Below are 112,929 nucleotides of genomic sequence, written 5' to 3' on the forward strand. Positions count from 1 at the left end.
GGCCTGCCGCCATGCGGTCAGACGGGGTGCGATCAGGGCCCATCGGGCGTCGGATAGGTCGGACGGATAGGCTCGTCGCGCGGTCATGATTCAGGCGTACGGTGCCGTGGCACCGGGTCGGCGGACGTCATGTCCGTCGATGTATAGCCGAATGTGAACCAGACACGATCCCGGGGTGAAATGCTGCGTTTCCGGTCAGGGTGGAGCCGGGTGGGATGGGGCTATTCTGGCCCGAGTGGGACATGTTGCCCCGCCAAGGCCGGGGCGCCAATCGGTCACACTGGCGCGAAGGTGAAGGAAACGTCCAGTGAGTATCGGTTTCGACCTCGACGAGCCGGAGAGCATCGCCCGCGTGATCAGGCCGAAGGACGAGACGCTCGGCGCGGCCTACGGGGACCGCCGCGCGCTGACCCTCTCCCCGGGTGAACCGGTGACCCTCGACGTCCAGGCGTACACCGACCGGTCGTACTGCGAATGGGTCGTCGAACTGGAACTCGATCTCCACGGCGAGAGGCGCGTCCAGGTGGTCGACGACCACGGCCGGCCGTTCCGCAGCACCGGCCTGGCCCGCCGTTACCAGGACCGGTACCACGCGCAGCTCCTCAACGGCTGGACCGCGGACGGTGCCGGACCGCCGGTCGGGAAACTGTGAACACCGACCGGCGGCAGACCGCCCTGCTCGTCGTCGTCCTGGTCCTGCCCGCGCTGCTGGCCTTCGGCGTGGTCCGGCTGCTCGGGGCGTCGGACGGTGCGCAACACCGGGCGGAGCGTTCCGCACCGTCGGGTCCGGCCGATCCCGCCCGCCCGGTCGACTCCGGCCCGGCCGTCGACCTGGCCGCCCGGCTCACCGCCCCCGAGGGCGGCACCGAGCTGACCTTCCAGATCGCCCGCGATCGGGCCGAGGCGGGGCCACCGCCGCAGGTCACGGACTGCCGACGGTTCGCCGAGTGGGCGCAGCGCAGCGGCGGCGTCCCGGTGGTTCCCGAGCCCGCCCACCTCCTGTCGGTGCACGCGCGGCGTGACCTCGACGTCACCGGGGTGTCGGTGGTGGCGGTACCGATCGCCCAGGTCACGCCCACCGAGGAGGACGGCCCCTGGGTGGAGTTGGCCTGTCGCGACGACGCCCCGGCTTCCACCGCCACGGCATCCGACGAGGGCCAGTCCGGGACAGACGCGGCGGACGGGGCCCCCGACCGTCCCCATGTCCTCACCACCGGGCAGACCATCGAGTTGCCGGTCACGCTCCAGCCCCCGTCCGACACCGGTGAGGTGCTTCCGCACGGGGTGTCCGACTACCGGCTGCAGGTGCGGATCGAGATCGACGGGGTCGAGGAGCAACACCTGCTCCCCGAGGGCTCCGCATCCTTCCGGTGCTGTGGACGCACCACCTTCATGGGCTTCCAGGCGGCCCGCTACGAGTGGCGGCTCTCCCCCTCCCGCTCGCTGCGACGCTGTGCCGAGCTGCGGTACGTCGAGGAGCCACCGCTGGCGAGGTGCGAGACCGGCCGACGCTGACGCGGCGTCGTACCGGGGTGTGGATACGGGCCTGACACGCCACTTCGGCGTGAAGCTGGCGTTCCAGAACTGTCGCCGGGTCGCCGCGTTCCGTCCGGCGGCGGTCGACTCGGAGCCCTACCGCCGCTTCGTCTCCACCCGGGGTCAACTCCTGAACCCCCCGAATGCTGCCGGGCGGCCGCCCACAGGCGACACCCGCACGCCGCCGGGCGGCCACGCACCGGCGACAGCCGGGCGAAAGACGGCGGCCCGGCGCGCAGCGTGCCCGCGTCGATCAGTGGGCGCACCGGGCGCAGGTGCCGAAGATCTCGAAGGTGTGCCCGACCTCGGTGAAGCCGTGCTGGGCGGCAACCTGGTCGGCCCACCGCTCGACCGCCGGCCCGGCCACCTCCACCGTGCTGCCGCACCGCCGGCAGACCAGGTGGTGATGGTGTCGGCTCTGGCTGCACCGGCGGAACAACTGCTCACCGCCGGGCAATCGGGTGGAGTCGATCTCTTGGGCGTCGACGAGCAGTTGCAGGGTCCGGTAGACCGTGGTCAGCCCGACCCGGGCCTTGCGGGCCAACAGCATCTGGTGCAGTTGCTGCGCGGTGTGGAAACCGTCGACCTCGCGCAGCAACGCCAGCACCTCGCCGCGCTGGCGCGTGTTCCGGGTCACGTTCGGCATCGCCTGGGTCACCGTACCGCCGTCTCCGCTCATCGCCTCGGCCCCCGACCGGCGGCCGTCGCTGCTCCTCGCCCCCACCGGTCCGCGCGGAGGCCGTACCCATTATGCGCTGCGCATATGGGCACGCCACGGCCCGTGGCGGTCCGCAGACGGCGGGCACCCCACCCCGGCGTCGGTGCGGGAACCGGGCAGGCGACGGCCGGACCGGGCGACCGGGATGGCCCGGCCGGGGACGATCGAGGGAACTGACGGGCGGATCAGGCGACGGCCGCGACCGGGCCGCGGGCCGTGGGTGCGTGGACCGTTGAGCGGCGCATACCGAACTCCAGTACACACCGCTGGTGGATATTCGTCACGGAAAATGGGTGCGACCGGTGCGCCGCAGCCTTCCGGCGGAGGCGCGGCGTGAAGTGGTCGTTCCCTGGTCAGAAAAGGATGATCTGGCTAGCTCAGACCCACCATTACATTGAACACCGCAACTTCCCTCAAGCGGATGTCTCACACCTCTGTCGAGCGCCGAGTCTAGGACGCCACCGGAACCCTGACAAGCAATGTCCCGGTTATCGCCCGCCGCTCCACGACCGGCGAGCACGCAGAGTAGCCGAACTGGGACCGGCAATCCGGCCGCCGACGACCGGGGCCACCAGCACTCGTCCCGCCACCAGCATCGAACGTCCGACCGGCCAGCACCCTTGGTGGCACAGGGTGACCAGAACAAACTCCCCCACCCGTCCGAAAAATGGGATGGGATCACTGGCGGCACCACCCGTCCGGGGCATCGACCCGACGGAAGTGACGGAGGTCATGTCGCCCTGCCCACTGTTCCATCGCCGCCCACCGGGAGCGTTGATCAGCAGCTCGCCCCGAGTCGCCCGCCGCCCTCGGGACCGACAGCGGGAGCAACCCACCCCCCACCAGCGACACTTCCCACATCCTGGGAGGTCTATCCAGCCCAAAAAGGTGACCCGGAGTCACGGATCAGGTCGATCCGTGCCACGCCGACGGCCTGGGTATAGATAAGGCACGATGGGTTGCTGCACAGAGTGACGGGGTGACCCGGCGTACCCGAGGTGCATTGCACGACCCCCGCGACGGACTTATGGTCTACCCGCACACCTGATCGAGAGTGATCAGTGTGGCACTCATAGTTACCGGCCCCGGCGTGTCACGTGGCACCACCGCACCGCGCACAGCCGGCGAAAGTCCGGTCGTTGTCGACCGTCCCCGTGCCGTTTGTCGCCCATTGTGCGGCAGTTCGGCACGCCCTCGGGAGGAGGTTTCCGTGTTGGGCGCGAAAGGCCATCGCGAATTGTTCGCGGTGCACGGCGAAATCGAGGTACGAGCCACCCCACAGCACATCTACGCGGTGGTCAGCGACCTACCGGCGAGTGGCCGGTGGAGCCCGGAATGCCAGGGCGGCGAATGGATCTCCGGCACCCCGGGCACGGTGGGCGCGGTGTTCCGGGGTGACAACGTCCGCACCGCGGACGTGGTGTCCTGGGCGCCGGTCGTGCGGGGCCAGTGGCAGACCACCGCCGAGGTGGTACGCGCCGCACCCGGCCGGACGTTCGCCTGGGCCATGCGCAACAGCGCCGGCGAACGCCAGGAGAGCGTCTGGTCGTACGAGATCAACGCCGCTCCGGGCGGCAGCCTGCTCGTCCACCGGTTCCGGATGGGTGAGCCGACCGAAGGCATCCGGGGCATCACCGCCGACCTCGACGCCGAGGCGACCGAGCGGTTCTTCACCCAGTGGACCGAGAAGCTGCGCGGCGACATCGACCTGACGCTCGCGCGCCTCAAGGCCTTCATCGAACAGTCCTCCGAGGGACGGTAGCCATGCTGCTGCAACGCGTCGCCAACCAGGGAATCCGACTCGGCACGGTCTTCGACCGGGCGCTCGCCCGGCACCCCGCCAACCTGCTCATCCTCGACCACGACCTGGACGTGGCACCGGAACTCGGCCGCCGGATCACCATGGCGGAGATCGCGGACCTCGTCGACGACCTCGCCTCCCGGCTGTGGGCGGCACGCATCCGGCCCGCCGACCGGGTGGTGGTCTACAAGTCGGACGGCTTCGACATTCCACTGCTCGCGGTCGCCATCGCCCGCATCGGCGCGGTCCCCGTGCTGCTGTCGCCCAAACTGGACGGTGCGACGGTCGCCGAGCTGCTGCGCCGGGCCGCACCGGCGTACCTGCTCACCGACGAGACGAAGCTGACCGGCACCCTGCCCGAGGGCGTCGACGAACTGGCCGACGGGGTGCTGCTCGCCGCCGGCACCCACCCGGCCGGCACCGCCCTGGCCGAGTTGGCCGGCGCACCCCGGGTCCCGGCCGTGACCATGCCCGCCGACCACCCGTCGCTGGTCACCCACACCTCCGGCACCACCGGCATCCCCAAGATGGCCGTGCACACCGGCTGGTCGCTCCAGGCCCGCTACCGGCCGCAGGCCACCATCGCCGGGCTGGTCCGCCGCCGTGAACCGCTGCTGCTGCACGTGTCGTTCGTGCACTCCCGGGCGATCAGCGCGATGACGCTGGCGTTGTCGCGCGGCGTACCGCTGATCGTGCTCGCCGACGACGACCCGGCGCGCGCCGCCGAACTCCTCGTCCGGTTCCGGCCCGGCGTGATCGAGGCGCACCCCAACTCGTTCCTGCGCTGGGAGGAGTTGGCCGACGACCCGCGCCGGCCGCTGGCCAGCGTCCGCTACTTCAGCAGCACGTTCGACGCGATCCACCCCCGCACCATCCGCCGGATGCTGGCCGCCTCCGACCACCGCAACCCGAAGTTCGCCCAGCTGTACGGCCAGAGCGAGACCGGCCCGGTGGTCGGCCGGACGTACAGCCGGCGGTGGGAGCCGGAGCACGACGGACGCTGCGTCGGTGTGCCGTTCCCCGGCATGACCGACATCCGGGTGGTGTCGATCGACGGCCGGCCGCCGACGCGGGAGTCGCCGGGCCGGATCGAGGCCCGCAGCGACGGCCGGGCGATCACCTTCCTCGGTGAGCCGGAGCGCTACGCGGCCCAGGTCGACGGCGGCTGGTGGAAGATGGGCGACGTCGGCTACCGCACCCGGTGGGGCTGCCTGCACCTGCTCGACCGCGAGGTCGACGTGGTGCCCGGCTTCGGCAGCACCCTGGTCGCCGAGGACCACCTGCTGGCCCGGATGAGCGACCTGACCGAGGTGATCATCGTGGCCACCGAGGGCCGGCCGGTGCCGGTGGTCTGCACCCGCGACGACAAACCTCTGGACCTCGACGCCTGGCACGCGGCGGCCCAGGGCCTGCCGCCGATGGCCGACCCGGTGCACCGCCGGCTGGCCGACCTGCCGCACACCGCCACCACCAAGATCAAGCGCCTGGAGCTGGCCCGGGTGCTCGCCGCCGAAGGTGTCGATCGGTGAGCACCGTCGGCACGGCCCTGGTCACCGGCGCGGCCGGTGGGATCGGTGCCGAGGTGGCCCGGGCGCTCGCCCGACGCGGCACCCCGGTCGCCGCCGTCGACAGCGACGCCGACCGGTTACGGGCCACCGTCGCCGAGGCCCGCACCGCCGGGCTGCCACTCACCGCGTACCCCGCCGACGTCCGGGAGGGTGCGGCGGTACGCGAGCTGGTGGACACCGTCGAACGGACGCTCGGGCCGATCGACGCCCTGGTGAACGCGGCCGGGGTGCTGCGCTCGGGTGAGGCGCGCGCGCTCACCGAGGACGACTGGCAGGTCACCTTCGCGGTCAACACCACGGGCGTGTTCCACACCTGCCGGGCGGTGGCCGACCGGATGGTGCCCCGACGACGCGGCACCATCGTCACCGTCGCCTCCAACGCCGCCGGCACCGCCCGCGCCGGGATGTCCGCGTACGGCGCGTCCAAGGCGGCGGCCACCGCGTTCACCAAGGCGCTCGGGCTGGAACTCGCCCGGTACGGCATCCGGTGCAACGTGGTCGCGCCCGGCTCCACCGACACCCCGATGCTGGCCGCGCTGCTGCCCGACGACGCGGCCCGGCGCTCCACCATCGGCGGGGTGCCGGAGGCGTACCGGGTCGGCATCCCGCTGGGCCGGATCGCCGACCCGGCCGACATCGCCGCCGCGGTGCTGTTCCTGATCTCCGACGACGCCCGGCACATCACCATGCAGCACCTGACCGTCGACGGCGGCGCCACGCTCGGCGTCTGAGCCCGACCGACCGAGGAGGAGACCGTGGGCATCCCGGACACCATTCGGTACGACCTGCCCGACCTGCCCGCCAACACCGTCGACTGGGTGCCCGACCCGACCCGCGCGGTGCTGCTCGTCCACGACATGCAGGGCTACTTCCTGCGTCCGTTCCCGCCCGACGTGCAGCCGGGCCGGGCCCTGCGGCACCACGCGGCCCGGCTGCGCGCCCGCTGCGCCGAGCTGGGCGTCCCGGTGGCGTACACCGCGCAGCCGGGGGCGATGACCGCGCTCCAGCGCGGCCTGCTGGCCGACTTCTGGGGGCCGGGGATGACCGCCGCGCCGCAGCACCGCCGGGTCGACCCGGCGCTCGCCCCCGCCGTCGGGGACTGGGTGTTCACCAAGTGGCGCTACAGCGCGTTTCACCGCACCGACCTGCTGGACCGCATCCGCGCCGCCGGCCGCGACCAGCTCATCATCTGCGGCGTGTACGCCCACGTCGGCGTGCTGGCCACCGCCTGCGACGCGTTCTCGCACGACATCGAGACGTTCGTCGCCGCCGACGCGGTGGCCGACTTCACCGCCGAGGACCACCGGATGGCCCTCACCTACGCGGCGAACCGGTGTGCCGTGGTGGCGTCGACCGACACCCTGCTCGCCGCGCTCCCGACCGTCACCGCACCGGCAGGGGTCTGAACCGCACGCCGGGGTGGCCACCGCCCCGCACCTCCACCCGCACCGCCCCGCACCGGCCGCCCGGCCGCCCCACCGGCCGGGCGGCCAACCACCCCCACGAGAGGAGGCGGGCGATGTCCGCAGAGCACCGACCACCGTCCGACCCGGCCGCGTTGCCACCCGTCGACCCGACCGGGCGCCGCCAGCCGTTCGCCCTGCTGCACCGGCCGTACGCGCACGACTACGGCTGGGCCGACGTGCTCGCCGGCCCGGTCACCCCGGTCGACCAGCTGGCCGACCTGCCCCTGCCCGATCCCGCGCGGACCCCGACGGGTGAGGACCTGCTGGTCCTGGTGCCGTACCGGCAGGTGGCCGAGCGGGGCTTCGACGCCCCCGACGACGGCACCCCGCTGCTGGCGATGCGGGTCGAACGGCAGGAGGTGCTGCCGCTGGCCGAGGTGCTGCGGCGCATCCCGGACGGCGAGATCCCGATCGGCCCCGGCGACTACGACCTGTCCGACGACGCGTACGCCGGGCTGGTGCGCGCGGTGCTCGACGCGGAGATCGGCAGCGGGCAGGGGGCCAACTTCGTCCTCAAGCGCACCTGGATCGCCGACCTGACCGGGGACCCGCTGACCGCCGCGCTGCGGTTGTTCCGTCGGCTGCTCGCGGCGGAGAACGGCGCGTACTGGACGTTCCTGGTGCACACCGGCGACCGGACGCTGGTCGGGGCGAGCCCGGAACGGCACGTCAGTCTGGCCGGCGGGCGGGCCGTGATGAACCCGATCAGCGGCACCTACCGGTATCCGGACTCCGGGCCGACGGTGCCCGGCGTGCTCGACTTCCTCGCCACCTCCAAGGAGACCGCCGAGCTGTTCATGGTGGTCGACGAGGAGTTGAAGATGATGGCCCGGATCTGCCCGGACGGCGCTCGGGTGCGCGGGCCGTACCTGCGGGAGATGGCCCGCCTCGCGCACACCGAGTACCTGGTGGAGGGGCGCACCGACGCGGACGTGCGGGACGTGCTGCGGGAGACGATGTTCGCGCCGACCGTGGTCGGCAGCCCGTTGCAGAACGCGACCCGGGTGATCGGCCGGTACGAGCCGACGGGCCGCGCCTACTACAGCGGCGCGCTGGCCCTGATCGGCCACGACGGGGACGGCCGCCGGACCCTGGATTCGACGATCGTGATCCGCACCGCCGACATCGACTCCGGCGGCCGGCTGCGGCTGTCGGTCGGTGCGACGCTGGTCCGCGACTCGGACCCGGTCGCGGAGGCGGCGGAGACCCGGGCGAAGGCCGCCGGCCTGCTGACCGCCCTGCACGCCCAGCCGGTCGGTGGGCTGGCCGCACATCCGGGGGTACGCCGGGCGCTGCGGCAACGCAACGATCGGGTCGGTCGGTTCTGGCTGGCCCCGGAGCTGTCCGGGGTCCGGGACCCGGCACCGCCCGACGACGTCGATCCGGTGCTCGGCGGCCGACGGGTCCTGGTGGTCGACGCCGAGGACACCTTCGCCGTCATGCTCGGTCAGCAACTGCGGTCGCTGGGGCTGGAGGTGACGGTGTGCCGGCACGACGAGCCGTTCACCGTCGACGCGTACGACCTGGTGGTGGCGGGGCCCGGCCCGGGTGATCCGCGCGACGACGGCGACCCGAGAATCCAGCTGCTGCGGGACACGATCGGGGCGCTGCTGGCCGACCGCCGCCCGTTCCTCGCCGTGTGCCTGAGCCATCAGGTGCTGTGTGACCTGCTGGGCATCCCGTTGCACCGGCTGCCGGTGCCCAACCAGGGGGTGCAGAAGGAGATCCGGTTGTTCGGTGCGGCCCGCCGGGTGGCCTTCTACAACACGTTCGCGGGGCGCTGCCCGACCGGGTGGCTGCCGGACGGGCGGCACTCCACGGCGGTGGAGGTGATCCGGGACCCGGCGACCGGAGAGGTGTACGCCCTGCGGGCGGCCGGGTTCGCGTCCGTGCAGTTCCACCCGGAGTCGATCCTGACCGAGGACGGGGTGGGCATCCTGCGGGAGCTGCTGTGCGCGCTGCCCCGGCCGAGGGTGGGATCGGAGCGCGGATATTCGGCCGTCGGCGTCGACTCCCGAAGCTAACCAGGACGTGTATTATCCTGGTTGTGCGGATGAGCGAGCAGGTCGAGTGGGGGCTGCACTGCTGCCTCACCCTCGCCTGGATCGGCGGCGAACACCCGATGCCCGCCGCCCGGCTCGCCGAGTGGTTCGAGCTGCCCCCGGCGTACCTCACCAAATGCCTCCAGGCCCTGACCAGGGCCGGCATTCTCCAGTCGGTGCCCGGCGCGCGCGGTGGGTTCCGCTTCGCCCGCCAACCGGCGGACGTGACGGTGATGGACGTGATGGTGGCGATCGACGGGGCCGACAACCCGTTCCGGTGCACCGAGATCCGCCAGCGTGGCGCGGGGGTGGACCCCTCCGCGCCGGAGTTCCGCACCCCGTGTGCCATCAGCACCGTGATGCACCGCGCCGACCTTGCCTGGCGGCGCGAGCTGGCCGGTCACACCCTGGCCGACCTGCTCGATTCGGCTCCGGCGGGAGCGGCCGAGCGCACCCGGCGCCGCTACGCGCTGCTGCGCGGCTGACGCCCCGCCCGCCACCTCCGCGACCGCCGACCGACCGTCGGCCCGCGCCCCACCACCCGGTGGCCCGCCCACGCCTGCACCATCGGCCGGCGATCCCGGTCATCGGGTCGGGCGGTTCCCCCTGCCGCCCGACCCGATGACCGTCCACACCCGAATTCCCGTGCCCGACGCGGTCCGCCGCGCCGCCGCATGCCGTCCCGCCAACCGGAGACCTCATGTCCCACCTGCACACCCGCACCGACCCAGGGCCGGCCACCACCGCCGGGCCCGGCCGGGGCCTACGGTTCACGCTGATCCTCGCCGCCGGCACCTTCGCCGTCGGCACCGACGCGTTCGTGGTCGCCGGACTGCTGCCCGACATGGCCGACGCGCTGCGGGTCTCCACCGCAGCCGCCGGGCAGTCGGTGACGGTGTTCGCCCTCTCGTACGCGATCCTCGCCCCGGTGCTGTCCACCCTGACCGCCCGGCTGCCGCGCCGTACCCTGCTGGTCACCGCGCTGCTGGTACTCGCCGTCGGCAACCTCGTCTCGGCGGGTGCCGACACGCTGCCGGTGCTGATCGTCGGCCGGATCGTCGCCGCCGCCGGCGCCGCCGCGTACACCCCCAACGCCGGCGCCGCAGGTGCCTCGCTGGTGCCGCCGGCGCTGCGGGGTCGGGCCCTGGCCGTGGTGATCGGCGGGCTCACCGTCGCCACCGCGCTGGGCGTCCCGCTCGGCGGCCTGACCGGCCGGTGGCTCGGCTGGCGGGCCGCGCTCGTCGCGGTCGCCCTGCTGGCGCTCGCCGTCGCGGTGGCCGTCCGGCTGGCCATGCCCGCGCTGCCCGGTGCTCCGGCCGTGCCGTTGCGCGCCCGGTTGGCCGCGTTGCGCCGACCGGGCGTACTCGCCGTGCTGCCGCTCACCGTGATCGGGATGGCCGCCTGCTACACCGTCTACGCCTTCGCCGTGCCGACCCTCGGCGCGCTCGGCGTCGGCGCTTACCAGGTCAACCTGATGTTGCTGGTCTACGGGGTGGGGGCGGTCGTCGGCAACGTCGCCTCCGGCTACGCCACCGACCGGTGGGGCGCGGTGCCGGTGCTGGTGACCGGGTACGCGGCGATGGCCGTCGCGCTGGGCGTGCTCGGCGCGCTCAGCACCGCCGGGTCCGCCCCGACGATCCTGGTCGCGCTGCTGGTCGGCGCGTGGGGCGCGGCGAGCTGGTGTCAGACCCCGGCACAACAGCACCGGTTGATCGCCGCCGCGCCGCAGCAGGCCCCGCTGGTGGTGTCACTGAACTCGTCCGCCATCTATCTCGGCATCGGCCTGGGCACCACCGCCGGCGCCGCCGCGCTCCCCTCCGGCGTGCCCACCATGTACGCCCTCGGCGCGGCCGGGGCCGTGGTCGCCCTGCTGGTGCTCCACCTCGGACAGCGGATCACCCGACGGGACGGGGCGGTGGCGTCGTGACCGCCGCGACCGGCCCCGGCCGGGGCCCCACCGCCCGACCGGTGCCGACCGCCGGGCGGCCGACCCCACCGGGCCCCCGGCCCGGCCGACCCGGCGCGACGGAGACCACCCCCGCCGCGTACGTGGAGCGGACCGGGCCGGCCGAGTCGATCCGGTTCGGCGCGCTGCCCGCACCCGGGCCGACGCCGACCGAGGTGCTGGTCGGGGTGGAGGCGAGCCCGGTGAACCGGGTGGACACCTTCGTCCGGTCCGGCGCGTTCGCCACTGCGCTGACCTTCCCCTTCGTCGTCGGGCGGGACCTGACCGGGACGGTGCTGCGGGTCGGCGCGGCCGTCACCGGCTTCACGCCCGGCGACCGGGTGTGGTGCAACAGCATGGGCCACGCCGGCCGGCCCGGTGCCGCCGCCGGCCTGGTGGCGGTGCCCGCCGACCGGCTCTACCCGGTGCCCGCCGGGGTGGACCCGCTGGTGGCGGTGGCGGTGGCACATCCGGCCGCGACCGCGTACCTCGCCCTGGTCACCCACGCCCGGGTCCGGCCGGGCGAGGTGGTGCTGGTGATCGGCGCGGGCGGCAACGTGGGCAGCGCCGCCGTCACCCTGGCCCGCGCCGCCGGGGCCCGGGTGGTGGCGACCGCGCACCCCCGGGACGCCGACTTCTGCGCCGGCCTCGGCGCGGAGCCGGTGGTCGACTACCGGGACGTCGACTGGGCGTCGAAGGTCCGCCGCGCGTGTCCGTCCGGGGTGGACGTGGTGGTGGACGCGGCCGGGATCAACGACCTGCCCACCACCGTCGGCCTGCTGGCCCCCCGGGGCCGGGTGCTGGTGCTGGCCGGGCTGGGGACCGCCCCGACGCTGCCCGCCGGGGAGCTGTACCTGCGCGACGGGGCGGTGCTGGGCTTCGTGATCTCGCACGCCACCGTCGCCGAACTCGCCGACGCGGCCCGGGCGATCAACGCGTTGCTGGTCGACGGCCGGCTGCGGGCCCGGACCGTCGAGACGCTCCCGCTGGCCGCCGCCGCCGAGGCGCACCGCCGCGCCGAGGACGGCCTGCACGGGGTACGCACCCTGCTGCTGCCCGACCGGGTGTGACGACGGCGGGCGGCGGTCAGCGGCGTAAGCCCATCCCGGCGTAGCCGTGGGAGATCCGTTCCCGTGGCTCCCCGTCGGGCCGCCAGTCGGCCACCCGGACCAGCCCCGGGTCGACCAGGTCGTACCCGTCGAAGAAGCGCAGCACGTCGGCGTGCGGGCGGGGCACCAGCGGGGCGCTGCTGCGTTGGTAGACCGCCTGCCCCTGCCGGGTGGGCAGCGGCGGGGCACCGTCCATGGTCAGGTGGGACACGACAAGGGGGCTGCCGGGGACGGTCGCCTCCCGCAGTCGGGTGACGGCGGCCCACGGTTGCTCGGCGTCGGTGACGAAGTGCAGCACCGCCACCAGCAGCACGGCGACCGGGCGGCCGAAGTCGATCACCGCCCGGACGTCGGGGTGGGCCAGCAGCTCGTCCGGGTGACGCAGGTCACCGTGGACGACGGTGGTCCGCCCGTCGACCGGCAGCAGCCGCCGGGCGTGCGCGACGGCCACCTCGTCGTAGTCGACGTAGACCACCGTCGAGTCGGGGGCGACCTGACGGACGATCTCGTGCACGTTGCCCTGGGTGGGCAGCCCGGCGCCGATGTCGAGGAACTGGCGTACGCCCAGCTCGGCGGCGTGCCGGACGGCCCGGCGCAGGAAGTGCCGGTTGGCCTGGGCGGCGATCCCGGTGTCCGGGAAGATCCGCAGGATCTGCTCGGCGGCGGCCCGGTCGGCGGCGAAGTTGTGGCACCCGCCGAGGTAGTAGTCGTACATCCGGGCCACGTTCGGCCCCTGTTCGGCATCGATCGGCGTGGTCATCCGGCCCTCCCCTTCCCCTCGTGCCCGTCGGTGCTGCGCGACGCCCCACCGGTGCACGGCGGGCCCGTCGCGCCTGATGTCTAGCATCCCGGGCGACGAGGTGTTGACCCGCCGTGTCGGCGAGCCGGCTGCCCGGGACCGCCCCGGGCCGGTATGACGGTGACACCGACCGTCGGCGAGGAGGTATCCGAGATGAACACTGACCGGGAGACCGTGGAGGTGGACCCGGCCCTGTTCCGGGCCGTGTACGACTCACCCGCCTCGCTGCCGGGGCGGCACCGCTGGACCACCCCGGAGCACGACGTACGCCGGCTGGAGAAGCTGCTCGGGATGCCGGCGCAGAGCATCGGCGCACCACTGTGGGTCAGCGGTGACGAGCCGGACTGCCCCAAGTGCGGACGCCGGACCACCTGGCTGGACATCGTCGCGTCGGCCCTCAAGGGTGTGCACGACCCGGCGATGATCGCCACGGTGATCCTCGGTGACCGCCGGTACGTCAACACCGAGGTCCCGGACGCGATCGCCGGGGTGCACTGCCTCGACTGCCACACCCCGATCACCGGGCTGCGCAGCTTCAAGTGCCACAACTGGGCGTACGCCTTCGAGGAGCTGGCGGTGGTGCGGGAGCGGATGCGGGGCGGGTCAGGCCCGACGGGCCGGCCGCCGGCCGGGCGGTGACGGCGGCTCCGGCCCCGGGTCGGGCACCGGCGGCATCGGCCGGGTGACCGCCGCCGCGCCGGTGACCGTGACCGGTTCCCCGGCGTGCCGCAGCGCGACCGCCGTCGCCGGGTCGGCGTCGGGCAGCTCGTAGCGGGCCCCGTCCCGGGTCAGGGTGACCCGCAGCCGGTGCCCGTGCCAGCGCAGGTGGAAGGCGAGCCGGTCGAGCCGGGCCGGCAGCCGGGGGTCGAACGACAGCTCCCCGGTGTCGTCGCGCAGCCCGCCGAAGCCCTCCACCACCGCCGTCCACGCCCCGGCCAGCGCGGCCAGGTGCAGCCCGTCGCTGGTCTTGTCACCGAGGTCGGCGAGATCGTGCAGGGCCGCCTCGGCGAACAGGTCGTACGCCAGGTCCAGGTGGCCCAGCTCGGCGGCGAGCACCGCCTGGGAGCCGGCGGACAGCGACGAGTCGCGGACCGTGCGGGCCTGGTAGTAGGCGAAGTTGCGGCCCTTCTCCTCGGCGGTGAACTCCCCCGGGAAGCGCTGCATGGCGAGCACCAGGTCGGCCTGCTTGACCACCTGCCGCCGGTACAGCTCCAGGTAGGGGTAGTGCAGCAGCAGCGGGTAGTCGTCGTCGGTCATCGCCGCGAAGTCCCACTCGGGTTGCTCGGTGAAGCCCGCCGCCTGCTGGTGCACCCCACGCTTGCGGTCGTAGGGCAGGTGCACCGCGTCGGCGGCGGCCCGCCAACCGGCGATCTCCTCCGCGTCGACGCCGAGCGCGGCGGCCCGCTCCGGGTGCCGTCGGGCGGCGTCGGCGGCCCCCCGCAGGTTGCGCCGGACCATCAGGTTGGTGAAGACGTTGTCGTCGACCAGGGCGGCGTACTCGTCGGGACCGGTGATCCCGGTGACGTGGAACGCGCCGTCGTCGGACCAGTGGCCGTAGCCGGCCCAGAGCCGGGCCGTCTCCACCAGCAGCTCCAGCCCGGTGTCGGCGAGGAACTCCTGGTCGCCGGTGGCCGTGACGTAGCGCAGCACCGCGTCGGCGATGTCGGCGTTGACGTGCAGGGCGGCGGTGCCGGCCGGCCAGTAGCCGGAGCACTCCCGGCCGCCGATGGTGCGCCACGGGAAGGTCGCCCCGGTGAGTCGCAGCTCGGCGGCGCGGTCCCGGGCCTCGGGCAGGTGGGCGTGCCGCCAGCGCAGCGCACCCCGGGCCACCCCGGGCAGCAGGTACGTCAGCACCGGCAGCACGTAGCTCTCGGTGTCCCACAGCACGTGCCCGTCGTAGCCGTTGCCGGTGAGCCCCTTCGCCGCGATCGTCCGGTCGCCGTCGACCCGCCCCGCCTGGAGCAGGTGGAACACCGAGAAGCGGACGGCCTGCTGCAGCTCGGCGTCGCCGTCGATCTCCACGTCGGCGGTGCGCCACCGCTCGTCGAGCACGGCCCGCTGGTCGGCCAGCAGCGCGTCGAAACCGTGCCGCCGGGCGGCGTCGACCTCGGTGGTGACCAGGTCGGCCAGCTCGTCGGGGGTGCCGTCGTCGACCGGCGCGCACTCGTACGCGGCGTACTTGGTGAGCTGCAGTTGCCCGCCCGGCGCGAGCCGACCCTCGACGGTCATCCGCAGCCGGTCCGGGGTGTGGTCGTCGCCCTCGGTGAAGCCCGCCGGGACCGTCGTCTCGTGGGTCACCGCGACGGCGACCCGCTGGGCGCTGCGGTCGGTGCGGTGCACCAGCACACCCCGGTGGCCGTCCGGGCGGTGCAGCTCAGCGTCGAGCGGATCGTGCACGACCGAGGCGGCCCGGGGGTCGTCGGCCCGTTCCGGCACCCGCTCGTTGGCCAGCACGTCCGCGCAGACCCGGATCTCGACCGGCCGGTCGTCCAGCGGTTCGACCTGGTAGCGGACGGCGGCGACGGCGTGTCGGGGCAGTGAGACCAGTCGGGTGCTGCGGACCCGCACCCCGTGACCGGCCGGTGAGATCCACTCGGTGTGCCGTTCCACCACGCCGGCCCGCAGGTCGAGGGTGCGCTCGTGGGCGCGGACCGTCCCGGTGCGCAGGTCCAGCGGTTCGCCGGCCACCCAGAGCCGGATCAGGGCGGCGTTGGGCGCGCTGATCACGGTGTCGCTGTCCTGCGGGAAGGCGTACCCGTCCTCGGGGTAGCTCTGTTGCCGCCGCTCGTGGAGGCCGTTGAGGTAGCTGCCCGGCATGCCGTAGGGCTCGCCCTCGTCGAGGGTGCCCCGCCAGCCCACCCAGCCGTTGCCGAGGGCGAAGACCGACTCGGTCTCGCCGAGTCGGTCCAGGTCGGTGGCGGTACGCCGGATCTGCCAGGTCTCGTCCATCTGCACGGCGGGGTGGTACCCGGCGACGGCGGGCGGTCAATCGCGGGAGCCGCTGTGAACTCGCTGTGACGCAGGCGGCGAACCGCCGCTGCATCCCGCAGCATGTGACCGTTCCACCCATTTCCTGTGCCTCGATTGTGCTAAAAGCGGTATGACTCTTTCGTGAGGTGAGCAATGAACCAGGCTGTTACCACGGACATTCCCGATATCAGTGAGCAGTGGTACCGCGACGCCGTCGAGGTGGCCGACTCCGCCCCGGCCCCGGTGCAGTGGTTCACGGTGCACTTCACCGAAGCGGTGATACTGCTGCTCGGCCTGCTCCTGGTGGCCGTCGCCGTGCCCCGGCTGCTCCGCGCCGACCCGTGGGGCCGGGCCCTCGCCCTGGTCGCGCCGGCCACCGTCGTCCTGGCGTACGGGTGCAGTGAGGCGCTCAAGTCACTGGTGGACGAGGACCGGCCGTGCCGGGGTGCGGCCACCATCCTGGCCGGGCAGTGCCCGCCGGTGGGCGACTGGTCGTTCCCGAGCAACCACGCCACCATCGCCGGGGCGCTGGCCACCGCCGTGCTGCTGCTGTCGCCCCGGTGGGGTCTGCTCGCCGCGCCGATGGCCCTGCTCGCCGCGCTCTCCCGGGTCTTCGTCGGCGTGCACTACCCGCACGACGTCCTCGCCGGTCTGCTCCTCGGCGTCGCGGTGACCCTGCTGGTCACCCCGTTGGCGGCCCGCGTTCTCGCCGAGACACTGCGCCGCCGCTCCGCCACGGCCCTCCGGGAACCGGTCCCCACCGCCCCCGGCCCCCGCCACTGAGCGGGACCGACCCTGACCGCTGAGCGGCACCGGCCCCGGCCGCAAAGCCGGACCGGCCCCGGCCGCTGAGCGGGGTCAGCGGCCAGGGCCTGCTCAGCCGGTCAGGAGGAGGGCGGCGCAGGTGCCGGCGACCAGGAACGGGCCGAACGGCAGGTGGCTGGACCAGCCGACCCGGCGGGATGCCAGCAGCACCACGCTGACCAGCGCCGACAGCAGGAAGGTCAGCACCAGGCCGGTCACCAGCAGGCCCCAACCGTGCCAGCCGAGCAGCGCCCCGGTCCCCAGCGCCAGCTTGGCGTCGCCCAGGCCGAAGCCCCGCCGGCCGAGCAACAGCGTGGTGGCGGCGAAGGCCAGCCCGAGCGCCGTACCGGCCGACACCGCGCGCAGCCACGGCCCGGCACCCGCCCCGGTCAGCGCGGCCACCCCGAGCAACGCCCAGGTGCCGGCGGCGGCGGGCCAGGTCAGCCGGTCCGGCAACCGGTGCACCGCCAGGTCCACCAGGATCAGTGGGATCGCCCAGCCGAGCCACCAGGCCAGCGCGGCCCGCTCGGCCAGCACGCCGTCGACCAGCACCAGCATCGCCACGGCCGCCAGCAGCAACGCCTCGACCGCGAGCGGCGCCGCACCGATCCGCCCCCGGCAGGCCGGGCAGCGGGCCGCCGGCCCGAGCGCCGGCAGCGGCCGGTCCAGCCCGATCGGCGCGCCGCAGCCGTCGCACCCGGCCCGGTCCACCACCCCCGGGGGTACGGCGTACCGGGCGACCGCGAGCCGCAGCACCGGCACCACCGCCAGCGCCCCCGCCAGCCGCCGCCCGAAGAACACGGAGGGTGACTTCCCGTGGGGACCGGGATAACGGTCCGATATCGAGATGGTGTCCGGAGTGGACGCCGGTCCGACCCTTACCCCCTCAGGCGGTTCCGGGGCGGTGGCCGAGACGGACCGGGAACGGATCGGACCAGCCTCCTCGACCCGCCCCATATCCCCCGGTGACGCGGGCGGTTCGACGGCCGGGCCGATCCGATCGGCGGGCACCCGCCCACGATCGGCCGGCACCGGTCGCCCCGGCCGGCCACCCTGGACATCGCCCACCTTCGGTCACTCCTGCCCATCACTGAGAGTGCACGGTTGAATTGCCTCTGTTGCATCGGCGCACGTCAGCCTATGCTCGCCCCTTGGGTGGGACGCAACCCCGAGCAGCCGCGTCAGCGCCCACACCGGACCACACGCTCCACAGTTGGCAGAAGATCCACACAGGTAGATGCCGCAGCACCCGGACATGTCCGATCGACATCATCCCGGCGTACCGCCGCATGCCCGGAGGCCGCCACGATCGCCGCCGCCGGGTAGTACCGAGGAGGGGCACGGCAAATGCGTACTAGGCATTCCCGCCGCTGGACCACCTGCCTGGTCATCGCCGTGGTGGCCGGCTCCGCCGCCGGCTGCGGAAACTCGCCGGAGACGACCAGCGCGCCCGCCCCCCGGCCCGCCAGCGACACCCGCCAGCCCACCGAGGCGGAACGGACCGCCGAACGGGCCGCACTGGCGGCGTACGCCGGCTATCTGGACGCCTCCCGCGAGGCGAGCCGGGACAGCGACCCCCGCCACCCGAAACTGACCCGGTTCCTGGCCGACCCGCTGCTCACCCGGGTCCGGGTGGCCATCGACGCCACCCGCCGACACGGCGCGGTACGCACCGGGACGCTCAAGTCCGCACCCACCGTCACCGCCGTCAGCCTGGACGGCGACCCGCCGACCGTGGAGATCCAGGACTGCCTGGACGCCACCGGCTACCGGCTGGTCTATGCCAAGGACAAGCGGGTGGTGCCCGGTTCCGGCGGAAGCCGGCACCTGGCGACCGCCACCGCGACCCGCTACCCGGACGGCCGGTGGCTGATCAGCGCCGGCGCGGCACACGAGGACCAGCCATGTTGACCCGGGAAGGAACACCCGTGCCGACCCACTCCGCCCCGCCCCACGCCGTCCCCGCCGCCCCGACCCCCACCGGCCCAACCGGCGGCCCGACCCACCGACAGGCCGCCGGCCTGCCCCGACGGGTGCTGGCCGGGGTGTTGCTGGCACTGCTGGTCGCCGTGGCCGCGCCGCCGGCCCAGGTGCAGGCCGCCGGCCCGGGGGTGGAGTGCCCACCGGGGCAGAACGACTGCAGCGTCTGGGACGACGACCCGGGCACCCCCGGCGACCCGGGTGGTGGCACCGGTCCGGGCAGCCCGAACAGCCCCGGCGCCACCCCGAAGTGCCAGTGGAACGGCAAGCCGCTGCCCTGCTACAACCCGAACCTCGGCTGGTTCGACAACGCCAGTGGCTGCTACTACAAGGTCGCCGAACCCCAGCGCGAGGCCCCGGACGGCCAGGTGTGGTACGTCCGGACCTGCAACGGCGGCGACCTGGGCGACCAGTCGATGGTGCTGCTCGACGACGAGCCGCCCGGGTTCGGCACCCCGCCCGACCCGGAGGAACTGGCCCGCCGGGCGCTCGCCTCGATCAGCCTGCTGCCACCCCGGGCCTCGGTGGCCCCCCGGCGCAGCATGGGCCCCGGCCTGGTCGGCCTGCCGGTCTGGATGTGGGCCAGCACCGGCCGGAACTACTTCGGCCCGCTCCGCGCCTCCGCCAGCGACCGTGGCCTGACCGTGCGGATCACCGCCGAGGTCGAGCGGATCGTGTGGACCATGGGCAACGGCAAGAAGATCACCTGCACCGGCCCCGGCACGCCGTACAAGGCGACCGGTCCGAACGCCGGCAAGAAGTCGCCGACCTGCGGCTACGACACCGGTTACGCCAAGGCCGGCAACTACCGGGTCAGCGCCACCACCTTCTGGAACGTGCACTGGGAGGGCGGTGGTCAAAGCGGCGACATCCCGCAGACCCGCACCAGCGGCGTGGTCGAGATCCAGATCAAGGAACTCCAGGTGGTGACCCGATGAAACCGCGCCGGACAACGGTTCTGCGAGCCCCGCAGTCGCGAACGGAGATGTCCCAGTGAGCGCGAGGAGTGAGCCGGTTTTGCGAGCCCCGCAGTCACGAACGGAGATGTCCCAGTGAGTCTGGCCACCCGCAACGGCGGCCCGGTGGATGCGCCGGTCGCCCCGCCCAAGGTGGTCCGGCAGCGCCGTACCCGACCCGGCCTGCTCGGGCTCGCCGTGCTGCTGATCGCGTTGGGCGGCCTCGGCGCGGCCTTCGCGGTCACCTCGGTCCGGGCCACCGGCAGCTACCTGGCCATCGCCCGCCCGGTCGAGGTGGGTCGCGTCCTGACCGCCGACGACCTGGTCAGCGTGCAGGTCTCCGGGGGTGCCGGGCTGTCCCCGGTGCCGGCGAAGAAGCGCGACGAGGTGGTCGGCAAGCGGGCCGCCGTGTCGCTGGTCCCCGGTTCGCTGCTCACCATGGCCCAGCTCACCGACGCCCCGCTGCTCAGCCAGGGGCAGCAGCAGATCGCGCTGGGCCTGGAGCCGAGCAAGGTGCCGGCCCGCAAGCTGCACCCCGGTGACAAGGTGCTGCTGGTCAGCACCCCGGACGAGGACGCCGACAACCAGCCCACGGCCACCCGGTTCACCGCCACGGTGATCGACGCGGTCGCCCCCGAGAACGACGACGTGGTGGTCTACCTGGCGCTCGCCGTCCGGGACGTCCCGGCGGTGGTGGTGCTGGCCGCGCAGGACCGGATCGCCCTCGTGCTGACCGAGGCGGCCTGACCATGGCCATCATCGCGCTGGTCTCGGCGAAGGGCTCACCCGGCGTCACCACCACGGCGCTGGCCTGCACCCTGAGCTGGCACCGGCGGTTGGTGCTCGCCGAGTGCGACCCGGCCGGCGGTTCGGTGCTCGCCGGCTACCTGGGCGGCGCGCTCGACGGGCCGCGCGGCATCGGTGAGCTGGCCGTGGGTGAGCTGCGCGACGGCAGCCTGGAGTCGACGTTCTGGTCCCAACTGGTCGACCTGGACGCGCCGAGGCGGGAGCGGCTGCTGCTGCCCGGTGTGGTGGACCCGGCGCAGGCCGGCAGCGTCACCCCGCTGTGGCAGCGGTTCGCCGACTTCTTCCGCACCCTGGAGAGGGGCCGCCCCGGCTACGACGTGATCGTCGACTGTGGCCGGCTCCAGGTCTTCGGGCCGCCCTGGCCGCTGCTGCGCGCCGCCGACGTGGTGTTGCTGGTGACCCGGGCGCAACTGCCCGGCCTCTCCGGCACCCGGTCGATGATCCGGGCGATCGAACGGGACTTCACCGACCACCGGGTCCCGCCGGGCACGCTGCGGCTGCTGGTGGTCGGCGACGGGCACGGTAACGCCGAGATCGGCAAGGCGTTGGGAGTGCCGGTGATCGCCCGGTTGCCGGAGGACGCGCGTACCGCGCAGGCGCTCAGCTTCGGCGGCACGGTCCGCGCCGGACGGCCGCTGCTGCGCGCGGCGGCCGCGTTGGAGGCCCCGGTCCGGGAGTTGCTGGAGCAACGGCGGGCCCGGTTGGCCTGGCCGACCCCGGCGCAGGGGGTGCCGGATGCGGTTTGAGCCGGTCTCCCACGACCCGCGCACCCCGCCGCCGGGGGCCACCTCCACCATGCCGCCGCTGCCACCGGCGAACGGCCGGCACCACACCCCCGCGCCGTCGCCGGCACCCGCCCCGCCCGCGCCCACCCCGCCGCCCCGGCCGCGGGTGGACTTCGCGGTGGTCCGGGAGCTGCGCCGGGAGCTGAGCGAACGGCTCACCCAGTGGCAGCGCGGCCGGGAGTTCGACGCCGACGCCGAGGAGGTCGAGCGGGCCCGGCTCGCCGTCGCGGTGGTCTCCGGCTACGCCGACGCGGTACGCCGGGCCGGCACCCCGCTCAGCGCCGACGAGGAACGGACCCTGCTCGACCAGGTGACCGCCGAGCTGGTCGGGCTGGGCCGGCTCCAGACCCTGCTGGTCGACGACACCATCGAGGAGGTGCACATCCTCGGCTGTGACCAGGTGCGCATCACCCGGCACGGCGGTGGCGTCGACTGGGGCGAGCCGATCGCCGACAGCGACGACGAACTGGTGGAGATCCTCCAGGCGGCGGCCCGCCGGGCCGGGGCCACCGAACGGTCGTTGTCCACCTCCAAGCCGACGCTGGACCTGCAACTGCCCGACGGCAGCCGGTTGGCGGCGGTGTTCCTGGTCAGCCACCGGCCGTACGCGGTGATCCGCAAACACAACACGTTGGACGTCAGCCTCGACGACCTGGCCGGCAGCCGCCCCGACCTGGACGAGATGATCGATCCGCTGCTGCGCGACTTCCTCCGGGCGTCCATGCGGGCCGGGTTGAACATCATGGTCGCCGGGCTGGCCGGGGCCGGCAAGACCACTGTCATCCGGGCGCTGATGGACGAGATCCCGCCCGACGAGCCGTACGTGCTGCTGGAGGAGAGCCGGGAGTTGCTGCCGGCCCGGCGCGGGGACAAGCACCGGGCGGTGATGAGCTTCGAGTCCCGGGAGGGGCACGGCGAGCGTGGCCTGGACGGTCGACCGGCCGGTGAGGTGAGCATCGCCGACCTGATCCCGGTGTCGCTGCGGATGGGCGTGCTGCGGATCATCGTGGGCGAGGTCCGGTCCCGGGAGATCGTGCCGATGCTCCAGGCGATGACCACCAGCCGGGGATCGATGTGCACCATCCACGCCCGTACCCCGGCCGGGGTGAGCGAGCGGATCATCGAGCTGGCGCTGGCGTACGGCCGGGAGATGACCGTCGACCAGGCCCGCCGGATGGCCGGCAACGCCCTCGACCTGATCGTCTACGTCACCGTCGAGGACGAGACCGCGATCGGCGGACGCAAGCACCGGTTCGTCTCCCACGTGGAGGAGGTGATCGGTGTCGGCGACGCCAACCGGATCACCACCACCACCGTCTTCGGGCCCGGCCCGGACGGTCGGGCCATCCCCCGCCACCTGCCCGAACGGGTCCGGGGGCAACTGCTACGGGTCGGCTACGACGCCCGGCTGCTGTCCCGTTTCATCGAGGCCGGGGCGGGCGCCTGGCGTCGTCCCCGGCACAGCCGCCTCGCCCCGGTGGTGCGCCGATGAGCACCATCGAACTGCTCGCGGTGGTCTCCGGGGCGGCCTGTGTCGGTGGGATGGTGCTGGTCGTGGTGGCGTTGTTCGGCACCACCAAGCCGACCCGACCGACCCGCACCTCGACCACCGGGCTGCGCCGGCTCTGGCTCGGCTCCGGCACCAACCGGCGGGACCAGCGGGCCCACCAGATGACCCTGGGTGCGGCGGCGGTGGCGGGGGCGCTGGCCTTCCTGCTGACCGGGCTGCCGGTGGTGGGGCTGATCGTGGCGGTGGCGGTGCCGGGGGTGCCCTGGCTGTTCGCGGTGGGCCGGGCCGAGGAGCGGGCCATCACCCGGATCGAGGCGGTCGGCGAGTGGACCCGCCGACTCAAGGACGTCTCCAACACCGGGCAGGGCCTCCAGCAGGCGATCGTCGTCACCATCGCCACCGTCCCGGACCAGATCCAGGAGGAGGTACGGCTGCTCGCCGCCCGCCTCCAGGCCGGCTGGACGGCCCGGTCCGCCCTGCTGGCGTTCGCCGACGAGATCGGCGACCCGGTCTGCGACCAGGTGGTCGCCGCGTTGATCCTGCACCTGACCGACCGGGGGGAGCGCCTCGGCGACGTGCTCGGCTCGATCGCCTCGGCCGCCTCCGCCGAGGTGGCTACCCGGCGTGAGGTGGAGGCCAAACGCACCCAGCCCCGGTTCGCGGTCCGCTTCCTCACCGGGATGACCCTGGCCGTGCTGGCGTACGGGTTGGTCAACACCGAGTACGTCCGGCCGTACGGGACGTTCTTCGGTCAGGTGCTGATGGCGACGCTCGCGACGGCGTTCATCGCCCTGCTGGTGTGGGTACGCGCGATGAGCCAGCCCCCGCCGCCGCCCCGGTTCCTGCCCAGGCCCGACCCGGCGGAGCTGGTCGCATGACGCTCAACTGGCAGCTCACCATCGCGGTGCTCGGCGGGGCCGCCATCGGGCTCGGCCTGTTCCTGCTGGTCCGGGAGGCGTTGCCGGCCTCCCCGGCGCTCGGCCCCGCGCTGCGCCGGCTGCACCAACCGCCGGGCACCGCCGTCGTCGCCGGGCGGGGGCCGGACTGGTTGGGTGGCTTCTCCCGCTGGCTGCGCCCGCCGCACCGTCAGCTCGCCCTGCTCGACCAGACCCCCGAGCAGTACGCCATGTCGATCCTGCTCTCCGCCCTGGTCGGGCTGGCCACCCCGACGGTGGCGGGGGCGCTGCTCTTCCTGGCCGGGGTGAGCATGCCGGTGGTCGTACCGGTGCTGGGCAGTCTGGGGTTGGCGCTGGTCTGCGCGCTGCTCGCGCACCGCACGGTGCTGGCCAAGGCGGACACCGCCCGGGATGAGTTCCGCGCGGCGGTCTGCACCTACCTGGATCTGGTGGCGTTGCAACTGTCGGCGGCGCACGGCCCGGTGCAGTCGCTGGAACGCGCGGCGGCCGTCTGCGACGGCTGGGTCTTCGCCCGCATCCGGGAGTCGCTGCGGATCGCCCAGATGCAGATGCACTCGCCCTGGGACGAGTTGCAGGAACTGGCCGAGAAGATCGGCATCCCGGAGCTGGGTGACGTCGGAGCGATCATGCGGTCCTCCGGCAGCGAGGGCGCCCAGGTGCACGAGACGCTGCGCAGCCGCGCCGAGTCGCTCCGGGACCAGATCCGCACCGACAACCTGGCCCGCGCCGAGGGCGTCACCAGCCGGCTGGACATTCCCGGCTCGCTGCTGGTCTTCGTGCTGCTGGCGTTCGTCCTCTATCCGTTCATCGCCCGCCTCTGAGCAACCCACCCCGAGAAGGAGCCCTCCCCATGCACCTCGTCACCTTCCTCTACGTCGCCACAGTGGCTCGGCTGGCCGAGCTACGCCGGGAGGCGGATCGGGGCGACAGCCCGGTCCCGACCGCCGTGATCATCGCCGGCCTGGTCACCGCCGGCATCGCGGTCACCGGCATTGTGTTGACCAAGGCCAAGGGCTGGATGGACGGCATCCCGGACAAGTGATCCGCCTTCCCCTGACCTGCGCACGCCGGGACCGGGCGGCCACCACCGCCCAGTCCCGGTGCGAGCCCCTGCGCGCGCCCGAGGCCGGGCGTCGCGGCCCCACCGGGGTCCGAACCGCCGTCCGGGCCGCCCGTCGCAGGCTCACCGCCGGGGGTACGGACCGGGGGGCCAACCCCGTGGAGCTGGCCGTGGTGATGCCGGCGGTGCTGGTGCTGCTCTTCGGCTCCATCCAGATCGCCGCCTGGTTCGTGGCCCGGTCGACGGCGATGCACGCCGCCCAGAGCGGGGTGAACGCGCAGCGGGTCCTCGACGCTCCGGCGGGGGCGGGTGAGGCCCGCGCCAGGCGTTTCCTCGGTGCCGCCGGGGACTGGCTGGTCGGGGCGAGGACCACCTGCGCCACCACCGCCACCGAGGTGACCTGCACGGTCACCGGCAAGTCCCTGAGCGTCATCCCGGCCGTCCGGTTCGACGTCCGGCAGACCGCCCACGGCACCGTCGAACGGTGGACCAACCCGTGACCGCCCACCCGCCCCGGCGCACCGGGCGCGACGTGCTGACCCGGCTCGCCCGAGGACGTGCCCGGGGCGACCGGGCCGTCGTCCACCCCCCGCGATCCGGCAGCCCCGACGGGGTGGTCGGGCAGGCCGCCGGGCGTCACCCGGGCGACATGTCGGTGGACCGGGCGGCGGGGCGTACCCGGGGATCGGTGTCGGTGGAGGTGGCGGTGCTGGCCCCCGCGTTCCTCGCGTTGCTGATGCTGGCCGGGGTGGCCGGCCGGGTCGCCGTGGCCGACGAGGCGGTGGAGGCGGCGGCGCACGACGCCGCGCGGGCCGCCTCGATCGCCCGCGATGCCGGCACGGCGGAGAGCGCCGCCCGGACGGCCGCCCGCCGGCAGCTCGACTGGCGCGGCCTCAACTGCACGAGCGCACCCCAGGTCACGGTCTGGGGGTCGACCAGCAACTCCGACCACACGTCGTTGAGCACGGCGTTCCGGCGGCCGCTCGGCGAGCCGGTGAGCATCTGGGTCCGGGTGCGCTGCACGGTCTCCTTCGCCGGCATGCGCTTCCCCGGGCTGCCGATGGGCGACAAACGGGTCGAGGCCACCTTCGGCTCCCCGCTGGACCGTTACCGGAGCCGGCGGTGACCGCGCGTCCGACCGGCGACGAGGGCCGGATCAGCCTCTTCCTCGCCGTCACCATGATCGGCGTCCTGGCGATCATCGGCGTCGCCTACGACGGCGCGGGTCAACTGCGTACCCTGCAACGCGCCGACGACCTGGCCGCCGAGGCGGCCCGCAGCGGCGGGCAGGTGATCGACCGGGCCGCCGCGATCGAGGGGCGACCCAAGGTGATCGACGAGCCGGGCGCCCGCGCGGCCGTCACCCAATACCTGCGGGGCAACTCCGACGTGACCGGCCAGCAGGTCAGTTTCCCGGTGGTCGCCGGAGAGAAACAGAAACGGGTACGGGTCACCGTCGTCTACCGCCGGCACATGCTCGGCCTGATCGGCATGGACCGCACCGTCACCGTCTCCGGCGAGGCGACCGCACGCTCCCTCACCGACCGCCCATGAGCCCGCTGACCTGGCGGATTCCGTCTGTTGCGCACCCAGACCGTCGGCCCGCTCACCCGGTACCCCCACACCGAGACCGTAGGCCCACTCATCCGGTGTCCCCGCACCGGCAGACCGTAGGAAGGAGGGCAGCATGACCACATCGCGTGGTTCCACCGCCCGACGTACCGGGCAGTTGCTCACCGGCTTCGGATCGCTGGTGGTACTGGTGGCGTTGCTGGTCGGCGCACCGGTCGCCCTGCTCGCCTTCGCCGGCAACCCGCTGCCGGACCACCTGCCCACCCTCACCGAGGTCGGCGCCGTGCTGACCAGTCGGGACGACGGCCAGCTCTTCATCCGGGCACTGGCGCTGGTCGGCTGGTTCGGCTGGGCGACGTTCGCCTTCTCGGTGCTGGTGGAGATGGGTGCCCAGGTCACCCGCCGACAGACGCCCCGGCTGCCCGGGATGAGCCGGCAGCAGCGGGCGGCGGCGGCCCTGCTGGGCTCGGTCGCGCTGATCCTCGCGGCCAGTCCGGCGGCGAGCGCGGCGGTGACGCTGGCCCAGCCGCTCCCGGCCGCCGCCGGCACCGGCGTGGCGACCACGCTGGACACCTCCCGCACCGGGCTCGGCGCCGCCCCCAGCGCCGGCCTCGGTGCCAGCGCCGGTGTCACCCACGGCGCGGTCCCCGGTTCCGGCCTCGGTCCCGTCCCCCGGACCGGCTTCGAGGACGGGAAGTCGACGGCGAAGCCGGTGTACCGGGTGGCCCGGGGTGACTACCTGGGTGAGGTGGCCGAGCGCTACCTGGACGACTTCGACCGCTATCCCGAGGTCGCCCGGCTCAACCACCTGCGCGACGCCGACCGGATCCGGCCGGGTCAGGTCATCAAGCTCCCCACCGAGGCCGACGACACCGGTGCCCGCCGGCACGCCAGTGGCCACCTGGTCCCGGGTACGCCCCGCAAGCCGTCCCCGCGCCCGCCGGTCACCACGCCGGGCACCCCCGGCGGCCATGCCGACCCGCAGCCGGGCGGTCCGGCCTCGCCGACCACCCCGGGCAAGCCCGCCAACCCGGTGGCCCCCGCCACCCCGAAACCGACCGGAAAGGTCGGGCCGGCCACCCCGCAGACCGCCACCCCGCAAACCGCCCAGCCCCCGGCCGAGCGACCCGTCGGGGTGCCACCGGCGATGGCCGCCGGAGCGTCCCGGGCCACCCCGGACGACGCGATCAACCGGCCGCTGGCCGTCTCGGCGGTACTGGCGGTGGCGAGCATCGTCGGCGCGCAGATCGGCGCGGTACTCGGCCTGCGCCGCCGCCCCGCACGGGTGGTGGCCGGCCGCACCTCGGCCGCCCGGATCGCCGCCGCCCGCATGTCCACCAACCGCGCCACCACCGGCCGCACCCCGGGCCGCTCCATGGGCAGCCGCGCCTCCGCCGCCCGCGACCTGGTAACCGGCCGCCACCGCCGCGACTGACCCCCACCCACACTCCTCGCCCCGTCCCGCCGCCCTGCCCCACCCGGCCGACCCAACCCGGCCTTACCCGCCCCGCCCCCGGCCGCCCCGCCCCGGACGGCTCGCCCGGTTGATCAAGAGGTTTGCGTCAAAGTTGATCTCCAGTTTGCCGCAAACCTCTTGATCAACGCTTTAGGGCGAGACGAGACGGGCGAGACGGGTGGGGTTAGGGGAGGCGGGTTTGGAGGGTGCCGTCGACTATCCGGGTGGGGAGGATCTGCTGGTCGGTGGCGGAGGGGCCGTGCACTACCTCGCCACCGTTGAGTCGGAACGCCGAGCCGTGCCAGGGGCAGACCACACAGGCGTGCCCGTCGATCTCCTGCACCTCACCCTCACCGAGCGGGCCGCTCTGGTGCGGGCAGCGCTCCAACATCACGGTGACCTCGTCGCCGTGCCGGTAGAGAATGACCGAGACGTCGTCCACCTCGCGGGTCACCAGCTTTCGCTGCGGCAGCCCCGCCAGCTCGGCCACCGACTGCCATCCGTCGCTCATCCGGTGCAGTTCGGAGACGCTCTGGCTGACCTGCGCCCCCTGCTTGTACGCCAGATGCCCACCGAGGTACGCCCCGGCGCTCGCCGCGCCCAGCCCCAGATAGGCCAGCGCCCGGCCGACGCCGTGTCGGCCGTTCAATCGGGCGGCGAGGGAGCCGGCGTACAGGGTGAGGCCCACGGTGTTGGCGGCGGCGTGGACGAGCCCCACCCGACGCTGGTCCCGGGACAGCTCCGCCCAGTCGTTGAGCCCGGCCACGGCGGCGGGTACCGCGCTCACGGTGCCCAGCGCGACCAGCGTGGTGGCCGCGCGGCGCTGGCCGGGGAGCAGGTCGACCACTGCCGCGCTGATCCAGGCGCCCACCGGCACCTGCACCATCGCGGGGTGCAGCGGGTGGCCCAGAAAGACGCCGTGCAGCAGGTCACGTACCCGCTGCGGGCGGAGGGTCGCCTGGACGGCGCGCTGCAACCGGTCGCCTACCCGGTCCAGCGCGGCGGTCTGTTCGAGTTTCGTCATCAACGCTCGCACGTTCACCGACTTCCCGGCCGAACCGGCGGCAAACCGGGCAGTCGGCACCACTTCGGGTTCCCCGGCTTGATTGACTCAACGGCGGCCAGGTAGCGGTATCCACCCAGCCCGGACTCCGCAACATCCCGCCACCAGCGTCCTCCGGCGGCGGACCCGGAGAGGCTGCACCGATCAGCGCCGGTACGCGGACGCGGACGCCACCAGCGCCACGATCTCCGGGGCGGGCGGGTCTCGGGCCGGGGCGGGCGGGTCTCGGGGTGCCGGTGTCACACCGCGCCGTCCGATCCTCGCGCCCGGGCCCAGCCGAGGAAACGACCTCGACAACCAACTCCAGGGACAGGTAGTTAGCGATCTCGATGACCTCGCGGCCATGATGGCAGCGTGGGAGAACGTGCGCGGCGAAGCGCTGTCCCACTGGCAGTCCGTTGATCTGATCAGAAAGGTGGCCCAGACATGGAACTGAACGACGCACGCTGGCGCAAGAGCACCCGCAGCAGCGGCAACGGCGGAAACTGTGTCGAGGTGGCCGACAACCTGCCCGGAGTCATCGCCGTCCGCGACTCCAAGGACCCCGACGGCCCCACCCTGACCTTCACCCCTGCCGCCTGGCACACCTTCCTCACCCGGATCACCGACCGCCGCTGACCCCGCCCCGCCCGCCGTGCCACCGGGTCGCACCGGCCGGGCCACGCCCCGGCACTACCCGCCCACGGAGATCCCCTCAATGTCGCGCAGATAGCGGTATCAAGCCCCCGGAACCCCGCAACATCGCCCCCACAGCGCCACCCGCAAGCCCGCGCAGCGGGCGGGGCGGGCTGGGCGGTCGGGGCTGGGCGGGGGATGCTGGGGGGATGGCCGTACATGTTTCCCGGGACGGGGCGGTGACCACGGTGATCCTCGACCGGGCGGCGTCGCGCAACGCCGTCGACGGCCCGACCGCGCGGGCGCTCGCCGACGCGTTCCGCGCGTTCGAGGCCGACCCGGACGCCCGGGTCGCGGTGCTGTGGGGCGCGGGGGGCACGTTCTGCGCGGGTGCCGACCTCAAGGCCATCGGCACCCCCAGCGGCAACCGGGTCGAGCCCGACGGCGACGGCCCGATGGGTCCCACCCGGATGTCACTGTCCAAGCCGGTCATCGCGGCGATCTCCGGGTACGCGGTGGCCGGCGGCCTGGAGCTGGCGCTCTGGTGCGATCTGCGGGTCGCCGAGTCGGACGCGGTGCTCGGGGTGTTCTGCCGACGTTGGGGGGTGCCGCTGATCGACGGTGGCACCGTACGGCTGCCCCGGCTCATCGGCGAGGGCCGGGCGATGGACCTGATCCTCACCGGCCGTCCGGTGCCCGCCGACGAGGCCTACGCGATGGGGCTGGTCAACCGGGTGGTCGCGCCGGGTGAGGCACGGGCGGCGGCCGAGCGGCTGGCCGCCGAGATCGCCCGCCATCCGCAGACCTGCCTGCGCAACGACCGGGCGTCGGTGCTGGCCGGCGCCGGCCGGCCCGAGCCGGAGGCGCTCGCCACCGAGTTCGCCTACGGGATGGACTCGCTCACGGCCGACGCGCTGGCCGGCGCGGCCCGCTTCGCCGCCGGCGCCGGCCGGCACGGCGCATGAACCGCGCCGGCCGGCACGGAGAGTGAGCCGGGTTCAGCTCAGGTCGTTCAGGGCGCTCTGGATGGCCCGGTGGAACGTCGGGTACGCATAGATCATGTGCCGGAGCTGGCTGACCGGGACGGCCGCGTGCACCGCGACGACCAGCGCCGAGAGCACTTCCCCACCGGCCGGGCCGACCGAGGTCGCGCCGATCAGCACCCCCTGGTCGGCGTCGGCGATCACCTTGATGAAGCCGCCCGGCTCGCTCTTGTGGATCCAGCCCCGGGTGGACGACGACAGCTCGGTGAAGCCGACCTGCACGTTGATGCCCCGCTCGCGGGCCTGCCGTTCGGTGAGCCCGACCGCGCCCACCTCCGGGTCGGTGAAGGTGACCCGGGGCAGCGCCCGGTAGTCGGCGCGGGGGACGGTGCCGGCGGCGCCGCTCGGGCCGGCCGCGCCCATCGACCCCCCGACCGCGCTGGAAGCGCCCATCGCACCGCCCACCACGCTGGCGGTGCCGCTGGCGTCGGGACCGCCAGCGGCGCGCCGGGCATGATCGAGCACATCGGCGACCACGATCGACGCCTGGTACATGGCGATGTGGGTGAACGCGCCCTCGCCGGTCACGTCGCCGACCGCCCAGATCCCCTCGGTGACGTGCATCCGGTCGTCCACCGGCAGGTAGCGCTGGGTGCCGTCCACCCCGACGGTGTCCAACCCCAACTCTTCCAGGTGGGCCCGGCGACCGGTCACCACCAGCAGCTTCTCGGCGCTGAACGACCGGTCACCGGCGTACACGGTGAAGGTGCCGTCGTCGTGGCCGACGCGTTCGATCCTGACCTCGGTGGCGATCTCCACCCCGTCGGCGCGCAGCGCGGCGGCGGCCACCTCGGACGACTCCGGCTCCTCCAGGGCGAGCACCCGGCCGGACGCCTCCAGCACGGTCACCCCGACCCCGAACCGGGCAAAAACCTGCGCCAGCTCCAGCCCGATCGCGCCGCCCCCGATGATCAGCAGGGTCGCCGGCAGCTCCGCCGCCTCGATCGCCTGGTGGTTCGTCCAGTACGGGGTGCCGGCCAGCCCTTCGATCGGTGGGATCGACGGGCGGGTGCCGGTGCCGAGGACGATGCCCCGCCGGGCCTGGAACACCTGGTCACCGACCCGGACCCGATCGGGGCCGTCGAGCCGGCCGCTGCCGCGCAGGAACCGCCCACCCTTGCCGGTGAACCGGTCCACCGCGGCCTGGTCGTTCCAGGTGTCGGTGGCCTCCTCCCGGATGCGTTTCGCCACCGGCGCCCAGTCGGCCCGGACCTGCGCCGAGCCGGCCAACCCGTCGACCCGTCGGGCCTCGGCCAGGGCGTTCGCCGCCCTGATCATCATCTTGCTGGGGATACAGCCCCAGTACGGGCACTCCCCGCCGACCAGGTCCCGTTCGACGCCGACGACGGTGAGTCCGGCCTCGGCGAGCCGCCCGGCCACCTCCTCGCCGCCCACGCCGAGCCCGACCACGACCACGTCCACCAGTTCCGGCTCTGCCATCCCGCCAGCATTCCGCACGGCCCCGCCCCCGGCCACCGCTCCACCCCGGAATTCCCGCCCCCGTGCACCGGACCGCCCGCCGGTGGGTCAGCGCAGCCAGACCGGGTCGGCGTCGGGGACCTCCAGCGGCGGCGGGTAGTCGAGGGTGCGGCGCACCTCGGGGGGCAGCCGCCACGGCTGGTGCACGGCCTTGCCGGCCACCGCCGCCAGCTCGGGCACCCAGCGGCGGACGTACCCGCCGTCGGGGTCGTAGCGTTCGGCCTGGCGTACCGGGTTGAGTCCCCGGTAGGGGCGGCTGTCGTTGCCGGTGCCGGCCACCCACTGCCAGTTGCCGGAGTTGTTGGGCACGTCCCCGTCGAGCAGCCAGCGGGAGAAGACCCCGAGGCCGGGCCGCCAGTCCAGGCCGAGCACCTTGGTCAGGTAGCCGGCGGTGATCAGCCGGGCCCGGTTGTGCATCCACCCCTCGGCGTGCAGTTGACGCATACCGGCGTCCACGATCGGCATCCCGGTCCGGCCCTCGCTCCAGGCGGTCAGCGCCGCCGCGTCGTACCGCCAGTCCTCGGTGGCCCCACGCCGGTAGGCCTTGGCCGAGATCTCCGGGAAGGCGGCGGTGACCTGGTAGTAGAAGTCCCGCCAGCAGAGCTGCCGGACGAACGGGCTCCCCCGGTCGTCGGCCCGGTTCGCCACCGCAAGCGGGGACAGACAGCCGAACCGCAGGTAGGGGCTGAGCCGGGAGGTCTCGTCGCCGGCCAGGTCGTCGTGGATGTCGTCGTACCGGTGCAGGGTCGGCGACCACTGTGCGAGCCGGCGCTGCCCGACGGCCTCGCCGCCGACCACGGCGTCCGGCGACTCGCCCCTGGGCAGTGCCGGCAGCCGACCGACCGGGACCCCGTCGGGCAGGGTGACCCGCCGGGGCGCGGCCAGCTCCGCCCGCCACTGCGCCCCCGACCAGACCCGGTGGTACGGGGTGAAGACCCGGTAGTGGTCGCCGCCGCCGGGCCGCAGCGCCCCCGGCTCGACGATCGTGACGCCGGGGAAGAGCCGCAGGGCGAGCCGGTGCCGGTCGCACTCGGCGCGCAGCCGGCGTTCCCGGCGGTGGGCGTAGCGGCTGACGTCGGCGGACAGGCCGATCCCCTCGGCACCCACCTCCCGGGCCACCCGGATCGCCTCGGCCACCGGGTCGCCCCGGCGGATCACCAGGTCACCGCCGAGCCCGCGCAGGGTGTCCCGCAGCGCGGCGAGGCACTGGTGCAGGAACCGGGTGCGGTTGGGCGAGTGGTCGGCCAGCGTCGGGTCGAGGACGTACAGCGGCACCACCCGGTCGAAGGCGGCGCAGGCCGTCGCCAGGGCCGGGTGGTCGTGCACCCGCAGGTCGCGGGTGAACAGCACCACCGCCGTACGGCCGCTCACGTCAGCGCCGGGCCGGGCACCACGACCGGGGTGCCGGTACGGGCGAGCAGCGCCTTCGCCGCCACCGACAGCCGACGCCGCTGGGGCACCACGGCCCGCTGGACGAACACGTCGTAGTCCTGGGCGGCGACCTCGTCGAGGATGCCGCCGTAGAGGGCGTACGCGGTGCGCATGCACGCCTGGGAGGCGGGGGCGAGCAGGGTGACGCCCGGCGCGGCGGCGGCGTAGTGGGCCTGGGCGCGGGTCACCTCGTACTCGATCAGGTCACGGATCCGGTCGGTGCTGCGGCCGGTGGCCTGGGCGGCGCGCAGGTCCTCGGGGGTGACGTTGAACTTGGCCAGGTCCTCGTCGGGCAGGTAGGTGCGGCCCCGGTCGAGGTCCTCGGCGACGTCCCGGATGAAGTTGGTCAACTGGAAGGCGAATCCGAGCTGGCGGGCCGGCTCCCGGGCCGCGACCGGGTCGGAGCTGCCGAGGATGGGCAGCATCATGGTGCCGATGACGGCCGCCGAGCCCTCCATGTAGTCGAGCAGGTCGTCATAGGTGGGGTACGACAGGACCGTCAGGTCCATCGCCATGCTGCGCAGGAACGACGCGAAGTCGGTCCGGTCCAGGTCGAACACGGCGATGGTGTGCAGCACCGCCGGCAGCAGCGGGTCGTCGACCGGCTCGCCGTGCAGGCCGGCGACGAAGCGGGAGCCCCAGGCGTCCAGCCGGGCGGCGCGTTCGGCGGGCGGCAGGTCCTCGGTGCGGTCCACGATCTCGTCGGCGTAGCGGGTGAAGCCGTACAGGGCGTGCACGTGTCGCCGTTTCCATGCGGGAAGCAGCCGGGTGGCGAGATAGTAGGTGCGCCCGTGGTGTCTGTGCAGCTCCTGGCAGCGGGCATAGGCAGCGGTGAGATCGGTGTCCACCGGGCCTCCTCTGATTCGACGCAGCAATCGACGCAACTCGTAACCCTAGGGTACGCTCGCCCCCATGGCCAACGACGCAGTTGCGGGTAATGCGCTCCGCGTCGCGCCGGCACAGCCGGGAGCGACGGACGATCCGGTCCACGGCGTACTTGTCGCTTTCGCCCGTGACCTGGTCAACGACGTCGACGACACGTTGTCGGCGTTCCTCACCCGCGAAGTCGACGCACTGACCGAGATCGACGCAGCGATGGGCGGCTTCGCCGCGACGGCACGCGAGTCCGTGCTGGCCGGCGGCAAGCGGGTCCGCCCGACCTTCGCCTACTGGGGCTGGCGGGGCGTGGTGGGCGGCGACGCGCCGCTGCCCACCGTGCTACCCGCGCTGGCCGCCCTGGAGCTGCTGCACACCTTCGCCCTGGTGCACGACGACGTGATGGACGCCTCGGACACCCGCCGTGGCCTGCCCACCGTGCACCGGGCCGCCGCCGCCCGGCACGTCACCGCCGGACACACCGGTGACCCGAGCCGGTTCGGTGAGTCGGTTGCCGTTCTCATCGGCGACCTCTGCCTCGTCTGGGCGGACCGGCTGCTCGCCCACGCCACCGTGCCGCCCGCCCGGCTGCTGGAGGTGCGGCGCTGCTACGACCAGATGCGCATCGAGACCATCGCCGGGCAGTACCTCGACGTGCTCGGCGAGAACGACGCGGCGAACTGGTCGGTGGACCAGGCGCTGCGGGTGGCCCGCTACAAGACGGCCAGCTACACCGTCCAGCGTCCGCTGCTCTTCGGCGCCAGCCTGGCCGGCATCGCGCCCGACGCGCCGCTGATCGCCGCGTACACCCGCTACGGGCTGGCGGTGGGCGAGGCGTTCCAACTCCGCGACGACCTGCTCGGCGTCTACGGCGACCCGGCGGCGACCGGCAAGCCGGCCGGCGACGACCTGCGCACCGGCAAGCCGACCGTGCTGCTGATGCTCGCCCGTCAGCTCGCCACCGGTGGCCAGCGGCGGGCGTTGGAGCGGGCCGGCACCGCCGTCGGCGTCCGCGAGGTGGCCCGGCTGGCCGACATCGTCGCCGACACCGGCGCGGTCGGCCGGGTCGAGCACATGATCTCCGACCGGGTCGCCGACGCGCTCGCCGCGCTGGGGACCGCGTCGATCGACGAGACGGCGCGCACCGCGCTGACCGGTCTCGCCACCGCCGCCACCACGCGGCGGGCATGATGGGCAACTTCGTGAAGGAGGTGGTCGCGTGCGTACCGTGACGGGACGTACGGACCGGGTGGTGGTCGTCGGCGCGGGCCTGGGCGGGCTGGCGTGCGCGCTGCACCTGGCCGGCAGCGGCCGACAGGTGACCGTGCTGGAACGCGAACCGGTGCCCGGCGGACGGGCCGGTCGGCTCAGCGTCGACGGGTACGAGTTCGACACCGGCCCGACCGTGCTCACCATGCCCGACCTGATCGCCGAGGCGCTCGGTGCGGTCGGCGAGGAGCTGTCCGACTGGCTCGACCTGACCCCGATCGACCCCGCCTACCGGGCCTACTACCCGGACGGCTCCACGCTGGACGTGATCACCGACACCACCCGGATGGCGGCCGAGATCTCCCGGGTCTGCGGCCCCCGGGAGGCCGACGGCTACCTGCGGTTCGTCGACTACGCCCGCAACCTGTGGAACTGGGAGCGGGCCGACTTCATCGACCGCAACCTGGACGCCCCGACCGACCTGCTCACCGGCAACCTGCTGAAACTGCTCGCCAGCGGGGCGTTCCGGCGGCTCCAGACAAAGATCAACCAGTTCTTCTCCGACCCCCGCACCCAGCGGATCTTCTCCTTCCAGGCGATGTACGCCGGGCTCTCGCCGCACGACGCGCTGGCCATCTACAGCGTCATCGCGTACCTCGACTCGGTGGCCGGGGTCTACTTCCCGCGCGGCGGCATCCACGCGGTCTCCCGGGGGATGGCCGGCGCGGCCGAGAAGCACGGCGTGCAGATCCGGTACGACACCACGGTCACCCGGGTGGAGACCGCCAACGGCCGGGCCACCGGGGTGGTGACCGCCGACGGCGAGCTGGTCCCGGCCGACGTGGTGGTGCTCAACCCGGACCTGCCGGTCGCCTACCGTGACCTGCTGCCCGGGGGCCGGCAGCGCAAGCTGACCTACTCGCCGTCCTGCGTGGTCCTGCACATCGGATCGACGCAGGGGTATGGGAAGATCGCTCATCACAACATCCACTTCGGGCGGGCCTGGAAGGGCACCTTCGACGAGGTGATCGGGCGCGGTGAGCTGATGAGCGACCCGTCGCTGCTGGTCACCAACCCGAGCCGGACCGACCCGTCGGTCGCCCCGGACGGGCGGCACACCTACTACGTGCTGGCCCCGGTGCCCAACCTCGACCGGGCCCCGTTCGACTGGCGGGGCGACCTGAGCCGGCGCTACGCCGACCAGCTCGTCGCCACGCTGGAGGAGCGCGGGTACGTCGGGTTCGGCGCCGGCATCGAGGTGTTGCGTACGATCACCCCCGCCGAGTGGGAGGAGCAGGGAATGGCTGCCGGTACGCCGTTCGCCGCCGCGCACACCCTCTTCCAGACCGGGCCGTTCCGCCCGTCCAACCTGCACCGGAGCCTGCCCAACGTGGTCTTCACCGGTTCCGGCACCCAGCCCGGTGTGGGCGTGCCGATGGTGCTGATCTCCGGCAAGCTCGCCGCCAACCGCATCACCGGCGCGGGGCGGTGACCGCGTGAAGTCCCGGGAGGGTCACCTCGTCGAGCTGGTCGACGACACCGGCCGGGTGCTCGGTGAGGCCACCGTCGCCGCCGCCCACCAGGCACCCGGACGGCTGCACCGGGCCTTCTCGGTGCTGCTGGTCGACCCGGACGGCCGGGTCCTCCTGCAACAGCGGGCCCCGGTCAAGACCCGGTTCCCGCTGCGCTGGGCCAACTCGTGCTGCGGGCACCCGCTGCCGGGCGAGTCGCTGGCGGAGGCGGCCAACCGCCGGCTCACCGAGGAGTTGGGCGCCGGGCCGGTGTCGCTGACCGAGGTCGGTGTCTACCTCTACTACGCCGAGGACCCGACCACCGGTCGGGTCGAGTTCGAGTACGACCACGTGCTCCGGGCCGACGTGCCGACCGGGCTCACCCTGCTGCCGGACCCGGACGAGGTGTCCGAGCTGCGCTGGGCCGATCCGACCAGGGCGATGGCCGAGATCGACACCGACCCGCGCAGCTACGCGCCCTGGCTCGGCGGAGTGCTGAGCCGCCTGCTCCGCCCGACCCCGACCGGTCCCACCGCTGACCCCACCCTCGCCACTGCCACCGCCGGTCCCACCACTCCCCCCGGCGCCCACGCCGCCGGGTCCGCCACCCCGTCCGGCCGCCGGGTGGACGACGTGTCGGAGCGGTCGGGTGGTCGATGAGCCGCTGAGCGCGGGGGCCGTGGCACGCCGGCTGGGTGTGGCGGTCACCACCCTGCGTACCTGGCACCAGCGCTACGGCCTCGGCCCCAGCCAGCACATTCCCGGTCACCACCGGCGCTACACGCCGGCTGACCTGGCCCGCCTGGAGATCATGCGGAAACTCACCGCCGAGGGGGTCACCCCGGCGGAGGCGGCCCGCTGGGCGAAACAGAGTCCCGGTGTCGCGGTGCGGCTGCCGGCCAGGACCGGCCGGGACGGCGGCGGGCAGACCATCCCGGTCGGCCGGGCCGGACCGGCGGCCCGGGGACTGGCCCGCGCCGCCATGCGGCTGGACGCGGCGGTGATCGGCGACACGATCTCGCACGCGCTGGCCACCGACGGGGTGATCGCCACCTGGGAGGGGCTGCTCCGCCCGGTGCTGGCCGGCATCGGTGAGCGGTACGTGGCGACCGCCGGCCTGATCGACGTGGAACACCTGATGTCCCGGTGTGTCTCCGAGGCGTTCGCCGCCGTCGCCCACTCCGGCCGGGCCGCCGGGCCGGCCCGCATCCTGCTCTCCTGCGCCGACGAGGAGCAGCACACCCTGCCCCTGGAGGCGCTGGCCGCGGCGCTGGCCGAGGCGGGGGTGGCATACCGGATGCTCGGTGCCCGGGTGCCGGTGGCGGCACTGGTCGAGGCGGTCAACCGGACCGGGCCGGCGGCCGTGGTGGTCTGGTCGCACACCCGTCTCACCGCCGATCCGGGGCAGCTCTCCGCCCTGCTCGCGGTGCCCCGCCGGCCGCTGCTGGTGCTCGCCGCCGGGCCGGGGTGGCGGGCCGACACGCTGCCCGCCGGGGTGGTCCGGCCGGTCGATCTGGCCGAGGCGGTGTCACTCGCGCTGGCCGTCCGGGATTCGTTGGACCAGTCGACCGGGGCCGACCGGGCCTGACATATTTCGCTTTCGTGAACTACCGTCGGGGCCGTCCGCGTACCCCCACCCCCCCGGAGTGACGATGCGTTCACGCCCCGTCCTGGCGGTTGCCCTGGGTCTGCTCCTGCTGGTCGCCGGTTGTGGCGATCAGCCCCGGCACGTCCGGCCGGCCGCCGCGCCCGTCCCGACGACCTCCGCGCCCGAGCCGACCCGCACCCCGGCCGCGACACCGCCGCCGACCAGCAAGCCGAAACCCCGGCTGCGGCCCAAGCCGAAGACGCTCCCCGCCGGGTTGCGGAAGGCGACCGGGGTACGCGCGGTGGCGTTGACCTTCGACGACGGCCCCGACCCGACCTGGACGCCGAGGGTGCTCAACCAGCTCCGGGCGGCCAAGGTGAAGGCGACGTTCTGCGTGGTCGGCACCCAGGTCCGCAAGCACCCGGAGCTGGTGGCCCGGATCGTCCGGGAAGGGCACCAGCTCTGCAACCACAGCTGGCACCACGACGTCGACCTGGGCCGCCGGCCGGTCGCCGAGATCCGGGCCGACCTGGTCCGCACCAACCAGGCCATCACCAAGGCCGTCCCGGGCGCGAAGGTGCCGTTCTACCGTCAGCCCGGCGGCCGGTGGACGCCGGAGGTGGTGGCGGTGGCCAAGGAGCTCGGCATGCGTGCGCTGCACTGGACCGTCGACCCCCAGGACTGGGCGAAGCCCACCGCCGGCGTCATCACCGGACGGGTCGAGGGTGCCGCCCGCCCCGGCGCGGTGGTGCTGATGCACGACGGCGGGGGTGACCGGAGCCGCACAGTGGGCGCCGTTCCGCACGTCATCGGCGACCTGAAGCGCCGTTTCGGGATCGCGCCACCTCGCTGAGCTGCTGCTTTGTCCGGCCGCGCCCCGCCGGGCATACCGGTTTGGCCGACCGCCGGGGCATGACATATGCTTCTCATGCCTCCGGCGGGGCCGGATGGGAGCAAGTCCGCTTGAAGTTGCGAGTGTGCAATGATGGCGGGGCCGCCCTCATCGTCTAGCGGCCCAGGACGCCGCCCTTTCAAGGCGGTAGCACGGGTTCGAATCCCGTTGGGGGCACGGTCCGGCCTGGCCGGAGGCAACACCAGCAAGGTCCTGTGGAGCAGTTGGAGTGCTCGCCGCCCTGTCAAGGCGGAGGTCGCGGGTTCAAGTCCCGTCAGGACCGCCAGCGCCGACGCCGCGTGCACCATTGCGCGGCGTTCTGCGTATCGGGACGCATCACCCTGTCGGCGGAGACCCCGCCCTCCGGGTAACATGTCCCGAGGCACCAGGCCAGGTAGCTCAGTTGGTACGAGCGTCCGACTGAAAATCGGAAGGTCGGCGGTTCGACCCCGCCCCTGGCCACATAGCCTTTCGCCGGGCTACAGAAGACGGTGACCTGCGGAAACGCGGTCACCGTTTTCGCGTATCCGGCTCCCCCCGGGACCGTTTCACCGGAGTTCTCCCGACCGGCCGGGCCGGACGGTGGTTCCGTCTCCGGTGGCCTGGGTCCATTGTCCGGAACGGGCCAGTACGCGAGGCTGCAGAGCGCCTCATCAGCCGGTATGGTCCGGGCCTATGGGACAGGAGAATGCGAATCCGGAGGACGTCCAGCAGGACGTCGACCGGTACTCGCTGCGCTCCACGCTCCTCGTCCCCGCCACCGCGGAGCAGGCGTTCGCGGTCTTCACCGGCTCGTTGGCCGACTGGTGGGTACGCGAATACACCTGGTCCGGGCCGGCGGCGCTTGCCGAGCTGGGGATGGAGCCCCGGGCCGGCGGCATGCTCTATGAGATCGGCCCGTACGGCTTCCGGGGCGACTGGGGCCGGGTGCTCACCTGGGACCCGCCGCGGCGGCTCGTCTTCACCTGGCAGCTCGGCCCCGACCGGCTCCCGGTGCCCGATCCGGCCCGCGCCAGCGAGGTGGAGGTGCTGTTCCTGCCGGACGAGTCGGGGCACACCCGCATCGAGCTGGAGCACCGGCATTTCGACCGGCACGGTGAGGCCGCCGAGGGCTACCGCGAGGCGTTGACGGCCGGCTGGCACGAGCTGCTCGGCCGCTATCTCGCCACCCTCACCGGCACCGCCCCGGGCCCGCACTGACCCCACCGGGCGGTCGGGGGCGTTCACCGCGTCGGGAGTCCGCGGTGCGCCCGGGTGGTCGGGGCGTCCACCGCGTCGGTGCCACCGAGGTCCGCCCGGTGGCCGGCTGCCGCCCCCGCGCCGAACCCGGAGCCGGCGAGCCGGCGGATGGGCGTGGTCCGCAGCCGGGGATAGACCTCGGTGACCCGGCGGGCCACCCGGTCGGAGCGGTCGGCCAGCACCAGCGCGACCGACGAGGTGTCCCGCTGCGCCACCGCGTCCGCCTCGGCGACCCGCAGCCGGTCGGAGATCACCCGGGCGAAGCCGGCCAACCAGGACCGCCGGAACGCCGCCGGATGCTCGCCGGGCGGGACCACGGTGCCGGCGAGTCCGTGTGCGGCCTGCACCAGCAGTGAGGTGAAGAGCAGGTCGACCCGCTCCAGGTCACTGGCGAAGCCGAACAGGTGCAGCGCGAATCCGCTGCCGGCCGGTCGTCGTACGCAGCGGCAGCGCAGCGGGTCGGCCACCGCCGCGAGCAGCCCGGCCTTGTCCCGGGCGTACGGGGCGACGACGTCGACCACCCGGTCGCCGACCGGGTCGGTGGTGGGGTCGCGGGCGGCCAGCAGGGCGCGGTCGACGCCGTACCGGGCGATCAACTCGGTGGCCTTGGCGGTGAAGGCGGCCGCCTCGGCGGGGGTGCAGGCGGCGTCCTCTGCCTGGGCCAACAGCTTGCGCACCTTGCTGAGCATCGCCTCGGACATGCGTCACTGGTACCACAGAAGGTTCATGGGTCTGTCACAGCGGGATCAGAGATCGACAGATATCATCGCCACTCACCGCACCCTGTCCACGACTCAGGGTCCGCCCCTCTCCCTGGAGGCACCACCATGGCATCCCGGACCGCTCGCCTGGCCGCACTCGCCGCCACCCTGCCCCTGCTCTGGCACGGCGCACCCGCCCAGGCCGCCCCGGAGACCAACCTCTCCGCGTCGGCCGCCACCTGCTACGGCGGGGCGGTCCGGTCCTACTTCCAGGCCGGCGGATGGGGCGGGGACGCCGGCCCGTACAAGGCGAGCGCCCGGTGCAAGGACGTCAACGTCAAGAACAGCAGCGCGTTCGGCACCGAGGCGTGCGTGGTCTTCATCGACAAGACCAACAGCTGCAACTACCTGACCTACCTGCCGGCGAAGTCGGACTGGATCACCGTCGCCACCAACGTGCGCGACGGCGCGAACTTCAAGGTCCGCTTCACCAACCTGCGCTACGAGTACGAGCCGCTGGTGGCGTACCACGCGTACTGAGCCGGCCGGCGCGGCGTCCGCACCGGGCGTCGCGCCGTCAGCCGGCCCGGCTGCGCAGGGTGGCCACGGTCGAGCCGGCGAGGGTGAGCAGGCAGTCCGGCAGCTGCCCGTCGGCGACCGCCGCCCCGAACAGCGCCTCGCCGGTGTCGGCGTCGTGGTTGGCGTACGCGCTGACGAAGCGGGCCACCCAGCGGGTGTCGTACCCCGCGTCGTCGATGCCCGGGAAGTCCAGCGCGCAGGCGCCCGGTGGCGGGTCGCCGACCATGGTGGCGGCCAGGGTCCAGGCGACCGTGTACGCCCCGGCGAGGCCGGACCGGTCCACCACCGCGTCGAATGTGCCGACCACCGCGGCGCCGTCTCCGGACAGCGCCGAGTGGAGTACGGCGGTAGCGTCGGCCAGCGTCTGATCCGGTACGTCGGTCACCTGCGGCACAGTAGGACGCCAGGTCAAGCGAACAGAGCGCCGAGATGGTGACCACCTGCTGAGACGACGTGACACACCGTGAGGTCTGCTGTCGGGCCGGCGACCAGGGCAGCCTCCCTGGTCCCACGGTTGTCGTCGGCACGCTATGGTGCGCACCGGACCTGCGCCGGAGGAAGGACGACCATGCTCGTTACACGCGGCCCGCGCCCGGCCATCCTGGCGGCCTGCGCGTCGTTCCTGCTCGTGATCAGCGCCTGCGGGACGACCGACAAGCCCGAGGAGGCGGCCACCCCGCAGGTACGCCTGTACGGCACCGACGGCAACATGCTCAACTCCTTCGCCGCCGAGCTGAAGGACCGGGCCGATCTCGTCGACGGCATGAAGGGCACCACCCCGCTCACGCCGCTCACCGACGACTTCAAGCAGCGGCTACGCTCCGTCGACCCGAAGTTGACCGACTACCTGTACGCGGCGGAGTCGTACGACGCGGTCATGATCAGTGCGCTGGCCGCCCAGCTGGCCGGCAGCACCGATCCGGCCGACATCGCCAAGCAGATCGTCGGGGTGACCACCAACGGTCAGCGCTGCACCGACGCGGCGAGCTGCCTGCCCCTGGCCCGGGACGCCCAGGACATCGAGTACCGCGGCCAGTCGCTGACCCGCGCGGGCTTCACCGACATCGGGGAGCCGGCCACCGCCAGCTACGCGACCCTGCACTTCGACAACCAGAAGATCAACGACGCGAAGACCGAGTTCGTCGGCGCCGGGGACGAGTCCGGGGTGAGCACCAAGGCCGCCCCCAAGCCGAAGAAGCAGCGGGGCGGGCGCAACGACAGCAGCGACGGCTCCCCACTGATCCTCGGCGGTCTGCTGCCCAAGACCGGCGACCTGGCCCTGGCGAACCCACCGCTGGCGGCCGGCGTGGCACTGGCGCTCAAGGAGATCAACGCCGCCGGTGGGGTGCTCGGCGATCCGGTGGTCTGGATCGACGGCGACGACGGCACCAACCCGGCCGTCGCCAAGGCCACCGTGGCCTCGCACGTCAAGGACAAGGTCCACGTCATCATCGGGGCCGCCGCGTCCGGCATCTCCAGCGCGGTGCTGCCGGACGTGGTGGCGGCGGGGAAGATCCTCTTCTCCCCGTCCAACACCGACTCCGGGTTGAGCCAGGCCGACGACAAGGGCCTCTACTTCCGGACCGCCCCGCCGGACAGCCTCCAGGGTCGGGCCCTGGCCGACGTGATCCTGCGCGACGGCCCGCACAAGATCGTGGTGGTGGCCCGCAAGGACTCGTACGGCGAGGGCCTCCAGGAGACCGTCCGGGCCGAGCTGGAGCGGGCCGGCTTCGGCAACGACCGGGTGAAGCTGTTCACCTACGACCCGCCGGCCGACGCCAAGGCCCCGCCGGTCGACTTCGGCAACCTGGCCGGCGACATCAAGGGCTACCGCCCGGAGGCCGTGCTGGTCATCGGCTTCGGTGAGTCCGCCGGGCTGATCAAGGCGCTGGCCGACGCGGGCGTACCGATCCGCCACTGACGCCGACACATCGGTGGGGCAGCACCGGCTCCGGTGCTGCCCCACCGCCGGTTCAGCGGGGTCGGCGGCGTTCCAGGAAATCGGTCATCCGGCGGTGCTTCTCCTCGTCCTCGAAGAGCACCGCCTGACTGACCAGGTCCAGCTGCGGGTGGGCGGCGGCCGGGGCGTCCACCGCGAGTTTGGTCAGCCGCAGCGCCAGCGCCGAACCCTCGGCCATCTCGTCGAGCAGCCCGTGCGCGGTGGGCAGCAACTCCGCCGGCTCCGCCACCACCCGGTTCACCAGACCGATCCGCAGCGCCTCGTCGGCGTCGACCCGCCGGCCGGTGAAGAGCAGTTCCTTGGCCCGCCCCTCGCCGATCAGCGCCGGCAACCGGTGGGTCGCCCCGGCGCCGGCCAGGATGCCCAACCGCACCTCCGGCTGACCGAAGACCGCCCGGGAAGTGCACACCCGCAGGTCGCAGGCGTACGCCAGCTCCGCCCCGCCGCCCAGCGCGGGGCCGTCCACGGCGGCCACGCTCGGCATCGGCAGGGCCCGGAGCCGGGCGAAGGCCGCCGAGTTGATCGCGGCGAGGGCGTCCAGCCGACCCCGCTCCCGCAGCTGACCGATGTCGGCCCCACCGGCGAAGAGGCCGTCCGCGCCGCCGGTGAGCAGCAGCAGCCGGGGCCGGGCCTCCAGTGCCGCACACACGTCGTGCAGCGCGCCGATCAGGTCGGCGTCGATGGCGTTGCGCTTCTCCGGCCGGTCCAGCGTCACCACCACCCGGTCGGGCAGCTCCTCCACCCGAAGTCCGCTCATTGCCGCCGACCCTCCTTCCACGCGTAGAAGCCCTGGCCGGACTTCTTGCCGAGCTTGCCGGCGGCGACCATCTCCACCAGCAGCGGCGGCGGCGCGAACCGGTCACCGTAGGCGGCCTGAAGGGTACGGGCGATGTCCAGCCGCACGTCCAGCCCGACCAGGTCGGTCAGCTCCAACGGGCCGACCGGGTGCCGGTAGCCGAGCACCATCGCCTTGTCCACGTCGGCGGGGTCGGCCACCCCGTCGGCCACCATCCGGATCGCTTCCAGGCCGAGGGTCACCCCGAGCCGGGAGGTGGCGAAGCCGGGCAGGTCGCGTACCACGACGGGGTCCTTGCCCAACCGGCCGGCGAGGGCGACGGCCGCCGCGGTGGTCTCCGGTGCGGTGGCCGCGCCGACCACGACCTCCAGCAGGGCCATCGCCCAGACCGGGTTGAAGAAGTGCAGCCCGAGGAAGGACTCCGGCCGGGCCAGGCCCTCGGCCAGCTCGCCGATGGGGATGCTGGAGGTGTTGCTGCCCAGCAGCGCCGGGTGCAGCCGCTCCGCCTCGGCGAGCACCGACCGCTTCAGCTCCGGTCGTTCCGGCACCGCCTCGACGATCACCTCCGGTGCCGGGGCGACCTCGGCGAGCGCGCCACGCAGGGTGATCCGGGCCCGCTGCGCGGCGGCCTCGTCGGCACCGAGCTTCCCCCGCTGCACCGCCCGGGCGCACAGCTCGTCGAGGCGGACGGCGGCAGCCTCGGCCCGACCCCGGTCCACCTCCACCAACTCGACGGCGTAGCCCGCGCCGGCCGCCACGTAGGCGATGCCGAGCCCCATCGTGCCGGCCCCGACGACGACAAGACGACTCATGGACGCTCCCTCACTGCGCACGGTGGCGTACGGGGTCTCCGGCACGCCCTGCCGCTCGCTTCGCTCGCTCATGGGTGCGACCCTATGCAGCACCGTTCCCGGCGGCATGCGTGGGGGATCGCCGCACCGGGTACAGACGGGCCAACGTCAAAGGAAGGAACCAGTCGACATGAGCCAGGCACCGGAGACCGTGGACGGCAGCGGCACCACCGACGGCACGGCGATCGTGGAGACGCGCGGCAACGAGCGCGTCGACCTGCTCCGCGCCGACACCAACAACGACGGCAAGACCGACGTGTGGGTGGTGGACACCGACGGCGACGGCCGGGCGGACCTGTTCCAGTTCGACACCGACGGCGACGGCAAGGTCGACATCACCATGGTTGACATCGACGAGGACGGCACCCCGGACGAGGTGGTCGACGGCGACGGCGGTCTCCCCCCGGAGCCGCTCCCCCCGACCGTCCAGGTCTGATCCGGGGTGCGGGGGCCCTGGCCGGGCCCCCGCTCAACCGGCCAGCCGCAGGGTGGCCAGATAGTACGGGGCGTCGCGGTCGTCCACGTCGGTCAGTCGCCACGGGGTCCCCCGGACCAGTCCGGCCAGCTCCTCGGCGGAGCAGACCAGGTAGTCGAACCATTCGGTGCCGAGTTCGCGGTAACGCAACCGGAGCCGTAGTTGCCCGCCCAACCGACCCCGCTGCCGGTTCCGCTCGTGATAGCCGGTGTGCACCGGGTCCGTGGTGCCGTACGGGTCGGTGCCGTGCGCGATGACCTGCGCGCCGGGGCGGGCCAGGGCGGCGAGCGCGGCGAGGAACCCCGGCGCCCGTTCCCGTCCCTCGATCAGCCCCAGGTTGTTGCCGAGCAGCAGGAACGTGTCGTAGCGCCGGCCGGCGGCGACGTGCTCGTCGACGGTGCCGAGGACGAGGTCGCGGACCCCCCGGTGCCGGCTGACCCGCAGCGCCCCCGGTGAGGTGTCCAGCCCGGTGACCGGCATCCCGCGTTCCTGGAGCACCAGCGCGATCCGGCCGCCACCCACGCCGACGTCCAGGGTGGCCCCCCGGGTCCGCTCCACGGCCCGGTGGTCGTACGGCTGCCAGTGCTCCGGGCCGTCCAGGTAGTGCGCGGCGGGGGCCCCGTTGACCAGCCCGTCGTCCCGCTCGATGATCTCGATGACCGGCCGGGGCAGCCGCCCGCCGACCAGCGGCCGGGGGCCGATCCCGGTGTGCACCGCGTACGCGTCGCGCAGCAGTTCTCCGAACACGTCGCCCAGCCGAGGTTCTCCGGTCACGACGTGCACGTTATCCGGGGCCGCTCGCCGTATCCTGGGCGGCGTGACCGACCTGGACCGCCTGACGGCGGAGAAGTACGTCCTGCTGACGACGTTCCGCAAGGACGGTCGTGCGGTGTCCACCCCGGTCTGGGCGGTCCGTGACGACGACACCCTGGCGATCTGGACGGTGGCCGACTCGGGCAAGGTCAAGCGGATCAGGCGGGACGGCACGGTGACGGTGGCCCCCTGCGACGTGCGCGGCCGTCCGCTGGGCGAGGCGGTGCCGGGCCACGCGGTGCTCTGCGGGCCGCAGGAGAGCAACCGGGTGCGCGACCTGCTCAAGCGCAAGTACCGGCTGTTGGGCCGGCTGACCCTGCTCGGCAGCCGGCTGCGCCGGGGCGAGGCGGGCACCATCGGCATCCGGGTCACCGTCGGAGGATGACCGTCGGTCCGGCCGACGACCCGTCCGCCGGCCGGTGACCGGGCGGGCCGGGCGGTCCGACCGGTCGGGCCGGATCACGACCGGGGTCGGTGTCGGGTCGACCGGGAGTCACGGCCGGTCGCCGACATGACTCAGGGGCGGTCGGTCGCCGCTTGCCGCGACGTCCGCCCGCCCCTGAGGTCGAAACGTTCTGACCGGGTCAGTCCCCCTGGCGCTGCTGGGGGATCTGTCCCTGTAGCAACGCCCGCACCTCCGACTCACGGTACCGACGGTGTCCGCCCAGGGTTCGGATCGCGCTGAGCTTCCCCGCCTTGGCCCACCGGGTCACCGTCTTCGGGTCGACACGGAACATCGACGCCACCTCGGCCGGCGTGAGTAGCGGCTCTGGTTCGTGCGTTCGCGATGCCATCGGTCACTCCTCCACATGGATAGACATCGGCCGGGGTCCCGCCGGCCGACGCGTCTCCCATGGTCCGGCTAGTCCCCGATGTCCGACATGGGCCGAACGGCCGAAGGTCCCTAGACGGACGGATGAACCATGCCCGATTTATCTGACTTTTACACGGCAGAAAGTACCTTATTCGGACTCATGATCACGGTTCGTGATGCGTCAATTACGAGAGTGACTCATATTTGACACTATTGCTGGGCGTTTTGGGGCTAATTGCACCGCTCCAACAGCTGGATCGCCCGCCACCTCGCCACCAACCGGTCGTACGCCGCCGACGCCTCGTCCGCCTCGCCCCGGGAGAGCCCGGCCAGGCCGGTCGCCACCAGTTCCGGCGAGTCGTCCGCCGCCAGCGTCTCATCCGAGAGCAACTGCACCAGTCCGCCGTAGTCCAGCTCGACCACCGAGCGCGGGTGGAACTCCTCCAACCACCGGGCGGCCTCCTCCACCGCCTCGGTGATCGGCGCCTCGCCGATCGACTTCTTCAGCACCGACAACGCCCGGGAGGCCCGTCGCCGGGCCTTGGAGATCTCGGTCCGGTAGCGCACCGCCCGCCGCCCCGGCCGGGTGACCAGCTCCCGCTCGCCCGCCTCGAAGAGCACGAACCACCGCAGCGGTACGCCCCAGGTGGCGATCTGTTCGTGCAGCCGGGGCACCCCGTGCTCCAGCACCCGCGCGCCGCTGCGCCAGTCCTCCACCACCGACTTGGCCTGCCCGGCCAGGACCGGCGGGACGAACGCGTCGGCGATCACCGACGGCACCCCTTCCCGGGCGCTCAGCGCCGCCTCGGCGACCCGGACCCGCAGGTTCCACGGGCAGACCAGCAGCGCGTCGTCGATCTCCAGCACGTACGCCTCGTCGGGCAGGTCGGGCAGCCGGGTCCAGCCCGCGCCGAGCGCCGCGATGACCGAGGTCCGTTGCCGGCCCGGCCCCTCCAGCGGGGCCACCGCCCGCCCCTCCCGCACGTAGCGTCGCCAGTACGACTGACGGTCCCGGTCGAAGGCGGTCAGCGGCTCGTACACGCGCAGGTAAGAAGCGAAGAGCGACGGCACCGCGCGATCCTCCCACGAAACCCCGCGCCGGTGCCGCTGCCGTCGTGCCGGACCCGGGTCGGCCGGCGGTCGCCGGGGGCCCGACGGCCTGCGGTGGACGACAGCGCGGTCTCCGACCGATATTAGGCTGGCCAGGGCCGGCACCATCCCCGCCGGCAGCCGACCAGGGCCGCGTCCCACGAGGGCGCACACCGACACAGGAGCGAACCATGGGCGTATTCGCGAGCACCGACGACCCCGGATCAACCGGTCACGAGCAGGTCGTCTTCTGTCAGGACACGCAGAGCGGCCTCAAGGCGATCATCGGCATCTACTCGACCGCGCTGGGCCCCGCCCTCGGCGGCACCCGGTGCTACCCGTACGCCAGCGAGGAGGCGGCGCTGGCGGACGTGCTGGACCTGTCCCGGGGAATGGCGTACAAGAACGCCCTGGCCGGGCTGGACCTGGGCGGCGGCAAGGCGGTCATCTGGGGCGATCCGGACCAGGTCAAGAGCGAGGCGCTGCTGCGCGCGTACGGCCGGTTCGTGCAGTCCCTGGCCGGGCGCTACTACACCGCCTGCGACGTGGGCACCGTCGTGGCGGACATGGACGTGATCGCGCGGGAGACCCGCTACGTCACCGGCCGCAGCGTGGAGCACGGCGGCGCGGGCGACTCCTCGGTCCTCACCGCCTGGGGGGTCTTCCAGGGCATGCGGGCCGCTGTCGAGCACGTGTGGGGCACCCCGAGCCTGCGCGGACGTCGGGTCGGGGTGGCCGGGCTCGGCAAGGTCGGCCGACACCTGACCGGCCACCTGGTCGACGACGGGGCCGAGGTGGTGGCGACCGACGTCGACCCGAGGGCGCTGGAGTGGGCGCGGACCAACCACCCCGGGGTCACCCTGGTCGCCGACGCCTCGGCGCTGGTCGCCGCCGACATCGACGTGTACGCCCCGTGCGCCCTGGGCGGGGCCCTGAACGACGACACCGTGCCGGCGCTGCGGGCCAGGGTGGTCGCCGGAGCGGCCAACAACCAGCTCGCCCACCCGGGCATCGAGAAGCTGCTCGCCGACCGGGGTGTCCTGTACGCCCCCGACTACGTGGTGAACGCCGGGGGTGTGATCCAGGTCGCGGACGAGATCGAGGGCTTCAACTTCGACCGGGCCAAGCTGCGGGCCACCCGGATCTACGACACCACCCGGCAGATCCTCCGGCTGGCCGACGACGAGGGGGTGCCGCCGGCGGTGGCCGCGGACCGGCTGGCCGAGCGCCGGATGGCCGACGTGGGCCGGCTGCGCACCATCCACCTGCGGTGAGCGGGCGTCCCGGGTGCGGCGGTAGGCCGGGCCCGGGACCCGCCCCGTCGATCGTGCGGTCCGCGACCCGGGCCGGAACACCCGCGCGATAGCATGGGCTTACGCGGCTTTCCCGGTGGTTTGACCGGTGTCACGGGCGGCTCCGGCGATTACCCCTTACCCGGTACAATCAGTGACGGTCGGGTGACTGCGACGCGCAGGGCCGGCAGACGGTAACCCGAGGTGCCGAACGGTGGCATCCCCATGTACCGTAAGAGCCACGAGAGATGCCTGACGTCATCGGGGCCCGCCTTCGGGCTGCCCCGCATTCTGTGCGAGGGGGTCGAGCCATGGGGCGCGGCCGTGCTAAGGCCAAGCAGACAAAGGTGGCCCGGGAGTTGAAGTACCACTCCCCGAACACCGACCTCACCGCCTTGCAGCGCGAACTGGCGAGCGCTGGTGGGAAGTCTGAGCAGCACTTCGACGACGACTACAAAGAGTATGTCGACGACGACGACGAGGATCATGCGGACGACGACCCAGACCCCTGGGCTCCTCCGACCCGCTGACCTCCGGTCACATTGAGCACGCGGCAACTCTCCGCGTGCTCACGCATGTGCCCGACCAGAGCGACGCTAGCACCGACGATCAGGGACCCCGCCGTCCCGGAGCACGCTCCGGCCGGTCGGCGCGGCCCCTGATCCCGGCGGCCACCGCTCAGGGCGGTGCGGCGATCCGTGGTCGCTGCGCTCAGCGCGGTCGGTTGTTCCAGTTGTAGAAGGTCGGGATGTTCTCGAAGTGGTTCCAGGCGCAGACCGCGCCGGCACCCTCCCCGCCCGGCGCCTCCGCCCGGGAACGACGCGCGGCATCGGCCTCGTGGAGCAGGGCGGAGAGTTCCCCAGCGGCCTCCCGCACCCGGTCGGCGACCTGGTCCGTGCCTGCCCCGCCGCGCTCAGGCGGCCGGTGACTCGTGGTCTCGGGCATGCTCCAACACTCCCTCCAATAGGCGGATCTTGCTGTTGCGGCAGTGCTCGGTCTCCGTACCGTCGAACCGTCCCTGTTCGAAGTAGCGGTTGGCCGCGTGCCCGCCGCCGCAGAAGCCGAAGTACGCGCAGGACGACCGGCACGCCTCCACACCGGTGAGGAACTCGCCCACCCAGTCCGTGCCCGCCGCGCCGGCCAGGATCTCGGCCAGCGGGGTCGCCAGCACGTTACCGCTGCTGAAGTCGCCGTACCGGGCGTCGGTGAAGCCGGCCAGCTCCGGGGAGAGCACGGTCACCGACCCGTCGTGGCCGATCGTCGGGATGGGGTCGAGCTGCCGGGGCAGCAGGTCGCCCTCCGCACCGGTCAGCACCGCCGCCGCGTACCGCAGTGACCACTCCACCTCCCGCAGGTGCACCCGGGGCGTCCGCCGCCAGGCCGCCACCAGCTCGGCCCAGAACGCGGTCACCGTCGCCGCGTCGTGCGCGTTGCTGCGGGTGTTGACCCCCTCGGTCTCCTCGATGTTCAGGCCGAGCACGTCACAACCCAGGTCGAGGAAGTAGTCGTACAACTCGGTGGCGAGTCCCGGCGTCGGCCGGCTCACCACCGCCAGCGCCGAGAACGGCAGGCCGTGCCGGCGCAACGCGGCGATCCCCCGGACGATCCGGTCGTACGCCGGCCGGCCCGCCCGGGTCACCCGGTCGCCGTTGCGATCGGGCGGACCGTCCACGCTCACACTGACCCGCACCCCGTGCGCGACGAAGAACGCGCACCAGGCGTCGTCGATCAACGTGGCGTTGGTCTGCACGTGGTGCTCCACCCCGGCGGGGAACGGGGCGATCAGCGCGGCCAGGTGCTCCCGCCCGGCGGCGAGCGGCTCCCCGCCGTGCCAGACCACCGAGAACCGGCCCTGCGCCGCCCAGGGGGCCACCGCGGTGGCGACCGCCTCGGCCACCGCCACCGGCATCCGCCGGTCGGCCGCCCGGTGCGGCAGATAGCAGTACGCACAGTCCAGGTTGCACAGCGTCGTCGGCTGCATCACCACGTACGACGGGACCGCCGCGACGCCCCGCATACCCGTCACGGACCGGACACGAGCAGTCATCGACCCTCCTCCCGCTTGCCCGAAGTGTCCTTCAGGCTAGGCGGCGACGGCCGCTCGGGTGAACCCCCGATCAGATGCTCGGCCGATCAGCGCAAGGTGATCAGCCCCGGGTGTGCTGGCCGACCATCTGGACGTGACCGGTGCCCTCGATGATCTCGCCGGCCTGCCAGGCGTCCACGCCCCGGCCGGCGAGGGTGGCCAGCGCGCGGTCGGCGTCCTCGGCGGAGACGATGGCGAACATGCCGACGCCCATGTTGAACGTCGACTCCATGTCCGAGTCCTCGATCCGGCCCTTGGACTGGATCAGGTCGAAGATCGGCTGCGGCTTCCAGGTCGCCCGGTTGACCACCGCGTCGACGTGTTCGGGCAGCACCCGGACCAGGTTGCCGGGGATGCCGCCGCCGGTGACGTGGGCGATCGAGCGCACCTCCGCCTCGGTGATCAACTTCAGGCAGTCCTGCGCGTAGATCTTGGTCGGGGTGAGCAGCTCCTCGCCGAGGGTGCGCTGCCGACCGAAGTCGTCGATCACCACGTCCAGTCGCATCCGGCCGGCACCCAGCAGCACGTGCCGGACCAGCGAGTAGCCGTTGGAGTGCAGGCCGGACGAGCGCATCGCGATCACCACGTCGCCCACCTCGACCCGGTCCGGGCTGAGGATCTCGCTCTCCTCGACCACCCCGACCCCGGTGGCGGAGACGTCGTACTCGTCGGGGCGCAGCACGCCCGGGTGCTCGGCGGTCTCGCCGCCGAGCAGCGCGCAGCCGGCGTACCGGCAGCCGTCGGCGATACCGGCGCCGATCTCGGCGACCCGGTCCGGCACGACCTCGCCGGTGGCGATGTAGTCGAGCAGGAACAGCGGCTCGGCACCGCAGGCCACCAGGTCGTCGACGACCATCGCGACCAGGTCGATGCCGATCGTGTCGTGGATGTCGAGCTGCTGGGCGATGACCAGCTTGGTGCCCACCCCGTCCGTGGAGGACGCCAGGATCGGGTTCTTGTATTTCTTGGTGTCCAACCGGAAGAGCCCGGCGAAGCCGCCCAGGTCGCCCATGACCTCCGGCCGCCGGGTCTCCTTCACCTTCGACTTGAGCAGCTCGACCGCCCGGTCGCCCGCCTCGATCGACACCCCGGCGTCGGCGTACGAGACCGAGCGTTTGCGGGTGGTGCGGCCGGTACCCGCCGTCCAGGGCTGGCGGTCGCCACCGGCGCCGCTCGGGCTACTTCCTGCGCCGCTGCGCTCGGACACGTAGGTCACGGTTCTCCCCTTTGTGGTTCTCGGTGCCGCGCCGACGGTGGCCGGGCGACCCCGGTGTACTACGGGCGGTGGGCGGTCGCGCCGCCCGGAGTGGCGACGAGCGGTGTGTGGTGCTCCGGAGCGTCGGGGGCGTCGGCGACCCGCCGGCCCACCCCTTCGAGCACGTGCTTGCCGATCAGGTTCCCGGCCGGCAGGTCGATCGGGTACTCCCCGTCGAAGCAGGCCCGGCAGAGCCGGCTGCGGGGTTGTTCGGTCGCGGCGATGAGACCGGGGAGCGAGACGTAACCGAGGGTGTCGGCGCCGATCGACCGCCGGATGCCCTCGTTGTCCAGCCCGTTGGCCAGGAGTTCGGCCCGGGTGGCGAAGTCGATGCCGTAGAAGCACGGCCAGTTGACCGGCGGGGAGGAGATCCGGACGTGCACCTCCAGCGCCCCCGCCTCGCGGAGCATCCGGACGATCGCCCGCTGGGTGTTGCCCCGCACGATCGAGTCGTCGACCACGACCAGCCGCTTGCCCCGCACGTTCTCCCGCAGCGGATTCAGCTTGAGTCGTACGCCGAGCTGACGGAGGGTCTGCGACGGCTGGATGAAGGTGCGCCCGACGTACGGGTTCTTCATCAGGCCGGCGCCGTAGGTGATGCCGGACGCCTCGGCGTAACCGATGGCGGCCGGCGTGCCCGACTCGGGCACCGGGATCACCAGGTCGGCCTCGACCGGGTGCTCCTTGGCGAGTTGCCGGCCGATCTGCACCCGGGCGGCGTGCACGTTGCGGCCGGCGATGGTGGCGTCCGGGCGGGCGATGTAGACGTACTCGAAGAGACAGCCCTTGGGCTCCGGCGCGGCGAACCGGCTGGACCGCAGCCCCTCCTCGTCGATCGCGATCAACTCGCCCGGCTCGACCTCACGTACCACGCTCGCGCCGACGATGTCCAACGCGGCGGTCTCGCTGGCCACCACCCAGCCCCGCTCCAGCCGGCCGAGCACCAGCGGGCGCACGCCGTGCGGGTCGCGGGCGGCGTAGAGGGTCGACTCGTCCATGAAGACGAAGCTGAACGCGCCCCGCAGCTGTGGCAGCACCTCCAGCGCGGCAGCCTCCACCGACAGGTCGGGGCGGCTGGCCAACAGCATGGTCACCAGTGAGGTGTCGTTGGTGGCCCCGTCGTCGAGCAGGCCGCGCTCGGCGACCTCCTTCTGCAGCTCGGCGGTGTTGACCAGGTTGCCGTTGTGCGCCAGGGCGATGGTGATGCCGGAGGTGGTCGAACGGATCGTCGGCTGGGCATTCTCCCAGGTCGAGCCGCCGGTGGTGGAGTAACGCGCGTGCCCGATCGCCAGATGGCCCCGGAGGCTCTTCAGCGTCGGCTCGTCGAACACCTGGGCCACCAGGCCCAGATCCTTGTAGACCACCACGCCCGACCCGTCGCTCACCGCGATGCCGGCGGCCTCCTGGCCGCGGTGCTGGAGTGCGTAGAGGCCGAAATAGGTGAGGTTAGCGACCTCTTCACCCGGGGCCCAGACACCGAAGACGCCACAGGCGTCCTGGGGGCCGGGTCGCTGGGGGTCAAGGTCGTGGCTCAGCCGGCCATCGCCTCGGGGCACTGCCGCTCCCTCATGCTGGTCTGGACTGGCCTGGCGGAGCCGGGGGCTGCTCCGCGCCTTTCGGCCCTGGACCACTGTCGTCGCCTGACAGTGTACGCGAACACGAGTCGATACAGAAAGTCACGATCCACCTCCACCCAGTCACCCCTCGGGACGGAACGGCGCAGCTAGAGCGGCAGATGGGCGGAGAGGTCCGCCCGGTTTCCGCTCACCTGTACGCGACCGTCCGTGACCGCCTGCGCCCAGGACAACCGCCCGGTGGCGAGCGCCAACCAGGTGTCCGCAGCCATCTCCACCACGTTCGGCGGGGTGCCGCGGGTGTGTCGCGGCCCCGGAACGCACTGAACTGCACCGTAAGGTGGGACACGCACCTCCACCGATCGGCCGGGGGCACGCTCCGCGAGGACGGTCAGAAGGGTACGGACCGCCTCCCGGTACACCGGTCGTTCGGGCGTACGCCCCTCATCGAGCGCCGTCATCGCCGCCAGTACCACGGCGGACTTAATGTGCGGAGAGGACACGACGGGACGATACGACCTGAGGCCGTCGGAGCCCACGCTGGCCCCTGGGTCGCGCCGATCCGGTCAGACAAGGCATAGTTGCCGACGGCGTATTCGTACCGTGATGATCCCCGGCCCCCGCCGGGGAAGTCAGACCGGAAGGCGGTGGACGTGTCAACACACCGACGTGCCTGGACGCAGCGGGCCGGTGTGGTCGTAGCGCTGGTGGCCGGTGCCCTGCTCACCGTCCCCGCCACACCTGCCCTGGCAGCCAGCGCCTCCGTCCAGCCCGGGTCGGTGACCGTCAACGCCGGCAGCGACACCACAGTGACCGTCCAGGTGACTCCCGGTGACGGTGACCAGAACGCACAGATCAGCCTGACCGGTCTGCCCTCCGGAGTGAGCTGCTCCGGCTGCGGCCAGCTCAACCTCACCGGCGGCCAGCCGAAGTCGCAGCTGCTGACCCTGCGCGCCAACGACAACGCCGGCGACGCCAACACGACCGTCACCGTCCAGGTCCGGCCCGACCAGTCCGACCCGGCCACCGCCACCTTCCAGCTCACCGTCAAGGGCAAGGCCGCGCCGCAGACCACCCCGCCGCAGGACAAGCCGACGGTCAAGTCGGTCTCCGGCAAGGTGGTCGTGGCGGCCACCGGTGACGCGGTGCCCAACGCGGTGGTGGGCCTGGAGGATTCGACCGGCAAGCAGTTCAACACCACCAGCGACGGCAGCGGCAACTTCCGGATCACCGGGTCCAGTGCGAACCCGATCGCACCCGGATCGATGGTCCTCGGAGCCAGCAAGGACGGCATCGTCGCCACCAAGTCGATCAGCGCAGGTGCCGGGCAGAGCCTGAGCAACCAGCGGATCAGCCTGGCGTTGAAGGTCGAGGTCAGCCCGAGCGTCACCCCGTCGACCTCGGTGGAGCCGACTCCGGCGGACGAGACGACCGACGAGACCACCGAGCAGACCACCGAGCCGAGCGGCGGGCAGCAGCAGGCCGCGTCCCAGGACGACGACAGCGGGTTCGGCTCCTTCCTGATCATCCTGCTCGGCGGCCTGTTGGTGGCCGCCGGCGTCGGCACCATCGTGCTGCTCTGGATCCGTCGCAGGAACGCCGACGACGACGGTGACGGACCGTCCGGTGCCGCCGCGGCGGGTGGCGTTCCCGGCCCCCGCAGCCCGCGTGGCACCGACGACCAGACCCGGGTGGTCAACCGGGTCGGTGCCGGACCCGACCCGACGATGGTCGGCAGTTCCGCGCTGAGCGACGCGCCGACGATGCTGCAGCGGCCGGTCGTCGACGACGTTCCGCCGGACCCGTACGCCGCTCCGCCCCAGCCCTACGGCGCGCCACAGGACAACTGGGCCGGTGCCGGCGGTTACGGCGAGGAGCCCGCCGGTCAGGGTGGATACGGCCAGCAGGGCGGCTACGGCGCCGCCCCCTCCTCCGGTGGCGGTTACGGCGCAGCCAGCGCGGCGGGTGCTGCCGGCGCGGCCGGTGGCTACGGCGCAGCCGGCGCGGCCGGTGGTTATGGCGCAGCCGGCGCGGCGGGTGCCGCCGGCGCGGCCGGTGGCTACGGCGCAGCCGGCGCGGCCGGTGGTTATGGCGCAGCCGGCGCGGCGGGTGCCGCCGGCGCGGCCGGTGGCTACGGCGCAGCCGGCGCGGCCGGTGGTTATGGCGCAGCCGGCGCGGCGGGTGCCGCCGGCGCGGCCGGTGGCTACGGCGCAGCCGGCGCAGCCGGTGGTCATGGCGCAGCCGGTGCGGCGGGTGCTGCCGGCGCGGCGGGTGGCTACGGAAACGCACCGGCCTCCGGTGGCGGCTACGGCGACGCCCCCGCCTCGGGCGGCGGCTACGGCAATGCACTGGCCTCCGGTGGCGGTTACGGGGACGCCCCGGCCTCGGGCAGCGGCTACGGCGGCCGGGACTACGGCGCGACGGCCGGTGCCGGCTACCCGGCGCAGGAGCCGGCCGGCGGTTACGGCGGCGAACGCTACGACGAGCCCACCGGTCGCTACACCGGCGACAGCACCTCGTACGCGCCGGCGGCCGACCCCTACCCGACCAGCACCTATCAGCCGGAGCCGGACGCGTACGGTCAGTCCGGCGCGGCCGGTTACGGCCAGCCCGAGCAGGGCGGCTACGGCCGGGGCACGGAGCCGACCGGCGGTTATGCGGGCGGCGGCTACGGGCAGCAGGCCGGTTACGACGCCGGGGCGGCCCAGGGCTACGGCGGCCAGCACGGCGGCTACGACCAGCCCACCGGGGGCCACCAGGGCAGCGGTGCCCACCAGGGCGGCTACGACCAGCCGACCGGAGGTCACCAGGCTGGCGGCGGTCACCAGGCCGGTGGCGCCCACCAGGGCGGGTACGACCAACGTGGTGGCGGCCAGCACGGCGGTTACGACCAGCGCGGTGGTGCCCACCAGGGCGGCTACGACCAGCCCACCGGGTACGACCAGCAGGGTGCGGGCTACGACCAGCAACCCGGATACGGCTCCCCGCAGGGCGGGTACGGCCAGGCCGGTGGCTACGGCGCCGAGCAGTCGCCGGGCGGATACGGCCAGGAACCGCCCCAGCAGCGCACCGGTGGGTACGACCAGCAGGGTTACGACCAGCAGGGCGGCTACTACGGCGATCAGCCGCCGGCCGGGCGCGATCAGCCCCCGGCCGGGCGCGACCAGCCGCCGTCCGGACGGGCCCGCCCGGACGGCCCGCCTCCGGAGCGCGGCGGACGCCGCCTCGACTGGTTGGACGACTGACCCACCGAGACGACAACGAAGACTGCGGGCCGCCCGGGATTGCACAATCCGGGCGGCCCGCAGCGTCGGTACAGCCCGCAGTCGGTACGGCCCGCAGCGCGTCGGTGCAGCCCACAGCGTCGGTGCGGCCCACAGCCGATTCGGCCGCAGTGTCGGTGCGGCGCAGTCGGCGCAGCCCGTGCCGGTTCAGCCGGCCGAGAAGACGCCCTGGCGGAGCACCGGCACCACGTTCGAGACGTCCCGTTGCACGGCGACCTCGACGTCACCGGCGAAGCCGCCCTCGATCAACTCCCGACCGGAGACGCAGCCACGGACCGCCGCCGGCACGTCGGGGATGCTGGCCAGGGAGGCGAGCGCCACCGCCGCCTCCACCGAAAGTCCCCCGGGCGCCCCGGAGATCGCATCCAGCACGCTGGCCGCGCCCAACTGGTCCTCCACCGAGGGGCGCAGGGTGCCGTCCGGCCAGCGTTCACCGGCGGCCACCACCCCCACCGGGACATCCGCCGCGCCGTACCCGTGGCGGCGCAGCCAGCGCCCGACGGCGCGGGCGTTGCGCAGGCAGGCCGCAACCACCGGGCGGCCGGTGGCGCTGGCGGCGGCGCTGATCGCGGAGCCGTTGGGCGACGGCAGCACCAGGTCGGCGACGCGCGGCGCGCTACTCAGGGCCGCCGGGGAGAGCGACCACGGGTGCTCCGTGCTCGTCTGCCGGCGACCCACCGCGGCCACCGCGCCGACCCGCATCGCATAGTCGGCCGCCTGTTCTCCCCAGGGGAACGGGTGGACCCGCATCCCCCGGGCGACCGCCACCTCCACGGCGGTGGTGAACGAGAGCACGTCCACCACCACCAGTACGGCGCAGACCCGGCCGAGCTCCGCCGCCCCGGTCGGCCCCCAGTCGAACCGGGCACCCGATCCGGGCTGAGCGTGGACGACCGGGGTCACCGCCTCAGCGCTGGTCTGGCGTCGGGCGCTGCCCGCCGCCGTCACCGGTCCCGGACGCCGCAGCGTCGTCCGCGCCGGCCTGCGGGGTGGACCCGGCCGTCGGTACGTCGACATCGTGTCCGCCGGCCGCCGACGCGGTGTCCGCCCCCGAGGCGGCGTCCGACGTCGGCGCGGAGCCCGCCGGGGCGGCCGGTGCCGGCGCAGAGCCCGCAGAAGCGTCCGGCCCGGCGGCCGTGGCGGCGCGGGTCTCCGGACCGCCCGACACCGGACCGCCCGACACCGGGGCGGCGGTCGCCGGGGCGGCCACCGCCTCGCCGGCCGGGTCGTCCGCGTCCGCCGGCTGCTCCCGCTCCGGTACGTCCACCGGCTGCCCGGCGGTGGCCGGCGCGATCGTGGTGGTGCCGGTCCGGGCCGCCTCGACCTGCACCTGGGCCGCCTCCGACCCACCGAAGAGCCGGGGCAGGGTCGCGGTGTGCACGGCCCGCAGCTCGTCCAGACCGATCCGGAACTGGCCGTGCACGTCCAGGGCGTCGCTCGTCGGGTCGGTGACGCCGATCTGCTCCCACGGCACGCCACGCTCGGTGCAGAGGGCGGTGAACGCCTTCTCGTGCCCGCGCGGAACGCTCACCAGCACCCGGCCGGCGGACTCGCTGTAGAGGAAGACGAACGGCAGCGAACCGTCGGCGAACCGCTCCGGCACCCCGACCCGGGCCCCGACCCCCCGGCGCAGGCAGGACTCGACCAGGCTCTGGGCGAGACCCCCGTCGGAGAGGTCGTGTGCGGAGCTGAGGTGACCCACCCGGGCAGCCTCGGCCATCAGCTCGGCGAGCTGGCGCTCCCGGCCCAGGTCGACCTGCGGCGGCATGCCACCCAGGTGCTCGTGCGTCACCCAGGCCCACTCCGAGCCGGACAGCTCCACGTGCGTGTCACCGAGCAGGAACAGCTGGTCGTGGTCGCCACCGGTACGCGGGACGAAGCCCATCGGCACCCGGTCGGCCACGTTGTCCAGCACACCCAGCACACCGACCACCGGGGTCGGGTGGATCGCGGCGGCACCGGTCTGGTTGTAGAAGCTGACGTTGCCGCCGGTCACCGGGATGCCCAGCTCCAGGCAGCCGTCCGCCAGGCCACGGACGGCCTCGGCGAACTGCCACATCACGCCCGGGTCCTCCGGCGAGCCGAAGTTGAGGCAGTTGGTCACGGCGATCGGCTTCGCACCGGTCACCGCCACGTTCCGGTACGCCTCGGCGAGCGCCAGCTTCGTCCCCTGGTACGGGTCGAGGCGGGCGTACCGGCCGTTGCCGTCGACGGAGAGGGCGACCCCGAGGCCGCTCTGCTCGTCGATCCGGATCACGCCGGAGTCCTCCGGCTGGGCGAGCACGGTGTTGCCCAGCACGTACCTGTCGTACTGCTCGGTGACCCAGGTCTTGTCGGCCAGGTTCGGCGAGGCGATCATGCGGAGCAGGGTCTCCCGCAGCGCCTCCGGGTTGCTCGGCCGGGGCAGCGTCTCGGCCCGGTCGGCCTGGAGCAGGATCAGGTCGGCCGGCTCCCGCATCGGGCGGGCATAGACCGGACCGTCGTCGACCAGCGAGCCCGGCGGCACGTCGACCACCACGTGGTCGTTCCAGGTGACCAGCAGCCGGCCCGGCCGGCCGTCCGGCGCGGGCGCGGTGACCTCGCCGATCGCGGTGGCCAGCACCCCCCACTTCTCGGCGGTCTTGAGCACCGCCTCCAGCTTCTCCGGGGTCACCACCAGCAGCATCCGCTCCTGGGACTCGCTGGCCAGGATCTCGTGCGGCTCCATCGACGGCTCGCGCAGCGGAACCCGCTCCAGCCAGACCCGCATCCCGGTGCCGGCGGACGCGGCGGTCTCGGTGAGCGCGCAGGTCAGGCCCGCGCCGCCGAGGTCCTGGATGCCGACGACCAGCTCGGCGTCGTACAGCTCCAGGCACGCCTCGATCAGCAGCTTCTCGATGAACGGGTCACCGACCTGCACCGACGGGCGACGCTTCTCGCTGCCCTCGTCGAAGGTGGCGCTGGCCAGCACCGACACGCCGCCGATGCCGTCCCGGCCGGTCTTCGCGCCGAGCAGCACCACGATGTTGCCGGGGCCGGCGGCGTCCTTCTTCTGCAACCGGTCGACCGGCAGGACGCCGAGGCAGAGCGCGTTGAGCAGCGGGTTGCCCTGGTAGCAGGGGTCGAAGACCAGCTCGCCGCCGATGTTGGGCAGGCCGAGGCAGTTGCCGTAGCCGCCGACGCCGGCGACCACGCCGGGCAGTACCCGGGCCGTGTCCGGGTGGTCGGCCGCGCCGAACCGCAGCGGGTCCATCACCGCCACCGGGCGGGCGCCCATCGCCAGGATGTCCCGGACGATGCCGCCGACGCCGGTGGCCGCGCCCTGGTAGGGCTCGACGAAGCTCGGGTGGTTGTGCGACTCGACCTTGAAGGTGACGGCCAGCGTGTCGGAGACCCGGACGACGCCCGCGTTCTCCCCGATGCCGGCGAGCAGCCGGTCGCTCGGCGGGGCCTTCTCACCGAACTGACGCAGGTGCACCTTGCTCGACTTGTAGGAGCAGTGCTCGCTCCACATGATCGAGTACATGGCCAGCTCGGCCTGGGTGGGGCGGCGGCCGAGGATGTGCCGGATCCGGTCGTACTCGTCGTCGCGCAGACCCAGCTCGGCGTACGGCTGGAGCTCGTCGCCGGTGCCGGCGGCCCGCTGCACGGTGTCCACGCCGTCCGCCCAGTCGAGGGCCGGCGCCGGACCGTTGTGCCGGCCGGCGTCGGCCGGACCGGCCGGCGGCGCGACAGCCGCGTGCGGCTCCGCCGGGACGGAGCCCGCGGCTGCCCGAACGGCCGGGTCCTGGTGGGTGGTCATGACCTCTCCTCGCTGCGCTCGTACCCGCCCGTGGGGCGGTGGAGCCGACCGATGTACCCGCCGCGCATCGTCACGCCGGCGTCCCCACCAAGTGCTTGAGCACTGAGGTGAAGAAGCCGAGGCCGTCCAGCGAGGGGCCGGTGAGCGCCTCGACCGCGTGCTCCGGGTGGGGCATGATGCCGACCACGTTGCCGGCGGCGTTGGTGATCGCGGCGATGTCCCGCTGGGAGCCGTTCGGGTTGCCGCCGACGTAGCGGGCGACGACCCGGCCGTCGGCCTCCAACTCGTCGAGAGTGGCGGTGTCCGCGACGTAGCAGCCCTCGCCGTTCTTGACCGGGATGAGGATCTCCTGGCCGGGCTGGAAGGTGTTCGTCCAGGCGGTGCCGGCGGACTCGACCCGCAGGACCTGGTCCCGGTTGCGGAAGTGCAGGTGCTGGTTGCGGGTGAGCGCGCCGGGCAGCAGGTGGGCCTCGCAGAGGATCTGGAAGCCGTTGCAGATGCCGAGCACCGGCAGGCCACCCCGGGCGGCGTCGACCAGGGTCTCCATCACCGGGGCGAACCGGGCGATGGCCCCGCAGCGCAGGTAGTCACCGTAGGAGAAGCCACCGGGGAGGACGACGGCGTCCACCCCGTGCAGCTCCGGGTCGCCGTGCCAGAGCCGGACCGGCTCCGCGCCGGCGATCCGCACGGCACGGGCGGCATCCCCGTCGTCCAGCGAGCCGGGGAAGGTCACCACTCCGACGCGGGCGGTCACGAGTGCGCGTCCACGGTCTCGTCGGCCTCGACCCGGACCGTGAAGTCCTCGATGACGGGGTTGGCGAGCAGTTTGTCGGCGATCTCCCGGGCCCGGTCCAGGTCCGGTTCGCCGGTGAACTCGATCTCGATCCGCCTGCCGATCCGGACGGAGGCGACGTCACTGACGCCGAGCCGCGGCAGCGCGTTTGCGACGGCCTGGCCCTGAGGATCGAGGATCTCGGGCTTGAGCATGACGTCGACGACGACGCGAGGCACTGGGCACTCCTGACTGTGTACGCAGTTGGGTGCCGGCCCACTACGGGCGAGCGCAGCCAGCGTACCTGGCAGATTCCGGTCCGGACGCACCGGCCGGGCGCAGTTCAGGCAGTGATCGACATTACCGGCCGTCGGGATGGGCGGTCGAGATCCGTTCGTTGCCGCTCTGATGCGGATTTGTTGCCGATTGTCGACGCGTCGCCTCGACACACCCCCTCTGAGCAGGCAATACGCGGCTCAACGCCAGATTTGGGACCGGTATCCGACAAACAGGGACGAGCATGTCGCGGGTCATCTCTGTCACATTGATCCAACTGGATCGGGATCTGGTGACCGAGCCCGGCCACGTCTGCCATCAATCGTCAGATTTCGACGCCTGGTCGCCCCGCCCGCAGGGCGCCCCCACGATCACCCGGATCAACCGGGTGAACCTCTCGGTCTCGACACCAGCCCCGGTGCCGCCCGACCCGGCACCCCGGCGCCACCGACACGGTCCACCGCCCGGGCCCGACCCGCCACTGCGGTAGGGCGTCCCACCAGCCCAGGACCGCCCCGGCACGGGTGACCCCGGTGGCAGCCGGCACCGGGATGTCGTTCCGGGCACCGGCGGGTGCCACAGCAGCCGGCGGGTCGACGTCGCCTCCACCGTTGACGGGCCGCGGGCGGCACTGTCGCGTACAACCGGGCCTGGATCACCTCGATGGCCGGTGTCTGACGGTTACCACCTCGCGGGGCGCGGATGGCCGGTCGAGAGCCGACCGTCCGCGCCGCCTCGTTTTGCAGCATCCGACCAGCCGCGCACGGCACGCTCCGACTCTGTACGACTACTGACAGCATCGGAACCGTGCTGGTCGTGACGACGGATCAACTGCCCGGCTACGAGATCCGCCAGATCCTCGGCGAAGTGGTGTCGTCGATGGCGCGGACCCGAAACCCGTACCGCGAGGGGGTCAAGAACCTGCGCGGCGGCGCGTACGACCCGATGGCCCCGGACAACCTCACCCGCTGGCGTACCGACTCGGTGGCCCGGCTCGGCGAGGAGGCCCTGCGTATCGGCGCGAACGCCGTCGTGGGAATGCGCTTCGACAGCCGGGACTGCGGCGAGATGTGGATGGAGATCTGCGCCTACGGCACGGCGGTGATCGTGGCGCCCAAGGTCCCCGACGTCATGCCGCACGACCAGCCCCTGATCGCCGCGGAGACCGCCCACGAGCCCGGCTTCACCGGTGCCCCCGGCGGTATCGCCGAGCCGGCGAGCGCCCCCAACCTCTCCTCCGCCGCCCAAACCCCCACCCCCAACCCCTAACCCCACCCACCCACCTACCCGCCCCCGCCCCCGCCCCTCGCCCGACCGACCACCCGGCTGACCCCCGTTGATCAAGAGGTTTACGCCAAGTTGATCTCGAAGAATGACGCAAACCTCTTGATCACCGGCGACACCCGCACCAGCACCCGACAACCCGGCACCCAACGGGACGGACGCCAGGCGGAGCGGGACGGCCGGGCGCACCCGGGCCCGACCAAGCGTGTTGATCAAGAGGTTCAGGTCAAGTTGATCACTAATGGTGACGCAAACCTCTTGATCAACGGGGGACTGCGGGGTGGGAGGGGAGGGAGGGAGGGGTTAGAGGATGGGGGGTGGGGAGTAGGTGGCGGCTTCGGGGTGGGCGGTGACGACGGTGGTGATGCGGCGGGTGATCGCGTCCACCTGGGCCTGGGCGGCGCCGGCGAAGGTGGCGGGGTCGGCGACCAGGGTGTCGATCTCGCTGCGGGTGAGGCCGAGGCGGGAGTCGGCGGCCAGCCGGTCGAAGAGGTCGTTCTCCGGGGCGCCCTTCTCCCGCATGGCGAGGGCGACCGCGACCGCGTGCTCCTTGATCACCTCGTGGGCGACCTCCCGGCCGACGCCCCGGCGCACCGCCGCGACCAGGATCTTGGTAGTGGCCAGGAAGGGCAGGAAGCGCTCCAACTCCCGGCTGATCACCGCCGGGTACGCCCCGAACTCGTCGAGCACGGTGAGGAAGGTCTGGAACAACCCGTCGGCGGCGAAGAAGGCGTCCGGCAGGGCCACCCGGCGCACCACCGAGCAGGAGACGTCCCCCTCGTTCCACTGGTCACCGGCCAGCTCGCCGACCATCGACAGGTAACCCCGGATGATCACCGCGAAGCCGTTCACCCGCTCCGACGAGCGGGTGTTCATCTTGTGCGGCATCGCGCTGGAGCCGACCTGGCCCGGCTTGAAGCCCTCGGTGGCCAGCTCCTGACCGACCATCAGCCGGATCGTGGTGGCCAACGACGACGGCGCGGCGGCCACCTGCGCGAGAGCGGAGAGCACGTCGAAGTCGAGCGAACGCGGGTAGACCTGCCCGACGCTGTCCAGCACCCGGGCGAAACCCAGGTGACCGGCGACCCGCCGTTCCAGCTCGGCGACCTTCCCCGCATCACCGTCGAACAGGTCGAGCTGGTCGGCGGCGGTGCCCACCGGACCCTTGATCCCCCGCAGCGGATACCGCGCGATCAGGTCTTCCAGCCGCTCGTACGCGATCAGCAGTTCCTCGGCGGCCGAGGCGAAGCGCTTGCCCAGCGTGGTGGCCTGCGCGGCGACGTTGTGCGAGCGGCCGGTCAGCACCAGGCCGGAGTGCTCGTGGGCGAGCCAGGCCAGCCGGGCCAGCGCGGCGACCACCCGGTCGCGGATCAGCTCCAGCGAGGCACGCACCTGGAGCTGCTCGACGTTCTCGGTGAGGTCGCGGGAGGTCATCCCCTTGTGCACGTGCTCGTGCCCGGCGAGCGCGCTGAACTCCTCGATCCGGGCCTTCACGTCGTGCCGGGTGACCCGCTCCCGCTCGGCGATCGACGCCAGGTCGACCTGGTCGACCACCCGCTCGTACGCCTCGACCACGCCGTCCGGCACCGCCACGCCGAGGTCCCGCTGGGCGCGGAGCACGGCGAGCCAGAGTCGCCGCTCCATCCGCACCTTCTCCTGCGGGGACCAGAGGGCGACCAGCTCGGGTGAGGCGTACCGGTGGGCGAGCACGTTCGGGATCGTCGTCACGTACCTCATTCTCTCCTACCCGACGACCGCCGCCCTGGTCGGGCCGACCAGGGCGGCGGTCGCGTGCCACCCGGCGTCCGCGTGGAGCCGGACCCCCGTCTGAGTACGTGTGCCAGGTATTCCTTGCGGTGCAGTGGGTTGCCGTCGGTGCGTCGTCGGGGTGCCGGTGGTGCGGCGGTGGCCGCTCAGCGCGGAGACGAAGACGCCTTCGTGACCACGGTGGCGGGACCGGTCACCGTGGTCATCGCGAGCGGGCGGGGGGTCAGTTTCTGCCCGATGCTGTCCAACAGATCCTGGTAGCGGGCACCGAGGCGGTCGATCTTGTTGGCGAAGACGAGGACGGGAATCCGCAGGCGGGTCAGCATCCGCATGAGGATTCGGGTCTGGGCGCGCCACCCGCCTCGGCCGCGCCTTTCAGGTGGGCGGAGACGGGCGGGCCGCGCGGCTCGCGGAGGTCAGCGACGGCCCGGTCACACCTTCGGGATGTCGTGCACCGGGGCGGTGACCACGATGGTCTTCGTCTGCGTGCCGTGCGCGTTGCGCGCCGTCAACGTGTAGGTGTGCCGCTGGATATCGCCCTCCCGCCCCGAGCAGGGGAAGGTGAACTCCTCGCTGCCGGCCGACGGGTAGTCGTCGCGGTAGATGCCGGGGCCGTCGACCGACAGGGCCACCGAGGTCACGTTGCCGACCCGCCACTCCATCAGCACCCCGCCGCCGGCGATCGGGTGGACGGTGGTGCCGGCCGGGCAGCGCGGCTTGTCGGTTACCCGGAAGTAGCTGATGGTGGGGCCGCTGGCCTTCGTACCGGACTTGGCGCCGCCGCTGTCCCCACCGCCGCCGGTCGAAGGGCTGGCGGTGGGAGCGGCGGTGGGGCCGGCACCCCCGACCGCGATGCCCGGGGCCCCGCCGTCGGTGACCGTGCCGGTGTCGCCGGAGCCGGCCCTCGCGTGGCCCGGCCCCGCCGGGCCGCCGGCCGCCCCGATCGCCGGGGGCCCCTCGGAGCCCGTCGTGGTGGCGGCACAACCGCCGGCGGCGAGCACGACGGCAGAAGCAACGGCAGCGGTACGCAGCAGGGCACGACCGGGCATGACACTCCTCGACGGGGCGCCGCCACCATGACGTCCGGGCGGGCTGACACCACGGTAGGAAGCCCCGACAACACCGCCCCGAACTGCGCGAACACTCAGCAGGTCACAGCGGACGGTCAGGATTCGAGTGGCGGCATGGGCGCACCGACTGCGCCTGGCCCGGTGAATTCGACGACTGCCAGGACCCTCGAGAGCCACGTACCCGATCCGGAAACCCACCTCTGCGTGGTCCGCCTCGTGCCGGCCCGTCCCAGCTGGCAGTGCGCCGGGTGCGGCGAGCCCTGGCCCTGCCAGGTCCGACGCGACCGGCTACTCAGCGAGTACGCGGACGATCGCACCACCCTCGGCAGCTACCTCGGCCTGCAACTGGCCGACGCGCTGTCGGACCTACCCCGTCAGCCGGCCAGCGACCTGCACGCGCGCTTCCTCGGCTGGCGGAGACCGACCTGATCGATCCCACAGGGACGGACTGATCGACTCCCGGGAGGCGGAACAGCGGTATCGCGCGGGCCGGGACACCGCTGTTCCGCCCCCGATGAGTGGATCACCCCGGCCAGGCCGGGGCCGGGCGGCACGTCAGGGTGGGGTGGGGCGACCGGTCAGTGCCCGCCACAGCCCCGCGCACGCCTCCGGCTCGGTGTCGTACGCCAGGCGGACGTCGTACACCCCGCGTTCGTACGCCCCGATCTCCCACCGTGCGTCGGCGGACCGGCGGAGGAACCAGAAGTCGGGTGGCAGGGGGACGTGCTCGTGCACCCTCTCCAACTCGAAGGCGTCCGGGGAGATCCCGGTCGCGAAGAGGGCGTTACGCAGCTCGTGCCGATCCACGGTGACCTCCTGGGTGCGGGAACGGGCCGGGCCGGCGACCTGCCCGGCCGCCGCCCGGACGGCCGGGCCGGGCCGGGCCGGGCCGGACACGACAGGAGCCGGCCGGGTCGGGGCGGCAGCGGATCAGCAGACCGGTGCGGTACGCAGCCCGCCGCCCACCCCACCCTGACGCGGCACGGCGTCGGTCGGGCAGGGCGGGGTGCTCCCACCCAGATACTCCTCGACGATGACGTGGTGGTCCAGCAGCCACTGCACGTTCAGCAGGTTGCCGGCCTGCGGCACGTACGCCGGGTTGAGCTGGAACTGGGTGCCCATGCCGGGCTGCGCGAACCAGGGGGCGATCGGACCGGAGTCGACGTCGAACGGCGTGAGCACGCAGTAGGTGTGGTAGTTCGCCAGCGGAGCGGCAGGCGTGGTGGCCGGTGGCGTCGGTGGGGTGTTCAGGCTCTGCGGGGCGAGGGAGCGGGAGCCGAACGGGGTACCGAGCGGGGCCAGGAAGGCGCCGCCGGTGAAGCCGAAGCGGTCCAGGCGGTATCCCGGCAGCATGGTCTGCCGCTGCTTCACCGGTTTGCCGTCCGGGCCGAGGAAGAAGCCGCTCTCCGGCGGGAAGACCAGCGTGGTGCCGGCTCCGTTCACCGTGTAGTTCTGGACCCACCGGGACTCGCCCTGTGCGCCGAACCGCTGGTAGCCGGCGAGCAGCGGGCCGACCGGGGACGGGCTCGGCAACGTGGTCGGCCCGAGCAGTCGGTTGTCGTCGTAGAACCGGGTGGTCTGCGGCGCATCCGGCGGTAGGCCGGGGCGGCAGTGACTCTCGTCCGGCGAGGGCTGTTGACCACCGGATCGACCGGGCTGCGCAGCACCGGGCAGAGCGGATGGCTGGTCGGACCGGATGTTCCGGGCGTTGGGCTGGGTGTGGCCGGGGCGGCTGCCGTCCGGCCCCCGGGTGCCGTCGTCGGAGAGCGCGGCGGCCTCGGCCGTGGTGGTCGGCGTACCGGCCGCAGGCGCGACCCCGGGGAAGACGGCCAGGGCCGCGGCGGAGAGTACGGCGACGAGCCAGCGTCTACTTTTCACCACAAACCTCCTGATAAGGGACGAACGAGCGCCCTCATCGTGCGGAGGTCAGCAGATGAACGTGAGCCTTTGGAAGGTTCGTCCCCCGAAGGGGGCCGTTGTCGCATCCGTCGACCCGTCCCGGGACGGTGCGGCCCGGCCCGGCCCGGGACGGTGCGGCCCGGCCCGGGACGGTGCGGCCCGGGACGGTGCGGTGCGGACTCGGTGCCGGTGCGGTGTCAGCGCTCCAGGATGGCGGTCACGCCCTGCCCGCCGGCCGCGCAGATCGAGATCAACCCCCGGCCGCTGCCCTTCTCGGCGAGCAGTTTCGCCAGCGTCGCCACGATCCGGCCACCAGTGGCGGCGAACGGGTGCCCGGCGGCCAACGACGAGCCGTTGACGTTGAGCCGGTCCCGGTCGATCGCGCCCAGCGGGGCGTCCCGCCCCAACCGGTCCTTGCCGAACTCCGGCGACTCCCAGGCCGCCAGGGTGGCCAGCACCTGCGAGGCGAACGCCTCGTGGATCTCATAGAAGTCGAAGTCCTGGAGGGTCAGCCCGGCCCGGTCCAGCATCCGGGGGACCGCGTACGCGGGGGCCATCAGCAGCCCCTCGTCGCCGTGCACGAAGTCCACCGCCGCCGTCTCCGACCAGGAGAACCAGGCCAGCACGGGCAGTTGGTGCTCACGCGCCCACTGCTCGGAGGCGAGCAGCACGGTGGACGCGCCGTCGGTCAGCGGGGACGAGTTGCCGGCGGTCATGGTGGCCTGCTCGGCGTCCGGGCCCCGGGTGCCGAAGACCGGCCGGAGCGCGCCGAGCTTGTCCAGGCTGGTGTCGGCGCGGAGGTTCTGGTCCCGGGTCAGCCCCAGGTAGGGCGTCATCAGGTCGTCGAAGAAACCCCGGTCGTACGCGGCGGCGAGGCGCTGGTGCGAGCGCAGCGCCACCTCGTCCTGGGACCGCCTGTCGACCTGCCAGCGCAGCGCCGTCCGGGCGGCGTGCTCACCCATCGACAGCCCGGTCCGGGGCTCGGCGTTACGCGGCAGCTCCGGTTTGAACGGCTGGTGCGGGCGGAGCTTGGCGGCGATCTTCAGCCGCTCGCCGAGGGTCCGGGCGCTGTTGAGTTTCAGCAGGGTACGGCGCATGTCCTCGTTGATCGCCAGCGGCGCGTCGGAGGTGGTGTCGACGCCACCGGCGATGCCCACGTCGAGCTGCCCGAGGGCGATCTTGTTGGCGACCAGGATGGCCGCCTCCAGGCCGGTGCCGCAGGCCTGCTGGATGTCGTACGCGGGGGTGTGCGGGTCGAGTTTCGAGCCGAGCACCACCTCACGGGTCAGGTTGAAGTCCTTCGAGTGCTTGAGGACCGCGCCGGCAACCACCTCGCCGACCCGCTGCCCGGCCAGCCCGAACCGGGCGATCAGCCCGTCCAGCGCCGCGCCGAGCAGGTCCGCGTTGGACGCGCTCGCGTACCGGGAGTTGGACCGGGCGAAGGGGATGCGGTTGCCGCCGATGACCGCGACCCGCCGGATGCTCTGCACGATCCCGCCTCCGTTTCTGGACTTGCCCTCAACCTACTGGCCAGTAGGCTACGCCCATGACCGACAGGTACGCGAGCTTCGTCCAATCGGGGGCCGGCCGCGCGCTGGTCAAGCGCCTCGGGCTGCCCGACCCGCCGCGGCTGCGCCGGCACACCCCCGGCGACCCGTTGCTGCCCGGCCCGGTCCTGCTCGGCGCGGCCGGCGGGTCGAGACTGGCAGTCCAGGTGGGCCGGATGCTGCTCGACGCCGGGGTCGAGTTGCGCGACACGCCGGCGAGCGGCGACCCGGACCCCACCACAGGCCAACTGCCGAAGAACGGGGCCCTGGTGTACGACGCCACCGGCGTCACCGACTCCACCGGCCTGCGCCAGCTCTACGACTTCTTCCACCCGCAGGCCCGGGCGGTGCTGCCCAGCGGTCGGGTGATCGTGTTGGGCACCCCGCCCGCCGAGTGCGGTTCGCCCCGCGAGGCCACCGCCCAGCGGGCCCTGGAGGGGCTGACCCGCAGCATCGGCAAGGAGTTCGGTCGGGGCGTCACCGCCCAACTGGTGTACGTCACCCGGGCCGGTGACGCCGGCACCCCGACCAGCCTGGAGGCGACCCTGCGGTTCCTGCTCTCCGGCCGCTCCGCGTACGTCTCGGGGCAGGTGGTCCGGGTCGGCGCCGGGCCGGCCGCCGTCCCGGCGGACTGGAACCGGCCGCTGGCCGGGCAGGTGGTGCTGGTCACCGGCGCGGCCCGGGGCATCGGCGCGGCGGTCGCCCGGGTGCTGGCCCGCGACGGCGCGCAGGTCGTCGCGCTGGACGTCCCGTCGGCCGGGGACGCCCTCGCGGCGGTCGTCAACGAGATCGGCGGCACCGCCGTACAGCTCGATCTCACCGGACCGGACGCCCCCACCCGGCTCGCCGACCACCTGGCCGACCGGCACGGCCGGGTCGACGTGGTGGTGCACAATGCCGGCATCACCCGGGACCGGACGCTGGGTCGGATGGACGCCGACCGGTGGGACTCGGTGCTCGACGTCAACCTCTCCAGTCAGGAACGGATCAACGACGTGCTGTGGGAACGGGAGTTGATCCCCGAGGGCGGCCGGCTGGTCGCCGTCTCGTCGATCGCCGGGATCGCCGGCAACCGGGGCCAGACCAACTACGCGACCAGCAAGGCCGGGGTGATCGGCCTGGTCGACTCGCTCGCCCCGGCGCTGGCCGGGCGGGGGATCAGCGTCAACGCGGTCGCCCCCGGCTTCATCGAGACCCGGCTGACCGCCCGGGTCCCGCTGGTGATCCGGGAGGCGGGTCGCCGGATGAACAGCCTGGCGCAGGGTGGCCTGCCGGTGGACGTCGCCGAGACGATCGGCTGGCTGGCCTGGCCGGCCTCGGGCGCGGTCAGCGGCAACGTGGTCCGGGTCTGCGGCCAGAGTCTGTTGGGGGCGTGATGGCGCGGCGCAGGAACCGACCCGAGGAGTCCGGCGGCGGGGAACTGTCGGTCGGCGACCTGATCGACGGGCCCACCGGGGTCATCTCACCGGCGGCGCTGGCCGCCGCCCGCGCCGCCGGCCCGGGACCCGACCGCAGCGTCGACGAAACCCACGACCTGTCGGCGTACGCCCCCGGCGGGCCGCCGGCACCCGAGGAGCTGACGACGCCCGCCACCACCGACCTGTCGGCGTACGCCGCCGGGGGTCCGATGGGCCCGACCGCGGGGCACGCCGACGGGGACCTGTCGGCGCGGACCGGGCGGGCCCGGGTGGAGTTGCCCGGTCTGCCCAGGCCGGGCGCGCTCTACCGGCGGGCGTTGCGCGACGTGCTGCCCGGCATCGGCCGGTCCCGCCGGCCGGACGCCGCGCCTCCGGTCGAACTGGCCGTCACCGGGGTCACCGTCGACCGGGCCCACCTCGCCGGGTACGACCGGGTCTGCGGTTTCCGGCTGGCCGACACGCTGCCGGCGACCTACCCGCACGTGCTGGGGTTCCCGCTGGCATTGCGGTTGATGACCCTGCCGGAGTTTCCGTTCCCGCTGGCCGGGGTGGTGCACGTGGGCAACCGGATCACCGTGCACCGACCGGTCCCGGCCGGCGAACAGTGGGACTTCGTCGTCCACGCGGAGCAGCTCCGACCGCATCCGCGTGGGCGGCAGGTCGACGTCGTCCTGGTCGGCTCGGTCGGCGGCGAGGAGGTGTGGCGCGGGGTGTCGACGTACCTGGGGCGGGAGCGGGGGGCCGGCGAGGGTGCCGGGCGCGACCCGGGTGAGCGGCCTGCGCCGCCGGCCGCCACCGCACACTGGCGACTCACCCCACGGGTGGGTACGGAGTACGCCCGGGTCTCCGGGGACCACAACCCGATCCACACCTCCCGGCTGGGGGCGCGGCTGTTCGGGTTCCCCCGACCGATCGCGCACGGCATGTGGAGCAAGGCCCGCTGCCTGGCCGCCCTGGAGAGCCGACTGCCGGAGGCGTACACCGTGGAGGTGGGGTTCAAGCTGCCGGTGCCGTTGCCGTCGACGGTGGCGTTCAGCGCCGTCCCGGGCTGGGACTTCGCCCTGCACGACGCGCGGTCCGGTCGTCCGCACCTGGTGGGCACCGTCCGCTAGGTGTGCCGTCCGCTAGGCGGCGCTGCCCGGTCGGTGGGCCGTCCGGTCGGTGCGCTGGGCACGGCACGGTGCCGGGCGACCGCGTGACGGGACGCACAGTGCCTGGCTGGCACCGCAACGGTTGCCCGACGCCTTCCCGTGAGCTAGGTTGTTCTCAGATCGAGTAATTCTCAACCTGAGAGGGACGCCGTGAACGAGCAGGACTTCCTCGCCGGATACGACCCCAGCGCCTACCCCTCGACCGCGATCACCGTGGACGTGGTGGCGCTGACCATCCGCGAGGGCGCGCTGCACCTGCTGCTGATCCGGCGCGGCCAACCTCCCTACCAGGGGCACTGGGCGCTGCCCGGCGGCTTCATCCAGCCCGACGAGGATCTGACCACCGGCGCCCGCCGCGAACTCGCCGAGGAGACCGGCCTGGGCGGCGACCGGCTGCGCCGGGTCCACCTGGAACAGCTCGCCAGTTACGGCGCACCGGACCGGGACCCCCGGATGCGGATCGTCTCCGTCGCCCACCTCGCCTTCGCCCCCGACCTGCCCGACCCGGTCGCCGACTCCGACGCCGACGAGGCCGGCTGGCTGCCGGTCACCGCCCTGCCCAGCCGGCAGCTCGCCTTCGACCACGCCCGGATCGTCGACGACGGGCTGGAACGGGCCCGCTCCAAGCTCGAATACACCCCGCTGGCCACCCGCTTCCTCGGCCCCGAGTTCACCATCGCCGAGCTGCGCGGCGTCTACGAGACGGTCTGGGGGCACCCGCTGCACGCCGGCAACTTCCACCGCAAGGTGCTCTCCGTCCCCGGCTTCGTGGAGAGCACCGGCGTCAGCACCGAACGCGGCGGCGCCCGGGGCGGACCCCGGGCCCGGCTCTACCGGGCCGGCGACGCCCGCCTGCTGCACCCGGCGCTGCTGCGCCCCGCCCGGGAGGAGACGATCCGGTGAGGACCGACGAGGCGATCCGGCTGGTCGCGGCGGCCCGCACCGACACCGACCTGTTCGGCGTCGACACCCCGGCGCGGCGCTACCGCGAGCTGGTCGCGGCCCTGCACCCCGACCGCCTCGGCGCGCTCGACCATCGGGTACGCGCCGCAGCCACCGACGCCTTCGTCCAGGTCACCACCCGCTGGCGCGCCGCCCGCACCCCCGCACCCGGCGACCCGGGAGCCACCGGTGGCCCGGCATCCACCGGTCCCGCCTCGGGCGGGCGGGCGGCCGGCGACGCGTCGACGGTCGTGCTCGGGCGGTACCGGCTCGGCGCCCTGGTCCACGCCGGTGACCTCGCCGACCTCTACGACGTGGGGGCGGACCGGCTGCTCAAACTGCCCCGCGACCCGGCCGACAACGACCTCATGGCCCGCGAGACGCACGCCCTGCTGACCATCGAGGAACGCGGCGACCCCCGCCACCTGCCGTACGTGCCCCGGCTGGTCGACACCTTCCGGCACCGGGACGCCGCCAGCGGGGCGGAACGCCGGATCACCGTGCTCGCCGCCGTACCCGGGCTGCACGATCTCGACGCGGTACGCCGGGCGTACCCGGACGGGTTGGACGCCCGGGACGCGGCCTGGATCTGGCGGCGGCTGCTGGTCGCCCTCGGCCTGGCCCACCGGGCCGGGGTGGTGCACGGCGCGGTGCTCCCCCGGCACGTGCTGATCGAGCCGGACGCGCACGGCGTGGTGCTGGTCGACTGGTGCTTCTCCGCCGTCGAGGGCGGGACCGTCCCGGCGCTGGTCCCCGGCCACGAGGACTGGTACCCGTCGGAGGTCACCGCCCGGCAGCCCGCCGGCCCCGGCACCGACCTGGCGATGGCCGCCCGGTGCATGAGCTGGCTGATGGGCGACCGGGCCCCCCACGAACTTCGCGCCTTCGCCGACGGCTGCCGCCGCCCGGCGCTGGCCGCCCGACCCGACGACGCCTGGCGACTGCTCGGCGAACTCGACGAGGTGCTGGACCGGCTCTACGGGCCGCGCACCTTCCGACCCTTCACCCTCAACCCCTAGGGAGGCTGCCATGGGCAGCGGAATCTGGTCCACTGACGTGTACGACGCCGCCGACCGCTACCGCCGGAAGAAGGGCACCAGCGCGTTCTCCTACAGCGACAGCGGGGCGCGCACCGTGCACCCGGCTCTCGACCCGCGCGGCGCGGTACGGGAGAGCCGCGACAACGCGGAGCACCCGCAGTCGACGCCCATCGCGGTGCTGTTCGACGTGACCGGCTCGATGGGGCACGTGCCCCGCACCCTCCAGGCCAAGCTGCCGCAACTGCTCGGGCTGCTGCTGCGCCAGGGCTACGCCCGCGACCCGCAGGTGATGTTCGGCGCGATCGGCGACGCCACCTGCGACCGGGTGCCGTTGCAGGTGGGGCAGTTCGAGTCGGACAACCGGATGGACGACGACCTCGGCCGGATCGTGCTGGAGGGCGGTGGCGGCGGTCAGATGACCGAGTCGTACGAGCTGGCGATGTACTTCATGGCCCGGCACACGGTCACCGACAGCTGGGAGAAGCGGGGCCGGCGCGGCTACCTGTTCATCATCGGCGACGAGCTGGCCTACCCCCAGGTGAGCCGGCGGGAGGTCAGCCGGCTGATCGGCGACGACCTCGGCGAGGACGTGCCGCTGCGGCAGATGGTCGACGAGGTGACCCGCCGCTGGGACACCTACTACCTGCTCCCCGCCGGCAGCCACTATGCCGGCAACGCCAAGGTGCTCGACTTCTGGCGTGGCCGGCTCGGGCAGCACGCCGTCGTGCTCGACGACCTGGACGCGGTCTGCGAGACCATCGCGCTCACCGTCGGCCTCGGCGAACAGGCCATCGACCTGGACGAGGGCCTTCGTGACCTGGACCGGGCCGGCTCCACCGCCGGCGGCACGGTGTCGAAGGCGCTGGCCCGCCTGGGCGGCGGCCGACAGACCGAGGTCTCCACGCTGCCGGCCGCACCGCACCGCACCGGTGGGGTGACCCGGCTGTGACCGACGTCCCCGCCCCCGTGACCCGGCGGCCCGGTCCGCTCCCGACCGGCCCGGGCCGGCCCGGACCCGGCCGGCACGTGATCGTCGTCGACCTCGGTTACGGCGACGCCGGCAAGGGCACCGTCGTGGACTGGCTCTGCGCGACCCGACCCGTGCACACCGTGGTGCGGTTCAACGGGGGCGCGCAGGCCGCCCACAACGTCGTGCTGCCCGACGGCCGGCAGCACACGTTCGCCCAGTTCGGGGCGGGGACGTTCCACCCCGGGGTGCGCACCCACCTGGCCCGACAGCAGGTGGTGGACCCGCTGGCGCTGGCCGCCGAGGCCGACCACCTCGCCTCGGTCGGGGTGCCCGACGCCCTCGACCGGCTCACCGTCGACGGCGAGGCGCTGCTGGCCACGCCGTACCACCGGGCCGCCAACCGGCTCCGGGAGATCGCCCGGGGGGCCGACCGGCACGGCTCCTGCGGGCTGGGGGTGGGTGAGGCCGTCCGGTACGGGCTCGCCCACCCCGACGAGGCGCCCCGGGTGGCCGACTGCCGGGACCCGGAGTTGCTGCGCCGCCGGCTCACCGTGCTCCGGGACCGGCTCACCGCCGAACTCGGCCCGCTGGACGCCCCGCCGGTGGCGGACTGCCTGCCGGCGTTCACCGGCTTCGCCGCCCGGGTGGCGATCGTCGACCGGTCCTACCTGGCGGGCGTGCTGCGGGCGGAGAGTTGTGTCTTCGAGGGGGCGCAGGGGGTGCTGTTGGACGAGTGGCACGGCTTCCATCCGTACACCACGTGGAGCACCACCACGTTCGCCAACGCCGAGGCGCTGCTGGCCGAGGCGGGGGCGGCCGGGTCGGCGTACCGGCTGGGGGTGTTGCGGACGGTCACCACCCGGCACGGGCCGGGCCCGCTGGTCACCGAGGACCCGACGCTGCCGCTGGTCGACCCGCACAATTCGACCAATCCGTGGCAGGGCCGGTTCCGGTTCGGCCACTTCGACGCCGTCGCCCACCGGTACGCCCTGGCGGTGGCCGGCGGGGTCGACGGGCTGGCCCTCACCCACCTCGACCTGACCCGCCCCGACCCGGCCGGGCCCGACTCCGCCCGTCCCGCGCTGCGGCTCTGCCGCCGCTACGAGGACGCCGACCGGTTACCCCCCGGCCCGCCCGGCGACCTGGACCGGCAGGCGGCCCTCACCGCCCGCCTGCTGCGGACCCGCCCGGTGTACGACGCCCCGCCCACCGACTGGCCGGCCGCGGTGGCGGAGGCACTGGCCGCCCCGGTGGTGCTCACCTCGCACGGTCCCACCGCCGCCGACAAGCGGGAGCACACCCCGCCGGCCGGCGATCCGCTCCCGGCTCCGACCGGCGACCTGATCCCGCAGAAGACCTGATCCACCGACCCGGCCCGGTGGGCTGATCCGGCGACTCGGCCCCTGGCCGGCGGCCCGATCCGGCGACTCGGCCCCCGGCCGGTGGCGCAGCGTCGAGCATGGGGGCATGCAGTCGGTGCTCGACCTGCTCCACCACACCGTCACCTCACCCTGGGTGTACCTGGTGATCTTCGTGGTGACCGCGGTCGACGCGTTCTTCCCGGCGATGCCCGGCGAGACCGTGGTGATCACCGCCGGGGTCTTCGCCGCCAGCGGCGAGCCGAACCTGACCGCCGTGATCGCGGTGGCGGCCCTCGGCGCGCTCGCCGGCGACCACGTCTCGTACGGCATCGGCCGGGGCGGCGGCGCGCACCGGCTGGCCCGGCTGCCCGACGGCAGCCGCCGCCGGACCGGCTCGGACTGGGCCCGCCGGGCGGTGGACCGGCGGGGCGGCTCGATCCTCACCACCTCCCGCTTCGTCCCGGGCGGCCGGACCGCCGTCACCCTGACCATGGGCGCGGTGCGGTACCCCCTCCCCCGCTTCCTGATCTTCGACACCGTCGCCGCCGGCGTCTGGAGCCTGTACTGCGGGCTGATCGGTTACTTCGGTGGGCTGGCCTTCGAACGCGACCCGGTCCGGGGGCTGCTCACCGGCATCGGTCTCTCGCTGGCCGTCACCGGGTTGTGGGAGCTGGCCCGCTGGTGGCGTTACCGGGCCCGCCGACGCGCCGCGGCCCGCCGCTGACCGCCCGACCACCATCGGCGACGCCGGCTCGCCGCGCATCGGCACCACGACCACCGGGAAGACCGCCGGCGGATCGCCGGTCATCGAGGCGGAGCCGAGCCGTCATCCAGGTAGGCACGCAGCTTCGCCGGGTCGCCGGGCAGTCCACGGCTGGCGACCAACTGGGAGAAGTTGCCGAAGGTGTGCGCCCCGATCCGCCAACTGCCGGGCGACCCGGCCAGCGTCTCCACCAGCCGACGCTGCCGGTCGGTCAGGTCGGTCGCGGGCGTGCCGGCGGGGAGCGGGCCGTCGGGGAATGCCATGGTGAGCGCCTGGGCCACCACCGGCAACGCCTCGGTGCCGGAAACCGTGGGAATCCGGCCCAGCAGCACCTCGAAGCCCGCACCGGCATGGTCGGCACCGAGCTGCCGCAACGCCAGGCCGGCGTGACCGGCCAGGTCACCGTCGAGGAACGGCACCCCCTCCGCGCTCTCCCCCCGACCGCCGGCCCAGGTCATCAGCTCGTCGATGGTCGCCGGGTCGGCGGTCGGGCCGAGCACCCGGGCCCGACCGACCGCCGCACCCCAGCGGATCACCGGGCGGGCATCGGTGAGCAGGGCCGAATCGGGAGCGACACCGAGCAGCCCGAGCGCGACTGCGGCGGTCCCGACCGCCGCCGCCTGCGCCGCCCCGGACGTCGCGCCGGACGGGGCGGCTTCGATCAGGGCGGCCAGTGCCGGCACGCTGCCCGCCGCGTCTTCCGGGAACCACGCCAACGCGTGGGCGGCACCCGCCCGCAGCGCCGGGTCGGGTCGGGTCAACAGCTGCCGGAACAGCGGTACGCCCGCGCGCACCGCGTCGTATGCGGCCAGCGTGATGTGGGCGTACAGCCGCTCCTGGTCGGCCCTGGAAAGCGAGCCGACGTAGACGTAGTCGCCCTCGTCCTCGTCGAACTCCGGGTCTCCGGGGTGAGGGGCGGCGGCGAGCAGGGCGGCACCACCGACCGCGACGCGGCGCAGCTCGGCCACGGGCAGGTTGTCGGGGAGCCAGGTCCCGTCGTCCTCGATGGCCAGCGCGACGAGTAGGGCGAGCAGCTCGGACGGCTCCGCAGTGGCCGGATCGGCCAGCAACTCCAACAGGAACGGCACCGCATAGGCGGTGGCCTCGTAGCGGGTGCCCTGGTGGAAAATGTTGCCGTAGAGGTCGTGCCGGGCCCTATCCCGGACGGCCGGGTCGGCCGAGGCGAGCGCCCGGAGCTGCGCGGGCACGTCGTCCGCCGGGCCGTACGCGTGGGAGAGCCGGGACCAGTCGATCTCGTCGATACCGTTCAGCACCCGGTGATCCTCGCAGTCGGCTCCGACAGTCCGGCGGCGTGCTGCCCGCCGGCCCAGACAGTGCCGGCCCGACCGGTACCGCCTGACCAGTGCCGGCCCGAGCGGCCGGCGAACGTGGCGACGCATCCGGCCCGGCCGGCCCGCTACCGGGTGGCCACCGGTAGCGGTCAGTCCACCGGCGGCCGCCAGGTGACGCCGTCGAGGAGTTGGGCCGCGCCGAGCCAGGCGACGTTCATCATCCGGGTGGCGGTCTTCTCCGGCTCCGCCTCGGGGTGGTCGGCCAGCCAGTCCGCCAGCGATTCGCTCGCGCCGACCAGGGCGTAGGCGACGACCTCCAGTTCGGTCCCGGCGACCTCCCGGCCCCGGGCGCGCAGCGCGTGGTCGAGCATCCCGGCGACCACCTCGACCAGCCGGGCGCGCATCGCGGCCAGTTCGGCGGCGAACGGTTGGGAGCCCCGGGCCTGCCGGTAGAGCACGGCCCAGCCGTCGCGGTGCGCCCCGACGAAGCCGAAGAAGGCCCGCAGGCCGCGCCAGAGCCGCTGGTCGGCGGGGAGGTCGGGGGCGGCGGCCCCGGCGATGGCCAGCATCATCCGGGCGGTCTCCCGGTGCAGGCAGGCGATGAACAGCTCCTCCTTGGTGCCGAGGTAGGCGTAGACCATCGGCTTGGAGATGCCCGCGTCCTCGGCGATCTCGTCCATGCTGGCGGCGTGGAAGCCGCGTCGGGAGAAGACCTTGACGGCCGCGTCGAGCATCTGCTGCTCGCGTACGGCCCGGGGGAGGCGCTTGAAGCTGGGTGTGCTGGACACTCTTGCAAGCATACCTACTCGTGCGTAAGGTTACGCTGGAGTAACCAAAACTGTCCGCCCCGAGAGGTGCAATTTCCATGACTGACTTCGACCCGGCCAACTTCGCCAACTACGGCCCCAAGGAGTTCGCCCAGCTGGTCAAGTCCACCCCGGACGACAAGATCGCCGAGGTGATGTCCGGCGACCTGCGCGGCAAGGTGCTCAGTGAGGTCTTCGGCCGGATGCCGCAGTTGTTCCGCGCCGACCGGGCCGGCACGACCAACGCCGTGATCCACTGGAACATCACCGGTCGCCCCGACGGCGGCACCGACACTTACGAGATCGCCATCGCCGACGGCGCGTGCACCGTCAACGAGCCGCCGCAGCACGACCCGAAGCTCGCCCTCACCATGGGCCCGGTCGAGTTCCTCAAGATCGTCTCCGGTGGGGCCAACCCGGTGATGATGTTCATGACCGGCAAGCTCAAGGCCAAGGGTGACCTGGGCCTGGCCGCCAACATCGCCAACCTGTTCGACATCCCCAAGGCCTGACGATGACCGAATTCTCGCTCGACCTGAACGAGGAACAGCGGGATCTGCGGGACTGGGTGCACGGCTTCGCCGCCGAGGTCGTGCGCCCGGCCGCCGCCGAGTGGGACGCCCGGGAGGAGACCCCCTGGCCGATCATCCAGGAGGCGGCCAAGGTCGGCCTGTACGGCTTCGAGTTCCTCGCCACCTGCTGGGCCGACCCCACCGGCCTGTCCCTGCCGATCGCCAGTGAAGAACTCTTCTGGGGCGACGCCGGCATCGGCCTGAGCCTCTTCGGCACCGCGCTGGCGGTGGCCGCCATCTATGGCACCGGCACCCCCGACCAGATGGTCGAATGGGTGCCGCAGTGCTTCGGCACCGTCGACGCACCCGCCGTCGCCGCGTTCTGCACCACCGAGCCGGAGGCCGGCTCCGACGTCTCGGCCATGCGCAGCCGCGCCGTCTACGACGAGGCCACCGACGAGTGGGTGCTGCGCGGGCAGAAGGCGTACGCCACCAACGGCGGGATCGCCGGCGTGCACGTGGTCACCGCCTCCGTCGCGCCCGAACTGGGCTCGCGCGGGCAGGCCGCGTTCGTCGTACCGCCGGGGACGGCCGGGCTGCACGCGACCCGCAAGCTCAAGAAGCTCGGCCTGCGCGCCTCGCACACCGCCGACGTGTTCCTCGACGACGTCCGGGTGCCGGGGCGTTGCCTGCTCGGCGGCCGGGAGGCGCTCGACGAGCGCCTGGCGCGGGCCCGGTCCGGGCAGCGGGCCAGCGGCCAGGCCGCGATGCGCACCTTCGAGCTGTCCCGGCCGACCGTCGGCGCGCAGGCCCTCGGGGTGGCCCGGGCCGCCTACGAGTACGCCCTCGACTACGCCAAGGACCGGGTCCAGTTCGGCCGGCCGATCATCGAGAACCAGGCCGTCGCGTTCGCCCTGGCCGACATGCGGATGGAGATCGACGCCGCCCGGCTGCTGGTCTGGCGGGCCTCCTGGATGGGCCGCAACAACCGGCCGTTCACCGCCGGCGAGGGCTCGATGTCCAAGCTCAAGGCGGGCGAGGTGGCCGTCTCGGTGACCGACCGGGCGGTGCAACTGCTCGGCGGGGCGGGCTTCCTGCGCGACCACCCGGTCGAACGCTGGTACCGGGACGCCAAGATCTACACCATCTTCGAGGGCACCTCCGAGATCCAGCGGCTGGTCATCTCCCGCGCCATCTCCGGCGTCCAGATCCGCTGACCGTCGCTGCCGGTCGACGGGCCGGTCACCAGCTGTCCACGACGGGCGACGCCGACTGGGCGGTCGGCCGGCAACGACGCATGATCGGGAAAGGAGTCCCTGGTGAGGGCCCAGGCCGGGCCCCACGTCGCACCCCGAAGGAGGCCCGCCGAATGGACCTGCCGTTCATCGTGGCCACGTTGACCAAGCGGGGGCTGCTCAACCCCGGCCGCCCCGTCCGGGTCGCCGCACAACTCAGCGCACTGCGCAGGTGGGGCTGGGGGATGGCCGGCGAACTGCGGCAGGCCGCCGCCCGGGACCCCGGCCGGGTCGCCGTCGTCGACGAGCACGGCCACGAACTCACCTACCGGGAACTGCTCGACCGGGCCGAGCGGCTGGCCAGGTCGATGCGCAGCGGGCTCGGCGTACAGGCCGGGGACCGGGTCGGGTTGCTGTGTCGCAACCACCACGGGCTCATCGAGGGCATCGTCGCCGCCACCCTGCTCGGCGCCGACGCGGTGCTGGTCAACACCGGCCTGTCCGCCGCGCAGCTCGCCACCGTCGCCGAGGAGCAACGCCTCAGGCTGCTGGTGCACGACACCGAGTTCGCCGAGCGGGTCCTCGGCATCCCCGCCGAGGTGCACCGGGTCGACGAACGCGGGCTCACCGACCTGATCGCCGCCGCGCTCCCCGGCGACCGGCTCGCCCCGCCCGACCAGGACGGCCGGACCATCGTGCTGACCTCCGGCACCACCGGCACCCCCAAGGGCGCCCGCCGGCCCGTCCCGACCGGCTTCGGCCCGTTGGTGTCCATCATCGACCGCATCCCGCTGCACGCCCGGGACACCGTGCTGATCGCCGCCCCGATCTTCCACACCTGGGGGTACGCCGCACTCCAGGTCGCCCTCGCGCTGCGCGCCACCATCGTGCTGCACCGCCGGTTCGACCCGGCCGCCACGCTGGACGCGCTCGTGACGCACCGGTGTCAGGCGCTCTTCGCCGTACCGGTGATGTTGCAACGCCTGCTCGACGTGCCGGCACCGGAACCCCGGCCGGCACTGACGGTGGTCGCGGTCAGCGGCTCGACGCTGCCCGGCGACCTCACCACCCGGTTCATGGACACCTACGGTGACGTCCTCTACAACCTGTACGGCTCGACCGAGGTGTCCTGGGCCGCCATCGCCGGCCCCGCCGAGCTGCGCCGGGCACCGACCACCGCCGGTCGCCCCCCGCACGGCACCCGGCTGGAGATCCTCGACGCCGACGGCGTTCCGGTGCCGGCCGGGCGGGTCGGCCGGATCCTGGTGGGCAACGAGATGCTGTTCGAGGGCTACACCTCGGGGGCCCGCCGGGAGACCCACGACGGGCTGCTCGACACCGGTGACCTCGGCCGGGTCAACGCCGACGGGCTGCTCTTCGTCGACGGCCGGGCCGACGACATGATCGTCTCCGGCGGGGAGAACGTCTTCCCGTCCGAGCTGGAGGACCTGCTCGTCCGGCTGCCGCAGGTCCGCGAGGCCGCCGTGCTCGGCGTGCCGGACCCGGAGTACGGCCAACGGCTCGCCGCCTTCCTCGCCCTGCACCCCGGCGAGACCCTCGACCCCGAGGCGGTACGCGAGTACGTCCGGCACTACCTGGCCCGGTTCTCCGTACCCCGGGATGTGATCTTCGTGAAGTACCTGCCGCGTAACGCCACCGGCAAGGTGCTCACCCGGGAACTCCGCCGCTACTACGGCTGACCCGCCCCCGACCCCGGGGCGACGGTCTGCGGGTGGGCCGACGAGCGCCGGGCGAGGTCACTGCCGGCGCAGGACCGGCGGGTGCCCGGGTGGGCTCCGATGGCGGGCCGCCGGCCGGGGTGGTCTCCCCGAGCCGACGATCGGGGTGCGGCGGGGGACTCTCCCCGATGTCGTCGCTCCCCGTGACCGGCAGGCTCGACGCCATGAAGATCATGAATCGGCGTACCGCCCTCGTCGCCACCACGCTCGGCGCCCTGCTCGGCGTCACGACGCCCGGGACGCTCGCCGCAGCCGCCCCCGTCCCCGCTCCCGCCGCCGCCTCTGGTTCCACCGCCTCCGGCTCCGGTTCGGACGGGCGTCGCGGTGGTTCGGGCTGCCGGCCCGGCACTCTCGACCCGACCCCCGTCCAGCAGGCGATAGCCGGGTTACCCCAGGCCGACGCGACCAGCGCCCAGGTCCGGATCACCACCCCGGACGGCTGCTGGACCGGCACCAGCGGCGTACGGGACCTGCGCAGCCAGGCACCCGTGCCGCCGCACGCCCGGTTCCGGGTCGGCAGCGTCACCAAGACCTTCACCGCCGTGCTGGTGCTGCAACTCGCCGCCGAGGGGCGGATCGACCTCGACGCGCCGGTGCAGCGGCTCCTTCCCGGGCTGCTCCCCGCCGACTACCCGACCGTCACCGTCCGACAACTCCTCGACCACACCAACGGGCTGCCCAGCCCCGGCGTTCCCGACGGCATCGAGTGGCAGCTCGCCCACCGGTACGACCGGTGGACCCCGGAACAGCTGGTCCGGCTCGGGCTGCACCACCCCCGCGAGTTCGACCCCGGCACGAAGCAGCACTACACCAACATGGGCTACATCGTCGCCGGAATGATCATCGAGAAGATCACCGGCCACTCGTACGCGACGGAGCTGGACCGGCGGATCGCCCGGCCGCTCGGCCTGCGCGACACCTACGCGCCGGGCGACGACCCGCGCATCCGTGGCCCGCACGCCCACGGCTACCAGACCGTCGTACGGGACGGTCGGACGGAACTGGTGGACGTCACCACCTGGAGTCAGACCTTCACCCCGGCCGCCGGCAACGTCATCTCCAGCCTGACCGACCTGGACACCTTCTACACGGCGCTGTTCGCCGGCCGGATGGTGCCGCCGGCCCAGCTGAACACGATGTTCACCCTGCCGGCCGTCCGGGACGTGAGCGGCGGACCGGCCCGCTACAGCGTCGGCCTCACCGCGTTCCCGCTGCCCGACGGCGAGACCCTGTGGATCAAGACCGGTTCCCGGTACGGCTACCTCGCCGGAGTCGCCTCCACCCGGGACGGCCGGTTCCGGGTGGAGTACTCGATCACCGGCACCGACGCCAAGGGCGAGGAACTCGGTGCGACCGCCCAACGGGTCATCACCGCCGCCCTGTCCCTGCTCTGACGGCTGGCCCGGAGGACGACCCGGTGGGCCGGCGACGACCCGCCGTCCCGGCGACGACCGTCGCCGGGACGGTGATCCGGTGACCACCCCTGGACAGGCCCGCTGCACCACCAGCGGTCACCCGCAGCACCCGCGAGGCCAGGATCAGCAGGCGGCCCCGGACGGTGAGTCGGCAGCCGACCGGGGATCAGTCCGGGACGGTGATCCGGCCGTCGATCGCGGTGGCGGCGATGTCACCACGATGGTGCGAACCCGCCAGCTCGATGCCGCGTACCAAGGCGTAGGCGGCATCGCGGGCGGCGGTCAGGTCCGGGCCGGTGGCCGTACCGCAGAGGACCCGGCCACCGGCGGAGACCAGCGCGCCGTCCGCAGCCCGGCGGGCGGTGCCGGCGTGGATGACCCCCGGGTGGTCGGCACCGGTGATCACGTCACCGGTGCGCGGCGTGGCCGGATAGCCCTCGGCCGCGACCACGACGGTGACGGCCGCACCGGTACGCCAGCGCAGCGGCGGGTGCGCAGCCAGCGTGCCCGCCGCGGCGGCGTGCAACAGCCCGGCCAGTGGCGTCTCCAGCAGCGTCAGCACCACCTGGGTCTCCGGGTCGCCGAAGCGGGCGTTGAACTCGATCACCCGGGGACCGGCGGCGGTGAGCGCCAGCCCGACATAGAGCAGGCCGCCGAACGGGGTGCCCCGACGGCGCATCTCGGCCAGCGTCGGGTGGACCACGTCGGCCATCACCTCGTCGACCAGGCCGGACGGCGCCCACGGCAGCGGCGCGTACGCCCCCATGCCGCCGGTGTTCGGGCCGGCGTCGCCGTCGCCGACCCGCTTGAAGTCCTGCGCGGGCAGCAGCGGCAGGGCGGCCTCACCGTCGGTCACCACGAAGAGCGACACCTCGGGGCCGGACAGGTACTCCTCGATCACCACCCGGCCGCACTCCTGCGCGTGCCGCAGCGCGGCGGCCCGGTCGTCGGTGACCACCACCCCCTTGCCGGCGGCCAGCCCGTCGTTCTTGACCACGTACGGCGTCCCGAACTCATCCAGCGCCCGCCCGACGCTCTCCGCATCGGTGCAGGTGTACGCGCGGGCGGTCGGCACCCCCGCAGCCGTCATGATCTCCTTGGCGAAGGTCTTCGACCCCTCCAGCCGGGCCGCCTCGGCCGACGGGCCGAACGCGGGGATGCCCTTGGCGCGTACCGCGTCGGCCACCCCGGCCACCAGCGGTGCCTCCGGCCCGATCACCACCAGGTCGGCACCGACCTCCACGGCCAACTCGGCGACCCCGGCCGGATCGACCGGATCGACCTGCCGCAGCTCCGCCACACCCGCGATCCCCGGGTTACCGGGTGCCGCGAACAGGACCTCGACAGCCGGATCCTCGACCAACCCCAGCGCGAGCGCATGCTCCCGCCCGCCACCACCCAGAAGAAGTACGCGCACGGCGACGAATCCTACCCACCACCCCCCAACCCACCCCATCCTCCCCACCCCACCCCGGCTCCCCCCGCCCGCCTCGGCTCCCCCCGCCTCGCCCCCCTGCCCCGCTCGGCTCGCCCCGGTGCCCTGCTCGGCTCGCCCCGGTGATCAAGAGGTTCAGGTCAAGTTGGAGATCAACTTTGACCTGAACCTCTTGATCGACTGACGCAGACCTCTTGATCACCGGGCTGGGAGGGGCGGAGTGGGCAGGGCGGGGTGGGGGTAGAGGGGTGCGGGTGGAGGGGTGCGGGGGTGGGCTAGTGCGGGGTTCTGGAGCGGGGTGGGTTGCGGGTGGCAGACATGGCCTGGCGGACCGTGTGGGGGATGTAGTCCGGGCGGAGAGCGTCGGACCAGGTGAATCGGAGGATTCGCCAGCCTGCGTTGACCAGGCGGTTCTGCCGGCGACGATCAGTGAAGAGTGCCTCCGGCGTACCGTGTGGGCCCGTTCCGTCGGCCTCGGCGATCAGCCGGGCGGCACGCCAACCCAGGTCACCGATGCCGAGCAGATGGCCGTCCTCGTCGCGCACCTCCTGTTGCAGCGCGTCGGGTGGAACACCGCCGTCGACGCACCGCAGTCGTGCCCAGGTCTCCAGGGGTGACTGGGCCCGCCCGTCCGCCTCGCCGAGATGACTCCTGGCCGCCGGGGCGCCTCGTCGGCCTCGGACCAGCGCCGGTGCGGTCGCCAGGTCCTCCGGGGTGACGAGTCCTCGGTTCAACGCCGAGTCGAGCACCGACACGGCCGGGTACCGGTCCAGCCGAAGAATCGCATCCGTCACCGTACGCAAGGGTGATGTCGTGGGGATGCCTGCCACGTCGACGATGTCATCGGGGCGCACGGTCAGTTGGTGGACCACGAGTGAGGGGTCGGTGGGCCGCTGCGGCCGGGGGCGGTCCACGGGCACCGAGACGTGGACGGCGGAGCTCCGGCGCGGTACGGCGATGCCGTGCAGCTCCAGCGCGCTGTCGAGGACCGCGAAAGCTCGCGGACCGAGGCTGACCACCGCCGCCCGGATGCGGACCCGGCCGGTGACCGCATCGGGTGGCTGCCCGCCCGGCACGAAGCAACCACGGGACAGCCGCCTCCACCGGCCGGAGCGGCAGAGCTGTCTGATGTGGTCACGGGTCAGACCGGCCGCGAGGGCCTGCGACGTGGTGACCATCCCGTCCTGCCCGAGGGCGACACGATGGATGAGTTCGAGCGGCATCACCGCCCCACCCTCACCCGCCACCCACAGGCACTTCGACCCCTGTGGATAAATCTGTGGATAACTTCCGCGACTCAGCTGGTGATCAAGAGGTTTACGTCAAATACGAGCACTCTCATGACGCAAACCTCTTGATCACCAAGGCGAGGCGGGGCGGGGCAGAGGCCGGGGCGGGGGCGGGGGCGGGGGTGGGGGTGGGTTAGGGGAGGAGTGGGTGGCGGACTACGTTTTCTTCGCGGCCGGGGCCTACGCCTACCACGCTGACGCGGGTGCCGGTGATCTCCTCGATGCGGGCGATGTAGCGGCGGGCGTTCTCCGGCAGCTCGTCCTCGGTGCGCGCCTTGCTGATGTCCTCCCACCAACCGTCGTGCTCTTCATAGATCGGGGTGGCGTGGTGGAAGTCGGTCTGCGTCATCGGCATGTCGTCGAAGCGTTCGCCGTTGATCTCGTACCCGATGCAGAGCGGGACCTTGGGCAGGCCGGTGAGCACGTCCAGCTTGGTGATCACCAGGTCGGTGACGCCGTTGAGCCGGCAGGAGTACCGGGCCACGACGGCGTCGAACCAGCCGCAGCGGCGCTCCCGGCCGGTGGTGGTGCCGTACTCGTGACCGACCTTGCGCAGGTGCTGGCCGTTGTCGTCGAACAGCTCGGTCGGGAACGGGCCGGACCCGACCCGGGTGGTGTACGCCTTGCTCACCGCGATGACCCCGGTGATCGCGGTCGGCGGGATGCCCGCACCCACGCACGCCCCACCGGCCGTCGGGTTCGACGAGGTCACGAAGGGGTAGGTGCCGTGGTCCATGTCGAGCATGGTGGCCTGGGCACCCTCCAGCAGCACCGTCTCGCCTCGGTCCAGGGCGTCCCAGAGCATCACCCGGGTCTCGGCGATGTACGGCCGCAGCCGCTCCGCGTACCGCAGGTACTCCTCGACGGTCTCCTCGACGTCGATCGCCTTGCGGTTGTAGACCTTGAACAGCAGCTGGTTCTTCTCGCGCAGCGCGAGTTCCAGCTTCTTGCGCAGGATGCCCGGGTCGAGCAGGTCCTGGAGCCGGATGCCCATCCGGGCGACCTTGTCGCCGTACGCCGGGCCGATGCCCCGCCCGGTGGTGCCGATCCGGGCCGACCCGAGGTAGCGCTCCACCACCCGGTCCAGCGCCCGGTGGTGCGGCATGATCAGGTGCGCGTCGCCGGAGATCCGCAGCCGGGACACGTCCACCCCCCGCTCGGCGAGCCCGTCGATCTCGGCGAGCAGCACCTTCGGGTCGACCACCACCCCGTTGCCGATGACGATCATGGCGCTCGGTGAGAGCGCGCCCGACGGCATCAGGTGCAGCGCGTACTTCTGCCCGTCCGGGGTGATCACGGTGTGGCCGGCGTTGTTGCCGCCGGAGTAGCGCACGACGTAGTCGACCCGCTCACCCAGCAGGTCGGTAACCTTGCCCTTGCCCTCGTCGCCCCACTGAGCGCCGATGAGCACGATCGCTGGCATCTTTTCCGCCTCCAGAAGGCTCGGGTGCCAGGTGGCGACCGGTTGGCGAGCCCGGGGTGTCAGGCTAACAAGTAGGGACGGCGTGGCCAGCAGGGGTTCGCGTCGGAGGTCAGGAGGCCCGGTTTGTACGACGTGGTGCTGCTCACCCTCGGCTCGGAGCGGGACGCTCCCGGTGGAGGCTGTGGCAGCGGCGACGCCTGCTGCGGCGGCACCTCCGACCCCACCGGGAAGCCGCCCGCCGAGCCGGGCGGGGAGCGCTGCGAGACACCGCGCGTGCCGGTGCTGGCCTGCGCGGACGCGTTGACCGCCCGGGGCGCCCGGGTGGAGACGGTCATCGCCCGCTCCGACGCCGAGGTCGACGAGGTGCTGGCCCGGCTGGACGCTCCGGCCCGCCCCGACGGCCTCACCTGGCCCGACCCGGACAGCAAGGTCCGGCTGGTCGTCGCCACCGCCAGCGACGCCCAGTTGCGCGCCGTCGTGCGTCGGCTGGTCCGCCGGTACGCCCCACCGCCGAGCCGCCGCCCCGCCGAGCTGGCCGGCAACCGTACGGTGCCCGATCTGCCGCCGATCGGCGTACTCCCGCTCGATCCGGCCCGGGGTGGCCCGCACCGGGACCTGGCCGCGCAGCTCGGCCTGCCCCGGGACCCGGCGGCGGTGGCGGCGGCCGTGCTCGACGGCGGCGTACGCCGGCTCGACCTGCTGCGCAACGACGGCGGCTCGGTGACCCTGGACGGCGCGTTGCTCGGCGCGGCCGACGACGCGGGCCGGCCGCTGCACTGGCGTGGCCGGGTGGAGGTGGACGACGCGGTGCTCACCGACGGCGCGGACCCGATCCTGGCCTGCGCGATCGGCAACGCCGGCGGATACGCGACCCTCGACTCGCTGCCGCTGCTCACCGCCCCCGACCCGGCCGACGGTCTGGTGGAGGTCGCGGTGGCCGTTCCCGTGCCGACCCGCGCCACGTTGGGTAGGAGGAGGAAGATCCGCTACGAGGTACGTCGGGCCCGGGGCCGGGCGGTGGCCGTGATCCCCCGCGACGAACGGGTGCCCTTCCTCGACGACGGGGTCGAGGGCGAGTTGAGCCGGAAGCGGTCCTGGTGGACCGAGCCCGGGGCCTGGGCGGTCTTCACGGGCTGACCACCACCCGCGTGTCGTCACCCGGCGTGACGGGAACGGGACGGCCTATCCTCGGCGGGAGGAATGGGGAGGAGCCGTGGTGGACGACAACGCCGACCGGGCAGGACTGCCCGGCCAGCAGCCGGTGCCGGAGCGGGACATCGAACCGCTCTGGCCACCGGACCCGGCCGAACCGGTGCCGCACTGGGCCGGTGAACCCCCGCCGGCCTTCCCGCCGACGGCGTACCCGTCGCTCTCGGCGGAGGTGACTCCGACACCTACCGACGGTGGCTGGGCCCCGCCCGGGGACGGGTGGACACCCGCCCACCCGGACCCGACCCCCACCCCGAACCTCCCACCGAGGTACGACGGCCTCCCCGGCTACGACACCCCGGCCGGATACGACTACCAGGCCGGATACGACTACCAGGCCGGATACCACCCTCCGCCCAGGCACGACGACCCGCACCCCACCCTGTCGGCGGGGTATCAGGGATCGGCAGAACACCACGCTCCGAGGGCGCACCGGGGGCCGGTAGAACACCAAGAACCGGCAGAACACCAAGAACCGGCGGAACACCGCAGGCCGGAGCGGCGGGCCGGGCGGGGCCGGTCCGGGCGGGTGGACCTCGATCTGCCCTTCACCCTGGACCCGTCGCTCGCCGGCCCACCGTCGCCGCCGGCCGGACCTGGCCAGCTGCCCGGTCCGTCGACGGATGTGCACCCGCCGAGCCCTCGCAACGGCCCGCCCCACCCCGTCCCACCGGCCCACCCGAGCAACGGAAACGTCGTGCCCCACGGAACTGACCCGACCGAATTGAATCTTGGAAGGTTCGGGCCCCTCCAGGGGCCGAAATCCTCCAAGATCCACGACGCTGGATCGGATGCCACAGGCGTGCCGGCGATACCGGCACAGCCGGCGGGCCGGGGCGAGTCCCCATGGGCGCTGCCGCCCCAACGGCTCTCGGTCGGAGCCGAAGAACCCGGCAGGGCCGAGGAGCCGGGCAGAGGCAGGGCACCGGATGGCGCTGAGCGGACCGGCGGCGCTGAGGGAAGCGGCGGTGCTGAGCGGGCCAGCGGTGCTGAGGGAAGCGGCGGTGCTGAGCGGGCCAGCGGTGCTGAGGGAAGCGGCGGTGCTGAGCGGGCCGGCGGTGCTGAGGGACCGGGCAGGGCCGGGGAGTCCGGGAGAGCCGGACAGCCGGGCGAAGGAGCAGAATCGGGCGGCGTCGACGAGGTGGTGCCCGGTACGGCCGTAGGGGTTGGCGCGGTTGGCCATCCATCGACAGCAGAGCCCGGTGGGGTGTCGTCCGAGCCGCAGCCGCCGTCGGAACACCCGCCAGCAGCAGGCGTGCCGGCGGTTCCCCCACTCCCGGCACCCACCGCGCCGCCACTCCCGCCGCCGCTGCTCCCCGCACCCGGTCCCACCGGATGGCCCGGACCCATCAGCGGCTCCGGCCCCGATCACCCCGGGCCCACCGGAGCCGGACCGGCAGATCCCGGATCGGTCCGGCCGGGATCGATCGGACCCGAAGGACCCATGCCGCCCCGCCAGCAGTCACCCGGTCAGCAGTCACCCGGCGAGCAGTCACCCGGCGGCTGGTACCGGTCGTCCTGGCCGGAGCAGCCAGGCCCGGCCGGGATGCCCCCGGCCGCCTATCCCGACCCGGCGACCCCGGCCGGCTACCCGGAACTGGGGTGGTCGCCGGAGAGTGGGATCGCGCCGACCGCCGAGGACTTCGCCCGCCGCCGGCAGATCCGGCCGGCCGACCCGATCGCCACGATGGGCGTGCGGGCCGTGGTCAACCGGATCGGCCTGGTGAAGCTCCCGCCGGGTCAGCACGAGCAGGAGGTGAAGCGGGACATCGAGATGGTGCGCCGCAACTTCGGCGGGCTGCGCCAGGTGACCGTGGTCAACCCCAAGGGCGGCGCCGGTAAGACGGTGGCCATCCTGCTGCTCGCGATGACCTTCGGGCAGAAGCGCGGCGGCTACGTGCTGGCCTGGGACAACAACGAGACCCAGGGCACCCTGGGGATGCGGGCGCAGCAGGACTTCCACTCCCGTACGGTCCGGGACATGCTGCGCGACCTCGGGCAGTTCCAGGGGCCGCACGGCCGGATCGGGGACCTGTCGCAGTACGTCCGCTCGCAGGGCGAGGGGATGTTCGACGTGCTCGCCTCGGACGAGTCGGCGACCGGGGGCGAGATGCTGACGGCGGCGGCGTTCGCCGAGATCCGTGAGGTGGTGAGCCGGTTCTACAAGCTGATCTTCGTGGACACCGGTAACAACGTCCGGGCGCAGAACTGGCAGGCCGCGATGGACGCCACCGACCAGTTGGTGGTCACCATGTCGGCCCGTAACGACTCGGCGGAGACGGCCGCCCGGATGCTCGACCACCTGGAGCAGAGCGGCCGGCACCGGCTCGTCCGGCAGGCGGTGACGGTGGTGTCGATGCCGCCGTCCCGCAAGGAGATCGACCTGCCGGCCATCCAGGAACACTTCGCCGCCCGGACCAGGGCGGTGCTGCTCGCGCCGTACGAGCGGCTGATCGACACCGGCGAGCCGATCCGGTACGGCGGGCTCTCCTCGGCCTCCCGGGACGCCTGGCTGAAGATCGCCGCAGCGGTGGCCGAAGGGCTCTGAACCGCCCGATCGGCGGTACGACGCCACGGGGTGATCGCCCCGACGGCACCGGGAACCGACACGCCGGCCCGCCCCCACGTGCTGTCGGGGGCGGGCCGGCGACGGTCAGGGTGGGCTGCTGCCCGTCAGACCGGCCGACGCGGGGTGACCACGGGCCGACCCACCCGACGGCAGTCAGCCGGTCGGATCGGGCGCTGGTCGGCCGGTCAGGCGCTGGCGAGGGCGTCCCCGGCCGCCGGGTCGCAGTCGCGGAGGAACTGGGCGCACCGGGCGGCCTCGTCCGCCTCGCCGATCTCCCCGGCGGCCCGGGACAGGACGTAGAGGCAGCGCAGGAAGCCCTCGTTCGGGGTGTGCGACCACGGGACCGGGCCGTGCCCCTTCCAGCCGCTGCGCCGCAACTGGTCCAGGCCACGGTGGTAGCCGGTGCGGGCGTACGCGTACGCCGCGATCACCTGGCCGCTGTCCAGGGCTCGGGTGGCCAGCGCCGCCCAGGCCGCACTGTGGGTGGGAAAGCGGGCCGCGACCTCGGCGTACGCCTCGTCGGTGCCCTGCTCGGCGGCGGCGTCCAGCGCGGCGTCCGCCTCTTCGTGCACGGGCAGGAGGGTGGCCGGAGGCTCAGGCAACAGGTTCTGCATCGCCCCATTCAACCCGCTTCGCCCAGCGCGGCGCGAGGGGGTCGGTTGTATACGGTGGCTGAACGGTGGAGGTCTACGTCACGCCCGGGACCCGGTCGGGTGAACCCTCGGCCCCACCGGGTGAACCCTCGGCCGACCGTACCGGCCCTGCGGTCGTACCGGCGACCCTCGCGGCTCGGATGATCCACCCCAGCGGCCCCGCCGGTCGGCCCTGCGGCCCATGCCGCACGGAGATATCTTCCACTACAACTATTGGTCCGGAGCCTCCCCAGGACCCGGTTACGCAGGAGCCCGGTGACCTCGGTCGCCGGGCTCCTGTCGTCGGTGCCCCCGCCGCCGCGCGGTGGTGGCGGGGTGGGGGCAGGATGGCGGGGTGCCGACCCCACCTCCCGCGGACGTCATCGCGCCGCACGACACCAGTCATGACGAGATCGAGACCCGGGCCGAGTTCGACCGGCACCTGGTCGCCGGCAGCCTCGCCGGCTTGACCGTGCAGGGGCTCCGCCTCGACCTCGATCCGGTTCCCGACCTGACCGCCACCGAGGTGGCCGGCACCCTCTTCGTGGGCTGCCGGTTTGCCGGCCGGGAGGTCGGAGCCGACCTGGTCCGGCGCGGGGCGAACGTGGTGCCGCCCTTCTCCGGCCTGCCCTACCCGACCCAGCCGGCCCACCTCTACACCCCCACCGACCTGGCCGAGGGGTTCGCCCGCGGCGGGTTCGCCGGGATGTACGACACCCGGGTCTACGCGCACTTCCGCGCCCACGGTGGTGCCCTGCCCGACGTGAAGGAGGCGCTCGGCCAGCGGTTGCACGACCACGGCGTGGACAACGCCCTGGCCGATGCGACCCGGACCTGGCTGTCCACCCACGGGCCGCAGTCGGTGGTGGGGGTGATGGGCGGGCACGCGGTGCCGCGCGGCAGCGTGCCGTACCGGATGGCGGCGGTGCTGGGTTGGGAGCTGGCGCGGGCCGACCGGCTGGTGGTGACCGGCGGCGGCCCGGGGGTGATGGAGGCGGCCAACCTGGGCGCGTTCCTGGCGGCCTGGCCGGCGCGGGAGTTGGACACCGCGATCGACCTGCTGGCGGTGTCCCCCGACTTCACCGACCACGACCGGTACACGGCCGCCGCGCTGGCGGTCCGGGACCGTTACGCCGCCACCGTGCCGCAGCAGCGGGGGCCCGGCCTGGACTGGGCCCGCTCCGGCGGGCTGGCCATCCCCACCTGGCTGTACGGGCACGAACCGGCGAACCTGTTCGCCGGTCGGATCGCCAAGTACTTCTCCAACGCCATCCGGGAGGACACCATCCTGCGGCTGGCCCGGGGCGGGATCGTCTTCGCGCCCGGCCGGGCCGGCACCGTGCAGGAGGTGTTCCAGGCGGCGACGAAGACGTACTACGGCACGGACGGCGCGAGCGGGGCGTACGTCTTCCTGGACCGGGCGTACTGGACCCGGGAGCTGCCGATCGAGTCGTTGTTGCGCCCGCTGTTCGCCGGTTCGCCGGCCGGTGACCTGTCCGCCAGCATCCACCTCACCGACGACGTCCACGAGGCCGTCCGGGTGCTCACCGCGACCGCCTGACGGCCGGCCCGGCCACCGTCGTGGCCGGGCCCCGACGGCGACGGCCGGCTCCCGAGGGGGAGCCGGCCGTCGACAGGGTACGAACTGTCACTTCATCCGGGTGCCGGTGGAACGCAGGTGCTCGCACGCCTCGATGACCCGGGTGGCGAGACCGGCCTCGGCCAGCTTGCCCCAGGTACGCGGGTCGTACTGCTTCTTGTTGCCGACCTCGCCGTCGATCTTGAGGACGCCGTCGTAGTTGCGGAGCATGTGGTCCGCGACCGGCCGGGTGAAGGCGTACTGGGTGTCGGTGTCGATGTTCATCTTCACCACGCCGTAGTCGAGCGCCTCCCGGATCTCCTCCAGCAGCGAGCCGGAGCCGCCGTGGAAGACCAGGCTGAGCGGCTTGTCCTTGCCGTACTTGGCGCCGACCGCCTCCTGGATCTGGTGGAGGATCTCCGGGCGGAGCTTGACGTTGCCCGGCTTGTAGACGCCGTGCACGTTGCCGAAGGTCAGCGCCGCCATGTAGCGGCCCTTCTCGCCCAGGCCCAGCGCCTCGACCATGGCCAGGCCGTCCTCGACGGTGGTGTAGAGCTTGTCGTTGATGGCGTTCTCGACGCCGTCCTCCTCGCCACCGACGACGCCGACCTCGATCTCCAGGACGATCTTGCCCTTGGCGGCCTCGTCGAGCAGCTGCGCGGCGATCTGCAGGTTCTCCGCCACCGGCACGGCCGAGCCGTCCCACATGTGCGACTGGAACAGCGGCTCCTGGCCGCCCTTCACCCGCTCCTGGGAGATGGCCATCAGCGGCCGGACGAACCCGTCCAGCTTGTTCTTCGGGCAGTGGTCGGTGTGCAGCGCGATGTTGACCGGGTACTTCTTGGCCACCTCGTGCGCGTACGCGGCGAAGGCCACCGCACCGGTCACCATGTCCTTGACGGACGGCCCGGACAGGTACTCGGCACCACCGGTGGAGACCTGGATGATGCCGTCGCTCTCCGCGTCGGCGAAGCCCTTCAGCGCCGCGTTCAGGGTCTGCGACGAGGTCACGTTGATCGCGGGGTACGCGTACCGGCCGGCCTTGGCCCGGTCCAGCATCTCCGCGTAAGCCTCGGGGGAAGCGATGGGCATGTGAAAAGCTCCTTAACTACCGCTCTCGGCCGCGCTGGCCGCTGTCTTCCATCGGTGCGCCGGACCGCGCTGTCCACCGTCGGCAGTATCCCGCAGGAGGCGACGGCGGGCACCACCGCCCCGGGGACCGTCCACCCGTCGGCCTCACCGGCGCTCCCACCGGTCGGGCACGGCGACGCTGATCAACCAGGTCACCACGGCCATCACGATGGCCCCCCAGAAGGCGGCCCAGAAACCGTCCACCCGGAACGGCAGGTCGAGGGCGCGCGCGAGCCGATCGGTCAGCAGGAACAGCAACGCGTTCACCACCAGCGCGAACAACCCGAGGGTGAGCAGGTAGAACACACAACCGACCACCTTGATCACCGGCTTGAGGATGGCGTTGACCACACCGAAGATCAGCGCCACCACGAGCAGGGTGAGGGCGGTGTTCGCGCCGTTGCGGCCGGTGACGTCGACCCCGGGCACGATCAGCGTGGTGACCCACAGCGCGATCGCCGTGATCACCAACCGGATCAGGAAACCCACCGACCCATCCTGACACCGGCCGGCGTTCCCGGTAGGGCGTTCCCGCGTTCCCGCGCCCACCGGGCGACCTGCGCCCCCAGCCCGTACGGTGGGGTGGACAGGCCGCCGGCACCAGGGAGGGACGATGGGTCAGCCCGACGAGGACTTCATCCCGAGCGACCACCTCGACCCGGAGGAGCGCGACCCGGAGGCCGAGCCGGCCGACGCGGTCGAGCAGGCCGCGGTGATCGGCCCGGACGAGACCGACGCCGAGCCGCACCGGGGCCTGGAGGTCGCCGACTGGGACGCGATGGAGCAGGCCCGGGTGGTCACCGCCGACGAGGACGACTACCGCTGAGGCCACAGGTGAGGGACAGGCGCGCCGATCACTGAGCGGAGTTACCCCAGAACTGTGAGGCACCTCTAAGCTGCGTGGGCCCACCCCCCCACTGGGAGGACCCCATGATCGAGCGTTCCCATCGGCGGCGCTGGCTGGCCTGGATCGGCGTCGCAGGCGTGTTCCTCGCCGGCACTGCCACCCCGGCCGTCGCCGCGCCCGCAGTCGAGATCCGGCCCTATTTCCAGGACACCACCCTCGCCGCCAACTCCTCGGGCACCTCCCGCGTCCTGATTCTGTACGCCGACCGGCCGACCGCGCTCTCCGACGTCTCCGTGCGGTACGACTACCGCACCCTCGCCGGCAAGGTCACCATCGCCCCCGAACAGGCCATCGACTGCGCGGCCCCGGAGCCGGGCGTCCTGCTCTGCACGGAGCCCGACGACATCGAAATCACCGAGGGACCGCCCGGCAGCGGGATCTATGGCAGCGGGACCGAGCCGGTCCGCATCACGCCCACCGACGAGGCAAAGACCGGCGACTCGGGCGAGGTCAAGGTCGACCTCCTCGTGGCCGGCCAGCGGCGGAGCGGCTACACCTCCCGGGTCCGCGTCGGTGAGGGCGTCGATCTGGCCGGCGCGCCGTTCACCACCCACTCCACTCCGCCGGGTGGGAAGGTCACGGTGCCACTGGTCGTGGCAAACGTCGGCGCCAAGGCCGTGGAGGGTTTCGCGGCCGTCTTCGACCTCCCCTACTCGGTCCGGACCAAGGACCGGTTCAGCAACTGCCTCTACACCGATGACTACCTGATCTCCTGCCAGTTCGACGAGGAGATCCCGGCGGGCGGGCGGCTCGCGACCACGCTGGACTTCCAGCTCGGCAAGGACACCTATGCGCCGAGCAACCAGTCCGCCTCGGCCTACTTCATGACCAGGGCCGACTTCGAGGATCTGTACCGGGTGCGGCTGGACGCCGGCGCCCGGGCAGCCATCCCCGGCAGCGGCCCGAGGCTGGCCCTGACCGACGCCCCGAAGCAGTCGCGGCAGGCCGACCAGACCGACGTCGGCCCGGGCAACAACTACACCTCGTGGGTCATCAAGATCACCGGCAGGAACGGCACCGACCTCGTGGCGGTCGGCGACACGGTGCAGGGCGGGGCCGGCGCCGTCGTCACGGCGACCGTCGGCTTCCGGAACAACGGCCCGGCCACGCTCGACAGGGTGAACGGCGACTACGAGGCCGCCACCCACACGGACGTCGAACTGCCACCGGGCACCACCGCCACCGAGGTCCCGGACAACTGCGGGTTACGACGGGGCACCCGCACCTACCAGTGCAGCTCGGGCATGCTCCTGCTGAACGGCAAGAGCTACACCATGGACTTCCGGCTGCGCATCGACAAGGTCGTCCCGAACGCCCGGGGTGCCGTACACGTCAACGCGCCGTGCGAGTGCCCCGCCGGCGGTGGCTTCGCCGATGACCTCAAGCCGGCCAACGACCGGGCCTGGCTGACGGTCAACGCGGCCAGCGGCCAGGGTGCCGGTGACGACGGCGGCCTGCCGGTCACCGGCGTGCCGGCCGTCCTGTTCGCCGCTCTCGGCGCGCTGCTGCTCGTGGCCGGTGGCGGCGGCTACCTGCTGTCCCGGCGCCAGCGGACCCGTTTCGTCGCCTGACCGAGCTGCTCCGCCGGGCCCGATGCGGGCTCGGCGGAGCAGCTCGGCGGCGCGCGCCGTGGGCCACGGCGGGACGTAAACGGGACGACGGAGGATCGACGGCCCTGGCACCCTGGGGCCGTGCTCCTCACCCTCACCACGACGCACCGGCCCGCCACCGACCTCGGATATCTGCTGGCCAAGCATCCCGACCGGATCCACTCCTTCGAGTTGCCGGTCGGCGCGGCGCACGTGTTCTATCCCGAGGCCGACGAGCAGCACTGCACTGCCGCCCTGCTGGTCGACGTCGACCCGCTGCGGCTGACCGGCGAGGGCCGGGGCCGGGGCAGGGGCCGCACCCCGGAGAGCTTCAGCCTCGGCCAGTACGTCAACGACCGGCCGTACGCGGCGTCGAGCCTGCTCTCCTCCGCGCTGGCCAAGGTGTTCCGCTCGGCCCTGCGCGGCGAGTCCCGGGACCGGCCGGAGCTGGCCGCCGCGCCGATCCCGCTTCAGCTACGGGTGCCGGTGCTGCGCTGCCGGGGCGGTGCCAACCTGGCCGCCCGGGTGTTCGCCCCGCTGGGCTGGGCGGTGACGGCCGCCCCGATTCCACTCGACGAGACGCACCCGCAGTGGGGCGAGAGCCGCTACGTCGATCTGACCCTCACCGGCACGCTGCGGCTCGCCGACGCCCTGAACCACCTGTACGTGCTGCTGCCGGTCCTCGACGACGCGAAGCACTACTGGGTCGCCCCGGACGAGATCGACAAGCTGCTCCGAGCGGGTGCCGGCTGGCTCGCCGACCACCCGGAGCGGGCCGTCATCGTCCGTCGCTACCTGGCCCACCGCCGCGCCCTGGCCGGGGAGGCCATGGCCCGCCTCGCCGCGCAGCAGCTGGCCGACGAGCCACCCGTCGACAGCGTGGCCGAAGTCGAACGCGAACAGGCTCCTCGCCAGCCGTCGCTGGCGCTGCGCCGCCGGGAGGCGGTGCTCGCCGCGCTCACGGCCAGCGGGGCGACCCGGGTGTTGGACCTCGGCTGCGGACCCGGCGCGCTGCTGTCCGCCCTGATCGGCGACCGGCGCTACACGGAGATCGTCGGCACCGACGTGTCCCACCAGGCGCTGACGCTCGCGGCCCGTCGACTGCGGCTGGACCGGCTGCCGGAGCGGCAACGGGACCGGGTCCGGTTGTGGCAGTCCGCCCTGACGTATCGGGACGACCGGCTACGCGGGTACGACGCGGGGGTCCTGATGGAGGTGATCGAGCATGTCGACCCGCCACGCCTACCGGCGCTGGAGGATGCCGTGTTCGGCCACGCCCGGCCGGCCACCGTCGTGGTGACCACACCGAACGCCGAGCACAACGTCCGCTACGAAGGGCTGGGAGCGGGCCAGTTCCGGCACCCCGACCACCGGTTCGAATGGACCCGGGTCGAGTTCGCCGACTGGGTCGACCGGGTCGCGGCGGCGTACGGCTATGTGGCCGAGATCCGGGGCGTCGGTGACGACGACTCCGAGGTGGGCCCACCCACCCAGCTCGCCGTGTTCCGCACCGTGGGGACGGGAACGACCGTCGGGACGGGGACCCGGGAGGTAGCCCGGTGACCATCCTCGACATTCCCGAACTCGCCCTGGTGGCGCTGGTCGGCGTCTCCGGCTCGGGCAAGTCCACGTTCGCCGCCCGGCACTTCGCGCCCAGCCAGGTGCTCGCCTCGGACGCGTTCCGGGCGATGGTCGCCGACGACGAGAACGACCAGTCCGCGTCGGCCGACGCGTTCGGGGCGCTGCACCACGTGGCGGGTGTGCGGCTGCGGCGGGGCCGGCTCACCGTGGTCGACGCGACGAACCTCCAGCCGCACGCCCGCGCCGGGCTGGTGCAGGTGGCCCGGGAGCACGACGTCCTCCCGGTGGCAATCGTGCTGGACGTGCCGGAGGCGTTGGCCTGGGAGCGGACCCAGGCCCGCGCCGACCGGGACTTCGACCGGCAGGTGCTGGCCCGGATGCAGCGTGACCTGCGCCGGTCGTACGGGCAGTTGGCCCGGGAGGGGTTCCGCAAGGTGCACGTGCTGCGGGGGGTCGAGGAGATCGACGCGGCGGAGGTTCGCCTCGACAAACTCCACAACGACCGGCGGGAGCTGACCGGGCCGTTCGACATCGTCGGTGACGTGCACGGTTGCCGGGCGGAGCTGGAGGAGTTGCTGGCGCGGTTGGGCTTCGTGCTGCACCGCGACGACGCGGGTCGCCCGGTGGACGCGGTGCACCCGGCTGGTCGTACCGCCGTCTTCGTGGGTGACCTGGTGGACCGCGGCCCGGACTCCCCCGGCGTGCTGCGCCTGGTGATGGGCATGGTGGCGGCCGGGCACGCGATCTGCGTGCCGGGCAACCACGAGCACAAGTTGCTGCGCAAGCTGCGTGGCCAGGACGTCAAGCTCACCCACGGCCTGGCCGAGACGATGGCGCAGCTCGACGCCGAGGACCCGGCGTTCGTGACCGGGGCGGCGACCTTCATCGACGGCCTGGCCAGCCACTTCGTGCTGGACGGCGGCCGACTGGTGGTGGCGCACGCCGGGTTGAAGGAGGCCTACCACGGCCGCGCGTCGGGCCGGGTCCGCTCGTTCGCGCTCTGGGGCGAGACGACCGGCGAGACCGACGAGTACGGCCTGCCGGTGCGTTACCCGTGGGCGCGCGACTACCGGGGTGCGGCCACGGTCGTCTACGGGCACACCCCGACCCCGACGCCGGAGTGGATCAACAACACCCTCTGCGTCGACACCGGGTGCGTCTTCGGCGGGAAGCTCACCGCGCTGCGCTACCCGGAGCGGGAGCTGGTCGCGGTCGACGCCCAGCGGGAGTGGTACGCCCCGGCCCGACCGCTGGTCAGCGCGCCGACCCGCCCGGACACCGTGCTCGACCTGGCCGACGTGACCGGGCGTCGGCACCTGGAGCACGCCTACGGGACGCTGACCGTGCCGGCGGAGAACGCCGCCGCCGCGCTGGAGGTGATGAGCCGGTTCGCGGTGGACCCGGGCCGGCTGGTCTGGTTGCCGCCGACCATGGCCCCGTGTTCGACGTCGACGGTGGAGGGGTTCCTGGAGCACCCGGCGCAGGCGTTCGGGGACTACCGGTCGGCCGGCGTGGAGCGGGTGGTGTGCGAGGAGAAGCACATGGGTTCCCGGGCGGTGGTGCTGGTCGAGCGGGAACCCGGCCCGTTCGGCGGCGGGGTGGTGCACACCCGTACCGGCCGGCCGTTCTTCGGCCCGCCGTGGGACGGGGAGCTGCTGGACCGGGTCCGGGCGGCGGTCGGCACGGCCGGGCTGTGGGACGAGTTGGGCACCGACCGGCTGCTGCTGGACTGTGAGCTGCTGCCCTGGTCGGCGAAGGCGGGCGGGCTGATCCGCGAGCAGTACGCGGGGGTCGGGGCGGCCGGCCGGGCGGCGTTGCCGGCGGCGCTGGACGCGCTGGAGGCGGCAGGCGCCCGCGGGTTGCCGGTGGACGCGCTGCGGGACCGGATGACGGCCCGCCGGGCGGAGATCGAGAGCTACTCGGCGGCCTACCGGACGTACGTGGCCCCCACCGAGGGGCTGCGCGGGGTGACGCTGGCGCCGTTCTCGGTGCTGGCCGGGGCGAAGGTGACCTTCACCGACCGGGACCACGGCTGGCACCTGGCGTTGGCCGACCGGCTCTGCGCGGCCGATCCGGAGTTCTTCACGCCGACCCGACGGCAGGTGGTGGAGCTGGCCGACGATGCGGCGGTGACGGCGGCCACCGACTGGTGGTTGGCGCTGACCGGGGCGGGCGGCGAGGGGATGGTGGTCAAGCCGTACGCCGGTCCGGCTGCCCGGTCGGCACGGGGTTCGCTGCTCCAGCCGGGGATCAAGTGCCGGGGCCGGGAGTACCTGCGGATCATCTACGGCCCCGGTTACACCGATCCCGCCCAGCTCGCCGCGCTGCGTCGCCGCTCGCTGGGCCGCAAGCGGGGCCTGGCGCTGCGCGAACACGCGCTCGGCCTGGCCGCCCTGGACGGGTACGCCGCCGACGTCCCGCTGTGGCGTCGGCACGCGCTGGTCTTCGCGATCCTCGCCTGCGAGTCGGAGCCGGTCGACCCCCGGCTCTGACGCGGCGGACAACGGTCGACAGCGACAGACAGGCGACGGCCACGGGCAGGTGGCAGGCGACGGAGGTGGCCGGGGGCCGTTGGGGTGGAGCCGCCGGCAGTTCGGCCCATTCTGCCGCCGCCCGGCGTCGCGGGGCGACCACATCCGACCGGGTTCCGTACGCTGCGTGACGACAGCCAGAATTCCATGAGGACAGGACCCGCTGATGCGCAAGCACGCGATCCGACGTTTGCTGGCCGGGCTCGGTGCGATGGGCGTGTTCGTCGCCGCCTCCGCCGCTCCCGCACCGGCTGCCCCCGCCAGCCCCGACGCTCCCGCCGACGTTGCGGCGGCGGCCGGGTTCGACATGTTCGCCAACAACATCACCCTGGCCCCGGGTGGGCCCGGCAAGACGGTGGTCCTGCGGCTGTCGGGCGAGACGCCCCCCGGCAGGTACGCCGCCACCGTGGACTTCGGCGCGGTCGACGCCTTCGCGGAGGTGGGTACCCCCGGGGGCGGGAGCTGCACCCGGGAGGGCACCATCCTGACCTGCACGGCCTTCGGCGAGGACGCGCCGGCACTGCTCGTCCTTTCGATCCGGCCACGCGCCGACGCCGCGCTGGGCCGGGAGGGCAGGCTCCGGTTCACCGTGACCATTCCCGGCGTTGGCACGCGCACGTACGACTCGACCGTGCTCATCGGCGAGGGGGTCGACCTGGTGGCCGGCCCGGCGGTCAAGCTGAGCGGTCGTCCCGGAGCCACAGTGCCGGCGGCGCTGTCGGTCGGCAACCGGGGGCAGGAGACCGTGCAGGGCGCGGTGCTCCTCGTGCTGGGCGCCTACGGGCTCACCCCGTCGAGGCGCTACCAGAACTGCCGTTACAGCAGCGTGGGCGGTCCGGTTCACTTCACGCCGAACCTGTTCGCCTGCACCTTCGACGACGCGATCGAGCCGGGCCGGACGTTCCGGGTCGGCGGCGGTTTCGGTGTCACGGTGCCCGGTGACGCCTGGGCGCCGAACACCCAGACCGGCACCGCCACCTGGCTGACCCCGCAGGACTGGGCGGACGTGCGGCACGAGTACACCCTCGACCAGCAGGGCACCGGCGGGGTGCTGCGGCTGGAACCGGCCGGCAAGCTGCGCGCCGGCACGTCCCGGGCAGCACAGACCGACGTCCGGCAGGCCGACAACGAGACCGCCATCGAGTTGGCCGTCACCGGCGAGCAGCGGGCCGACCTGGCTGCCGACGAGGTACGCGTCACCGGCAAGGTGGGCGCGACAGTACCGGTCAAGATCGGCTACACCAACCGGGGGCCGGCCTCGTCGGGCAACGGCGGCTCCGGCGGCGGCGCGAACATCCGGCTGACCGTGCCGAAGGGTGTCACCGCCGTGAAGGCCCCCGACAACTGCACCGACGCCGACGCGCAGCAGCCGGAGGAGTACGGCCAACCGGGTGCCCGCGCGTACGAGTGCTACCAGTACGGCATCCTCCACAAGGGTGAGCGGGTCGCCCTGCCTTTCTCGTTCCGGATCGACCGGGCGGGCACCCTGACCGGCAAGGTCGAACTGCAGCACAGCTCCGGTGGCAAGGACCTCGACCCGCGCAACGACACCGCGAAGGTCCTGGTGAATCCCGGCTCGGGCGGTCAGGGCGGCGGCGACGGCTCACTGCCGATCACCGGCTCCCCCACCGGCCTGGTGGCCGCCGTCGGCGGGCTGCTGCTGGTGGCGGGCGTCGGCAGCTACCTGGTGGCCCGGCGTCGACGGGCGCGCTTCGTGGCCTGACGGGCACTTCCCGCACCCCCGCACGGGACCGGCGCGTCTCCGCCACCCCTGCTGTCCGGCTGACATCGCCCCCGCCCGGCCGGGGGTCGGCAGCGGCCCCCGGCACGCCGGGGGCCGCCCGGCCGGACCCGGTGTCGGGGTGAGATCCCGGCCGGGGGGACGAGTGCCGCGACCGGCGCTTCGCGGGCTCGGTATGGTGTGTGGCCGTGGACACAGGTGAGAAGACGCGGGTGGTCGCCGAGACGGTCGCGCTGAATCCGCTCGACCCCAAGGATCTGCTCCAGACCTTCGGGCTGGTCGGCGTGTGGGTGATCCTCTTCGCCGAGACCGGTCTGCTGGTGGGGTTCTTCTTCCCCGGCGACTCGCTGCTCTTCCTGGCCGGGGTCGCCGCCTCACCGGTGGCCGATGCGATCTTCGGCAGCGGCACCCGGCTCTCCCTGGTCGGGCTGCTGATCGGCGGCCCGCTCTGCGCGATCGCCGGTGCCCAGCTCGGGCACTGGCTCGGTGCCCGGTACGGCCGCCGGATGTTCGAACGCCCCAACTCCCGCCTCTTCAAGAAGGAGTACGTGGAGAAGGCGGAGTTCTACTTCCAGAAGTTCGGCCCGGCCAAGGCCGTGGTGCTGGCCCGGTTCATCCCGATCGTGCGGACGTTCCTCAACCCGGTGGCGGGTGCGCTCGGCATGCCGGCCAAGCAGTTCTTCCTCTGGAACGTCGTCGGCGCGATCCTCTGGGTGGACGGCATCCTGCTGATCGGCTACCTGCTCGCCGACCAGATCTACAACGCCATCGGTGACAAGATCGACCGGTACATCCTGCCCGTGGTCGCGTTGATCATCCTGATCTCGGTGCTGCCGATCTTCTTCGAGTTCCTCCGCGACCGTAAGGCCCGTCGGCGCGGTGAGGCCGTCGCGGTGATCGCCGCCGCGAGCGCGGTGGGCGCGGTGGAGGCCGTCCGGGACGCCGTCGAGCACCACCACCATCACGACCAGCCCCGGCAGCCGTACGGCGAACCGCAGTCGGCGCAGCAGCACGGCCACCAGCAGCAGCACGGCGACCCGCAGCAGCACGGCCACCAGCAGCAGCACGGGGACCCGCAGCAGTACGGGCAGCAGCAGTCCTACGGTGGTCGGCAGCCCGACCAGCCGCACGGCCACGACCAGCAGTTCCCGCCGCAGACCTACGGCCAGTCCCCGCCGCAGGACGGTGGACGGTACCCGGAGCACGGTCAGGGTCGCTGACCGGCGGACGACGAACGGCCGGCCCTCGGGGAGAGGACCGGCCGTTCGCCTACACGTACGCCACCGCGGGCACGGTGGTGGATCAGCAAACTGACCGGTGACGGACAGCCGTCACCACCCGATGACGCCACCCCTGGTACGCCATCGGACGTCGCCCCTGGCGGGGGCGACGGGTGCAGTCAGCGGGCCTTCTTGGTGGCCCGCTTGCGCGGCGGCGTGAGGAGGTCGGCGATCGTGGCGATCGCCGACGGCACCAGCCGGTAGTAGGCCCACACACCACGCTTCTCCCGCTCCAGCAAGCCGGCCTCGGTGAGGATGCGGAGGTGGTGGCTGACCGTCGGCTGCGAGAGGCCGAGCGGCGCGGTGAGGTCACACACGCACGCTTCGCCCTCGGGCGCCGACTGGATCAGGCTGAGCAGCCGCAGCCGGGCGGGGTCGGCGAGGGCCTTGAGGACCCCCGCCAGCCGCTCGGCATCGGCACGTTCGATCGGCTCGCCGGCAAGCGGCGAGATCTGAGGCATGGTCATTTCAGCCAACGCAGTTCCCACGTATTCCATCCTTCCACCAGCAGCATCGATCCGCCTGCATATCAGCAGATCCGAATCGGCAAATTTTCACGCCACAAGGCCGAGGTCAGCCAACGTAAAGGCCGCCCGATACGGCAGTCCGGCGGCTCGTACGACGTCGCTGGCGCCCCGATCGACGATAACCGCCACGCCCACGACCTCCGCCCCGGCCTCGCGTAGTGCTTCGACGGCCGTCAACACGCTGCCGCCCGTCGTCGAGGTGTCCTCCACCGCCAGTACCCGCCGGCCGGCCACCTCAGGACCCTCGATCCGCCGTTGGAGACCATGCGCCTTGCCGGCCTTGCGGACCACAAAGGCGTCCAGGGGTCGATCGGTCTCCGCGGCGGCGTGCAACATCGAGATGCCGATCGGATCGGCACCCAGGGTCAACCCACCGACCGCGTCGTAATTCCAGTCGGCGGTCAGCTCCCGCATCACCCGACCGACCAGGGGAGCCGCCCGGTGATGGAGAGTCACGCGACGCAGATCGACGTACCACTCCGCCTCCCGCCCCGAGGAGAGCACGACCCGGCCATGGACCACAGCCAGGTCAGTGATGAATTTACGCAGGTCGTCGTGGTCCCCCATGGCGATAGAGGGTACTGCGCAAGTCTGTGGGTCGTGTGTGCGGCCCACCCGGAACCGTCGCGCGGGCAACCGATGACTGGCGATGGACGGCTACGCTGCGCGACCGCACCGGCAGAGTTGCCGGGCGGCTGCGGGCCGCCCGCACGTCGTACGGCACCGGCGGCCGGTCACTCCCCGGCCGGGTCGAGCTGCCCCCGTCGGTCCCGGAAGGCGCCACGCAACAACCGACGCGGTACGTGCCGCAGGCTCGCCACGGCCAGCTTGTACTTCCAGTCCGGAACGCTGACGGTTTTGCCTTTCCGCAGGTCACGTAGGGCTTCGGCGACCACGTCGTCGGCGCGCAGCCAGATCCACCGCGGCATGGCGGACATGTCGATGCCGGTGCGCTCGTGGTAGCCGGTGCGGGTGTAGCCGGGGCAGAGCGCCATCACGTGCACACCCGACGCGCGGGTGGACTGCCCGATCGATTCGCTGAAGCTGGTGACCCAGGCCTTGCTGGCCGGATAGGTGGAACCCGGCATCACCGGGCCGAACCCAGCGACTGAAGAGACATTTATCACTGCCCCATCGCCACGTTCGGTCATTGGTCCGAGCGCCGCCAAAGTCAGCCGAAGTACCGCGTGCACATTCAACCGGAGCAATTGGGTCTCATCGGCGACGGTGGAACGCAGAAACGGCCGGCTGAGGCTGAGCCCGGCATTGTTGACCAACAGGTGCACCGGGTCGCCCGTGGCCAGTCGCCGTTCCACCCGGCCACAACCGTCGTCGGTGGACAGATCGGCGGGGATGACCTCCACCCGGTTGCCGTACCGGCCGGTCAGTTCGGCGGCGGTCGCGTCGAGCCGGGTGGCGTCCCGGGCCACCAGGATCAGGTCCCAGCCCTCGGCGGAGAGTTGGCGGGCGAAGGACTCACCGATGCCGGCGGTGGCCCCGGTGATCAGTGCGCGGCGGCCCGGAGCCGGTCGGTCGGCGGTCACGGTTGCTCCTCAGCGGGGCGGCGGCGCCGACGCAGCGGCACCCGGGGGCGGTTCGGACGTGGGCGGCACCGGCGCGGCGGCACCGTGGGGCGGTTCGGACGTGGGCGGCACCGGCGCGGCGGCACCGTGGGGCAGGTCGGAGACGGGGTACGCCCAGGGCGCGGCGGGGTGCGGCGGCGCGGACGCGGGCGGCACCGACCGGCGGGTGGCGAACCAGGCGTTCGCCGGGGGAAGCATCAGCAACCCGGCCACCGCGAGGTAACCGAGGGCCTGGGCCACCGAAACTGCCCCGTTCACCGGAAGCCACCAGGACGGGTAGGCGTCGTCGAGGGTGCCGAACAGGTCGGCGACGCCCCGGTCACCGGCACCGAGCCGCAGCGGCCTGGCCCGCTGGCCGACCAGTGCCACCAGTGCGCACCCACCGGCGAGCAGGCCCAACCCGCAGACCGCCCAGATGCCGATCCTGGCCGCCCGACGTCGGGCGAGCAGCCCGCCGGCTAGGCCGACCAGCAGCAACGCCACCAGCACCGTCAACACCGCCGCACCGATCGTGCTGAACCGCAGCAGCCGGACCACGCCGTCGACGTCTCCCGGGTCGGCGGCGGTGCCGGCGGCGGCGACCCGGAACCGGTCGATGGTGCCGCCCAGGGCGAGCAGGGTGGTCACGGCGTAGACCCCGGCGGCGAGCGCCATCAGCCCGAGCAGTGTCACCGCCGTGGTGACGGCCGCCGGTCGGCGGGCCGGCACCTGATCCGGGTACGACACGACGATTCCCTCCGGTAGGCGTCGGTGTGCAACCTACTCGGAGGGAATCGTCGGTGTCGCTGTTACGCGCCCGTCAGCTGCCGGCGGGGCGCTGCGGGTCGTCCGGTCCGCTGCCTCCGGCGGGCCGGTCCGGGTCCCCACCTGACGGCGGCGGCCAGGACGAGCCGTCGGACGGCTGCGGCTGGTCCGGCACGCCCGGGGTGGCCGACGACGGGCCGGGCTGGCCCGGGGTGGCCGACTGTCCGGGCACACCCGGCTGACCGGGGGCGCCGGGCTGCGGGTAGTCGGGCGTCGCCGGGTAACCGGGGGTCGCCGGGTAGCCCGGGGTCGCCGGGTAACCGGGGGCGGTCGGGTAGGCGGCACCGGGAACCGGCGGCTCCCAGCCGCCCTTGGCCTTGCGGAAGAACTCGTTGGACTTCGGCAGGGCGAGCAGGATCAGCGCCGCCAGCAGGGCCAGCAGGCTGAGCACGCCGAGCAGCGTGCTGACCGGGTTGTACCAGGAGGGCAGCACGGCGTTCATGCTGCGCTCCAACTCCTCGGCGCTCGGCGCGTCGCCGGAGGTGGAGCCGGTGGAACCGCTGAAGCCCGCGGCGCCGTTGACCAGTCCGCCGCCGACGCAGCAGACCATGATGCCGCCGACCACCCAGGTGGCGATCCGGCTGCCGTTCTTGCCCCGGTTGTTGAAGATCGCCAGGACGACGAGGGCCAGCGCGATCAGCAGTAGAACGGCGGACGCGGCGACGGCGAAGACCACGACGGCGGTGCCGAGCCCGTCGACCTCGCTCGCGGTCCCCTCGAACGCGTCCTCGAACGCCTGGCGGAGCTTGCCGCTGATCGCGAGGGTCAGGATCAGCCCGATGAGTTGGAGCGCCGCGAAGAACATCAGCAGATAGCTGGAGATTGTCACCAGACCCGGACGGGTCCGGGCGGGCGTGCTGTGGGAATCGACCATGATTCTCCTTCCTAGATCACCGCACCACGGTAGCGTCCGTAGTCCCGTCGCACCGGGTACGACGGTGCCGTACCCAATGATCGACCTGCCGAATCACCCATCAGCCGCGGGCAGGGCCGCGACCGAACCGGATCATCCGCACGTCCCGGGTCACGACTCGCGTACCAGTCGGCGGTGTTCGGCGGTCACCACGGCGAGCAGGAGCAGATCCACCGCGAGCCCGGTCACCGCGTCGAACTGGTTGACCGTGAAGTTGAAGATCTGCCCGAACAGCAGGTCGACCAGGAGGGCCAGCTTGAACAGCCGGAACGCGGCCCGCCGGTCGTGCCGGAGCAGGAACGCCGCGCGGATGCTCAACACCCCGGCGACCAGCGCCGAGGCGGACACCCCGAGCACCGCGCCCCACTCCCCGGCCTGGTCCAACTCACCGGTCACCTCCTCCGTGACCACCCCCACCACCGTGGCCACCGGCTCGACGACCAGGTAGACCACCACCGGGGAGACCACCCACCGCCGGGCGGTCAGCCGGATCAGCGCGGCCCGCAGCCGGGCCACCGGGGGCTGCCAGAACCGCTGTGGCGGTGGCCCCCGGCGCGGCACCACGTCGAGCAACGCGGACACCGCCGACTCGACCTCCGGACCGGCCCCCCGGACCAGCCGTAGGGTGGCCACCCGTCGCCGGTCGGTGAGCCCCCGACCGAGGCCACCGACGACCACGTCCAACGCGTTCGCCACCCGCTCCCCCGGGGTGAGGCGCAGCCGGTCGCGCAGCCCCTGGGTGAGCACCACCAGCAGGGCGAAGACGGCGTAGATGATGCCGGCGGCCGGTCGGTAGAAGTAGTCGGTGCCGGCGGTGACGAACTTGCCGACCTCGTCGATGAACAGCCCGAAGCCGACCCCGGCGAGCACCGCGCCGGTCATCCGGGCGGCCCCGCCGAGGAAGACCAGCGCGACGCCCAGGCCGACGGTCATCAGCAGGCCACCCCAGAGCACGTGCGCGATGTGCAGACCGCCGCCGCCGAGCTGCGGGTAGCCGGTCGCCCGGAGGAAGGCCCGGGTGACCAGCACCGTGGCCACCCCGGACAGGACGAACGCCTGGAGGTACGCCGCAGCGTCCACCGCACGCGGTGGCAGCCGGCGGCGCGACGACGGTGACATCTGTCCGAGGCTAGTAGCCGCGCCACTCGCTGCGGGCGTAGTCGAGCACCCTGGGCCGCAACAGGGTGGAGGCGGGCACGTCCAGGCGGCCCCGGTCGGCGGGGAAGGCCGCCGCCGCCCGCAGCACCCCCGGGTCGAGGAAACGCAACCGGGGCGCATCGGTCGGCAACTCCAGCACCGGCGGGGTGCCGCCCGGCGTGGCGAGCACGAACCCCCAGTCACCGAACGACGGGACGTCGACGTGGTACGGCACGGTGGCGAAGCCGGCCTCGCGTACCGACGCCTCGATCGACCAGTACGACCTGGGCGCGAAGTACGGCGATCCGGACTGCACCACCAGCCGGGCGCCCTCGGCGAGCACCGAGCGGATCAGGGCGTAGAACTCGACGGTGTAGAGCTTGGCGGTGGCCGTCTCGTCCGGGTCGGGCAGGTCGGCGACGACCACGTCGAAGCGTTCGGCGGCAGTCCGCAGCCAGCCGAAGGCGTCGGTGTTGAGCACCCGGACCCGGGGGTCGTCGAGGGAGCCGCCGTTGAGCGCGCGCAACTGCGGCTCGGAGCGGGCCAGTGCCACCACCGCCGGGTCGAGGTCGACCACGGTCACCCGGCGCACGTCCGGGTAGCGCAGGATCTCGCGGACCGCGAGGCCGTCGCCGGCACCGAGAACCAGCACCTCACCACGCGGGCCGCGCATCGCCGGATGCACCAGCGCCTCGTGGTAGCGGTATTCGTCGATCGAGCTGAACTGGAGGTCGCCGTTGAGGAACAGCCGCAGGTCGGTGTCGGCGTGGCCGATCTCCCGCACCGACCGGGTCAGCACGATCTCCTGGTAGCGGGAGCGTTCGGCGTGCACCACCGGGTCCCGGTAGAGCTGCTGGCGGCTGGTCACCTCGAAGTCCGCGGCGGTGACCCAGGCGTACCCCAGGCAGAGGGCGACCACGACGGAGCCGGCGCCCAGCACGAGCCGGGCCCGCCGGCTCAGCTCGGCGCGGAACACCGTGCAGACCAGGGCCAAGCCGGCCACCGCGTTCACCGCGCCCACCACCAGCGCGCCCTTGAGCTGGCCGAAGACCGGAATCAGCAGGAACGGGAAGGCGAGCCCACCGAGCAGCGCGCCGACGTAGTCGGCGGCGAACAGGTCGGCGACCGCGCTGCCGGCGGCCTGCTCGCGGATGCGTTGCAGCATCACCATCAGCAACGGGATCTCCGCGCCGATCAGCAGGCCGAGCACGAAGGCCGTGCCGACCAGCGCCGGGCCGTACAGGTCGAGCCAGGCGAAGGCGGCGTAGAGGCCGAGCACCGACAGGCCGCCGAGCAGGGCCAGCGTCAGCTCGATCACCGCGAACGCGGCGGCGGCCCGGGGCTGCAACGGCTTGGCCACCAGCGCGCCGATCCCCATCGCGAAGACCATCACGCCGAGCACGATCGACGCCTGCCCGACCGTGTCGCCGATCAGGTAGCTGCCGAGCGCGACCAGCGCCAGCTCGTACACCAGGCCGCAGGCGGCGCAGACGAAGACCGCGACCAGCACCGCCGCGCGGGCCCACCGCCAGCGGGGCCGGGTCGGATCGTCCTCGACCGGTGTGGCGGTGGTCACGACGTCCCCCGGAAACGCCCGGCCGGGGCCGCCCGCTGCCGGCCGCGCTGCACGAAACCGACGGTGATCAACAGGGCGGCGACCAGCAGCAGACCGGCGGCGGCCAGCAGCGAACCCCAGCGGTCCCGCAGGAAATC

At 73.2% G+C, this 112,929-nt stretch carries 104 protein-coding genes, 3 tRNA genes and 6 pseudogenes (1 of these 113 only partly in view); 66 read left to right on the plus strand and 47 right to left on the minus strand.

Annotated elements, in window-relative coordinates:
- A pseudogene (locus GA0070216_RS34065) lies at positions 1-87 on the minus strand (IS5 family transposase); the annotation flags it as partial.
- A gap of 220 nt (positions 88-307) precedes the next feature.
- On the opposite strand from GA0070216_RS34065, the gene GA0070216_RS27195 reads away from it, so the two are divergent.
- The 3 genes and pseudogenes from GA0070216_RS27195 to GA0070216_RS36495 form a co-directional block, all read left to right on the plus strand.
- Complete coding sequence (locus tag GA0070216_RS27195) at positions 308-652, plus strand: hypothetical protein (RefSeq protein ID WP_091252010.1); 345 nt, start codon at positions 308-310, stop codon at positions 650-652.
- Positions 649-1,515 carry a hypothetical protein gene (locus GA0070216_RS27200; protein ID WP_091252012.1) on the plus strand — a complete coding sequence of 289 codons (867 nt, stop codon included), beginning with the start codon at positions 649-651 and terminating at the stop codon, positions 1,513-1,515. Before GA0070216_RS27195 ends, GA0070216_RS27200 begins: the two co-directional genes overlap by 4 nt.
- Before the next feature lie 31 nt (positions 1,516-1,546).
- Positions 1,547-1,672 (plus strand): annotated as a pseudogene (locus tag GA0070216_RS36495) (SCO5389 family protein); the annotation flags it as partial.
- 117 nt (positions 1,673-1,789) lie between these two features.
- Here the strand turns inward: GA0070216_RS36495 and GA0070216_RS27210 are convergent.
- Positions 1,790-2,215 (minus strand): Fur family transcriptional regulator, encoded by a 426-nt coding sequence (locus tag GA0070216_RS27210; protein WP_091252014.1) that lies wholly within the window; start codon positions 2,213-2,215, stop codon positions 1,790-1,792.
- A gap of 1,249 nt (positions 2,216-3,464) precedes the next feature.
- Between GA0070216_RS27210 and GA0070216_RS27215 the strand changes: the two genes are divergently transcribed.
- The 8 genes from GA0070216_RS27215 to GA0070216_RS27250 all read left to right on the plus strand — a co-directional run bounded on the left by GA0070216_RS27215 (position 3,465) and on the right by GA0070216_RS27250 (position 12,146).
- The gene (locus GA0070216_RS27215; protein ID WP_091252017.1) at positions 3,465-4,016 is read left to right on the plus strand and encodes an SRPBCC family protein; all 552 of its coding nucleotides are present in this window, start codon (positions 3,465-3,467) and stop codon (positions 4,014-4,016) included.
- 2 nt (positions 4,017-4,018) lie between these two features.
- The gene (locus GA0070216_RS27220) at positions 4,019-5,584 is read left to right on the plus strand and encodes a class I adenylate-forming enzyme family protein (RefSeq protein ID WP_091252020.1); all 1,566 of its coding nucleotides are present in this window, start codon (positions 4,019-4,021) and stop codon (positions 5,582-5,584) included.
- Positions 5,581-6,354: a 2,3-dihydro-2,3-dihydroxybenzoate dehydrogenase gene (locus GA0070216_RS27225; protein ID WP_091252023.1), complete on the plus strand. Its 774-nt coding sequence runs from the start codon at positions 5,581-5,583 to the stop codon at positions 6,352-6,354. Before GA0070216_RS27220 ends, GA0070216_RS27225 begins: the two co-directional genes overlap by 4 nt.
- Before the next feature lie 24 nt (positions 6,355-6,378).
- On the plus strand, positions 6,379-7,029 hold the full coding sequence (locus GA0070216_RS27230; RefSeq protein ID WP_091252026.1) for an isochorismatase family protein: 651 nt from the start codon (positions 6,379-6,381) through the stop codon (positions 7,027-7,029).
- Between the two features lie 113 nt (positions 7,030-7,142).
- The gene (locus tag GA0070216_RS27235; RefSeq protein ID WP_091252027.1) at positions 7,143-9,113 is read left to right on the plus strand and encodes a chorismate-binding protein; all 1,971 of its coding nucleotides are present in this window, start codon (positions 7,143-7,145) and stop codon (positions 9,111-9,113) included.
- A gap of 29 nt (positions 9,114-9,142) precedes the next feature.
- Positions 9,143-9,616, plus strand: a complete 474-nt coding sequence (locus GA0070216_RS27240) for an RrF2 family transcriptional regulator (protein ID WP_218108287.1) — start codon at positions 9,143-9,145, stop codon at positions 9,614-9,616.
- Between the two features lie 215 nt (positions 9,617-9,831).
- Positions 9,832-11,058, plus strand: a complete 1,227-nt coding sequence (locus GA0070216_RS27245) for an MFS transporter (RefSeq protein WP_091252031.1) — start codon at positions 9,832-9,834, stop codon at positions 11,056-11,058.
- Positions 11,055-12,146: an NADPH:quinone reductase gene (locus tag GA0070216_RS27250; protein ID WP_218108288.1), complete on the plus strand. Its 1,092-nt coding sequence runs from the start codon at positions 11,055-11,057 to the stop codon at positions 12,144-12,146. The genes GA0070216_RS27245 and GA0070216_RS27250 overlap by 4 nt, the downstream gene beginning before the upstream one ends.
- A gap of 16 nt (positions 12,147-12,162) precedes the next feature.
- Here the strand turns inward: GA0070216_RS27250 and GA0070216_RS27255 are convergent, their stop codons facing one another.
- The gene (locus GA0070216_RS27255; protein WP_091252033.1) at positions 12,163-12,945 is read right to left on the minus strand and encodes an SAM-dependent methyltransferase; all 783 of its coding nucleotides are present in this window, start codon (positions 12,943-12,945) and stop codon (positions 12,163-12,165) included.
- A gap of 192 nt (positions 12,946-13,137) precedes the next feature.
- Here GA0070216_RS27255 and GA0070216_RS27260 point away from each other — a divergent pair, with 192 nt between their 5' ends.
- Entirely contained in the window at positions 13,138-13,623 is a 486-nt protein-coding gene (locus GA0070216_RS27260; RefSeq protein ID WP_091252036.1) for a hypothetical protein, read from the plus strand.
- Here the strand turns inward: GA0070216_RS27260 and GA0070216_RS27265 are convergent.
- A complete protein-coding gene (locus tag GA0070216_RS27265; RefSeq protein WP_091252258.1) occupies positions 13,588-15,933 on the minus strand; it encodes a glycoside hydrolase family 65 protein in 2,346 nt (781 codons plus the stop codon). The two genes, GA0070216_RS27260 and GA0070216_RS27265, sit on opposite strands and share 36 nt — an antisense overlap.
- A gap of 174 nt (positions 15,934-16,107) precedes the next feature.
- Between GA0070216_RS27265 and GA0070216_RS27270 the strand changes: the two genes are divergently transcribed.
- On the plus strand, positions 16,108-16,737 hold the full coding sequence (locus GA0070216_RS27270) for a phosphatase PAP2 family protein (protein ID WP_091252038.1): 630 nt from the start codon (positions 16,108-16,110) through the stop codon (positions 16,735-16,737).
- A gap of 93 nt (positions 16,738-16,830) precedes the next feature.
- On the opposite strand, the gene GA0070216_RS27275 is transcribed toward GA0070216_RS27270, so the two are convergent.
- On the minus strand, positions 16,831-17,559 hold the full coding sequence (locus GA0070216_RS27275) for a prepilin peptidase (RefSeq protein ID WP_245722763.1): 729 nt from the start codon (positions 17,557-17,559) through the stop codon (positions 16,831-16,833).
- A gap of 546 nt (positions 17,560-18,105) precedes the next feature.
- On the opposite strand from GA0070216_RS27275, the gene GA0070216_RS27280 reads away from it, so the two are divergent.
- The 12 genes from GA0070216_RS27280 (at position 18,106) to GA0070216_RS36245 (ending at position 27,780) form a co-directional block, all read left to right on the plus strand.
- On the plus strand, positions 18,106-18,669 hold the full coding sequence (locus GA0070216_RS27280) for a hypothetical protein (RefSeq protein ID WP_091252041.1): 564 nt from the start codon (positions 18,106-18,108) through the stop codon (positions 18,667-18,669).
- A complete protein-coding gene (locus GA0070216_RS27285; RefSeq protein WP_425413200.1) occupies positions 18,663-19,676 on the plus strand; it encodes a hypothetical protein in 1,014 nt (337 codons plus the stop codon). The genes GA0070216_RS27280 and GA0070216_RS27285 overlap by 7 nt, the downstream gene beginning before the upstream one ends.
- A gap of 114 nt (positions 19,677-19,790) precedes the next feature.
- A complete protein-coding gene (locus GA0070216_RS27290; protein WP_091252043.1) occupies positions 19,791-20,441 on the plus strand; it encodes an SAF domain-containing protein in 651 nt (216 codons plus the stop codon).
- 2 nt (positions 20,442-20,443) lie between these two features.
- Positions 20,444-21,247, plus strand: coding sequence for a CpaE/TadZ family protein (locus tag GA0070216_RS27295; RefSeq protein ID WP_091252045.1), 804 nt, complete (start codon positions 20,444-20,446; stop codon positions 21,245-21,247).
- A complete protein-coding gene (locus GA0070216_RS27300; protein ID WP_091252048.1) occupies positions 21,237-22,778 on the plus strand; it encodes a TadA family conjugal transfer-associated ATPase in 1,542 nt (513 codons plus the stop codon). The genes GA0070216_RS27295 and GA0070216_RS27300 overlap by 11 nt, the downstream gene beginning before the upstream one ends.
- The gene (locus GA0070216_RS27305; protein ID WP_091252050.1) at positions 22,775-23,674 is read left to right on the plus strand and encodes a type II secretion system F family protein; all 900 of its coding nucleotides are present in this window, start codon (positions 22,775-22,777) and stop codon (positions 23,672-23,674) included. Before GA0070216_RS27300 ends, GA0070216_RS27305 begins: the two co-directional genes overlap by 4 nt.
- Positions 23,671-24,534, plus strand: a complete 864-nt coding sequence (locus GA0070216_RS27310; RefSeq protein WP_091252052.1) for a type II secretion system F family protein — start codon at positions 23,671-23,673, stop codon at positions 24,532-24,534. The genes GA0070216_RS27305 and GA0070216_RS27310 overlap by 4 nt, the downstream gene beginning before the upstream one ends.
- Positions 24,535-24,563: 29 nt before the next feature.
- The gene (locus GA0070216_RS27315; RefSeq protein ID WP_091252053.1) at positions 24,564-24,755 is read left to right on the plus strand and encodes a hypothetical protein; all 192 of its coding nucleotides are present in this window, start codon (positions 24,564-24,566) and stop codon (positions 24,753-24,755) included.
- Between the two features lie 68 nt (positions 24,756-24,823).
- On the plus strand, positions 24,824-25,273 hold the full coding sequence (locus GA0070216_RS35790; RefSeq protein ID WP_425413202.1) for a TadE/TadG family type IV pilus assembly protein: 450 nt from the start codon (positions 24,824-24,826) through the stop codon (positions 25,271-25,273).
- Positions 25,274-25,428: 155 nt separating this feature from the next.
- Positions 25,429-25,899, plus strand: a complete 471-nt coding sequence (locus tag GA0070216_RS27325) for a TadE/TadG family type IV pilus assembly protein (protein ID WP_176739168.1) — start codon at positions 25,429-25,431, stop codon at positions 25,897-25,899.
- Positions 25,900-25,952: 53 nt separating this feature from the next.
- Positions 25,953-26,327 carry a hypothetical protein gene (locus tag GA0070216_RS27330; RefSeq protein ID WP_091252267.1) on the plus strand — a complete coding sequence of 125 codons (375 nt, stop codon included), beginning with the start codon at positions 25,953-25,955 and terminating at the stop codon, positions 26,325-26,327.
- Between the two features lie 133 nt (positions 26,328-26,460).
- Entirely contained in the window at positions 26,461-27,780 is a 1,320-nt protein-coding gene (locus GA0070216_RS36245; protein WP_091252055.1) for a LysM peptidoglycan-binding domain-containing protein, read from the plus strand.
- Positions 27,781-27,985: 205 nt separating this feature from the next.
- Here the strand turns inward: GA0070216_RS36245 and GA0070216_RS27340 are convergent, their stop codons facing one another.
- A complete protein-coding gene (locus tag GA0070216_RS27340) occupies positions 27,986-28,825 on the minus strand; it encodes a Rieske (2Fe-2S) protein (RefSeq protein ID WP_245722765.1) in 840 nt (279 codons plus the stop codon).
- Positions 28,826-29,153: 328 nt separating this feature from the next.
- Here GA0070216_RS27340 and GA0070216_RS35800 point away from each other — a divergent pair.
- From GA0070216_RS35800 to GA0070216_RS27355, 3 genes and pseudogenes are all read left to right on the plus strand, one after another.
- Positions 29,154-29,300 (plus strand): annotated as a pseudogene (locus tag GA0070216_RS35800) (XRE family transcriptional regulator); the annotation flags it as partial.
- A complete protein-coding gene (locus tag GA0070216_RS27350) occupies positions 29,291-29,482 on the plus strand; it encodes a DUF397 domain-containing protein (RefSeq protein ID WP_091252057.1) in 192 nt (63 codons plus the stop codon). The pseudogene GA0070216_RS35800 and the gene GA0070216_RS27350, both read left to right, overlap by 10 nt.
- A gap of 206 nt (positions 29,483-29,688) precedes the next feature.
- Positions 29,689-30,444, plus strand: a complete 756-nt coding sequence (locus GA0070216_RS27355) for a crotonase/enoyl-CoA hydratase family protein (protein ID WP_091252059.1) — start codon at positions 29,689-29,691, stop codon at positions 30,442-30,444.
- A gap of 33 nt (positions 30,445-30,477) precedes the next feature.
- On the opposite strand, the gene GA0070216_RS27360 is transcribed toward GA0070216_RS27355, so the two are convergent.
- The 3 genes from GA0070216_RS27360 to GA0070216_RS27370 form a co-directional block, all read right to left on the minus strand.
- The gene (locus tag GA0070216_RS27360; protein WP_091252061.1) at positions 30,478-31,962 is read right to left on the minus strand and encodes a dihydrolipoyl dehydrogenase family protein; all 1,485 of its coding nucleotides are present in this window, start codon (positions 31,960-31,962) and stop codon (positions 30,478-30,480) included.
- An 87-nt stretch (positions 31,963-32,049) separates the two neighbouring features.
- A complete protein-coding gene (locus tag GA0070216_RS27365) occupies positions 32,050-33,372 on the minus strand; it encodes a cryptochrome/photolyase family protein (RefSeq protein WP_091252063.1) in 1,323 nt (440 codons plus the stop codon).
- A complete protein-coding gene (locus GA0070216_RS27370; protein WP_091252065.1) occupies positions 33,369-34,280 on the minus strand; it encodes a phytoene/squalene synthase family protein in 912 nt (303 codons plus the stop codon). The genes GA0070216_RS27365 and GA0070216_RS27370 overlap by 4 nt, the downstream gene beginning before the upstream one ends.
- A 64-nt stretch (positions 34,281-34,344) precedes the next feature.
- On the opposite strand from GA0070216_RS27370, the gene GA0070216_RS27375 reads away from it, so the two are divergent.
- The 9 genes from GA0070216_RS27375 to GA0070216_RS27415 all read left to right on the plus strand — a co-directional run bounded on the left by GA0070216_RS27375 (position 34,345) and on the right by GA0070216_RS27415 (position 40,708).
- Positions 34,345-35,499 (plus strand): polyprenyl synthetase family protein, encoded by a 1,155-nt coding sequence (locus GA0070216_RS27375; RefSeq protein WP_091252067.1) that lies wholly within the window; start codon positions 34,345-34,347, stop codon positions 35,497-35,499.
- Positions 35,500-35,527: 28 nt separating this feature from the next.
- Positions 35,528-37,009, plus strand: a complete 1,482-nt coding sequence (gene crtI, locus GA0070216_RS27380) for a phytoene desaturase family protein (RefSeq protein ID WP_091252069.1) — start codon at positions 35,528-35,530, stop codon at positions 37,007-37,009.
- Between the two features lie 4 nt (positions 37,010-37,013).
- Entirely contained in the window at positions 37,014-37,688 is a 675-nt protein-coding gene (gene idi / locus GA0070216_RS27385; RefSeq protein ID WP_091252071.1) for an isopentenyl-diphosphate Delta-isomerase, read from the plus strand.
- Positions 37,678-38,616 carry a MerR family transcriptional regulator gene (locus GA0070216_RS27390; RefSeq protein ID WP_091252073.1) on the plus strand — a complete coding sequence of 313 codons (939 nt, stop codon included), beginning with the start codon at positions 37,678-37,680 and terminating at the stop codon, positions 38,614-38,616. The genes idi and GA0070216_RS27390 overlap by 11 nt, the downstream gene beginning before the upstream one ends.
- 64 nt (positions 38,617-38,680) lie before the next feature.
- The gene (locus tag GA0070216_RS27395) at positions 38,681-39,469 is read left to right on the plus strand and encodes a polysaccharide deacetylase family protein (RefSeq protein ID WP_091252271.1); all 789 of its coding nucleotides are present in this window, start codon (positions 38,681-38,683) and stop codon (positions 39,467-39,469) included.
- 143 nt (positions 39,470-39,612) lie between these two features.
- Positions 39,613-39,685: transfer RNA gene (locus tag GA0070216_RS27400), tRNA-Glu, on the plus strand.
- A gap of 32 nt (positions 39,686-39,717) precedes the next feature.
- Positions 39,718-39,794: transfer RNA gene (locus GA0070216_RS27405), tRNA-Asp, on the plus strand.
- 102 nt (positions 39,795-39,896) lie between these two features.
- A tRNA-Phe gene (locus tag GA0070216_RS27410) sits at positions 39,897-39,970 on the plus strand.
- 213 nt (positions 39,971-40,183) lie between these two features.
- A complete protein-coding gene (locus GA0070216_RS27415) occupies positions 40,184-40,708 on the plus strand; it encodes an SRPBCC family protein (protein ID WP_091252075.1) in 525 nt (174 codons plus the stop codon).
- A 23-nt stretch (positions 40,709-40,731) separates the two neighbouring features.
- On the opposite strand, the gene GA0070216_RS27420 is transcribed toward GA0070216_RS27415, so the two are convergent.
- The gene (locus GA0070216_RS27420; protein WP_091252077.1) at positions 40,732-41,448 is read right to left on the minus strand and encodes a DUF2786 domain-containing protein; all 717 of its coding nucleotides are present in this window, start codon (positions 41,446-41,448) and stop codon (positions 40,732-40,734) included.
- A gap of 126 nt (positions 41,449-41,574) precedes the next feature.
- Between GA0070216_RS27420 and GA0070216_RS27425 the strand changes: the two genes are divergently transcribed.
- Positions 41,575-41,988, plus strand: coding sequence for a hypothetical protein (locus GA0070216_RS27425; RefSeq protein ID WP_091252079.1), 414 nt, complete (start codon positions 41,575-41,577; stop codon positions 41,986-41,988).
- Positions 41,989-42,025: 37 nt separating this feature from the next.
- Here the strand turns inward: GA0070216_RS27425 and GA0070216_RS27430 are convergent, their stop codons facing one another.
- Positions 42,026-42,412 carry a hypothetical protein gene (locus GA0070216_RS27430; protein WP_091252273.1) on the minus strand — a complete coding sequence of 129 codons (387 nt, stop codon included), beginning with the start codon at positions 42,410-42,412 and terminating at the stop codon, positions 42,026-42,028.
- Between the two features lie 183 nt (positions 42,413-42,595).
- Between GA0070216_RS27430 and GA0070216_RS27435 the strand changes: the two genes are divergently transcribed.
- Positions 42,596-43,948, plus strand: a complete 1,353-nt coding sequence (locus tag GA0070216_RS27435) for an ABC transporter substrate-binding protein (RefSeq protein WP_091252082.1) — start codon at positions 42,596-42,598, stop codon at positions 43,946-43,948.
- Between the two features lie 52 nt (positions 43,949-44,000).
- On the opposite strand, the gene GA0070216_RS27440 is transcribed toward GA0070216_RS27435, so the two are convergent.
- Together GA0070216_RS27440 and GA0070216_RS27445 are read right to left on the minus strand one after the other, a co-directional pair.
- The gene (locus GA0070216_RS27440) at positions 44,001-44,744 is read right to left on the minus strand and encodes an enoyl-CoA hydratase/isomerase family protein (protein WP_091252085.1); all 744 of its coding nucleotides are present in this window, start codon (positions 44,742-44,744) and stop codon (positions 44,001-44,003) included.
- Positions 44,741-45,595 (minus strand): 3-hydroxyacyl-CoA dehydrogenase family protein, encoded by an 855-nt coding sequence (locus tag GA0070216_RS27445; protein WP_091252275.1) that lies wholly within the window; start codon positions 45,593-45,595, stop codon positions 44,741-44,743. The genes GA0070216_RS27440 and GA0070216_RS27445 overlap by 4 nt, the downstream gene beginning before the upstream one ends.
- A gap of 169 nt (positions 45,596-45,764) precedes the next feature.
- Between GA0070216_RS27445 and GA0070216_RS27450 the strand changes: the two genes are divergently transcribed.
- Complete coding sequence (locus GA0070216_RS27450; protein ID WP_091252088.1) at positions 45,765-46,070, plus strand: hypothetical protein; 306 nt, start codon at positions 45,765-45,767, stop codon at positions 46,068-46,070.
- Positions 46,071-46,103: 33 nt separating this feature from the next.
- Here the strand turns inward: GA0070216_RS27450 and GA0070216_RS27455 are convergent, their stop codons facing one another.
- Positions 46,104-46,883, minus strand: a complete 780-nt coding sequence (locus GA0070216_RS27455) for a class I SAM-dependent methyltransferase (protein ID WP_091252277.1) — start codon at positions 46,881-46,883, stop codon at positions 46,104-46,106.
- A gap of 43 nt (positions 46,884-46,926) precedes the next feature.
- On the opposite strand from GA0070216_RS27455, the gene GA0070216_RS27460 reads away from it, so the two are divergent.
- Positions 46,927-47,307: a PPOX class F420-dependent oxidoreductase gene (locus GA0070216_RS27460; RefSeq protein ID WP_091252091.1), complete on the plus strand. Its 381-nt coding sequence runs from the start codon at positions 46,927-46,929 to the stop codon at positions 47,305-47,307.
- A gap of 199 nt (positions 47,308-47,506) precedes the next feature.
- On the opposite strand, the gene GA0070216_RS27465 is transcribed toward GA0070216_RS27460, so the two are convergent.
- Complete coding sequence (locus GA0070216_RS27465) at positions 47,507-47,716, minus strand: BldC family transcriptional regulator (protein ID WP_007073996.1); 210 nt, start codon at positions 47,714-47,716, stop codon at positions 47,507-47,509.
- 251 nt (positions 47,717-47,967) lie between these two features.
- Positions 47,968-48,807, minus strand: a complete 840-nt coding sequence (locus tag GA0070216_RS27470; protein WP_091252093.1) for a DUF8083 family protein — start codon at positions 48,805-48,807, stop codon at positions 47,968-47,970.
- Between the two features lie 209 nt (positions 48,808-49,016).
- On the opposite strand from GA0070216_RS27470, the gene GA0070216_RS27475 reads away from it, so the two are divergent.
- Positions 49,017-50,099 (plus strand): Glu/Leu/Phe/Val family dehydrogenase, encoded by a 1,083-nt coding sequence (locus tag GA0070216_RS27475; protein ID WP_091252095.1) that lies wholly within the window; start codon positions 49,017-49,019, stop codon positions 50,097-50,099.
- A gap of 329 nt (positions 50,100-50,428) precedes the next feature.
- Positions 50,429-50,647 (plus strand): DUF3073 domain-containing protein, encoded by a 219-nt coding sequence (locus tag GA0070216_RS27480; RefSeq protein WP_091252097.1) that lies wholly within the window; start codon positions 50,429-50,431, stop codon positions 50,645-50,647.
- A gap of 181 nt (positions 50,648-50,828) precedes the next feature.
- Here GA0070216_RS27480 and amcA read toward each other — a convergent pair whose 3' ends face one another.
- The 5 genes from amcA to GA0070216_RS27505 all read right to left on the minus strand — a co-directional run bounded on the left by amcA (position 50,829) and on the right by GA0070216_RS27505 (position 55,493).
- Positions 50,829-51,062, minus strand: a complete 234-nt coding sequence (gene amcA / locus GA0070216_RS27485; protein ID WP_091252099.1) for a multiple cyclophane-containing RiPP AmcA — start codon at positions 51,060-51,062, stop codon at positions 50,829-50,831.
- The gene (amcB, locus tag GA0070216_RS27490; RefSeq protein ID WP_342670808.1) at positions 51,031-52,134 is read right to left on the minus strand and encodes a cyclophane-forming radical SAM peptide maturase AmcB; all 1,104 of its coding nucleotides are present in this window, start codon (positions 52,132-52,134) and stop codon (positions 51,031-51,033) included. The genes amcA and amcB overlap by 32 nt, the downstream gene beginning before the upstream one ends.
- Before the next feature lie 130 nt (positions 52,135-52,264).
- Positions 52,265-53,419: a phosphoribosylformylglycinamidine cyclo-ligase gene (gene purM / locus GA0070216_RS27495; protein ID WP_091252106.1), complete on the minus strand. Its 1,155-nt coding sequence runs from the start codon at positions 53,417-53,419 to the stop codon at positions 52,265-52,267.
- A 59-nt stretch (positions 53,420-53,478) separates the two neighbouring features.
- On the minus strand, positions 53,479-55,014 hold the full coding sequence (purF, locus tag GA0070216_RS27500; RefSeq protein ID WP_091252109.1) for an amidophosphoribosyltransferase: 1,536 nt from the start codon (positions 55,012-55,014) through the stop codon (positions 53,479-53,481).
- Between the two features lie 167 nt (positions 55,015-55,181).
- Positions 55,182-55,493 carry a sterol carrier family protein gene (locus GA0070216_RS27505; RefSeq protein ID WP_425413203.1) on the minus strand — a complete coding sequence of 104 codons (312 nt, stop codon included), beginning with the start codon at positions 55,491-55,493 and terminating at the stop codon, positions 55,182-55,184.
- 192 nt (positions 55,494-55,685) lie between these two features.
- Between GA0070216_RS27505 and GA0070216_RS27510 the strand changes: the two genes are divergently transcribed.
- Positions 55,686-58,277, plus strand: a complete 2,592-nt coding sequence (locus GA0070216_RS27510) for a carboxypeptidase-like regulatory domain-containing protein (RefSeq protein ID WP_091252112.1) — start codon at positions 55,686-55,688, stop codon at positions 58,275-58,277.
- A 186-nt stretch (positions 58,278-58,463) separates the two neighbouring features.
- Here GA0070216_RS27510 and GA0070216_RS27515 read toward each other — a convergent pair whose 3' ends face one another.
- The 4 genes from GA0070216_RS27515 to purS all read right to left on the minus strand — a co-directional run bounded on the left by GA0070216_RS27515 (position 58,464) and on the right by purS (position 63,108).
- Positions 58,464-59,219, minus strand: a complete 756-nt coding sequence (locus GA0070216_RS27515) for a 2-phosphosulfolactate phosphatase (RefSeq protein ID WP_176739160.1) — start codon at positions 59,217-59,219, stop codon at positions 58,464-58,466.
- A gap of 4 nt (positions 59,220-59,223) precedes the next feature.
- Positions 59,224-62,097, minus strand: coding sequence for a phosphoribosylformylglycinamidine synthase subunit PurL (gene purL, locus GA0070216_RS27520; RefSeq protein ID WP_091252117.1), 2,874 nt, complete (start codon positions 62,095-62,097; stop codon positions 59,224-59,226).
- A gap of 70 nt (positions 62,098-62,167) precedes the next feature.
- Positions 62,168-62,851: a phosphoribosylformylglycinamidine synthase subunit PurQ gene (purQ, locus tag GA0070216_RS27525; RefSeq protein ID WP_091252119.1), complete on the minus strand. Its 684-nt coding sequence runs from the start codon at positions 62,849-62,851 to the stop codon at positions 62,168-62,170.
- A complete protein-coding gene (gene purS, locus GA0070216_RS27530) occupies positions 62,848-63,108 on the minus strand; it encodes a phosphoribosylformylglycinamidine synthase subunit PurS (RefSeq protein ID WP_091252121.1) in 261 nt (86 codons plus the stop codon). Before purS ends, purQ begins: the two co-directional genes overlap by 4 nt.
- 739 nt (positions 63,109-63,847) lie before the next feature.
- Here purS and GA0070216_RS27535 point away from each other — a divergent pair.
- A complete protein-coding gene (locus tag GA0070216_RS27535; protein ID WP_176739161.1) occupies positions 63,848-64,414 on the plus strand; it encodes a YbjQ family protein in 567 nt (188 codons plus the stop codon).
- A 318-nt stretch (positions 64,415-64,732) separates the two neighbouring features.
- On the opposite strand, the gene purB is transcribed toward GA0070216_RS27535, so the two are convergent.
- From purB to GA0070216_RS27550, 3 genes and pseudogenes are all read right to left on the minus strand, one after another.
- Positions 64,733-66,157 carry an adenylosuccinate lyase gene (gene purB, locus GA0070216_RS27540; RefSeq protein ID WP_091252122.1) on the minus strand — a complete coding sequence of 475 codons (1,425 nt, stop codon included), beginning with the start codon at positions 66,155-66,157 and terminating at the stop codon, positions 64,733-64,735.
- Between the two features lie 185 nt (positions 66,158-66,342).
- A pseudogene (locus tag GA0070216_RS27545) lies at positions 66,343-66,546 on the minus strand (GTP-binding protein); the annotation flags it as partial.
- A gap of 81 nt (positions 66,547-66,627) precedes the next feature.
- On the minus strand, positions 66,628-67,245 hold the full coding sequence (locus GA0070216_RS27550) for a hypothetical protein (protein WP_141723215.1): 618 nt from the start codon (positions 67,243-67,245) through the stop codon (positions 66,628-66,630).
- 225 nt (positions 67,246-67,470) lie between these two features.
- Here GA0070216_RS27550 and GA0070216_RS27555 point away from each other — a divergent pair, with 225 nt between their 5' ends.
- Positions 67,471-67,695 carry a hypothetical protein gene (locus tag GA0070216_RS27555; protein WP_091252128.1) on the plus strand — a complete coding sequence of 75 codons (225 nt, stop codon included), beginning with the start codon at positions 67,471-67,473 and terminating at the stop codon, positions 67,693-67,695.
- Positions 67,696-67,821: 126 nt separating this feature from the next.
- Here GA0070216_RS27555 and GA0070216_RS27560 read toward each other — a convergent pair whose 3' ends face one another.
- The 3 genes from GA0070216_RS27560 to GA0070216_RS27570 all read right to left on the minus strand — a co-directional run bounded on the left by GA0070216_RS27560 (position 67,822) and on the right by GA0070216_RS27570 (position 70,655).
- Positions 67,822-68,163 (minus strand): hypothetical protein, encoded by a 342-nt coding sequence (locus tag GA0070216_RS27560; RefSeq protein WP_218108289.1) that lies wholly within the window; start codon positions 68,161-68,163, stop codon positions 67,822-67,824.
- A 33-nt stretch (positions 68,164-68,196) separates the two neighbouring features.
- On the minus strand, positions 68,197-69,144 hold the full coding sequence (locus GA0070216_RS27565; protein WP_141723216.1) for a TNT domain-containing protein: 948 nt from the start codon (positions 69,142-69,144) through the stop codon (positions 68,197-68,199).
- Positions 69,145-69,362: 218 nt separating this feature from the next.
- A complete protein-coding gene (locus GA0070216_RS27570; RefSeq protein ID WP_091252133.1) occupies positions 69,363-70,655 on the minus strand; it encodes an acetyl-CoA C-acetyltransferase in 1,293 nt (430 codons plus the stop codon).
- Positions 70,656-70,711: 56 nt separating this feature from the next.
- Between GA0070216_RS27570 and GA0070216_RS27575 the strand changes: the two genes are divergently transcribed.
- The 7 genes from GA0070216_RS27575 (at position 70,712) to GA0070216_RS27605 (ending at position 78,318) form a co-directional block, all read left to right on the plus strand.
- Complete coding sequence (locus GA0070216_RS27575) at positions 70,712-72,088, plus strand: 3-oxoacyl-ACP reductase (protein ID WP_091252135.1); 1,377 nt, start codon at positions 70,712-70,714, stop codon at positions 72,086-72,088.
- A gap of 251 nt (positions 72,089-72,339) precedes the next feature.
- Positions 72,340-73,242 (plus strand): MaoC/PaaZ C-terminal domain-containing protein, encoded by a 903-nt coding sequence (locus GA0070216_RS27580; RefSeq protein ID WP_245722770.1) that lies wholly within the window; start codon positions 72,340-72,342, stop codon positions 73,240-73,242.
- Positions 73,243-73,431: 189 nt separating this feature from the next.
- Complete coding sequence (locus GA0070216_RS27585; protein ID WP_091252140.1) at positions 73,432-74,184, plus strand: NUDIX hydrolase; 753 nt, start codon at positions 73,432-73,434, stop codon at positions 74,182-74,184.
- A complete protein-coding gene (locus GA0070216_RS27590; protein ID WP_091252143.1) occupies positions 74,181-75,242 on the plus strand; it encodes a serine/threonine-protein kinase in 1,062 nt (353 codons plus the stop codon). The genes GA0070216_RS27585 and GA0070216_RS27590 overlap by 4 nt, the downstream gene beginning before the upstream one ends.
- Before the next feature lie 10 nt (positions 75,243-75,252).
- Positions 75,253-76,212, plus strand: a complete 960-nt coding sequence (locus GA0070216_RS27595) for a hypothetical protein (protein ID WP_091252145.1) — start codon at positions 75,253-75,255, stop codon at positions 76,210-76,212.
- Between the two features lie 80 nt (positions 76,213-76,292).
- A complete protein-coding gene (locus GA0070216_RS27600; RefSeq protein WP_091252283.1) occupies positions 76,293-77,594 on the plus strand; it encodes an adenylosuccinate synthetase in 1,302 nt (433 codons plus the stop codon).
- Positions 77,595-77,700: 106 nt separating this feature from the next.
- Positions 77,701-78,318 carry a DedA family protein gene (locus GA0070216_RS27605; protein WP_091252147.1) on the plus strand — a complete coding sequence of 206 codons (618 nt, stop codon included), beginning with the start codon at positions 77,701-77,703 and terminating at the stop codon, positions 78,316-78,318.
- Positions 78,319-78,398: 80 nt separating this feature from the next.
- Here the strand turns inward: GA0070216_RS27605 and GA0070216_RS27610 are convergent, their stop codons facing one another.
- Together GA0070216_RS27610 and GA0070216_RS27615 are read right to left on the minus strand one after the other, a co-directional pair.
- Positions 78,399-79,631, minus strand: a complete 1,233-nt coding sequence (locus tag GA0070216_RS27610; protein WP_091252149.1) for a hypothetical protein — start codon at positions 79,629-79,631, stop codon at positions 78,399-78,401.
- A gap of 167 nt (positions 79,632-79,798) precedes the next feature.
- Complete coding sequence (locus tag GA0070216_RS27615) at positions 79,799-80,437, minus strand: TetR/AcrR family transcriptional regulator (protein WP_176739162.1); 639 nt, start codon at positions 80,435-80,437, stop codon at positions 79,799-79,801.
- 77 nt (positions 80,438-80,514) lie between these two features.
- On the opposite strand from GA0070216_RS27615, the gene GA0070216_RS27620 reads away from it, so the two are divergent.
- The 4 genes from GA0070216_RS27620 to GA0070216_RS27635 all read left to right on the plus strand — a co-directional run bounded on the left by GA0070216_RS27620 (position 80,515) and on the right by GA0070216_RS27635 (position 85,335).
- Positions 80,515-80,967, plus strand: coding sequence for an SCP2 sterol-binding domain-containing protein (locus GA0070216_RS27620; RefSeq protein ID WP_091252153.1), 453 nt, complete (start codon positions 80,515-80,517; stop codon positions 80,965-80,967).
- A gap of 2 nt (positions 80,968-80,969) precedes the next feature.
- On the plus strand, positions 80,970-82,184 hold the full coding sequence (locus GA0070216_RS27625; protein WP_091252156.1) for an acyl-CoA dehydrogenase family protein: 1,215 nt from the start codon (positions 80,970-80,972) through the stop codon (positions 82,182-82,184).
- A 152-nt stretch (positions 82,185-82,336) separates the two neighbouring features.
- Positions 82,337-83,902 carry an AMP-binding protein gene (locus GA0070216_RS27630; protein WP_091252158.1) on the plus strand — a complete coding sequence of 522 codons (1,566 nt, stop codon included), beginning with the start codon at positions 82,337-82,339 and terminating at the stop codon, positions 83,900-83,902.
- A gap of 203 nt (positions 83,903-84,105) precedes the next feature.
- On the plus strand, positions 84,106-85,335 hold the full coding sequence (locus GA0070216_RS27635; protein ID WP_091252284.1) for a serine hydrolase domain-containing protein: 1,230 nt from the start codon (positions 84,106-84,108) through the stop codon (positions 85,333-85,335).
- 187 nt (positions 85,336-85,522) lie between these two features.
- Here the strand turns inward: GA0070216_RS27635 and purD are convergent, their stop codons facing one another.
- From purD to GA0070216_RS27650, 3 genes are all read right to left on the minus strand, one after another.
- Entirely contained in the window at positions 85,523-86,773 is a 1,251-nt protein-coding gene (purD, locus tag GA0070216_RS27640; RefSeq protein ID WP_091252161.1) for a phosphoribosylamine--glycine ligase, read from the minus strand.
- 293 nt (positions 86,774-87,066) lie between these two features.
- Positions 87,067-88,014, minus strand: coding sequence for a type IV toxin-antitoxin system AbiEi family antitoxin domain-containing protein (locus GA0070216_RS27645; RefSeq protein ID WP_091252286.1), 948 nt, complete (start codon positions 88,012-88,014; stop codon positions 87,067-87,069).
- A 199-nt stretch (positions 88,015-88,213) separates the two neighbouring features.
- Entirely contained in the window at positions 88,214-89,503 is a 1,290-nt protein-coding gene (locus GA0070216_RS27650; protein WP_091252163.1) for an adenylosuccinate synthase, read from the minus strand.
- A gap of 123 nt (positions 89,504-89,626) precedes the next feature.
- Here GA0070216_RS27650 and GA0070216_RS27655 point away from each other — a divergent pair, with 123 nt between their 5' ends.
- Positions 89,627-90,640 (plus strand): diacylglycerol kinase family protein, encoded by a 1,014-nt coding sequence (locus tag GA0070216_RS27655; RefSeq protein ID WP_091252165.1) that lies wholly within the window; start codon positions 89,627-89,629, stop codon positions 90,638-90,640.
- Positions 90,641-91,841: 1,201 nt separating this feature from the next.
- Positions 91,842-93,260 (plus strand): annotated as a pseudogene (locus GA0070216_RS27660) (MinD/ParA family ATP-binding protein); the annotation flags it as partial.
- A gap of 206 nt (positions 93,261-93,466) precedes the next feature.
- Here the strand turns inward: GA0070216_RS27660 and GA0070216_RS27665 are convergent.
- Entirely contained in the window at positions 93,467-93,895 is a 429-nt protein-coding gene (locus GA0070216_RS27665; RefSeq protein WP_091252168.1) for a DUF3151 domain-containing protein, read from the minus strand.
- A gap of 373 nt (positions 93,896-94,268) precedes the next feature.
- Between GA0070216_RS27665 and GA0070216_RS27670 the strand changes: the two genes are divergently transcribed.
- Entirely contained in the window at positions 94,269-95,474 is a 1,206-nt protein-coding gene (locus GA0070216_RS27670; protein ID WP_176739163.1) for an LOG family protein, read from the plus strand.
- 87 nt (positions 95,475-95,561) lie between these two features.
- On the opposite strand, the gene fbaA is transcribed toward GA0070216_RS27670, so the two are convergent.
- Positions 95,562-96,584, minus strand: coding sequence for a class II fructose-bisphosphate aldolase (gene fbaA / locus GA0070216_RS27675; protein ID WP_091252172.1), 1,023 nt, complete (start codon positions 96,582-96,584; stop codon positions 95,562-95,564).
- Positions 96,585-96,728: 144 nt separating this feature from the next.
- Positions 96,729-97,112: a phage holin family protein gene (locus GA0070216_RS27685; protein WP_091252176.1), complete on the minus strand. Its 384-nt coding sequence runs from the start codon at positions 97,110-97,112 to the stop codon at positions 96,729-96,731.
- Between the two features lie 124 nt (positions 97,113-97,236).
- Here GA0070216_RS27685 and GA0070216_RS27690 point away from each other — a divergent pair, with 124 nt between their 5' ends.
- The 6 genes and pseudogenes from GA0070216_RS27690 to GA0070216_RS27715 form a co-directional block, all read left to right on the plus strand.
- A complete protein-coding gene (locus GA0070216_RS27690) occupies positions 97,237-97,449 on the plus strand; it encodes a hypothetical protein (protein WP_091252178.1) in 213 nt (70 codons plus the stop codon).
- A gap of 104 nt (positions 97,450-97,553) precedes the next feature.
- On the plus strand, positions 97,554-99,101 hold the full coding sequence (locus GA0070216_RS27695; protein ID WP_091252180.1) for a hypothetical protein: 1,548 nt from the start codon (positions 97,554-97,556) through the stop codon (positions 99,099-99,101).
- 120 nt (positions 99,102-99,221) lie between these two features.
- Positions 99,222-100,682 carry a 3' terminal RNA ribose 2'-O-methyltransferase Hen1 gene (locus GA0070216_RS27700; RefSeq protein WP_091252182.1) on the plus strand — a complete coding sequence of 487 codons (1,461 nt, stop codon included), beginning with the start codon at positions 99,222-99,224 and terminating at the stop codon, positions 100,680-100,682.
- Complete coding sequence (locus GA0070216_RS27705; RefSeq protein WP_091252184.1) at positions 100,679-103,192, plus strand: polynucleotide kinase-phosphatase; 2,514 nt, start codon at positions 100,679-100,681, stop codon at positions 103,190-103,192. Before GA0070216_RS27700 ends, GA0070216_RS27705 begins: the two co-directional genes overlap by 4 nt.
- Positions 103,193-103,397: 205 nt before the next feature.
- On the plus strand, positions 103,398-104,954 hold the full coding sequence (locus GA0070216_RS27710) for an LPXTG cell wall anchor domain-containing protein (RefSeq protein ID WP_091252185.1): 1,557 nt from the start codon (positions 103,398-103,400) through the stop codon (positions 104,952-104,954).
- Between the two features lie 200 nt (positions 104,955-105,154).
- Positions 105,155-105,937 (plus strand): annotated as a pseudogene (locus tag GA0070216_RS27715) (DedA family protein); the annotation flags it as partial.
- A gap of 434 nt (positions 105,938-106,371) precedes the next feature.
- Here the strand turns inward: GA0070216_RS27715 and GA0070216_RS27720 are convergent.
- The 8 genes from GA0070216_RS27720 to GA0070216_RS27755 all read right to left on the minus strand — a co-directional run.
- Positions 106,372-106,749: an ArsR/SmtB family transcription factor gene (locus GA0070216_RS27720; RefSeq protein ID WP_007454255.1), complete on the minus strand. Its 378-nt coding sequence runs from the start codon at positions 106,747-106,749 to the stop codon at positions 106,372-106,374.
- Positions 106,750-106,806: 57 nt separating this feature from the next.
- Complete coding sequence (pyrE, locus tag GA0070216_RS27725) at positions 106,807-107,346, minus strand: orotate phosphoribosyltransferase (protein ID WP_091252187.1); 540 nt, start codon at positions 107,344-107,346, stop codon at positions 106,807-106,809.
- 167 nt (positions 107,347-107,513) lie between these two features.
- Positions 107,514-108,323, minus strand: a complete 810-nt coding sequence (locus GA0070216_RS27730) for an SDR family NAD(P)-dependent oxidoreductase (RefSeq protein ID WP_091252189.1) — start codon at positions 108,321-108,323, stop codon at positions 107,514-107,516.
- A gap of 9 nt (positions 108,324-108,332) precedes the next feature.
- Positions 108,333-109,088, minus strand: a complete 756-nt coding sequence (locus tag GA0070216_RS27735) for a hypothetical protein (protein WP_245722767.1) — start codon at positions 109,086-109,088, stop codon at positions 108,333-108,335.
- A gap of 73 nt (positions 109,089-109,161) precedes the next feature.
- A complete protein-coding gene (locus tag GA0070216_RS27740) occupies positions 109,162-110,040 on the minus strand; it encodes a hypothetical protein (RefSeq protein ID WP_176739164.1) in 879 nt (292 codons plus the stop codon).
- A 150-nt stretch (positions 110,041-110,190) separates the two neighbouring features.
- A complete protein-coding gene (locus tag GA0070216_RS27745; protein WP_176739169.1) occupies positions 110,191-111,174 on the minus strand; it encodes a hypothetical protein in 984 nt (327 codons plus the stop codon).
- A gap of 34 nt (positions 111,175-111,208) precedes the next feature.
- Positions 111,209-112,792: a polyamine aminopropyltransferase gene (locus tag GA0070216_RS27750; RefSeq protein ID WP_091252192.1), complete on the minus strand. Its 1,584-nt coding sequence runs from the start codon at positions 112,790-112,792 to the stop codon at positions 111,209-111,211.
- On the minus strand, positions 112,789-112,929 hold the 3' portion of the coding sequence (locus tag GA0070216_RS27755) for a hypothetical protein (RefSeq protein WP_091252194.1). Its footprint extends 609 nt past the window's final position; the window shows 141 of its 750 coding nt (coding positions 610-750); its start codon lies beyond the right edge, outside the window; its stop codon occupies positions 112,789-112,791. The genes GA0070216_RS27750 and GA0070216_RS27755 overlap by 4 nt, the downstream gene beginning before the upstream one ends.

Origin of the sequence: Micromonospora matsumotoense (assembly GCF_900091525.1) — a bacterium.
Lineage (GTDB): Bacteria > Actinomycetota > Actinomycetes > Mycobacteriales > Micromonosporaceae > Micromonospora > Micromonospora matsumotoensis.

What these genes read in the sequence shown, in the direction of transcription:
- GA0070216_RS27285 (WP_425413200.1), top strand. Translation starts at nt 18,663, where the DNA reads ATGTTGACCCGGGAAGGAACACCCGTGCCGACCCACTCCGCCCCGCCC.
- pyrE (WP_091252187.1), bottom strand. Translation starts at nt 107,346, where the DNA reads ATGGGGGACCACGACGACCTGCGTAAATTCATCACTGACCTGGCTGTG.
- GA0070216_RS27550 (WP_141723215.1), bottom strand. Translation starts at nt 67,245, where the DNA reads ATGCCCGGTCGTGCCCTGCTGCGTACCGCTGCCGTTGCTTCTGCCGTC.
- GA0070216_RS27240 (WP_218108287.1), top strand. Translation starts at nt 9,143, where the DNA reads ATGAGCGAGCAGGTCGAGTGGGGGCTGCACTGCTGCCTCACCCTCGCC.
- GA0070216_RS27665 (WP_091252168.1), bottom strand. Translation starts at nt 93,895, where the DNA reads ATGCAGAACCTGTTGCCTGAGCCTCCGGCCACCCTCCTGCCCGTGCAC.
- GA0070216_RS27720 (WP_007454255.1), bottom strand. Translation starts at nt 106,749, where the DNA reads ATGGAATACGTGGGAACTGCGTTGGCTGAAATGACCATGCCTCAGATC.
- GA0070216_RS27630 (WP_091252158.1), top strand. Translation starts at nt 82,337, where the DNA reads ATGGACCTGCCGTTCATCGTGGCCACGTTGACCAAGCGGGGGCTGCTC.
- GA0070216_RS27695 (WP_091252180.1), top strand. Translation starts at nt 97,554, where the DNA reads ATGATCGAGCGTTCCCATCGGCGGCGCTGGCTGGCCTGGATCGGCGTC.
- GA0070216_RS27645 (WP_091252286.1), bottom strand. Translation starts at nt 88,014, where the DNA reads ATGCCGCTCGAACTCATCCATCGTGTCGCCCTCGGGCAGGACGGGATG.
- GA0070216_RS27415 (WP_091252075.1), top strand. Translation starts at nt 40,184, where the DNA reads ATGGGACAGGAGAATGCGAATCCGGAGGACGTCCAGCAGGACGTCGAC.
- GA0070216_RS27360 (WP_091252061.1), bottom strand. Translation starts at nt 31,962, where the DNA reads ATGGCAGAGCCGGAACTGGTGGACGTGGTCGTGGTCGGGCTCGGCGTG.
- GA0070216_RS27395 (WP_091252271.1), top strand. Translation starts at nt 38,681, where the DNA reads ATGCGTTCACGCCCCGTCCTGGCGGTTGCCCTGGGTCTGCTCCTGCTG.
- GA0070216_RS27255 (WP_091252033.1), bottom strand. Translation starts at nt 12,945, where the DNA reads ATGACCACGCCGATCGATGCCGAACAGGGGCCGAACGTGGCCCGGATG.
- GA0070216_RS27210 (WP_091252014.1), bottom strand. Translation starts at nt 2,215, where the DNA reads ATGAGCGGAGACGGCGGTACGGTGACCCAGGCGATGCCGAACGTGACC.
- GA0070216_RS27445 (WP_091252275.1), bottom strand. Translation starts at nt 45,595, where the DNA reads ATGAGTCGTCTTGTCGTCGTCGGGGCCGGCACGATGGGGCTCGGCATC.
- GA0070216_RS27310 (WP_091252052.1), top strand. Translation starts at nt 23,671, where the DNA reads ATGACGCTCAACTGGCAGCTCACCATCGCGGTGCTCGGCGGGGCCGCC.
- GA0070216_RS27575 (WP_091252135.1), top strand. Translation starts at nt 70,712, where the DNA reads ATGACCGACAGGTACGCGAGCTTCGTCCAATCGGGGGCCGGCCGCGCG.
- GA0070216_RS27305 (WP_091252050.1), top strand. Translation starts at nt 22,775, where the DNA reads ATGAGCACCATCGAACTGCTCGCGGTGGTCTCCGGGGCGGCCTGTGTC.
- GA0070216_RS27465 (WP_007073996.1), bottom strand. Translation starts at nt 47,716, where the DNA reads ATGGCATCGCGAACGCACGAACCAGAGCCGCTACTCACGCCGGCCGAG.
- GA0070216_RS27315 (WP_091252053.1), top strand. Translation starts at nt 24,564, where the DNA reads ATGCACCTCGTCACCTTCCTCTACGTCGCCACAGTGGCTCGGCTGGCC.
- GA0070216_RS27440 (WP_091252085.1), bottom strand. Translation starts at nt 44,744, where the DNA reads ATGAGCGGACTTCGGGTGGAGGAGCTGCCCGACCGGGTGGTGGTGACG.
- amcA (WP_091252099.1), bottom strand. Translation starts at nt 51,062, where the DNA reads ATGCCCGAGACCACGAGTCACCGGCCGCCTGAGCGCGGCGGGGCAGGC.
- purL (WP_091252117.1), bottom strand. Translation starts at nt 62,097, where the DNA reads ATGACCACCCACCAGGACCCGGCCGTTCGGGCAGCCGCGGGCTCCGTC.
- GA0070216_RS27620 (WP_091252153.1), top strand. Translation starts at nt 80,515, where the DNA reads ATGACTGACTTCGACCCGGCCAACTTCGCCAACTACGGCCCCAAGGAG.
- GA0070216_RS27420 (WP_091252077.1), bottom strand. Translation starts at nt 41,448, where the DNA reads ATGTCCGAGGCGATGCTCAGCAAGGTGCGCAAGCTGTTGGCCCAGGCA.
- GA0070216_RS27425 (WP_091252079.1), top strand. Translation starts at nt 41,575, where the DNA reads ATGGCATCCCGGACCGCTCGCCTGGCCGCACTCGCCGCCACCCTGCCC.
- GA0070216_RS27350 (WP_091252057.1), top strand. Translation starts at nt 29,291, where the DNA reads ATGGAACTGAACGACGCACGCTGGCGCAAGAGCACCCGCAGCAGCGGC.
- GA0070216_RS27625 (WP_091252156.1), top strand. Translation starts at nt 80,970, where the DNA reads ATGACCGAATTCTCGCTCGACCTGAACGAGGAACAGCGGGATCTGCGG.
- GA0070216_RS27355 (WP_091252059.1), top strand. Translation starts at nt 29,689, where the DNA reads ATGGCCGTACATGTTTCCCGGGACGGGGCGGTGACCACGGTGATCCTC.
- GA0070216_RS27300 (WP_091252048.1), top strand. Translation starts at nt 21,237, where the DNA reads ATGCGGTTTGAGCCGGTCTCCCACGACCCGCGCACCCCGCCGCCGGGG.
- GA0070216_RS27580 (WP_245722770.1), top strand. Translation starts at nt 72,340, where the DNA reads ATGGGCCCGACCGCGGGGCACGCCGACGGGGACCTGTCGGCGCGGACC.
- GA0070216_RS27595 (WP_091252145.1), top strand. Translation starts at nt 75,253, where the DNA reads ATGGGCAGCGGAATCTGGTCCACTGACGTGTACGACGCCGCCGACCGC.
- GA0070216_RS27260 (WP_091252036.1), top strand. Translation starts at nt 13,138, where the DNA reads ATGAACACTGACCGGGAGACCGTGGAGGTGGACCCGGCCCTGTTCCGG.
- GA0070216_RS27375 (WP_091252067.1), top strand. Translation starts at nt 34,345, where the DNA reads ATGGCCAACGACGCAGTTGCGGGTAATGCGCTCCGCGTCGCGCCGGCA.
- GA0070216_RS27480 (WP_091252097.1), top strand. Translation starts at nt 50,429, where the DNA reads ATGGGGCGCGGCCGTGCTAAGGCCAAGCAGACAAAGGTGGCCCGGGAG.
- GA0070216_RS27245 (WP_091252031.1), top strand. Translation starts at nt 9,832, where the DNA reads ATGTCCCACCTGCACACCCGCACCGACCCAGGGCCGGCCACCACCGCC.
- GA0070216_RS27235 (WP_091252027.1), top strand. Translation starts at nt 7,143, where the DNA reads ATGTCCGCAGAGCACCGACCACCGTCCGACCCGGCCGCGTTGCCACCC.
- GA0070216_RS36245 (WP_091252055.1), top strand. Translation starts at nt 26,461, where the DNA reads ATGACCACATCGCGTGGTTCCACCGCCCGACGTACCGGGCAGTTGCTC.
- GA0070216_RS27265 (WP_091252258.1), bottom strand. Translation starts at nt 15,933, where the DNA reads ATGGACGAGACCTGGCAGATCCGGCGTACCGCCACCGACCTGGACCGA.
- GA0070216_RS27650 (WP_091252163.1), bottom strand. Translation starts at nt 89,503, where the DNA reads ATGCCAGCGATCGTGCTCATCGGCGCTCAGTGGGGCGACGAGGGCAAG.
- GA0070216_RS27435 (WP_091252082.1), top strand. Translation starts at nt 42,596, where the DNA reads ATGCTCGTTACACGCGGCCCGCGCCCGGCCATCCTGGCGGCCTGCGCG.
- GA0070216_RS27280 (WP_091252041.1), top strand. Translation starts at nt 18,106, where the DNA reads ATGCGTACTAGGCATTCCCGCCGCTGGACCACCTGCCTGGTCATCGCC.
- GA0070216_RS27270 (WP_091252038.1), top strand. Translation starts at nt 16,108, where the DNA reads ATGAACCAGGCTGTTACCACGGACATTCCCGATATCAGTGAGCAGTGG.
- GA0070216_RS27710 (WP_091252185.1), top strand. Translation starts at nt 103,398, where the DNA reads ATGCGCAAGCACGCGATCCGACGTTTGCTGGCCGGGCTCGGTGCGATG.
- amcB (WP_342670808.1), bottom strand. Translation starts at nt 52,134, where the DNA reads ATGCGGGGCGTCGCGGCGGTCCCGTCGTACGTGGTGATGCAGCCGACG.
- GA0070216_RS27635 (WP_091252284.1), top strand. Translation starts at nt 84,106, where the DNA reads ATGAAGATCATGAATCGGCGTACCGCCCTCGTCGCCACCACGCTCGGC.
- GA0070216_RS27475 (WP_091252095.1), top strand. Translation starts at nt 49,017, where the DNA reads ATGGGCGTATTCGCGAGCACCGACGACCCCGGATCAACCGGTCACGAG.
- GA0070216_RS27330 (WP_091252267.1), top strand. Translation starts at nt 25,953, where the DNA reads ATGATCGGCGTCCTGGCGATCATCGGCGTCGCCTACGACGGCGCGGGT.
- GA0070216_RS27535 (WP_176739161.1), top strand. Translation starts at nt 63,848, where the DNA reads ATGGCCGGTCGAGAGCCGACCGTCCGCGCCGCCTCGTTTTGCAGCATC.
- GA0070216_RS27505 (WP_425413203.1), bottom strand. Translation starts at nt 55,493, where the DNA reads ATGACGGCGCTCGATGAGGGGCGTACGCCCGAACGACCGGTGTACCGG.
- GA0070216_RS27295 (WP_091252045.1), top strand. Translation starts at nt 20,444, where the DNA reads ATGGCCATCATCGCGCTGGTCTCGGCGAAGGGCTCACCCGGCGTCACC.
- GA0070216_RS27740 (WP_176739164.1), bottom strand. Translation starts at nt 110,040, where the DNA reads ATGGTCGATTCCCACAGCACGCCCGCCCGGACCCGTCCGGGTCTGGTG.
- GA0070216_RS27605 (WP_091252147.1), top strand. Translation starts at nt 77,701, where the DNA reads ATGCAGTCGGTGCTCGACCTGCTCCACCACACCGTCACCTCACCCTGG.
- fbaA (WP_091252172.1), bottom strand. Translation starts at nt 96,584, where the DNA reads ATGCCCATCGCTTCCCCCGAGGCTTACGCGGAGATGCTGGACCGGGCC.
- GA0070216_RS27220 (WP_091252020.1), top strand. Translation starts at nt 4,019, where the DNA reads ATGCTGCTGCAACGCGTCGCCAACCAGGGAATCCGACTCGGCACGGTC.
- GA0070216_RS27690 (WP_091252178.1), top strand. Translation starts at nt 97,237, where the DNA reads ATGGGTCAGCCCGACGAGGACTTCATCCCGAGCGACCACCTCGACCCG.
- GA0070216_RS27450 (WP_091252088.1), top strand. Translation starts at nt 45,765, where the DNA reads ATGAGCCAGGCACCGGAGACCGTGGACGGCAGCGGCACCACCGACGGC.
- GA0070216_RS27340 (WP_245722765.1), bottom strand. Translation starts at nt 28,825, where the DNA reads ATGACGAAACTCGAACAGACCGCCGCGCTGGACCGGGTAGGCGACCGG.